Annotated in this window: 104 protein-coding genes, 8 tRNA genes and 2 pseudogenes (2 of these 114 running past the window's edge); 68 read left to right on the top strand and 46 right to left on the bottom strand. The window is 44.5% G+C overall.

Annotated elements, in window-relative coordinates; genetic code table 11:
* Positions 1-187 carry the 5' portion of a hypothetical protein gene (locus tag OCU35_RS07835; protein ID WP_017030824.1) on the bottom strand. Its footprint begins 488 nt before the window's first position, so only the first 187 of its 675 coding nucleotides appear in the window; it begins with the start codon at positions 185-187; the stop codon falls past the left edge of the window.
* Between the two features lie 410 nt (positions 188-597).
* Here OCU35_RS07835 and OCU35_RS07830 point away from each other — a divergent pair, with 410 nt between their 5' ends.
* The 13 genes from OCU35_RS07830 to OCU35_RS07770 all read left to right on the top strand — a co-directional run bounded on the left by OCU35_RS07830 (position 598) and on the right by OCU35_RS07770 (position 18,028).
* On the top strand, positions 598-2,091 hold the full coding sequence (locus OCU35_RS07830) for a peptide MFS transporter (RefSeq protein ID WP_261825126.1): 1,494 nt from the start codon (positions 598-600) through the stop codon (positions 2,089-2,091).
* A gap of 152 nt (positions 2,092-2,243) precedes the next feature.
* Positions 2,244-3,215 carry a helix-turn-helix domain-containing protein gene (locus OCU35_RS07825; RefSeq protein WP_261825125.1) on the top strand — a complete coding sequence of 324 codons (972 nt, stop codon included), beginning with the start codon at positions 2,244-2,246 and terminating at the stop codon, positions 3,213-3,215.
* 319 nt (positions 3,216-3,534) lie between these two features.
* Positions 3,535-4,278 (top strand): hypothetical protein, encoded by a 744-nt coding sequence (locus OCU35_RS07820; RefSeq protein ID WP_261825124.1) that lies wholly within the window; start codon positions 3,535-3,537, stop codon positions 4,276-4,278.
* Between the two features lie 50 nt (positions 4,279-4,328).
* A complete protein-coding gene (locus OCU35_RS07815) occupies positions 4,329-5,699 on the top strand; it encodes a serine hydrolase domain-containing protein (RefSeq protein ID WP_261825123.1) in 1,371 nt (456 codons plus the stop codon).
* Positions 5,700-5,789: 90 nt separating this feature from the next.
* A complete protein-coding gene (locus OCU35_RS07810) occupies positions 5,790-6,941 on the top strand; it encodes a porin (protein WP_261825122.1) in 1,152 nt (383 codons plus the stop codon).
* Between the two features lie 89 nt (positions 6,942-7,030).
* Positions 7,031-8,392 carry a serine hydrolase domain-containing protein gene (locus tag OCU35_RS07805; protein WP_261825121.1) on the top strand — a complete coding sequence of 454 codons (1,362 nt, stop codon included), beginning with the start codon at positions 7,031-7,033 and terminating at the stop codon, positions 8,390-8,392.
* Positions 8,393-8,562: 170 nt separating this feature from the next.
* A complete protein-coding gene (locus tag OCU35_RS07800) occupies positions 8,563-9,261 on the top strand; it encodes a VC0807 family protein (RefSeq protein WP_017030817.1) in 699 nt (232 codons plus the stop codon).
* A gap of 394 nt (positions 9,262-9,655) precedes the next feature.
* Entirely contained in the window at positions 9,656-10,690 is a 1,035-nt protein-coding gene (locus OCU35_RS07795; protein WP_261825120.1) for an efflux RND transporter periplasmic adaptor subunit, read from the top strand.
* Positions 10,687-11,781, top strand: coding sequence for an efflux RND transporter periplasmic adaptor subunit (locus OCU35_RS07790; protein ID WP_261825119.1), 1,095 nt, complete (start codon positions 10,687-10,689; stop codon positions 11,779-11,781). The genes OCU35_RS07795 and OCU35_RS07790 overlap by 4 nt, the downstream gene beginning before the upstream one ends.
* Positions 11,778-14,882 carry an efflux RND transporter permease subunit gene (locus OCU35_RS07785; protein WP_261825118.1) on the top strand — a complete coding sequence of 1,035 codons (3,105 nt, stop codon included), beginning with the start codon at positions 11,778-11,780 and terminating at the stop codon, positions 14,880-14,882. The genes OCU35_RS07790 and OCU35_RS07785 overlap by 4 nt, the downstream gene beginning before the upstream one ends.
* Before the next feature lie 252 nt (positions 14,883-15,134).
* Entirely contained in the window at positions 15,135-16,067 is a 933-nt protein-coding gene (locus tag OCU35_RS07780; protein ID WP_261825117.1) for a hypothetical protein, read from the top strand.
* 128 nt (positions 16,068-16,195) lie between these two features.
* Entirely contained in the window at positions 16,196-17,350 is a 1,155-nt protein-coding gene (gene traF, locus OCU35_RS07775; protein WP_261825116.1) for a conjugal transfer protein TraF, read from the top strand.
* A 111-nt stretch (positions 17,351-17,461) separates the two neighbouring features.
* Positions 17,462-18,028, top strand: coding sequence for a DNA-3-methyladenine glycosylase I (locus OCU35_RS07770; RefSeq protein ID WP_102359961.1), 567 nt, complete (start codon positions 17,462-17,464; stop codon positions 18,026-18,028).
* Between the two features lie 57 nt (positions 18,029-18,085).
* On the opposite strand, the gene OCU35_RS07765 is transcribed toward OCU35_RS07770, so the two are convergent.
* Positions 18,086-18,304: a hypothetical protein gene (locus OCU35_RS07765; protein ID WP_065209752.1), complete on the bottom strand. Its 219-nt coding sequence runs from the start codon at positions 18,302-18,304 to the stop codon at positions 18,086-18,088.
* Between the two features lie 256 nt (positions 18,305-18,560).
* On the opposite strand from OCU35_RS07765, the gene OCU35_RS07760 reads away from it, so the two are divergent.
* Entirely contained in the window at positions 18,561-19,970 is a 1,410-nt protein-coding gene (locus tag OCU35_RS07760; RefSeq protein WP_102359852.1) for an anaerobic C4-dicarboxylate transporter, read from the top strand.
* Between the two features lie 203 nt (positions 19,971-20,173).
* Here OCU35_RS07760 and norR read toward each other — a convergent pair whose 3' ends face one another.
* Positions 20,174-21,724: a nitric oxide reductase transcriptional regulator NorR gene (norR, locus tag OCU35_RS07755; RefSeq protein ID WP_065209754.1), complete on the bottom strand. Its 1,551-nt coding sequence runs from the start codon at positions 21,722-21,724 to the stop codon at positions 20,174-20,176.
* 204 nt (positions 21,725-21,928) lie between these two features.
* On the opposite strand from norR, the gene OCU35_RS07750 reads away from it, so the two are divergent.
* The 4 genes from OCU35_RS07750 (at position 21,929) to OCU35_RS07735 (ending at position 26,384) form a co-directional block, all read left to right on the top strand.
* Entirely contained in the window at positions 21,929-22,699 is a 771-nt protein-coding gene (locus OCU35_RS07750) for a ferredoxin--NADP reductase (RefSeq protein ID WP_102359854.1), read from the top strand.
* Between the two features lie 265 nt (positions 22,700-22,964).
* Positions 22,965-24,440, top strand: coding sequence for an anaerobic nitric oxide reductase flavorubredoxin (norV, locus tag OCU35_RS07745; protein ID WP_261825115.1), 1,476 nt, complete (start codon positions 22,965-22,967; stop codon positions 24,438-24,440).
* The gene (norW, locus tag OCU35_RS07740) at positions 24,440-25,579 is read left to right on the top strand and encodes an NADH:flavorubredoxin reductase NorW (protein WP_261825114.1); all 1,140 of its coding nucleotides are present in this window, start codon (positions 24,440-24,442) and stop codon (positions 25,577-25,579) included. Before norV ends, norW begins: the two co-directional genes overlap by 1 nt.
* A 193-nt stretch (positions 25,580-25,772) precedes the next feature.
* A complete protein-coding gene (locus OCU35_RS07735) occupies positions 25,773-26,384 on the top strand; it encodes a hypothetical protein (RefSeq protein ID WP_261825113.1) in 612 nt (203 codons plus the stop codon).
* Between the two features lie 76 nt (positions 26,385-26,460).
* On the opposite strand, the gene OCU35_RS07730 is transcribed toward OCU35_RS07735, so the two are convergent.
* Both OCU35_RS07730 and OCU35_RS07725 read right to left on the bottom strand, forming a co-directional pair.
* Positions 26,461-26,700, bottom strand: a complete 240-nt coding sequence (locus tag OCU35_RS07730; protein WP_017030290.1) for an RNA recognition motif domain-containing protein — start codon at positions 26,698-26,700, stop codon at positions 26,461-26,463.
* Between the two features lie 62 nt (positions 26,701-26,762).
* Entirely contained in the window at positions 26,763-27,260 is a 498-nt protein-coding gene (locus OCU35_RS07725; protein WP_017030804.1) for a hypothetical protein, read from the bottom strand.
* Between the two features lie 149 nt (positions 27,261-27,409).
* Between OCU35_RS07725 and OCU35_RS07720 the strand changes: the two genes are divergently transcribed.
* The 3 genes from OCU35_RS07720 (at position 27,410) to OCU35_RS07710 (ending at position 28,364) form a co-directional block, all read left to right on the top strand.
* Positions 27,410-27,628: a VF530 family protein gene (locus tag OCU35_RS07720; protein WP_017030288.1), complete on the top strand. Its 219-nt coding sequence runs from the start codon at positions 27,410-27,412 to the stop codon at positions 27,626-27,628.
* A 69-nt stretch (positions 27,629-27,697) separates the two neighbouring features.
* Positions 27,698-27,913, top strand: coding sequence for a TIGR02450 family Trp-rich protein (locus OCU35_RS07715; protein WP_017030287.1), 216 nt, complete (start codon positions 27,698-27,700; stop codon positions 27,911-27,913).
* 46 nt (positions 27,914-27,959) lie between these two features.
* Positions 27,960-28,364: a ribosome recycling factor family protein gene (locus OCU35_RS07710; RefSeq protein ID WP_102322597.1), complete on the top strand. Its 405-nt coding sequence runs from the start codon at positions 27,960-27,962 to the stop codon at positions 28,362-28,364.
* Here the strand turns inward: OCU35_RS07710 and OCU35_RS07705 are convergent.
* From OCU35_RS07705 to cls, 6 genes are all read right to left on the bottom strand, one after another.
* Positions 28,361-28,771 (bottom strand): GNAT family N-acetyltransferase, encoded by a 411-nt coding sequence (locus OCU35_RS07705; protein ID WP_261825112.1) that lies wholly within the window; start codon positions 28,769-28,771, stop codon positions 28,361-28,363. The genes OCU35_RS07710 and OCU35_RS07705 overlap by 4 nt on opposite strands.
* Before the next feature lie 134 nt (positions 28,772-28,905).
* Positions 28,906-29,196 (bottom strand): putative quinol monooxygenase, encoded by a 291-nt coding sequence (locus OCU35_RS07700; RefSeq protein WP_017030284.1) that lies wholly within the window; start codon positions 29,194-29,196, stop codon positions 28,906-28,908.
* A 198-nt stretch (positions 29,197-29,394) separates the two neighbouring features.
* Positions 29,395-30,540 carry a ribosomal protein uL16 3-hydroxylase gene (locus tag OCU35_RS07695; RefSeq protein ID WP_261825111.1) on the bottom strand — a complete coding sequence of 382 codons (1,146 nt, stop codon included), beginning with the start codon at positions 30,538-30,540 and terminating at the stop codon, positions 29,395-29,397.
* Between the two features lie 435 nt (positions 30,541-30,975).
* Positions 30,976-31,482 (bottom strand): RNA methyltransferase, encoded by a 507-nt coding sequence (locus OCU35_RS07690; RefSeq protein ID WP_017030799.1) that lies wholly within the window; start codon positions 31,480-31,482, stop codon positions 30,976-30,978.
* A gap of 136 nt (positions 31,483-31,618) precedes the next feature.
* Positions 31,619-32,842: a cystathionine beta-lyase gene (locus OCU35_RS07685; protein ID WP_065599378.1), complete on the bottom strand. Its 1,224-nt coding sequence runs from the start codon at positions 32,840-32,842 to the stop codon at positions 31,619-31,621.
* Positions 32,843-32,937: 95 nt separating this feature from the next.
* Entirely contained in the window at positions 32,938-34,392 is a 1,455-nt protein-coding gene (cls, locus tag OCU35_RS07680; RefSeq protein ID WP_017030797.1) for a cardiolipin synthase, read from the bottom strand.
* Positions 34,393-34,657: 265 nt separating this feature from the next.
* Between cls and OCU35_RS07675 the strand changes: the two genes are divergently transcribed.
* Together OCU35_RS07675 and OCU35_RS07670 are read left to right on the top strand one after the other, a co-directional pair.
* Positions 34,658-35,347 carry a TIGR01621 family pseudouridine synthase gene (locus OCU35_RS07675; RefSeq protein WP_102329428.1) on the top strand — a complete coding sequence of 230 codons (690 nt, stop codon included), beginning with the start codon at positions 34,658-34,660 and terminating at the stop codon, positions 35,345-35,347.
* A gap of 17 nt (positions 35,348-35,364) precedes the next feature.
* Positions 35,365-36,294 (top strand): class I SAM-dependent methyltransferase, encoded by a 930-nt coding sequence (locus OCU35_RS07670; protein ID WP_017030795.1) that lies wholly within the window; start codon positions 35,365-35,367, stop codon positions 36,292-36,294.
* Positions 36,295-36,366: 72 nt separating this feature from the next.
* Here OCU35_RS07670 and OCU35_RS07665 read toward each other — a convergent pair whose 3' ends face one another.
* The 4 genes from OCU35_RS07665 to OCU35_RS07650 are packed head-to-tail and all read right to left on the bottom strand — an operon-like array spanning position 36,367 to position 38,039.
* Positions 36,367-36,780 (bottom strand): GspS/AspS pilotin family protein, encoded by a 414-nt coding sequence (locus OCU35_RS07665; RefSeq protein WP_017030794.1) that lies wholly within the window; start codon positions 36,778-36,780, stop codon positions 36,367-36,369.
* Between the two features lie 2 nt (positions 36,781-36,782).
* Complete coding sequence (locus OCU35_RS07660; protein ID WP_017030276.1) at positions 36,783-37,079, bottom strand: YciI family protein; 297 nt, start codon at positions 37,077-37,079, stop codon at positions 36,783-36,785.
* Between the two features lie 11 nt (positions 37,080-37,090).
* A complete protein-coding gene (gene yciA, locus OCU35_RS07655; RefSeq protein WP_017030793.1) occupies positions 37,091-37,501 on the bottom strand; it encodes an acyl-CoA thioester hydrolase YciA in 411 nt (136 codons plus the stop codon).
* 4 nt (positions 37,502-37,505) lie between these two features.
* Positions 37,506-38,039, bottom strand: coding sequence for a septation protein A (locus OCU35_RS07650; RefSeq protein WP_102334218.1), 534 nt, complete (start codon positions 38,037-38,039; stop codon positions 37,506-37,508).
* A gap of 213 nt (positions 38,040-38,252) precedes the next feature.
* Here OCU35_RS07650 and OCU35_RS07645 point away from each other — a divergent pair, with 213 nt between their 5' ends.
* The 4 genes from OCU35_RS07645 to OCU35_RS07630 all read left to right on the top strand — a co-directional run bounded on the left by OCU35_RS07645 (position 38,253) and on the right by OCU35_RS07630 (position 40,838).
* A complete protein-coding gene (locus OCU35_RS07645) occupies positions 38,253-38,762 on the top strand; it encodes a TetR/AcrR family transcriptional regulator (RefSeq protein WP_102329430.1) in 510 nt (169 codons plus the stop codon).
* Positions 38,759-39,802, top strand: a complete 1,044-nt coding sequence (locus OCU35_RS07640; protein ID WP_261825110.1) for an alcohol dehydrogenase family protein — start codon at positions 38,759-38,761, stop codon at positions 39,800-39,802. The genes OCU35_RS07645 and OCU35_RS07640 overlap by 4 nt, the downstream gene beginning before the upstream one ends.
* Before the next feature lie 64 nt (positions 39,803-39,866).
* Positions 39,867-40,493: a DsbA family protein gene (locus OCU35_RS07635; protein ID WP_261825109.1), complete on the top strand. Its 627-nt coding sequence runs from the start codon at positions 39,867-39,869 to the stop codon at positions 40,491-40,493.
* 99 nt (positions 40,494-40,592) lie between these two features.
* On the top strand, positions 40,593-40,838 hold the full coding sequence (locus OCU35_RS07630) for a YdcH family protein (protein ID WP_102443166.1): 246 nt from the start codon (positions 40,593-40,595) through the stop codon (positions 40,836-40,838).
* Between the two features lie 52 nt (positions 40,839-40,890).
* Here the strand turns inward: OCU35_RS07630 and OCU35_RS07625 are convergent, their stop codons facing one another.
* From OCU35_RS07625 to OCU35_RS07580, 10 genes are all read right to left on the bottom strand, one after another.
* Positions 40,891-41,697: an SDR family NAD(P)-dependent oxidoreductase gene (locus OCU35_RS07625; RefSeq protein ID WP_261825108.1), complete on the bottom strand. Its 807-nt coding sequence runs from the start codon at positions 41,695-41,697 to the stop codon at positions 40,891-40,893.
* A gap of 148 nt (positions 41,698-41,845) precedes the next feature.
* Positions 41,846-42,871, bottom strand: a complete 1,026-nt coding sequence (locus tag OCU35_RS07620) for an ABC transporter substrate-binding protein (protein ID WP_261825107.1) — start codon at positions 42,869-42,871, stop codon at positions 41,846-41,848.
* Positions 42,868-45,396, bottom strand: coding sequence for an MFS transporter (locus tag OCU35_RS07615; RefSeq protein ID WP_261825106.1), 2,529 nt, complete (start codon positions 45,394-45,396; stop codon positions 42,868-42,870). Before OCU35_RS07615 ends, OCU35_RS07620 begins: the two co-directional genes overlap by 4 nt.
* A gap of 376 nt (positions 45,397-45,772) precedes the next feature.
* A complete protein-coding gene (locus tag OCU35_RS07610) occupies positions 45,773-47,047 on the bottom strand; it encodes a dicarboxylate/amino acid:cation symporter (RefSeq protein WP_261825105.1) in 1,275 nt (424 codons plus the stop codon).
* Between the two features lie 356 nt (positions 47,048-47,403).
* Complete coding sequence (trpA, locus tag OCU35_RS07605) at positions 47,404-48,210, bottom strand: tryptophan synthase subunit alpha (RefSeq protein WP_017030265.1); 807 nt, start codon at positions 48,208-48,210, stop codon at positions 47,404-47,406.
* A complete protein-coding gene (gene trpB, locus OCU35_RS07600; protein ID WP_102555308.1) occupies positions 48,210-49,400 on the bottom strand; it encodes a tryptophan synthase subunit beta in 1,191 nt (396 codons plus the stop codon). The genes trpA and trpB overlap by 1 nt, the downstream gene beginning before the upstream one ends.
* Positions 49,401-49,460: 60 nt before the next feature.
* Complete coding sequence (gene trpCF, locus OCU35_RS07595) at positions 49,461-50,852, bottom strand: bifunctional indole-3-glycerol-phosphate synthase TrpC/phosphoribosylanthranilate isomerase TrpF (protein ID WP_261825104.1); 1,392 nt, start codon at positions 50,850-50,852, stop codon at positions 49,461-49,463.
* 2 nt (positions 50,853-50,854) lie between these two features.
* A complete protein-coding gene (gene trpD, locus OCU35_RS07590; RefSeq protein ID WP_017030781.1) occupies positions 50,855-51,853 on the bottom strand; it encodes an anthranilate phosphoribosyltransferase in 999 nt (332 codons plus the stop codon).
* A 12-nt stretch (positions 51,854-51,865) separates the two neighbouring features.
* On the bottom strand, positions 51,866-52,468 hold the full coding sequence (locus OCU35_RS07585; protein ID WP_017242852.1) for an aminodeoxychorismate/anthranilate synthase component II: 603 nt from the start codon (positions 52,466-52,468) through the stop codon (positions 51,866-51,868).
* Complete coding sequence (locus OCU35_RS07580; protein ID WP_102334214.1) at positions 52,461-54,071, bottom strand: anthranilate synthase component 1; 1,611 nt, start codon at positions 54,069-54,071, stop codon at positions 52,461-52,463. The genes OCU35_RS07585 and OCU35_RS07580 overlap by 8 nt, the downstream gene beginning before the upstream one ends.
* Before the next feature lie 381 nt (positions 54,072-54,452).
* Between OCU35_RS07580 and rnm the strand changes: the two genes are divergently transcribed.
* From rnm to OCU35_RS07560, 4 genes are all read left to right on the top strand, one after another.
* Positions 54,453-55,313, top strand: a complete 861-nt coding sequence (gene rnm, locus OCU35_RS07575) for an RNase RNM (protein WP_261825103.1) — start codon at positions 54,453-54,455, stop codon at positions 55,311-55,313.
* 23 nt (positions 55,314-55,336) lie between these two features.
* Complete coding sequence (locus tag OCU35_RS07570; protein ID WP_017030258.1) at positions 55,337-55,957, top strand: L-threonylcarbamoyladenylate synthase; 621 nt, start codon at positions 55,337-55,339, stop codon at positions 55,955-55,957.
* A gap of 156 nt (positions 55,958-56,113) precedes the next feature.
* Complete coding sequence (rluB, locus tag OCU35_RS07565) at positions 56,114-57,004, top strand: 23S rRNA pseudouridine(2605) synthase RluB (RefSeq protein ID WP_017030777.1); 891 nt, start codon at positions 56,114-56,116, stop codon at positions 57,002-57,004.
* 384 nt (positions 57,005-57,388) lie between these two features.
* Positions 57,389-57,730: a thioredoxin family protein gene (locus OCU35_RS07560; protein WP_017030776.1), complete on the top strand. Its 342-nt coding sequence runs from the start codon at positions 57,389-57,391 to the stop codon at positions 57,728-57,730.
* Between the two features lie 29 nt (positions 57,731-57,759).
* On the opposite strand, the gene OCU35_RS07555 is transcribed toward OCU35_RS07560, so the two are convergent.
* On the bottom strand, positions 57,760-59,694 hold the full coding sequence (locus OCU35_RS07555) for a hypothetical protein (protein WP_261825102.1): 1,935 nt from the start codon (positions 59,692-59,694) through the stop codon (positions 57,760-57,762).
* Between the two features lie 286 nt (positions 59,695-59,980).
* Between OCU35_RS07555 and OCU35_RS07550 the strand changes: the two genes are divergently transcribed.
* Positions 59,981-60,415 (top strand): GNAT family N-acetyltransferase, encoded by a 435-nt coding sequence (locus tag OCU35_RS07550; protein WP_102446531.1) that lies wholly within the window; start codon positions 59,981-59,983, stop codon positions 60,413-60,415.
* Positions 60,416-60,476: 61 nt separating this feature from the next.
* On the opposite strand, the pseudogene OCU35_RS07545 reads toward OCU35_RS07550, so the two are convergent.
* A pseudogene (locus OCU35_RS07545) lies at positions 60,477-61,145 on the bottom strand (NADPH-dependent FMN reductase).
* Positions 61,146-61,316: 171 nt separating this feature from the next.
* On the opposite strand from OCU35_RS07545, the gene OCU35_RS07540 reads away from it, so the two are divergent.
* The gene (locus OCU35_RS07540; protein WP_198597093.1) at positions 61,317-61,574 is read left to right on the top strand and encodes a YdcH family protein; all 258 of its coding nucleotides are present in this window, start codon (positions 61,317-61,319) and stop codon (positions 61,572-61,574) included.
* Between the two features lie 72 nt (positions 61,575-61,646).
* On the opposite strand, the gene OCU35_RS07535 is transcribed toward OCU35_RS07540, so the two are convergent.
* Positions 61,647-61,853, bottom strand: coding sequence for a hypothetical protein (locus OCU35_RS07535; protein WP_017030771.1), 207 nt, complete (start codon positions 61,851-61,853; stop codon positions 61,647-61,649).
* Between the two features lie 87 nt (positions 61,854-61,940).
* The gene (locus OCU35_RS07530; protein ID WP_102483783.1) at positions 61,941-62,540 is read right to left on the bottom strand and encodes a GTP-binding protein; all 600 of its coding nucleotides are present in this window, start codon (positions 62,538-62,540) and stop codon (positions 61,941-61,943) included.
* Positions 62,541-62,775: 235 nt separating this feature from the next.
* Here OCU35_RS07530 and OCU35_RS07525 point away from each other — a divergent pair, with 235 nt between their 5' ends.
* Together OCU35_RS07525 and OCU35_RS07520 are read left to right on the top strand one after the other, a co-directional pair.
* Positions 62,776-63,576: a PhzF family phenazine biosynthesis protein gene (locus OCU35_RS07525; RefSeq protein ID WP_017030250.1), complete on the top strand. Its 801-nt coding sequence runs from the start codon at positions 62,776-62,778 to the stop codon at positions 63,574-63,576.
* Positions 63,577-63,710: 134 nt separating this feature from the next.
* Complete coding sequence (locus tag OCU35_RS07520) at positions 63,711-64,700, top strand: 2-hydroxyacid dehydrogenase (RefSeq protein WP_017030768.1); 990 nt, start codon at positions 63,711-63,713, stop codon at positions 64,698-64,700.
* A gap of 71 nt (positions 64,701-64,771) precedes the next feature.
* On the opposite strand, the gene OCU35_RS07515 is transcribed toward OCU35_RS07520, so the two are convergent.
* A complete protein-coding gene (locus OCU35_RS07515; protein WP_261825101.1) occupies positions 64,772-65,896 on the bottom strand; it encodes a fatty acid desaturase in 1,125 nt (374 codons plus the stop codon).
* A gap of 322 nt (positions 65,897-66,218) precedes the next feature.
* On the opposite strand from OCU35_RS07515, the gene OCU35_RS07510 reads away from it, so the two are divergent.
* Positions 66,219-66,932, top strand: coding sequence for a YrhK family protein (locus OCU35_RS07510; protein ID WP_102443954.1), 714 nt, complete (start codon positions 66,219-66,221; stop codon positions 66,930-66,932).
* Positions 66,933-67,054: 122 nt separating this feature from the next.
* Positions 67,055-68,812, top strand: coding sequence for an alkyl sulfatase dimerization domain-containing protein (locus tag OCU35_RS07505; protein WP_102329445.1), 1,758 nt, complete (start codon positions 67,055-67,057; stop codon positions 68,810-68,812).
* Positions 68,813-68,952: 140 nt separating this feature from the next.
* Here OCU35_RS07505 and OCU35_RS07500 read toward each other — a convergent pair whose 3' ends face one another.
* Positions 68,953-69,273, bottom strand: a complete 321-nt coding sequence (locus OCU35_RS07500) for an NGG1p interacting factor NIF3 (protein ID WP_261825100.1) — start codon at positions 69,271-69,273, stop codon at positions 68,953-68,955.
* A gap of 571 nt (positions 69,274-69,844) precedes the next feature.
* Here OCU35_RS07500 and OCU35_RS07495 point away from each other — a divergent pair.
* From OCU35_RS07495 to OCU35_RS07485, 3 genes are read left to right on the top strand one after another with little or no spacing between them, the layout of a single operon-like run.
* Positions 69,845-70,885, top strand: coding sequence for an alpha/beta hydrolase (locus OCU35_RS07495; RefSeq protein WP_261825099.1), 1,041 nt, complete (start codon positions 69,845-69,847; stop codon positions 70,883-70,885).
* A gap of 45 nt (positions 70,886-70,930) precedes the next feature.
* Positions 70,931-71,146, top strand: coding sequence for a hypothetical protein (locus OCU35_RS07490; RefSeq protein WP_133126254.1), 216 nt, complete (start codon positions 70,931-70,933; stop codon positions 71,144-71,146).
* 5 nt (positions 71,147-71,151) lie between these two features.
* Positions 71,152-72,942 carry a mechanosensitive ion channel family protein gene (locus OCU35_RS07485; RefSeq protein WP_102321572.1) on the top strand — a complete coding sequence of 597 codons (1,791 nt, stop codon included), beginning with the start codon at positions 71,152-71,154 and terminating at the stop codon, positions 72,940-72,942.
* A gap of 25 nt (positions 72,943-72,967) precedes the next feature.
* On the opposite strand, the gene OCU35_RS07480 is transcribed toward OCU35_RS07485, so the two are convergent.
* The 10 genes from OCU35_RS07480 to OCU35_RS07435 all read right to left on the bottom strand — a co-directional run bounded on the left by OCU35_RS07480 (position 72,968) and on the right by OCU35_RS07435 (position 82,161).
* On the bottom strand, positions 72,968-73,900 hold the full coding sequence (locus OCU35_RS07480; protein WP_065599781.1) for a LysR family transcriptional regulator: 933 nt from the start codon (positions 73,898-73,900) through the stop codon (positions 72,968-72,970).
* 256 nt (positions 73,901-74,156) lie between these two features.
* Positions 74,157-74,834, bottom strand: a complete 678-nt coding sequence (locus tag OCU35_RS07475; RefSeq protein ID WP_102377255.1) for a hypothetical protein — start codon at positions 74,832-74,834, stop codon at positions 74,157-74,159.
* A gap of 153 nt (positions 74,835-74,987) precedes the next feature.
* Positions 74,988-75,638: a MarC family NAAT transporter gene (locus OCU35_RS07470; protein WP_102427590.1), complete on the bottom strand. Its 651-nt coding sequence runs from the start codon at positions 75,636-75,638 to the stop codon at positions 74,988-74,990.
* A gap of 25 nt (positions 75,639-75,663) precedes the next feature.
* Positions 75,664-76,422, bottom strand: a complete 759-nt coding sequence (locus tag OCU35_RS07465; RefSeq protein ID WP_261825098.1) for a magnesium transporter — start codon at positions 76,420-76,422, stop codon at positions 75,664-75,666.
* 234 nt (positions 76,423-76,656) lie between these two features.
* The gene (locus tag OCU35_RS07460) at positions 76,657-77,055 is read right to left on the bottom strand and encodes a magnesium transporter MgtE N-terminal domain-containing protein (RefSeq protein ID WP_261825097.1); all 399 of its coding nucleotides are present in this window, start codon (positions 77,053-77,055) and stop codon (positions 76,657-76,659) included.
* Positions 77,056-77,073: 18 nt separating this feature from the next.
* The gene (locus tag OCU35_RS07455; RefSeq protein WP_102329463.1) at positions 77,074-77,724 is read right to left on the bottom strand and encodes a DedA family protein; all 651 of its coding nucleotides are present in this window, start codon (positions 77,722-77,724) and stop codon (positions 77,074-77,076) included.
* Positions 77,725-77,788: 64 nt separating this feature from the next.
* Positions 77,789-78,880 carry a calcium:proton antiporter gene (locus OCU35_RS07450; protein ID WP_102329464.1) on the bottom strand — a complete coding sequence of 364 codons (1,092 nt, stop codon included), beginning with the start codon at positions 78,878-78,880 and terminating at the stop codon, positions 77,789-77,791.
* A 178-nt stretch (positions 78,881-79,058) separates the two neighbouring features.
* Entirely contained in the window at positions 79,059-79,964 is a 906-nt protein-coding gene (gene secF, locus OCU35_RS07445) for a protein translocase subunit SecF (RefSeq protein ID WP_261825096.1), read from the bottom strand.
* Entirely contained in the window at positions 79,961-81,751 is a 1,791-nt protein-coding gene (gene secD / locus OCU35_RS07440; RefSeq protein ID WP_261825095.1) for a protein translocase subunit SecD, read from the bottom strand. The genes secF and secD overlap by 4 nt, the downstream gene beginning before the upstream one ends.
* 47 nt (positions 81,752-81,798) lie before the next feature.
* Complete coding sequence (locus OCU35_RS07435) at positions 81,799-82,161, bottom strand: hypothetical protein (protein WP_102329467.1); 363 nt, start codon at positions 82,159-82,161, stop codon at positions 81,799-81,801.
* Between the two features lie 218 nt (positions 82,162-82,379).
* Here OCU35_RS07435 and OCU35_RS07430 point away from each other — a divergent pair, with 218 nt between their 5' ends.
* Complete coding sequence (locus tag OCU35_RS07430; RefSeq protein ID WP_261825094.1) at positions 82,380-82,748, top strand: hypothetical protein; 369 nt, start codon at positions 82,380-82,382, stop codon at positions 82,746-82,748.
* Positions 82,749-82,817: 69 nt separating this feature from the next.
* Here OCU35_RS07430 and OCU35_RS07425 read toward each other — a convergent pair whose 3' ends face one another.
* Positions 82,818-83,207, bottom strand: a complete 390-nt coding sequence (locus tag OCU35_RS07425; protein ID WP_261825093.1) for an SMP-30/gluconolactonase/LRE family protein — start codon at positions 83,205-83,207, stop codon at positions 82,818-82,820.
* On the opposite strand from OCU35_RS07425, the gene OCU35_RS07420 reads away from it, so the two are divergent.
* Both OCU35_RS07420 and OCU35_RS07415 read left to right on the top strand, forming a co-directional pair.
* Positions 83,118-83,648, top strand: a complete 531-nt coding sequence (locus OCU35_RS07420) for a LysR substrate-binding domain-containing protein (RefSeq protein ID WP_315972628.1) — start codon at positions 83,118-83,120, stop codon at positions 83,646-83,648. The two genes, OCU35_RS07425 and OCU35_RS07420, sit on opposite strands and share 90 nt — an antisense overlap.
* A 155-nt stretch (positions 83,649-83,803) precedes the next feature.
* The gene (locus OCU35_RS07415; protein ID WP_017030244.1) at positions 83,804-84,160 is read left to right on the top strand and encodes a DUF413 domain-containing protein; all 357 of its coding nucleotides are present in this window, start codon (positions 83,804-83,806) and stop codon (positions 84,158-84,160) included.
* A gap of 65 nt (positions 84,161-84,225) precedes the next feature.
* On the opposite strand, the gene OCU35_RS07410 is transcribed toward OCU35_RS07415, so the two are convergent.
* A complete protein-coding gene (locus OCU35_RS07410) occupies positions 84,226-84,765 on the bottom strand; it encodes a cytochrome b (RefSeq protein ID WP_102427585.1) in 540 nt (179 codons plus the stop codon).
* Positions 84,766-84,879: 114 nt separating this feature from the next.
* On the opposite strand from OCU35_RS07410, the gene OCU35_RS07405 reads away from it, so the two are divergent.
* From OCU35_RS07405 to OCU35_RS07390, 4 genes are all read left to right on the top strand, one after another.
* Entirely contained in the window at positions 84,880-86,703 is a 1,824-nt protein-coding gene (locus tag OCU35_RS07405; protein WP_261825092.1) for an ABC transporter ATP-binding protein/permease, read from the top strand.
* Between the two features lie 751 nt (positions 86,704-87,454).
* Positions 87,455-88,903, top strand: a complete 1,449-nt coding sequence (locus OCU35_RS07400) for a YiiX/YebB-like N1pC/P60 family cysteine hydrolase (RefSeq protein ID WP_261825091.1) — start codon at positions 87,455-87,457, stop codon at positions 88,901-88,903.
* A 29-nt stretch (positions 88,904-88,932) separates the two neighbouring features.
* On the top strand, positions 88,933-90,033 hold the full coding sequence (locus OCU35_RS07395; protein WP_261825090.1) for a hypothetical protein: 1,101 nt from the start codon (positions 88,933-88,935) through the stop codon (positions 90,031-90,033).
* A 225-nt stretch (positions 90,034-90,258) separates the two neighbouring features.
* Positions 90,259-90,957: a DUF2202 domain-containing protein gene (locus OCU35_RS07390; protein ID WP_017030762.1), complete on the top strand. Its 699-nt coding sequence runs from the start codon at positions 90,259-90,261 to the stop codon at positions 90,955-90,957.
* Positions 90,958-91,170: 213 nt separating this feature from the next.
* On the opposite strand, the gene OCU35_RS07385 is transcribed toward OCU35_RS07390, so the two are convergent.
* Positions 91,171-92,346: a MerR family transcriptional regulator gene (locus OCU35_RS07385; protein ID WP_261825089.1), complete on the bottom strand. Its 1,176-nt coding sequence runs from the start codon at positions 92,344-92,346 to the stop codon at positions 91,171-91,173.
* Positions 92,347-93,091: 745 nt separating this feature from the next.
* Between OCU35_RS07385 and OCU35_RS07380 the strand changes: the two genes are divergently transcribed.
* The 5 genes and pseudogenes from OCU35_RS07380 to OCU35_RS07360 form a co-directional block, all read left to right on the top strand.
* The gene (locus OCU35_RS07380; protein ID WP_065599886.1) at positions 93,092-94,135 is read left to right on the top strand and encodes an efflux RND transporter periplasmic adaptor subunit; all 1,044 of its coding nucleotides are present in this window, start codon (positions 93,092-93,094) and stop codon (positions 94,133-94,135) included.
* Positions 94,132-95,226, top strand: a complete 1,095-nt coding sequence (locus OCU35_RS07375) for an efflux RND transporter periplasmic adaptor subunit (RefSeq protein ID WP_261825088.1) — start codon at positions 94,132-94,134, stop codon at positions 95,224-95,226. Before OCU35_RS07380 ends, OCU35_RS07375 begins: the two co-directional genes overlap by 4 nt.
* Complete coding sequence (locus OCU35_RS07370; protein WP_261825087.1) at positions 95,223-98,366, top strand: efflux RND transporter permease subunit; 3,144 nt, start codon at positions 95,223-95,225, stop codon at positions 98,364-98,366. Before OCU35_RS07375 ends, OCU35_RS07370 begins: the two co-directional genes overlap by 4 nt.
* Before the next feature lie 80 nt (positions 98,367-98,446).
* Positions 98,447-98,953, top strand: a complete 507-nt coding sequence (locus tag OCU35_RS07365; protein ID WP_261825025.1) for a helix-turn-helix domain-containing protein — start codon at positions 98,447-98,449, stop codon at positions 98,951-98,953.
* A 2-nt stretch (positions 98,954-98,955) separates the two neighbouring features.
* A pseudogene (locus OCU35_RS07360) lies at positions 98,956-99,792 on the top strand (IS3 family transposase); the annotation flags it as partial.
* Positions 99,793-99,854: 62 nt separating this feature from the next.
* On the opposite strand, the gene OCU35_RS07355 reads toward OCU35_RS07360, so the two are convergent.
* Positions 99,855-100,175: an HI1450 family dsDNA-mimic protein gene (locus OCU35_RS07355; RefSeq protein ID WP_017030232.1), complete on the bottom strand. Its 321-nt coding sequence runs from the start codon at positions 100,173-100,175 to the stop codon at positions 99,855-99,857.
* 59 nt (positions 100,176-100,234) lie between these two features.
* Complete coding sequence (locus OCU35_RS07350; protein WP_261825086.1) at positions 100,235-102,598, bottom strand: DNA polymerase II; 2,364 nt, start codon at positions 102,596-102,598, stop codon at positions 100,235-100,237.
* 374 nt (positions 102,599-102,972) lie between these two features.
* Here OCU35_RS07350 and uvrY point away from each other — a divergent pair, with 374 nt between their 5' ends.
* The 16 genes from uvrY to OCU35_RS07270 all read left to right on the top strand — a co-directional run.
* Positions 102,973-103,617 (top strand): UvrY/SirA/GacA family response regulator transcription factor, encoded by a 645-nt coding sequence (gene uvrY / locus OCU35_RS07345; RefSeq protein ID WP_017030756.1) that lies wholly within the window; start codon positions 102,973-102,975, stop codon positions 103,615-103,617.
* Complete coding sequence (gene uvrC, locus OCU35_RS07340) at positions 103,617-105,449, top strand: excinuclease ABC subunit UvrC (RefSeq protein ID WP_102499515.1); 1,833 nt, start codon at positions 103,617-103,619, stop codon at positions 105,447-105,449. Before uvrY ends, uvrC begins: the two co-directional genes overlap by 1 nt.
* A gap of 77 nt (positions 105,450-105,526) precedes the next feature.
* Entirely contained in the window at positions 105,527-106,081 is a 555-nt protein-coding gene (gene pgsA / locus OCU35_RS07335; protein WP_017030228.1) for a CDP-diacylglycerol--glycerol-3-phosphate 3-phosphatidyltransferase, read from the top strand.
* A 303-nt stretch (positions 106,082-106,384) separates the two neighbouring features.
* A tRNA-Cys gene (locus OCU35_RS07330) sits at positions 106,385-106,458 on the top strand.
* Between the two features lie 32 nt (positions 106,459-106,490).
* Positions 106,491-106,566, top strand: a tRNA-Gly gene (locus tag OCU35_RS07325).
* Positions 106,567-106,708: 142 nt separating this feature from the next.
* Positions 106,709-106,795, top strand: a tRNA-Leu gene (locus OCU35_RS07320).
* Positions 106,796-106,803: 8 nt separating this feature from the next.
* Positions 106,804-106,879, top strand: a tRNA-Gly gene (locus OCU35_RS07315).
* Positions 106,880-106,930: 51 nt separating this feature from the next.
* Positions 106,931-107,004 (top strand) — tRNA-Cys (locus OCU35_RS07310).
* Positions 107,005-107,046: 42 nt separating this feature from the next.
* Positions 107,047-107,149: transfer RNA gene (locus OCU35_RS07305), tRNA-Gly, on the top strand.
* Positions 107,150-107,244: 95 nt separating this feature from the next.
* Positions 107,245-107,331: transfer RNA gene (locus OCU35_RS07300), tRNA-Leu, on the top strand.
* 8 nt (positions 107,332-107,339) lie between these two features.
* Positions 107,340-107,415 (top strand) — tRNA-Gly (locus tag OCU35_RS07295).
* 328 nt (positions 107,416-107,743) lie between these two features.
* Entirely contained in the window at positions 107,744-108,589 is an 846-nt protein-coding gene (locus OCU35_RS07290; RefSeq protein WP_261825085.1) for a mechanosensitive ion channel family protein, read from the top strand.
* 514 nt (positions 108,590-109,103) lie between these two features.
* Positions 109,104-111,995 carry a pyridoxal phosphate-dependent class III aminotransferase gene (locus tag OCU35_RS07285; protein ID WP_261825084.1) on the top strand — a complete coding sequence of 964 codons (2,892 nt, stop codon included), beginning with the start codon at positions 109,104-109,106 and terminating at the stop codon, positions 111,993-111,995.
* A gap of 13 nt (positions 111,996-112,008) precedes the next feature.
* On the top strand, positions 112,009-113,256 hold the full coding sequence (locus tag OCU35_RS07280) for a carboxynorspermidine synthase (RefSeq protein WP_017027550.1): 1,248 nt from the start codon (positions 112,009-112,011) through the stop codon (positions 113,254-113,256).
* A gap of 72 nt (positions 113,257-113,328) precedes the next feature.
* Positions 113,329-114,459: a carboxynorspermidine decarboxylase gene (gene nspC, locus OCU35_RS07275; protein WP_102454811.1), complete on the top strand. Its 1,131-nt coding sequence runs from the start codon at positions 113,329-113,331 to the stop codon at positions 114,457-114,459.
* 109 nt (positions 114,460-114,568) lie between these two features.
* A protein-coding gene (locus tag OCU35_RS07270) for a Cof-type HAD-IIB family hydrolase (RefSeq protein WP_261825083.1) crosses the window boundary here: on the top strand, positions 114,569-115,343 show its 5' portion. Its footprint extends 29 nt past the window's final position; the window shows 775 of its 804 coding nt (coding positions 1-775); its start codon is at positions 114,569-114,571; its stop codon lies off the right edge, out of view.

The raw sequence follows: 115,343 nt of genomic DNA, 5'->3' as shown, positions 1-115,343 counted from the left end.
TACCGCTGTTAGCACGAAACTCTACGATATGTGGATCTGCTACTAGGTTGTCACCTGTACCTGCCGCAACAACCATGCTTGCTTCGTTTGCAGCTGGTGCCGCCATTTCAGTTTTTGCACTATCGCTTGGAGCAGCACAACCTGCCAGTAAACCTGCAATAGCTAGACCTAGATACACTTTTTTCATAATCTTTTTCCCACGTTTTATTGGTGCATTCCTTTATTAGAATGACAAAAGGATACAATAGTATTGTATGACTTAACGTGATTGATTAGACAGTTTTGTACGCTCAGGTTAATAGAATATTGATCGATAACTCATTTTCAAATTGCTCTTTTCTCCCACCAGCAGATTGAGCAGATGAAAGGCTAATTTCACGCCAAAAAATCCATTCCACTCGTTTTATATTGTTGATGGACGCTGTCCTCTAATCGCGAGTATTTATTACCAAGCTCCGCCCTTACAATGCGTTCTTTCCTTAATATGCATGGGGTTGTATGGCCTATGGAACCCACGATGCTCATCAAATTCGTTGAGCCCTCAAGCATTTCTACCCTCAATTTAGAACTAAAATCCTCAACCATGAGAAACCGATCATGTGGAATAAATTAAACAAATCGATGATGCTTTGTCAGATGCTCTTCGGGCTCTCTTTTTATGGCGTGCTTGTCAGTCTGACTCGATTCTTTCTTGAAGACCTTAATTACAGTGAAGCCGATACCATGATGGTCGTTGGCGCATTCGCAGCGATAGGCCCTTTGTTTGCCATTGCTGGTGGCTTTATTGCTGACAAACTACTTGGAGCTTATCGCTCTCTAACCATTAGTTATCTGGCATTCGTCGCTGGCTACTTTCTGTTAGTTGTTGGCGCGACCAGCCTGCATGTGCCAACGGCTATGGCGGGTATTGCGCTTGCAAGTTATGGGCGAGGCTTGATGTCTCCGTCCTATCCTAGTCTTTATAAGCGAACCTTTTCTTCGCACCAAGATTTCGAGAAAGGCTTTCCCATTAACTACTCGGTAAATAATATTGGCGCATTCTTAGGCCAGTATCTATTCCCTATGCTGGTGCTCTACATTGGGTTTAGTGGTGGTTTTACCGTATCCGCCATCATGGCAGCGGTTGCGCTATTTGTATTATTAGTGCTCCACAAAAGCTTTAAGCAAATGGGCAAACCCATCGACCAAGCAGCTGTGTCTCTCACTAATTGGCTGATCTTTGCGGTTGCTTCAGTCGCAATGATTGCCTTGGTGTTTTTCATGTTTTCGAATATGGATGTGGGGCAAAACATCGTCTATGCCATTGGTGTGTTAGCGATTGTGTACTTTATCTTCTTGATGTTTAAAGTCGAGCGCTCAGAAAGCTTGAAAATGGGCACCATCTTGATTGTGACCTTTCTGACAACCTGTTTCTTTGTTTACTACGGTCAGATGATGACCTCAATGAACATCGTTGCAATGAATACTCTAAAGGGCAGCTTGTTTGGTTTCATTCCTCTAGAGCCAGAAGCCGCAATGGCAATGAACCCTCTATGGTGCATGGTGGGCGGACCGATTGTGGCCTTCGCTTTTCATTCATTAGAGAAGAGAGGAATCAACCTCTCTACCTCCACAAAGATTGCAATAGCCTTTGTTCTCACGACTATCGCGTTTGGTATTTTGACCTACTTCATCTCTACAGTAGGGCCAGATGTCGCTATTCGACCTGAAGTCTTCTTGGCAGTGCATTTCTTCCAAGCGATTGCAGAGGTGGTTGTAGGGTCAATGGTAGTGGCATTCATCTTATCTGTTGCGCCTCATCATATTGAGAACTTCTCAGTGAGCCTGTTTTCGGTTGCTATCGCGTTGAGCGGAATTGTCGGCGCAGCCTTATCGACCAATATCGCATTGGAAAAGGGCCAAGTGCTGACCCAAGATATCGCACACAACGTCTACGGTGAATACTTCCAACTGCTCACCATTATGGCGGTGGTGATGATTGGTGTTGCCTTACTCTGTTCAAAGCTGATTCAGATATTACTGACTAAGGCTGAGCAGTGTGAGCAAGGTTCGAGCAGTGATACTAAGCCTGAAGCCGCACATTCGGTGTAAATTCCATTAAGAACTTAGCTAGTTTGAAGTACCCTTTTTAAGCTAGCTAAGTCTAATTTTATGGGCAGATAGAGAAAAATCATTGTGTTTCGATGTGCCGAACTCATGATGCCTTACACTTATTCTTAACCCTAAACACTAGGTCGTAGTGAATGCCTAAAACGCCACTGTCTTTGTTGCTTACCTCATCTGTTTCAATGCGTATGTTCCTTCCTTATTTGGAGCGCAGTAAGTTGCCGTGGAGACAGAAAGCAAAAGAAGAGGGGCTCCCCCTAGAGTATCCTCATCCTGATGAGTGGCTTCCGTTGAAAAACTATGCTTGGTTTTTGAAAAAGATAGCTGCGCTCGCCTCTGAAAACATGCCTATCGAAGTAGGGCGTGAGACTGCAATTGAATTCAAGAGACTTGAGCATGGTTACATCAAGCCTGACGATGATCTCAAGCAAGCCTTAGAGTCGATGGTGGTGAATTCGCACTCTTTCAGTCGGCAAACTACCTATTGGGTAGAAAAACTCAATCAGCATTGGTGTTTATGTAACAAAGGGGAGTTACATCCATCATTTCCCGGTAATGAGGTTATTGAGTGGTTTCGGCTCTCTTTTTTGATTCATTTATGCCGGTATTGGTTGGGATCCGACTGGGAACCCAGTCATGTTCACATTATGACTGGCGAGAAATTGGGTGGTAAATATGAGCCTTATCTTTTTAAGAACACAGTGGTTATTTACGATCAACCCTTTGTGAAAATCGAGCTACCGTTTATGGATGCGTTTGAGCCACTAGCCTCAGTTCCCCTCAAATCTAGAGATATTCAAGAGATAAAGTTGCTCGCTGACAGTTATTGTCATCTCCCTACCTTTACCCTAGATTGGTTAGCCTCCTTGTTTGGCGTAACTAACAAGACGCTCTATCGCTACTTCAAAAACCATGACACCAATTTTGCTCAAATAAGAAATGAGGCTGTGTTGAACAAAACCTACACATTGCTTACAGCATCTGATGATACCGTCAGCGACATTGCATATCGGATGGGCTACAACGATGTATCGAACTTCAATCGTGCGATTAAACGCTTAACGGGCAAGACACCTGCGCAAATTAGGCAAACAATAACTGCAAAGTGATTTCCGCTTTCTGTTGTTATTTGAACGGCTATCACCCTCAATTTCTTTCTTGGATTTAAGCTTTTTATCAATGTCTTAAGTTAGTAATCCCATTTTTTTAGTGTTTTAAAGCCCTTGTGAGATTTCATTACTATCCACGTTAATAAATGTCCGAAAATGACCTTTTGTATGTCCGAAAGTGACCTTCATCGACAACTGTGCAACCTCTAAGATATTGCACATGGATGAAGCGAGAACTCAGCTGTGAGCCTCAAATGGCGCAGTGATTCCTGCAATTAACAAGATGGATTTTGCCAATACACTCTTAGAGAACTGTGTAATGACAATGAAAATGAAATCCTTTGTGGCATTTGCCTCTATCGCTTGTGCGTTTAACGTGAATGCTGAAGAAAAGCAACCTGACCCTTCTGATCTAACGGAAACCAATACCTCTGCTTATGTTTCGATCAACAACAAAGGTAACTTTAAGGGCTCAATCTCAGGTGATATGACCTTTGATAACGGCCAAAAGGGCATGTTCACCCTTGAAGCCGCGATGGACAATACCGGTGACTACACTGATAGTCGCTTCCAGTATTTTCATGTATTCGATACGGCGAACTCAATCGTTCCTAAGGCCGCCGCCTCTCTTGATGTAATCGACAACAGTTTATTCACTTCTGTGTCAGCAGGAGCAACACTTGCGATCAATTCAGGCGTGAAAGGACTGAACATTTTCCCAAGAGTTGGCTTGTTAGCCGGTCAATATTCAGACGAAACATTATCTACGTTTGGCATAAGCGATGACAGCGCAATCGGTGGTTCTGCAGCGCTGTATGTATTTTATACCGCAGGTGATGATGGCACCTATTTCGGTCTATATCCTGAGTACAACTACCTTGGCGGTGATGTAGATATGTCTATCCTCACAACCAATTTCCTAATGTCGACGCCATTTAATGCCGATAGAACTCGTTGGGGCCAAATCAAGATCGTCAACACCGATACCAGTATTAAGGGGCAACACCAGAACTTTAAAAACAACGACACCGTTGTCTGGGCTAACTACAAGTTTTACTTCTAATTTTTGCCTTATCAGTCTATTCGATAGCCACTTATCACAAGGTATATGAAATGAACATCAAATTTAAACTACGAAATACAGCTTTATTTGTCACTTCAACTTTCGCATCTGGCATGGCCAGTGCAGAGTCTCCTCTGGATAAAGCGCTTTCTGAACCAGGTGCAAAACCCGTCATATCGGTCACTCAGGTAAAAGAAGGTTTTGACAAGAAATTTATTGATGAAGCGAACGCTGCCTTTGGTAACTTCCATATGCAAATGGGCGGTGACCATGCACTTTACTACGCCATCAATATGACTAAGTACATACCAGCAGAGCTAGCGATGCCACATGGTGAAGTGAGCGTACTAAAACGTAATATTAATGAATCTATTAATGATTTGACGTTCACAATGGGGGACGGCACCGAATCCGCTTCTTTAAAAGACTACATCCACGATGAGAAAACCCGTGCACAAGGCATTATGATCTTGAAAGGCGGTGAAGTGGTGTATGAAGAGTATCCTGGCATGAACCCTTACGATACTCACTTATGGGCATCGGTCGCTAAGACAACCGTTGGTACCATACTCACTATGCTCGAAGCTGAAGGTAAAGTGGATATGAGCAAACCAATCACTGAATACGTGCCAGAATTAAAAGGCACTAAGTGGGATGATGTCATCATGCTAGATGCAATGAACATGGCATCAGGTCTCGACATCAGTGAAAATGCGGCCAACACGCTGAACCCTCGCTCAGTTTTCCAACGTATGCTTTCTGCTGATTTTCATGTGACTAACGCTGATGGCGTTAAAGAAGACGAGATGAAAGTACTACGCGATGTCGTACCACTTGAAGGTGAGCCATCTGGTGAAGTCGCACGCTACAGCTCTACAGTTACCAAAGTACTTGGCGTTGCCATTGAGAACATCACTCAACAACCATTTACTCAAGTATTTGAAGATCGTATTTGGTCTAAGATCGGTGCTCGTGCTTCAGCGCAAGTGAATCTATCACCTGCCGGCCACGCGATATCCTATGGTCTGATTAACACCCGTCTAGATGATTTGGCGCGTTATGCTCTTCTATTTACGCCAAGCTGGGACAAAGTGTCGAAAGAGCAAGTTGTGTCTAACGAAGTGCTAGAGACCATGCAGAAAGGGGGAAATCACAAAGCCTACCTAGCCGGTGACTTTACTGACCACTCTTGGGTGAAAGCGTCACATGGTCAAGACATGCCAATCTACAACTCTCACCAGTGGGATGCGGTTTGGGAAGACGGTGCGTTATTGAAGCACGGTAACTTGTACCAAACTATCTATGTTGACCCTGCTCGTGATGTAGTTGGTGTAGCGTTCTCTACCTCTCCGGTTTACCTCACACCTGACTTAATTCCTGGTTACTTGCGCCAAGCGGCGAAGCAACTTTCTGACAAGTAAGTCATAGCTCCCCATAGAGGTAGCCCTTTATTGGGGAGTACTTGTTACAACCAGAACCCTTTTCAAGTGGACTTTTACGCAGTAATCACAATGACAATATATAAATTTTCTTCTTTGCCAAAAACCATGTTGAGGCCACTCTCACTTGTCACTGTCGCATTAACATTTGGCGCGTCAGGGGCAGCCGCTTCTACCGAGTTAGAGTTTTCGGGCAAGATTGTAGGCGCCGTTATCGCTGATAGTGACGTGTCTGGCCAGGGTGCTAATAATGTCCCCAATGGTTTGTACGGTGCGAATGATGAGTCGAATATCGCCATCGATACGACACTTACTCGCTTGAACCTAGGTACCTTTACTCCTCTTGAGGGAGATGAATCTTTACGTTCATTTGTGTCCATTGATTTTAATGGTAGCAATAACGGCAAAATGGATCTGCGCTTTCGAGAGGCTTATGTCAATTGGAACCTTGCAGGCGGTGCTCTGCTGGTGGGTCAAACATGGTCAACCTTAATGGATCTTAACCGATTTCCAGATACTGTGCTCGAGCCGACGTTAAGCGGTGTTGTCTTCACCCGTCAGCCTATGGTGCGTTGGTCACAACGCTTTGGTACTTTTCGTTATGATCTTGCTCTAGAAAGTGGCACCAACGCCCATGTAACACCGGATAACTCCGAAACGGATCTCGACAACGCAAGTGACATACCAGACTTTATCGCTGCAATACAAACGGATACCGATCAGTATTGGTTCCGTGCCGCGGGTTTGGTCTCTCACATCAAAACTAAAAACAAAGTCGACAATAAAACCTACTCAGACAACGGCTGGGCGGTTCACCTGTCTGGTGGTATCAAGTTTAATGAAAAAGACCACTTTCAGATTGCTTATTTTAATAGCCGTGGCAATGACCGCTATGTGCTAGGTGTGAGTCAAACAGGACCTGTGTTTAATGAACAAACGGGAGAGTTTCATTTACGCGAGTCCCAATCTCTGTGGACTGCAGTAGGTCACTCCTGGACGGAAAATCTGAAATCCACGATAGGCTATGGCATATGGCAGGCGGACGAATTTTCGTGGCAAAAGGATACCTTTACTGAGACCCAATTCGCTCTTGCAAACCTCAAGTGGAACGTAAGACCAAGCCTTACTCTTGGTATTGAGTACAACTACACCTCCTATGAGCGTTCTGAGTCGGACGAGAGAGACAATCATCGCGTCATCTTCGCCGCTGACTACGCCTTTTAATTTTTTACTCCAGAGAATCTAGCACCAGTGGTAGCCATTAATTGGCTGCGCTCATTGGTGTGTATTCAATAACATTTGTGAGAAAGACTATGTATAACTTTAAATTTAATAAAATTTCATCGGTGCTAGCACTATTTACCTCTTTGGGAGCTGGTGTCGCTACAGCGGTTGAGACTAATTTGAAAGGGCCAACTTTAGCGGAGAAAACTGACTTAAGCACGGCTATTTCCTTGACGGATATGCAGCATGTTAGCAACTTTTTCAACCAAGCTGAGAACAAGGTAAAGATTCAGTTCCCTTCTGCAGAAACGGAATTTGCTTGGGTGAATATGTCTAAGTTTTACCATACGGTACAAGTGCCTCGCAGTGGTCAGGTTTCTATGCTGCCATATGCGATCAACTCAAGTATCGACAGCGTAAAATACCTGAACAACAAAGATGGCAAGCAAATCACGGTTGATCAGCACTTTGACACCAAGCCGATTGATGCCATGGTTGTTGTACAAGATGGACAAATTGTTTTTGAACGCTACAAAACGATGCGCCCAGAAGACAAGCACTTATGGATGTCGGTATCTAAAGTGACAGGCTCTACCATGCTGGCGTTCTTAGAGCAAGAAGGCAAAGTGGATGTGAGCAAGCCAGTGACTACCTACTTAACGGAACTAAAAGGTTCAGTGTGGGATACAGTTGCAGTAGAAGAAGTGCTGGATATGGCAACAGGCTTAAATGGCACAGAGCATGATGAGGCAACACCAGATTCTCGTACCAACCCAGACCAAATTTGGTTTCGTTGGGCGGCAACAGGTGCTGTAGGCGTATTACCTGATGTTCGTGAGCGTAACGAAGGCTGGGTTGATGTACTGCGATCTATGGAGCGTAAAACTCCAGGTCACGAGAAATTTGAATACAACTCAATCAATACCTTTGTGATTAATCGTATCGTTGAGCGCGTTGCCCAAAAACCACTGTACCAACAGTTTGCTGACCGTATTTGGAGCAAACTAGGTATGGAGCACGATGCCTATTACATGGTAAGTCCGTCGGGTAGCACACTTGGCTTTATGGGCGTGAACTCTACCGTACGTGACTTAGCGCGTTTTGGTATGGCGTTTACACCAAGCTCAGAAAAGATTGCCGGTGAGAAAGTCATTCCTGATTCAATCTTAGAAAAAATCAATGATCGTAGTTACGTTGAGCAATACGACAAAGGTTATCTAGGTAAAAAACTCACCACCAATTTTGCTGATGACGCAGGAAACATTGCTAACCGCTACCAATGGGATGCAGTCACCTCTGAAGGGGACATATACAAAGCCGGTGTTGGTGGTCAAGGTATCTATATCTCACCATCGACAGATACTGTTGTTGCTTGGTTTGCAACCGGTGACGGAAACAACCAAGAAGAATCCATGGCTCGCGCAATTGTACAATCGCTAAAAGAAAAGTAGAGCGGAACTAATTCTTAGAACTGAGCTCTTAGGCCGTGTTCATCTATGAATGAGCGCGGCTTTGATCACTCTAGTCATGATTGCTAAACTTTAAGGGCTTTACATTTGGAGCTACGCAAGGAACAATCCCCTCCAATAAAGAGAACTATAGCGCGTAACACTGGAAGACTATGAGTAGTACCAATACCAAAAAATCTAATCCTCTATTCGAGATACTGTTTAACGTATTTATCCCGTCGTTCATCTTAATGAAGTTTAGTGGGGACGAGCATCTAGGCACTGTGCTGTCGCTTGTTGTGGCTTTGTCGTTCCCGGTGGCTTACGGTGGCCTAGAACTTATCCGCAATAAGAAGTTTAATTTCATTGCAGCACTTGGCTTTGTGAGTGTTCTTTTAACGGGTGGTATTGGCTTACTTGAGTTAGACACTCGCTGGTTAGCAATGAAAGAGGCGCTAATTCCTGGCCTTATTGGTATCGCGGTATTGGTTTCGACCTTCACCCGTCATCCATTGATGCAAAAGCTGATATTCAATAAAACCGTGTTGAATTTGTCTCTGATTGAAGAGCGCTTAAAAGAGAGTGGCAATGAAAAGGCGTTTGATCGCTGCTTGATGAACTCTAACTACTTGTTTGCAAGTACCTTCGCGTTCTCATCGGTGATGAATTATGCGCTGGCGACTTACATTGTTACTAGCCCTGCAGGTACAGCAGCGTTTAATGAAGAGCTTGGCAAAATGACCTTGTATAGCTACCCAGTGATTGCCATCCCTAGCATGTTGATGATGCTGGGTATCTTCTACTATGTTTGGCGTCAAATCCGTAGCATGACCTCGCTAGAGACAGAGCAGATTTTTCATCAAGCCAAGTAAACTAGCCTCAAGTCATTCATGATATTAAACGCACTGCAGATCCTGTGGTGCGTTTTTTGTTTTCGCGTGTATCAAATATCTCTTCATATCAACATCTCTACAACACCCTTCTTTTAGCTCTCTTTGAGAGCACTCTTTCCTTGTTGTCTCCTTATTCGTCACTTCTCAACTATCTTATTGATAATAAACCAGTCACATTGATAAAGAGCGGACCCAAAGTCTTTGTCTATCATCATTAATGCATTGTGAATTCGTAATGTTTATTAACATCTGAACGCTTTATAAACACATTGTGATTTAATTAGGAAAAAGCTTTAAAAACAGGTTTTTAAAGTAGATTTAACATCTTGAAACATCTATCTTTAAAGGTATTGACGCTCAATAAGGAAATACTATGCGTATCAATTGGTTTTTGATGTTTTGTGCATCTCTCATCTTGGTGGGGTGTGGAGAAAAGCAAAGTGCCGTTTCAGAGCCTGAATCTCGCCCAGCGAAACTTCTCACTGTGTCTGTTGGAGACAAAAGTTTTGAACGTGTGTTCCCTGCCTCTTCTGCAGCAGGCGACCGTGCAGTACTTGCTTTCAGAGTTCCTGGAGAACTCATCGAATTACCTGCTACGGCTGGATTGCCCGTTAAAAAGGGCGATGTATTAGCGGTATTGGATGACAAAGAGTACAAATTACTACGCTCCCAAGCGAAGGCAAATTTTAACTTGGCTCAAGTGCAATTTGATCGAATGAAGAAACTGATTAAGGACAAAGTGGTTTCAGAGCAAGAATATGATCAGGCGAGGGCGCTTCATAAGTCAGCCAGAGCAGATTACGATCAAGCGCTAGCCAATTACAGTTATACCAAACTTACCGCTCCGTTCGATGGCACTGTTTCACTGATTAACATAGATAATTTTGAGTATGTAGCCGCCAAACAGGGTGTAATGAATATCCAGTCTAATGATTTACTCAAGGTTATTTTTCCATTACCGGATTCTATGCTCAATCGTTTTCGAGGATACGACGTCATAGAGTCCTTCATGGTGTTTGATTCCTTTCCTGAACAACAATTTCCTTTAACCTTTCAAGAGATAGATACGGAATCGGACAACTCCACGGGCAGTTACAAGGTCACAATGATCATGGAGCGTCCTAGCGACCTTGGCATACTACCGGGTATGTCCGGGAATATTCGCGTTATGTTACCGCGTCAAAAACCGACAAAGCTTCCGGAAACTTCATTGTTTCCTTGTGGCAGCGACCAATGTGTATGGAAAGTCACAGAAGACTTTATGGTTGAACAAGTGGCTATCTCTCTTAGTAGCGAAGGGGAAGTTGTTTCAGGCTTGGTTGACGGCGATCAAATCGTTATTTCTGGAGTAAGAGAGCTTGAATCAGGGATGAAGATCAGAGAGTGGATTAAGGAGCGAGGCTTATGAGTTTAGCAATGAAGTGGCTCTCGAAAGGATCACTAGTATTGGGATTATCTGTGGCATTGGCAGGTTGTGAAAGGCCCGTCGTAGAGCCAACAACCCATATTTCAAAAGTGGAAATTCTTCAGTTAGGTGAACCGGAAGTGACGGATCGCATTTATTTCCCCGCAGTAGCACAAGCGGCACTACGCTCTCATCTAAGTTTTAGAGTGCAGGGAGAAATCACACAACTGCCAGTTAAAGAGGGTGATAGGGTCAAGAAAGGTGATGTCATTGCCCAACTAGACACACGAGACTTTCAAATTGCAGTGGACAACACAAGGGCAAGCTATGCCGCTATAAACAGCCAGTATAAACGTTCTGGTCCTTTGGTTAAAAAAGGGTTATTAGCACAGTCACAATATGATGAACTAGCAGCGCAGCGCAATATTGCCCTGGTTGATTTGCAGTTGGCGAAATTATATTTGGAATTTACGACCCTTAAAGCACCGGCCGATGGCATTATTTCTCGTGTCAATGTTGACCGTTTTGAAAATATTCAAGTAGGTCAACAGATAGTCAATATTCACAGTACGGATGCGGTTGAAGTCTTGATTCAGATACCGGATCGTTTGTTTGTCCATCAGCCTACACAGAGAGATTTACGTAAGGTTACTGCCAAGGTAAAGGTTGAAAGTGGCAATATCTACGAAGCGACCATTAAAGAATTTACCACCGAACCGGATCCTGCAACCGGCACTTACAACGTGACATTAACTATGCCAATGCCTGAGAAAGAAATTATTCTCGATGGTATGGCACTAGAAGTCACAGCAAGAAGCAGTGAGGCTGGATTGAACGTTAGCGTGGGCTCTTATGTGCCATTCAAGGCAGTGGTCAATATGGACGGAGACCTTCTGGACCGGACAGAAACCTATATTTGGGTTCTAGAAGGAAATAAAGTGCGCAAGCAGTTGGTGGAGCTCGGAAAACTTCAAAATAGAACCGTGCAAATTGTTAGTGGCTTGCAAGGGGCGGAAAAGATCGTAGTGAAAGGGATGTCTCAACTGCGTGATGGAGCGGAAGTGGAAGTAATTAAGAAGGAGGCTGTTCAATGAGCCAGGATAATCTCGAGCAGCAAGACGACGAAAGCACCAAAGGAATCGCAGCCTATTTCATAAAGAACAAAGTGATCAGTTGGATGATCTCTTTGATCTTTTTTATTGGCGGCGCTGCGTCATTTTTTGAGTTAGGACGACTTGAAGACCCCGCTTTCACCATCAAAGACGCCATGGTCGTCACTAGCTACCCTGGGGCAACTCCTCAAGAGGTTGAAGAGGAGGTGACTTACCCGATAGAAAAAGCCATTCAACAGCTAAGTTATGTGGATGAGGTTAATTCAATTTCAAGCCGAGGTTTATCTCAGATCACTGTGACCATGAAAAATAGCTATGGCCCTGATGATCTTCCTCAAATCTGGGATGAGCTGCGTCGTAAGGTGACCGACTTAGATGGCACTTTGCCTCCCGGAGTCAATACTCCCGCGGTTATAGATGACTTTGGCGATGTGTTTGGGGTGTTGCTCGCTGTTACAGGCGAAGGCTACTCATATAAAGAACTTCTTGATTACGTCGATTACCTGCGCCGTGAGCTTGAATTGGTTGAAGGCATAAGTAAAGTTGCTGTGTCGGGCGATCAACAAGAGCAAGTGTTTATCGAGATGTCGATGAAGCGACTTAACACCTTAGGTATAGCTCCAGAAGCTGTGGCAAATCTCCTCAATACTCAAAACATAGTGACTCCTGCAGGTGCAGTACGAATGGGTGATGAGTACGTCCGAATTCACCCAACCGGCGAATTTCAGGATGTAGATCAACTTGGCGACCTTATCATTACTGATGTTGCTCAGGGGAGTTCTAGCCAGATCTATTTGCGTGATGTAGCGGAGATCAAGCGTGGCTATATTGATGTCCCGAGTAACTTAATCAATTTTAATGGTAATTTTGCCCTAAACATGGGTATTTCTTTCAATGCGGGTGTAAACGTAGTGAAAGTCGGAGCACTGCTCGATAGACGTTTAGCGGAGCTAAAATACCAACAGCCTGTTGGCATCAATATTTCTGAAATCTACAGCCAACCTAAAGAAGTGGATAAATCGGTAAGCGGCTTCGTGGTCAGTCTTGGTCAAGCGGTCGGCATCGTTATCGTGGTACTACTCTTCTTTATGGGGCTACGTTCAGGTTTATTGATTGGACTGATTTTGTTGGTCACCGTATTAGGCACTTTCGTGTTTATGAAATACTTTGCCATCGACCTACAGCGTATATCTCTGGGGGCTCTGGTTATTGCACTGGGGATGCTGGTGGATAATGCCATTGTGGTGGTTGAAGGTATATTGGTGGGGACGCAGCGGGGTCGGACTCGCTTGCAAGCAGCAACCGACATAGTGACACAAACCAAATGGCCATTGCTGGGTGCAACAGTCATTGCGGTAACCGCATTTGCGCCAATAGGCTTATCAGAAGACTCCACGGGTGAATATTGTCGTACTCTGTTTTCGGTATTGCTTATCTCGCTAATGCTGTCTTGGTTCACGGCAATATCGTTAACGCCTTTCTTTGCTGAGCTTTTCTTTAAAGGACAGAAGTTTAATCAAGATGCAGGCGATGATCCGTACAACGGAATTGTTTTTGTCATGTACAAGAAATTCCTCGAGTTTTGTATGCGTAACGCATGGATAACGGTCGCAACATTAGTGGTCGCGCTAGGCGTGAGCATCTATGGGTTTACCTTCATTAAGCAAGCCTTCTTCCCATCCTCTACCACACCTATGTTTTTGTCGGACATCTGGCTACCTGAAGGCACGGATATACGTGTGACCAACACCAAGATGAAAGCCATTGAAAACTGGTTGATCGAGCAAGAAGGCGTTGAAAGTGTAACGACTACCGCAGGTAAGGGGTTGGAACGCTTTATGCTGACCTACACTCCAGAGAAAAGCTATGCTGCCTATGGCGAGATAGTGACACGTGTAGAAAGCTACGAAGTCTTGCATGATGTGATGAGAAAATACCGGGAGCATGTCGCCAGTACCTACCCTGAAATAGACTACAAGTTGAAGCAAATCGAGTTAGGTCCAGGTGGCGGTGCCAAGATTGAAGCTCGAATCATAGGTTCGGATCCAACAATATTGCGAACGGTTGCGGGGCAAGTGGTGGATATTCTCAATGCCGATCCTGGTACTACAGGTGTTCGCCACGATTGGCGAGAGCGTACCAAAGTGATTGAGCCTCAGTTTAATGAGAGTCAGGCTCGTCGTTACGGGATCAGTAAAAACGATATGGACCAATTTCTGCAAATGTCGTTCTCTGGTTTGACGGTAGGGGTATATCGAGATGGCACTACATTAATGCCTATAGTGACCCGTTTGACTGAAGCAGAGCGAGTCGATTTTAGAAACATTGAGGGGATGAAAATTTGGAGCCCAGTGCTCAGTGATTACATTCCTTTGCAGCAGATCACTTTAGGTAATGAAGTGCGTTGGGAAGATCCGTTGATTGTTCGTAAGAACAGAAAACGTATGCTAACCGTGTTTGCTGACCCCGATATATTGGGTGAAGAAACAGCGGCGACTTTGCAGGCGCGTATTCAATCCAAGGTTGAAGCTATTGAACTTCCACCAGGCTACAGCTTGGAGTGGGGGGGCGAATATGAGTCTTCAAATGACGCAAAAGGGTCGTTGTTCTCAAGCATGCCAATGGGCTACCTGTTCATGTTCTTGATCACTGTGTTCTTGTTTAACTCAGTGAAAGAGCCGTTGATTGTCTGGCTGACAGTACCTTTGGCCTTGATTGGTGTAACGACCGGATTGTTGTTGTTGAATACGCCATTTGGCTTTATGGCGCTGTTAGGCTTCTTGAGCTTGTCAGGGATGCTATTGAAAAACGGTATCGTACTGATTGATCAGATTGAACTTGAGATTCGATCAGGCAAAGAAGCCTATGCCGCGGTAGTTGAGGCGGCACTGAGCCGTGTTAGACCTGTATGTATGGCAGCAATCACGACCATTTTAGGTATGATTCCGCTTCTTCCTGATATCTTCTTTAAACCAATGGCAGTAACTATCATGTTCGGTTTGGGCTTTGCGACAGTACTCACCCTAATTGTGGTGCCTGTGTTGTACAAAATGTTCCACAGAATAGAAATAAAACAGGCATAAACTAAGCGCTAATATGTGGCTTTGAAATTGCCGGACTCATTAAAGACTACACATTTGTGTAGTCTTTTTTTATGCGCAGAGTATGGAAAAAGTGAGTCGCTCTATAGGCTTCATTGGTCATTCATGGATGAAAAAGGTGAACCTAGCTCAACTAAGTGGTCATGTTTTAAAAACGGGTAAAGCCTATCCTTGATTGAAAGATGAGACGCAATGCATATGCGTTTTCGGGTCTAATAGATTGAGGTGGATAAAATGAAGAAATTGGCAGCAGTACTTGTTATCGCATCAGTAATATTGACAGGGTGCCAAGGTGGTTCAGATAGTCATGAAGTACAAAAATCAATACAAACCGGTGAGAAAGCGAAAGTGTCTCTACCGTCAGTTAACGAGCTTAACGTTCAAAGTACCAATGAGAATAAACAAAAATCACCTCCATTACCCTCAACTTCTAGTCCTACTCTTATCACACATAATTCTGCCGAGAGTAAAAAGTCATTTGATACAGTGGCCCATGTACATAGCCCAAAAGAATCAAAGCAACCGACGAGTGAAGAAACAACATGGTTAGAAGATCCTGATAATCAAAAGACTATAGAGGTCTTTCAAGATGGGGGTTTTACGGAAGAGCAGGTGTATGACTTATGCAAAACATACCTAACTTCTGATGCCACATTCACTTGTACATCTAGTATAGATAAGGACGGTAATGATTCGGCTAATTTCAAGTTCTATTATCGAACTCCATATAAAGTAAACGCTAAAGTAAATGCAGATAACTTTGATGGTCGTACGGAATTTACGTACACGCCCATTGAACAAAAGTTAGTTATTTTAAAGGCTCGTCAATTTGATAGTACGCAAGATTCAGCAAATGATCAGTTGAATAACATCAATAAGCTAGTATTTAAAGATGTTGAAACTCCTAAGGTAGAAGTTGAGCGTGACGTGGATAACGCTACCATCACCGCTCAAGCCACGCTTTATATGGACGATGAAATCACTAAGTCATTGAGAGATGATTACATAAATTCTCAGGAGGACTCCAACCTATTGAGCAAGCTCAGTTTCTATAAGAAAAGTAAGCCTGTTATGGCCTTAACTGAAAATATGGACAAGGGCAATGCGGACGATGTCCCTGTGATGAACTCTTGTTTACACAAAATTCTCGAAGTAGCAGGAAGATAATAGATAATGCATTGAACTGACTTATGTAATCAAGTGTTAGTTTATAACTCATTGAGTTAATTATACTTTCAATGAAATAATGCATATTTAGAATGGCATGTCGTTAAGTGTTATCACAAGGATATGTCATGCATTCGTTCAAAAAGGCTGTTGTTCTATTCAGCATTCCTTTCTCTTTAGCTTCTTTTCATTCATACGCTCATAGTGATGCTCGCGGTATTGCTATGGCGGGTACAGGCGTTGCTGCCGCTAATTTTGTCAGTGCGAGTTTTTACAATCCAGCGTTAGCTGCATCGGGCGAGTCTAAGCATAGCTTTGGTATGATTTTGCCCGCGGTGACGGCAGGTGTTCATGATGGACAAGGTATGCTCGATAAACTTGATGTCTACTTTGATGCAGAAGATGACTGGGTTGATAATCCAACCAGCAGTGAAGCACAGGAAGCGTGGAAAGCGGCACTGAGAGATCTCTCTAATGGTGATGTAACGGCGAACGCTTCAGCGGGTATGGTATTTGCGGTTCCAAACAGCTTCATCAACACCAATTTCTTTGTGGCTACCCACGCAACGGCATTGGCAACAATGGATATTGATGACAACGATTTTGATAATATCAGCCCTGATGATGAGGTGCGATCGACAGTTACTGGTTTAATTGGTGGTACGCTAGATATAGGCTTCACGTTTGCTCAAAACTATGAAGTGTACGATAGAAACTTGAGCGTTGGCTTTTCTCCTAAAGTCCAACAAATCTATACCACCTATTTCCAAGAAAGACTTAACGAAGATGAGTTAGATGATGCTGACTTCTTTGATGATCTTGAAGAGAAAACAACCTTTAACCTAGATATTGGCGCAAGTTATGAGGTCATTGATCACCTCAACGTGGCGTTTGTCGCTAAAAACATCCTTTCACACAGTTTAGAAACTAACGTGCAGATGGGACAAACAGCCACCTACGTGGTTGAACCGGAATACAAGCTGGGTAGTGCATACTCTAAAGATTGGTATACATTAACAGCCGATATTGATTTGAACTCGACTCGTTATTTCGAGGAGCAAAGCTATAAAACGCAGTTTACTCGAGTTGGTGGTGAGGTCGATCTTTGGAAGTGGGCTCAGTTTAGAGCGGGTTATATGCATAGCATGACCGATTACGCTGAAAATATGGTTACGGCAGGTTTCGGGTTTAGACCCTACGGTGTGTTTGGCTTTGATCTCGCCGCTCAATATGGTGATGATGACAACTATGTGGTTTCGGCTCAACTAACCATGATCATCTAGCGTTTACTTCACTTTAACACCGTACTTTTCTATCAATTGATGATGGGTTTGCTATTCTGACTATCACGTTGTAAAGATAGAAGGGTGCGGTGTGCACCGAAAGGGATAATGATGAAGCGATGCAACTGGCTTGATGTTAGCAAACCAGATTATGTGGAATATCATGACAAAGAATGGGGTGTACCGGTTCATGATGACAAGGTGTTTTTTGAGTTCTTAATCCTTGAATCAGCCCAAGCTGGTCTGAGTTGGTACACCATTCTAAAGCGTCGAGAAGGCTATCGTAATGCCTTTGCCAATTTTGATCCTGTTGTTGTCTCGAAATTCGATGCGGACAAAGTAGAGGCATTGATGCAAGATGCGTCAATTATCCGCAATCGAGCCAAGATTGAAGCGGCAATCAATAATGCTCAACGGTTTTTACAGATCCAATCTGAGTACGGCAGCTTTGATTCTTTCATCTGGTCCTATGTTGATAATGAGCCGGTAAATAACAGAGCTAAAGGCGACTTTCCTGTGGCAACGACTGAGCTCTCTGATCGCCTTGCCAAAGATCTTAAAAAACTTGGCTTTAAATTCCTAGGCAGCACAACCCTGTATGCATTCCTGCAAGCGACAGGAATAGTAAACGATCACGACCTAGATTGTGTTTGTAGGGAGAATAAAGCCTCACTGTGAGTGCTCGGCATTTTTTATTGTCTTGAGTCAGTGGTCACCAGGGTAGAAAAGGTATGCTTATTTCAGTGCCGCCAAGATAACCTCAGCCTTACTTACCTCAAAGCTCTTTGGTGGCTCATCATTAATAAGGCCCACCAAGAAGCCTTCGGGGTCAGCCGTGTAGTAGTTTTCAGCATCATGTAGCCCCGGGTTCCAGCCTTCTAGCATCGCCCATTCAACCGCTGTATCAATCTCATCTCGGCTCATTGTTCGGATCTGAAAATCGTTATTGCTCATCCCTCTCTCCATGAATCACTTTGTACTCCCTCATTTACCCTGAAAGACAGAAGTTATGAGTATAGATGCGAGATTACAAAGGTGGATCCAGAATTAAAAGCAACAGACCCTAGATGGGTAGTTGGTAATTTTAGTTGAAGTATCTCAAAAAATTGAAAAGCTGTTGAAGTGTTTGATTACTTTATTGTTGAGGATCAATTCACGCTAATTATATGTTTTTAATATGAAAACAAATAATTAATATAGGAAACTGTATATGTTCTATGTCCATATGTTGCTCTTACTCAGCATAATATTTGTAGGTATTCGGTTTGGTGGTATTGCGTTTGGCTTATTAGGCGGGCTAGGGGTATCGATACTAGCGTTTGTGTTCGGCATAGCTCCGGGCAACCCTCCCATTAGTGTCATGCTGATAATATTAGCTGTGGTTGCGGCGTCGGCAACACTAGAAGCCACTGGAGGGCTGAATCTCCTTGTTAATTATGCAGAAAGATTGCTAAGGAAACATCCATCTAAGATTGTATTCCTTGGCCCTTTATGCACCTATACATTGACCGTTCTGGTAGGTACGGGGCACTCTGTTTATCCGCTATTACCCGTTATTTATGACGTAAGTATTAAGAAAAATATTCGACCAGAGCGACCAATGGCGATGGCAACGGTTGCTTCGCAGATGGGTATTACGGCTTCGCCTATTGCCGCTGCTGCCGCTGTGATTATGGCTACAGCAGCAACAAATAACCTAGATATCTCTTTATCTAGCGTTTTGATGGTAACCATTCCGGCTACGTTTACAGGGGTTATCATTGGGTGTCTATGGTCATTGCGTCGCGGTAAAGAACTCGCCGTTGATCCAGAATTCCAAGAGCAGATGAAGAATGAGGATTTCAAAGCGCAGCTGATCAATGAAGAAATGGCAACGGCGGATAATCAGAAATTTTCCAAGCAGAGTAAAATCGGGCTTTCTATCTTCTTGGGCGGTATAGCGACTGTAGTCTTCATTGCTATGTTTGGTAAGGATATTGGTTTACTGCCGGAAGGGGTGAAAACCTCAGTGGCATTGCAGTTCTTGATGCTAAGCGTAGGTGCACTTATCCTGCTTGCAACTAAGGTTGATCCAAAGAAAGTTGTGAAAACGAACGTATTCACCGCGGGTATGAGCGCCATCATTATCATCTTTGGTATCGCTTGGATGAGTGACACCATCATAGCCGCCAACAAGCCTTATATTATTAGCTTGGTAGAGGATGTCGTAAGAGCGCAGCCTTGGACATTCGCGATTGCTATGTTTGCTTCTTCAATCTTTTTGAAGTCTCAAGCCGCTGTACTGACCATAATGCTACCGCTTGGTTTTATGCTAGGCATTCCTGCTGAGGTCTTGATCGGTACGCTACCTGCTTGTTACGCCTATTTCTTCTTCCCATTCTATCCATCTGATTTGGCTGCGATTCAGTTTGATAGGGCCGGAACTACCAAGATCGGAAAGTATGTGCTCAACCACTCCTTTATGATCCCAGGCTTTATTGGTGTAGTGTCAGCAACCTTGATCGGTTATTCAATCTCTATAGGTATCTTGCCTATTTGGGGCTGGGCCATTGCGATCGTCGCTATAATCACTGCCATTAATCTACATATGAATAGGCAACCAGAAGTGGCTTCAATATAATTTTTGTTATTAAAAACTTGGTTGCCGGCGAGAGCGCTTAGCTCTGTGTCAGTAAAAAAGAAAGCCACTGCTGAAGCAGTGGCTTCTGAGTCTATTTCCTTAGCTGCTCATACCACAACAATCATTCCTGCAAGCGACAGGACTAGTAAACGATCACGACCTAGATTGTATCTGTAGAAGCCAACAAGGTTAATAGAAGCGCATTATTTCAGCCCCAAGCGCTTCATCAAGCGGTGTAAATTACCAGGGTTAAGTCCCAACTGTTTTGCTGTGGCGCTGAGTTTTTTGTCATTGTTTAAGAAAGCCGATTGTATAAGCTGCATTTGAAACTGCTCCGTCGCCTCTTTTAAGTCCAAGTCTTGCCACTGTTCGATAGATTGCTGCGTGCTGGGTGATTCTAGAGAAGGGGCTTTGTTCGTATTTGGCATATCGCTATGCGCAAACTGAAAATGGCTTGGTTTTAATACAAGGTGCGGGGCGTTGCTTTGTGCTTTGGCAATAACACTTGCTCGATTTATGGCATGCTCAAGCTCACGTACATTGCCTTCCCATGGGTTGTTTTGCAGTAAGGTGAGCACTTCTGCATCCAGTGTGATGCTAGATACATTTAGCTTATGCTGGCACTGCTGGGCAAAAAATCCGGCTAATAAAATGACGTCTTTATCTCGTTCTCGAAGTGGTGGAACAAATAAAGGAAATACGCTTAGCCTATGGTAGAGATCGGAACGAAAATGCCCCTTTTTAACCTCTTCGTGCATCACTCTGTTTGTGGCAGCAATAATGCGAACATCCACCTTGATGTTACTGTCATCGCCCACTCGCTGTATGTCGCCATATTGCAGCGCCCGCAACAGCTTTGCCTGTAGGGCCAGTGAAAGTTCGCCCACCTCATCAAGAAACAGTGTGCCGTGGTTGGCCAATTCAAACTTACCTTTACGGTCGCTAATAGCGCCGGTGAAAGCGCCCTTGATATGCCCAAAAAGCTCACTCTCTGCGACTGACTCGGGCAGGGCAGCGCAGTTAAGGTACACAAAGGCTTTATCTTTTCGGTCAGACTGAGAGTAGATTGCGTGTGCGACGAGCTCTTTACCCACTCCGGTCTCCCCCATGATCAATACGGATAGCTCGGTATGGGCGACAGCTGAAATATGAGACTTAAGCTCTGTGATACCTTGAGATTGGCCGATAAAATCCAATTGATTGTAATTAGTGCGCTTATTGTTTGAAGTGCTGGATACGCCAACATTCTTCTCAAGCTTTGCCACCAACAAGGCAGTATGCAAGCTATTGGCCGCTAGGGCACTGATCAGCCGAAAATCGTCATCGGCAAAACCATCAAATAGAGTTGGATCAAAGGCATCAATAGTCACGGCACCAATGAGGCGATCTTCTTGAAATAAAGGAAGGCCAATGCAAGAGTGAACCTCTAGTTTTTGTTCATGGTTGGGGATGAGCGCATCATAGGGGTCGGGCAGATCGCTGTCAGAAGGAAAACGCACAATATCTCCCGCTCTGGCGATGGCCTCAAGACGAGGGTGTTGTTCTATGTTAAAGCGTCGTCCTAGCACATCTTCACTAAGGCCATTGATGGCAAGAGGAATGAAGTTTTGATGCTGAAATAGCAGGAGTGCCGCCGCGTCGCAGTGAAGCATGTTTCGAATAGTGGTCAGCAGCCGTTGAAAGCGGTCTTGCTCGGATATCCCAGAGGTAATGTCCCGAGCTACCTGTATCCACTCGCCCTTATACTTCTTCATAAACTACTCACAATCCAATCATACTTTTGTCAGTGTAACAAAGCTTTGTCATAAAGACATGAAATATGACATTGTCGTAATGATAATATTAAGGGGTTACTCTGCTATAACGAACTGAATTATAATAAAATACTGCTATTGGCATACCCATTGCATTTAATTGAACTAGATTAAATGTAATGGAAAATAAAGAGGTTGAGCGATATGACTCCACACGTTGGGTTTGTTTGTGGTTTGGTGAGTTCTAGGGTTGATTGGACAGACATTTTATTCTCTATAAGAGTAAAGGTGTCGGGTATTTCGTTTATCGCAGGTCAGTTTACTAAGTTGGGTTTGTACAACTCTGAGGGTAACTTTCTGCGCAAGGCCTATTCAATAGTGAACTCCCCAGAGGATTACAACGCAACGGGTGAGTTGGAGTTTTTGATCATTTCCGATCCAGATGGCGCTTTGTCTCCCAACTTACATACCTTGCATCCAAATGACGAAGTCATGGTGGGCGAGCAGTGCGCTGGATTTATGACCTTAGAAGAAATCCCAGACCACGCAACCGAACTGTGGATGATGGGAACGGGAACCGGTATCGGCCCTTACCTATCCATTCTGCAATCAGAGGCCTTCCCTGAGCACTATACCGATATTATTTTGGTGCATGCGGTGCGCTTTAAACAAGATCTCGTGTATAGCGATTTGATTCAGGCGTTTCAGGAAAAGTTTGGTAACAGGTTTCAATATGTTCCTATTGTGTCTAGAGAAGAGGTGCCGGGGAGTCTCTCTGGCCGAGTGCCGAAACTGATAGAAAAAAGGGTGCTCGAGTCTCACACTGGTGTGCGCCTAGATATGGAGAAAACATTTGTTTATCTATGTGGCAATCCAGCTATGGTGCGCGAGAGCGGGCTGACTTTGACGCAAAGGGGTTATCACAAGCACCTAAGACGAAAGCCTGGCCATTATAGCTCAGAGAACTATTGGTAAAAGTTATTCCCAAACGTCTTACGCCATGAACGCAGTAATCCTGAGGTGATTCAGCATGCTGCGTTTTTTATTATACGGACGCCCATCTTCTCCCCTTATCTTTATGACAAATTTGTCTTTTTGATTATGAATCGACGTTGTCATATTCACAACGTCAATGATTGCAATTGTGCTACTTCCTTTTAAAACAATGAGTTAAAAAGTTGGCACGCTTAATGCTATGCAAGAGGTAATTCTTATTTGCACAAGCAGTAAAGGCAATACAATGACGATTCATGTAAAAAACAATATTCACTGGGTAGGACAACGCGACTGGGAAGTTCAAGACTTCCATGGTACTGAATTTAAAATGACCAAAGGTACAAGCTACAACAGCTACCTTATCCGTGAAGAAAAAACGGTGCTTATTGATACCGTGGATCATAGATTTAGCCACCAGTTCTTACAAAATCTAGAAATGGAAATCGACCTTAAAACTATCGATTACATTGTCGTAAACCACGCCGAAGAAGATCATTCAGGCGCTTTGGCCGCGCTGCTTGAGCGTATTCCAAACACGCCTATTTATTGCACTGAAGCTGCCATTGACTCAATTGTTGGCCACCACCACCATCCCGAATGGAACTTTAAGACGGTTAAAACTGGTGACAGCTTGGATATCGGTAACGGCAAACAATTGGTGTTTGTTGAAGCGCCAATGCTCCATTGGCCAGATAGCATGATGACGTACTTAACCGGAGACGCAGTGCTGTTCAGTAATGATGCCTTTGGTCAGCACTATTGTGATGAACACTTGTTTAACGACGAGGTTGACCAGACGGAACTGATGGATCAGTGTCTTCGTTATTACTCAAATATTCTGACACCATTTAGCAACCTGGTAACGGCAAAAATCAAAGAGGTTCTGAGCTTCAACTTACCTGTCGATATGATTGCGACTTCTCACGGTATTGTATGGCGCGACAACCCAGCGCAAATCATTGAGAAGTATTTGGAGTGGGCTGACGATTATCAAGAAGACCGCATCACTATCTTCTATGACTCTATGTCCAACAACACTCGAATGATGGCAGATGCCATTGCTCAAGGTATTCACGATGTTGATCCTGCCGTCGCGGTTAAAGTATTCAATGTATCGCGTCAGGATAAGAATGAGATCCTTGCGAATGTGTTCCGCTCTAAAGGTGTGCTCGTAGGCTCTTCTACTATGAACAATGTCATGATGCCTAAAGTGGCAGGCATGCTAGAGGAAATCACAGGCCTTCGCTTTAAACAGAAAAAAGCCGGTGCCTTTGGCAGCTACGGCTGGAATGGCGGCGCAGTTGACCGAATTCATTCTCGCTTAACCGATGCTGGTTTTGAAACGGTTGCCGGCTTAAAAACAAAATGGCGTCCTGATGGCAAGGCGATGAGAATTTGCCGAGCTCACGGCCAGCAGATAGCCAAGCAATGGGCACTGCATGAATTGAATGTACAACCGATGCAAATAGTCGAAGCTGAGCAGGCTCCGGTACTGTCGGTTGCAGTTGCAGAGCCGCAAAAGTCACAAACTCACGGTAAGGGCTGTGAATGCATGACCTGTACAGTGTGTAATTGGGTATACGACCCTGAAATAGGCGAACCGAATCAAGGCGTTGAACCAGGCACTGTGTGGAATGACGTTCCAGATTACTTCCTGTGTCCAGAATGTAACTTGGGTAAAGATGTCTTCGCAGTACATACACGCTGTGAGGTAGCGTAATGAACCCAGTCACCATTATTGGTAGCGGCTTTGCCGCCTACCAACTGGTCAAGAGCTTACGCAGACTGGACCAGCAGTTACCCATTCGCATCATTACCGCTGACAAAGGCCATGATTACAATAAGCCCGATCTCAGTCATGTAGTCTCAAGGCAGCAAACCTCACAACAGCTGATATCTACTGCCTCAGACGTATTTGCTTGCGAGCACAATATCGAGCTGTGTGCAGAGCATTGGGTAGAAGAAATCAGTTCAGAGCAGAACGCGGTGTTTGCCAACGGCAAGCGCTTTGACTATTCGAACCTTGTTTTGGCAACGGGTGCTACGCCTTTCATGCCGCCTATAGAGGGTTTGAAAGAGAGCGAGCCCATTACTCTCAACAGTCTCCAAGAGTTCGATACATTCAGTGAGCGTCTTACTAAGGCAAACTCGATATTGGTCATTGGTGGTGGTTTGATTGGTGTAGAGATCAGTATGGATCTTGCATTAGCTAACAAGCAGGTGACACTCGTTGAGGCAGGAGAGCGCCTTATGGCAAATCAGTTGCCTGAGTTAGTCGCACTGAAACTAGAGCAATCTATGCGAAAGCTGGACATTGATGCCCGCTCTAGTGAAACGGTAATAAAGGTCAGTCAATCTGCAAACGGCTATCATGCAATGCTTGGCAATGGTCAGCAATTGAGTGTGGATGAGGTGTTGGTTTGCGCGGGGCTATCACCTAGCATTGCCTTAGCAAAGCAGACTGGCCTTGCTACCAATCGCGGCATATGTGTTGATGAATTGATGCAGACGTCAGAGAAAAACATCTATGCCTTAGGTGATTGTGCCGAGTTTGGTGGGCAAGTGAGAGCTTATCTTCAACCCACTGTCGTGAGCGCTTCGGCCTTGGCTAAGACCTTATTGGGAGAGCCTACATCTGTTGTGCTGCCCAACATGATGATAAAGGTCAAAACACCCAAGTATCCAATTCAGATCGCAGGCGTTACTTCTGATAATCACGTTAGCCGTTGGAATTTAGACATTCAAGCCAATGGGATAGTCGCTAAGGCCTACAACGATCAAGAGGCGATGATTGGTTTCGTTGCAACACAGGACAAAACTAAACAAGCCTTTCCTCTACTAAGGGAGTTGTCCGCCTAAGGTTTAGGAAATCAAAGCGCCTGCATGTAGGTTATGCAGGCGTTTCAGTTACTAGTAATCGCGTAAAAGCGAGTTAGTAAATTCAGCTAATTGGGCTAGTAATTGTACGAGCAGGCAGCGTGAAGTTCATTGAGTACTATTAATCCATCAATCTAACAGCGCAATGTTAGCGCTGCTAAAAAAGGATTTACTCATGACTGCTCATACGATGAATCATCAAACCACAAAATCAGAACGTACGACTTATACTCAACTGGATTTTACCTCTGATGTGCGAGTTCAAGTGACGGTTGGAGGCGGTGCAGTACTGGTTGGCTTCTTCACCATGGCATGCCCGTTAATGACTCAGGCATTGTTCAGCCAGTTGTTATCGGTAGCGCTATCGGGTTTAGCTACAGTGCTAGCAGTGATTCTTTCTTTGAGTGGAATTTCAATTCAGCAGATTGCCAGCGCAGTTGGGTTCAAGCGTCATGCGACTCTTATTTTTTCTCTGTTCTTAGCTTCTTACTCTCTGACTCTTTATCCTGAGGTCGCACTTTTCTTGGCCGCGGCTACCGCTATTGAGTATTTCTTGCTAGATGAAAGCACGACTATGTTGCTTGCACTTCGTTCAGGTAATCTAAAAGGAATGGCTTTGCCGGGCGCGGATCTGTTGGTGACACTGATTTGCGTAGCGATGTTGTTAGGTGGGTTATCAGTACACGGGGTGTTTGCGGTAAGTGCAGTATTGGGGTTGAAGGTAGTGTTATTAGGCAGTTCGATGGTGTTGGCACTGTCAGAGCCTAAGTCGACAGCACATTACTAACGCTACCAAATAGCTTGATAGAAACAATGAAGCCAGCTCATTAATAGCTGGCTTCTTAGCAACTGCGAGGTGACTGCTAGTTCTTAGCGAGTTTTACTCGTATCTTACTTTGTTTCACTTCAGCGTGATCTAATGCTGATAGGGCAGCTTTCGCTTCACTTGTGTTTGGCATTTCAACAAAAGCAAAGCCCTTAGAAAGGCCTGTCTCTTGGTCTAGCACTAGGTTACATACCGTAACGTCACCGTGCTCAGAGAAAAGAACACGAATCTCATGTTCAGTCATTTTGCGTGAAAGGTTGCGAACTAAAAGTTTCATCTTTGACCTTGATAGATAAATTCGAGGCTAATTGTCTCAGTTTAGGCTTCCAATACCAAGCATTAAAATCCACCGGCCCATGTGTCGTAGTCATCAATGGTTTGTTTCTCTTCTTTTGTTAGAGGAGCAGGGTAGTAGGGAAGCGCCAGCAAGGTTTCAGAGGGGAGTAATTCCCAGTCAGGCGTGATTCTATAGCGGTGCAATTCTTCATCGATACGCACATACATATAGTAGCCATCAGGGTGCGTATTGGCATAACTGGCGATGGTGACAACTTCACCTGAAGGGAGTTTCACCTTGCGACCAAGGGGATAGAGCTGATGCAAAGCAAAGCTAACGGTGGCATCTTGCAAGATACCTTGCTTAAACCTCTCTAAACCTATGGCGGTTGAGGTAGAACGATGAGTCCAACCGGTAAGGTACAAGCCCGTCAGTGTGTCTTTAAAAGGTTTGCCCTTACGAATGCCTTCATTTGTGATGAACTGTACGGTCAGTGCATCGCCTTGTTGGTCTAGAATTTCTAAAAATTGCTCGCCGGTCTTATCTGCTAGGAGTCTCATGTTCTTTATTTGCACAAATAGAGTAAGTAGAATGGTCAGTGCTGTGATTTGGCCATAAAAACCAAATAATGCGTGAATTTGTTTGCATCATCTTTGATTTAGAGTCACATTGAGCACAATTTTTGTCAATTCATAAGTAGAAGTAAGCTATGACCCAACAACAACCGAATAACCCTTTACACGGTCTCTCTTTAGAGAAGATCTTAACGCGTCTGGTAGAGCATTATGGTTGGAGCGGTCTGTATGCTGAAGTTAGGGTGAACTGTTTTAGCAATGACCCTTCTATTAAATCATCATTGAAGTTCTTAAGAAAAACCCAGTGGGCAAGAGATAAAGTCGAAGCGCTTTATATCAGCACCTTCAGTTAAGCTAAGTAAGTTAGCACAAATTGATGATTGTTCTCGTACAAAGCAAAGTGTCTAGAACGAGATAAAACAATGAATCAAATTAACCCCAAAAAGTTGCTACGAAGTAAATGGACGGCGGTAAACTGTCAAAATAAAGAGAAGCACTTTATTGTGACAGAAGTAGAACTCGATGAAGAGGGGATGGTCGAGGTCTGCATTATAGAACCTATAGTCACTAAACGAGCCCGCTCTATTGATTGGATGGTATTGAAAGATCCAAAAGAGTGGTTACATGGATGGAAGTAGTGAGTGAGCATTAATTGCTATTTTAGTTACGTTGTAACTTCATGATATGAACATAGACCAAAGCATCACCGTTGCATTACCTTCTTTAATTCATAGGGTCGGTGGAGAAACCGTACAATCGGTAAAGCAGCTCGCGCTTAAACATGAGTGTGAGCTAAAGAGGGTACGCCGCAGTCGGCATTGGCAAGTGTCCGGTGATGCCATAAATATTCAAGCGCTCTGCTCGGAGCTTTCGCAGCAGCCCGATAGTGTGCTTTTTATTATCAAAAAACTGAATCTCGCTCTACAGCTTCATCAAGATAAACTGGAATCCCCCACAGACCGCTTGAAGCGTTTATTGACCGAAAATCCAAACATGACCTTGTCCGAGTTGATGGAAATGACGCACTGCTCTGTTGCTGAGGCGAGAAGAGCAAGATTCGAAGTGGATGAGTTTGAATCGTTGGGTTAACTTTCTAGTTCTACAGACATCTTAAAGTACGGCTCACTGCTTTTATAAAAACGCTCACCGTGTGTTTGCATGTTGAAACGAGCATAAAACTTTTGTGCTGACTCTCTGGCATCACACCAAAAATAGGTCACTCCCTGTTGCTTTAGATATTCAATGATGTGCTCGATCATCTGAGTACCCATGCCTCTTCCTTGATGTTCGTGCAGGGTCGCAAACTTTCTTAGTCTCGCCTCAGCGCCCGTTATGAAAACGGAAGCCACACAAAGCAAGCTATCATCTTCAAAAACGCCAAAATGGAGTCCGGAATCATCTTCTTTGACTTGGCAAAATTCGATGGGCTTTGAGGGCCAAAGCACGCGGTGACGTACGGGTAGGGTTGCTTCTGAGGTAATCAAACGGATCTGCATCGTTTTATATTGGTGAGTTGACCTAGTGTGAATCTATCAAAGGTCTATTCTGAAATCGATACGTATGATGACAAAAATCCCAACAACTACATAGTTATTGGGATTTAAAAATGGGTAGGTATTGAACCTTAGAGCTAAGCGATCTGCGTCATCTCATTTAGAATAAATTGGTCCACTGCGCCGTCGGTTGCTGCCATATAGTCAGCTAGGTGCTGGTTACTCATGTGAGTTTGCCATAGTTCGCGAGAGACCCAGTTTTCATAGAACATGAAGTGAGCAGGGTTTTCGTTATCTTGATGCAGGTCGTAGTTGATACAACCCTCTTCTGCACGAGTCACATCGATAAGTTTAAGCAACTCAGCTTTTACCAATTCAATTTTGTCTTCTTTAGCAATGATGTTTGCAACGATAGTTAGCTTAGTCATGTGATGTTCCCCTTGGAATGTGTTTGTGTTGACGGGGAGAATGATAGTTGGCAATCACCATTATGTGAACGGGTATATATTTGAATTATTATCAAATATAAATTGATAATAATGGTGAGAATTGATTTACCGAGTAAAAAAATGGCTCCACTAAGGAGCCATAAAGTCACTGTTAACAGATTCTGTTAATCGCTGTGGTTATTCGGTATCGATATACCAATAACCCTTGTTGATTAAGTCGCACAGTAGCGATACGTTCGCCGCCGCAATGCCACTAGGGAAGTCATCAACAGTAAGTTGCTGTTGTCCGCAAAGTAGCTTGATGATTGAGCTGTCTTCCTCGGAGACTTTGATTACTTCTCCGTTAATATAGGCAATGCTTTCATCCTGCTCATGATACAGAGCGCGTAAGCCCGCTACTTTTTCAATGCTGCCGCCAGATAGGAGGTGGTTTGCCACTTCTTCACTTTCCCACAAAGGTTCAGGGGTAATGATATTTAACTGATGACGCGACTGACTTAGCAAACAACCCATAAAGTCATTCACGCGGTGCTCATCTTCCATTGATGCTAATAGCATCTCCGTTAAGGAATTTAGGTCGCTAGTGCTAATCTGACCAAAGTTATCCTGCGTCTTCATCTCTGGCTTGTGTAGGTGCACATCGCCAACATCGTTAGCTAAGATGTAGTCTGCGAAATTGCTGATTAGCTCTTGTTCTTTTGGGGAACGAAAGCCGATAGAAAAGCTCATTGACGGTTCAAGTGCAAACCCGTCATGTGGAAACCCTGGTGGGATGTATAAGATGTCGCCTGGCTCAAGAACTTGGTCAATGATGCCTTCAAAGCCTTCGATTTGACGTAAAGCACTGTGTTGATTGGTTTCGACATATTGGCCTTCATCCTTTGCACCAACACGCCAATGGCGTTTGCCACTGCCTTGCACAATAAATACATCATACTGGTCAATGTGCGGACCCACACCGCCATCCTTGACTGAGTAGCTGATCATTAAATCATCGAACAACCACTGTGGCATGGCTTTAAATGGTTCAACAAGCTCCGCGGCACCTTGATGCCAGTGGTTTGCAGCCTGAACAATGATTGACCAGTTTGTCTCTTCTAGCGAGGCATATTTATCTTCGTTAAAAGGACCATGCTCTGCAATCCACTCACCATCTTTATTAGAAACAAAACGCGAGTCGACTTCTTCTTCCATGGTCAGTCCCGCTAGCTCTTCCGCGGAGATAGGGTCTTGGAAGTTAGCAAAGCCACCCTTAATGATAGTGGGTTTCTTTTGCCAGAATTCAGCCAAAAACTGTTCCAGTGAAATCGTTAATTGATACATGTTAAACCTTGATAATGCAAGCCACACTTGTGTCTGGCTATGGGTATAAATTTGATGGTTTGCTTGTCTTTAGATTCCCGATAAAACACCTCGGGAATGACGTGTGTACAGTGTTGAGAGTCGCGTAAAAGTAGCGAGTATATTCTTTACTCCGTCATCCCCGAGCGCTCCTATCGGGGATCTCATCACCAGCAGATTCCCGATAAAACACTTCGGGAATGACGGTATTCTGGTCATCCCCGAATGCTCTTATCGGGGACCTCTGCACCCACAGATTCCCGATAAAAGACTTCGGGAATGACGGTGTTTTGGTCATCCCCGAGCGCTCTTATCGGGGATCTCTTCACCAACAGATTCCCGATAAAAGACTTCGGGAATGACGGTGTTCTGGCCATGCCCAAGTGTGTTATCGGGCATCTAATTCAACAAACAGACCTAAACCTTGAGGCGATTATTCACATCACGACTCTGGAGTACGCGCTCAGCATGGTCAATCTCTTGATTTGACTTAGCGAGACGGTCATACAGAAGCACGTTGACCGTTGCAGCCAGGTTCATGCAGCCAATAGTTGGCACGTAAACAACTGCATCTGCCTTGTCAACCACCTGCTGAGGGATGGAGCTATCTTCAGGTCCAAATATGTATATCGCTTTCTCAGGGTGTTGAAATTGAGGCAGTGGCGTTGCACCTTCGGCAAGCTCAACACAAACAATTTTTGTGTCTTGGTCGAGTTCATCGGTAAGGGATTCCATCTGTTTTAGGTCTATTTTCCCTGTCATATCCTTGGTGTCGGTATGGTACTTGGCCGCTTGAGCAAAGCGCGTTCCGGTAAAGCGAACCTCACTTGCTTGGTAACACCCAGCTGCGCGCATAACTGCGCCGACATTGGTTGGGCTTTTAGGGTTACATAGGCCAATCATGGAAATAGAATTTTTAGACATTGTTGCTCCGCGCTACTGAATGTTCGCCAAAAATGGCCGAACCTGCTTCTTACTGCGGGCAGTATATAGGTCTAGCGAAGAAATAGAAGAGTAAAAATAGTAGACCGCCCCGAGCGGGGAGGTCTCAGAAGAAAAATTAACTTACTGCGCTTTCTTCGGCTTGAAGAACTGCGTTATAGCGAGCAAAGCCCACCTCGAGATCTTTGATAAGATCGTCCACGTTCTCAAGACCGATATGAAGGCGGAATAGAGTGCCAGTGAAATTCGGGTTTGCTACCGTTCTTAGGCTATTGAAGCTTCTTGGCTCATTAGCAAGAATCAAACTCTCATAGCCGCCCCAAGAGTAACCCATACCAAACAGTTCCATTCCATCAAGTAGGGCAGTGGTTGCCTTGGTGTTTTGGCTCTTCATGACAAATGAGAACAAGCCATTGCCGCCGGTAAAGTCACGTTTGAAGTATTGGTGGCCAGGGCAGGTTTCAAGTTCTGGGTGGCGAACATGATCAACTTCAGGTCTAGTGGCTAACCACTTAGCGACTTTCAAGCTGTTTTGCTGGTGCTGCTTGAGGCGTATATCTAGGGTGCGAATACCACGCAGACCCAAATACGCATCATCAGGTGATACGCATTGTCCCATCAGGTAGCTATTTTCACGCAATTGATCCCAGTATTTTTCAGTCGCGATAGCCGTACCTAGCATGACATCAGAGTGTCCCACTATGTATTTTGTGGCAGCTTGAATTGAGATATCGACGCCAAATTCAAAGGGTGAAAAGTGCAGGCCAGCGGACCAAGTATTGTCCAACATAACGATCATATCGTTCTGATGTGCAATCTCTGCAAGCAGAGGGACGTTTTGCACTTCCATGGTCACTGAACCAGGAGATTCCAAAAACAGTAGCTTAGTGTTTGGCTGGATAAGGTCTTGTATCTCTTCGCCAATGGTTGGCGTGTAGTAGGTCGTCTCGACACCAAGGCGCTTTAACATAGTGTTGCAGAAGTCGCGTGTGGGTTCGTAACAGGTGTCCACCATTAGGATGTGATCGCCTGTTTCTACAAAAGATAGGATCGCGTTTGAGATAGCCGCAGTACCACACGGGTACAGGGCGCAACCAAAGCCACCTTCAAGCTCAACCATAGCGTCTTGGAGTGCGAAATGAGTTTGAGTGCCGCGGCGACCATAAAATAGTCCTTTATTGGTTCTGTTGATGGCCGCTTGGTTTTTCTCAGCTACCGTATCGAACAAGATCGTCGATGCGCGCTGTACGGGTGGGTTGACCACTCCATGGGTGTATTTTTTATCTCTACCCGCACTGATAAGTTGCGTGGTTTTTGTCACTGGAGATTTGCTCTTTGCCATCTGCCTTCCCTGATGTAATTGCTATAGGGTTATTTAAACCATGAGCAGGGCAGGCAGTGCAAGAAAAATTACGTTTAATCAAGTAAATCTAATGTTTATAGAACAGGACTAAACAGATAAAAAGCGCGCTCTAGGAAACGATGTAACATACTGCGCTCACGCCAGCGTTCTTCGTCCACGGTTGTCGATTGCTGTATGTAGGTTTGCTGTAGCCAATATAGTTGCTGGGTAAACTCGGCATCATCAACCACTAATGTGACCTCAAAGTTAAGCCACAGGCTTCTTACATCAAGATTTACCGTCCCTATTAGACAATATTGCTGGTCTATTACCACCGATTTGGTATGCAGCAATCCACCTTCAAATTCATGAATAATGACCCCAGCAGATAACAACTCTGCATAGAAGGCTTTAGATGCCCAACCGACCATAATAGAGTCATTTTTCTTTGGAATAATGAGCTCTACTTTGACACCACGTTGTGCGGTAGTGCGGAGTGTTTGCAGTAACTCTTCGCTTGGAACAAAGTAAGGTGTGGTGATGGTCACCGATTCACTGGCACGGCTAATGGCAATAGTCAGTACTTGCTGGATAAGGTTCTCTGGCATGCCCGGGCCTGATGGAACCACCTGTATTGGGTGCAGCAGATTGTCTTGGTCGATATGGCACTCTGGCGGGGCAGGGAAGGAGCGCTCGCCTGTTTCAACCTCCCAGTCCCAGCAATGGATAGCTGAGAGAACGTTTACTGTTGGGCCTGTGATTCGCACCATCACGTCGACCCACATTCCAACCCCCGCATCTTGTTTGAAATACTCAGGATCCACAAGGTTCATTGAGCCCGTGTAGGCAACATTATCATCGATAACGATGATTTTTCTGTGCTGTCTCAAATCAAGACGACGCAGGAACATACGCCAAGGGTTTACCTGCAGAGCTTGAACCACCTCGACACCGGCATCCATCATCATCTTGCACCAAGAAGAGGAGAAGAACTTTCGGCTACCCGCAGCATCAATAAGGATCTGGCATCGCACACCTCGCTGTGAGGCTCTGATCAAAGCCGCAGACACAGCATTAGCCAAACCACCCTCATTCCAGATGTAAAACTCCATGCGAATAATGCTTTGCGCTTGCTCAATGTCTTCGACAATCGACTTTAGAATTTTCTCTGGTGTATCTTGCAAAGATAAGGTGTTACCACAAAGAGCAGGGATGCCCATGCGTTTGGTACACAAATCATCGATATGGGTAATGTGTGTTGGCGTTTTTTCAGGAAGGTGAGCGTTACAATCAAGCAGCTTTAAGAACCAAGCTTCGTAAGGGTTAAACATCGCCTGCGCACGTTCCGCTCTTTTTTTGCCTAGGTTTAACTCTCCAAATAGGAAGTAACAGATCACCCCGATTATTGGCAGAATATAGATAATCATTAGCCAAGCTAAAGAGACGCTAACAGAACGCCTTTTGATGACTACCCGAATGGTGACACCCGCTACAATTATCCAGTACAACGCGATCCCGATAAGGGTCAGCGCATGATAAAATCCTTCCATTTCTCTCAGTTAATAATCAATCACTTATAGTTGTAGTGTATACGCAAAAAGGCACTTTGTACGTCTTTTGCGAAAGAGTGTCGTAATGGGCGTAAAATTAAGCTGAGTTATTGCTGAGGGGTAATCGGAGTGTGAATAAAGTGTATGAAAAACCAAAGCTTTAGTGGTATCGGAGTGGCAATAGTGACAAAGGTAGGATTCACTCAGCGCTCACTATATACTTAACCCTCAATCCCAGTGACCAATCACTCATCCAGAGCCGTTCATGTTTGACATAGTAGATAATCAACCCGATTTCGTGTTGATCAACAAGCACCCGGGCGTTAGCGTCCATAAAGATGACCAAGATACGGCTTTACTACAAGAAGTCCAAAGCGCTATCGATAGTGGGCCACTTTACCTTATTCATAGATTGGACAAGATGACCTCTGGATTGTTACTACTGGGTAAGAATCAACAGGCAGCAAGTGAACTTTCTCAGGCGTTTGCCAAACGCGAAGTAGAGAAATTCTATCTAGCAATCTCAGATAAAAAGCCGAAGAAAAAGCAGGGGCTGGTAAAGGGTGATATGGCCAAGAGCCGCCGCTCTATGTGGAAGCTGATACCAAGTAATGAAAACCCAGCCATTACCCAGTTTTTCTCCGCATCTGCCGACGGCTACCGCGTATTTATCTGTAAACCTCGTACGGGAAAGACGCACCAAATACGTGTGGCGTTAAAGTCCATTGGTAGCCCTATTGTGGGTGACCCAACTTATACGCCGACTAGCCAAAGTGATAGGGGTTACCTACATGCGTTTGCCCTTGCTTTTGAGTTTAAGGGGCAGGCCTATCGCTATCAACTTGACCCTAGCAATGACGCCAGCCTTGGCGAGTTATGGCAACGAGACGCCATCAAACAACAGATTGCAAACTGGCAACAACCACAACTACTGAATTGGCCGAAAATAAAATGACTGAAATACCCCAACCAATGAACCCACAAGCGCTTCCCGTATTTTTTTCAAAATTAAAGGAAGGGTTAGCGCTCGCGCCAACTGAAGTAAGACGCTTGTTTCACGGACGAGGTCGCACCTATGAGGGGCTTGAGCAGATCACTTGTGATTGGATTGGTCAGCACCTAGTTGTACAGCTATTTAGGCCAGTGACGGACGAATTTATGGCTGAATTAACCCAAGGGTTAGAGGCACTTGCATCCGAGCCTGATCATGCTTCAATACGCTCGATCTCAATTCAACATCGTTATGAACACGGCGCGCCGACGCAGTTTCTTTTAGGCGAGCAACCAGACAAGGTTGAGGTGGTGGAGTCCGGTCTTAAATACTGGATGAATATCTCTTCCAATCAAAATTCTGGTTTGTTCTTAGATATGCGCCTAGGTCGAGATTGGGTGAGAGCAAACTCTGAGGGCAAGAACGTCCTTAACCTATTCTCTTATACCTGCGGTTTTTCGGTTGCGGCGATTGCTGGTGGAGCAAGTCAGGTGGTGAATGTGGATATGGCACGCTCATCGCTTAGCCGAGGGCGCGACAACCATCACTTGAACAAGCAAGAGGTGAGCCGAGTTAAGTTTCTTGCTCATGATATCTTTAAATCTTGGGGCAAGATCAAACGTATGGGGCCATACGATTTAATCATCTCGGATCCGCCGTCTTTCCAAAAGGGCAGCTTTGCTCTAACCAAGGATTATCAGAAGATCCTGCGACGCCTGCCTGATTTACTGACAGAGAACGGTCAGGTGATGGCTTGCGCTAACTCACCAGCGGTCACTTCTGATTTTGTCATTGACGGTATGGCGGAGCATGCCCCAACGCTCAATTACTTGCAACGTTTGGACAATCCGCCAGAATTTGCCGATGTAGACCCAGAAGCCAGCTTAAAGGTGCAACTGTTTAGTCGTTAACTTGACGCTGGAAACAAAAAAAAAGGCCAAAGTAGTCGTTTCTACTTTGGCCTTTCTTATCTGTATGCCCAATTATTCAGCGGCTTTCTCTTCACTCGCCGAACAGGTCTTGGTGCTAATCATTTCTTCAACAACTAGCTGACCTCGGTTATTACGAACCTTGATTAGGTAACCGATACCTTCTTCCATGGTCGCTCTCACATCTTCTGAGCTGCAGTAATAGTTTTTTGCACTCGCAACCAACTGATCGGCAGACTTGCTGCCCGATTGGTTGTACAGCATTTCAATGATGACAATACTTCCCTTTGAAGACGCTCTAGTGATGGTCAAAGGGCCGTATTCAATTGGCAGGCTTGAAGCCAAGATCCCAGCACGGCGATCCGCCTTAAGTTCTAGCTCTCTCTGCTTATCACCGTTTGATGAACAGCCTGCAAGAATAAGAGTGGCCAGTGCCGCGATAAACAGAGTTTTAAGTGATGAATGCATAATTAGAATACTTTTTTAAAGGGTTTGACGATAACGTTCTGATAAACGCCAGCTTCGATGTAGGGATCTGCATCAGCCCATTCCTTGGCATCTTGCAAGGATTCAAATTGTGCGATGACGGTAGAGCCAGTAAATCCTGCTTCACCTGGGTTATCGCTATCGATTGCTGGCATTGGACCTGCGGTAAGCAAACGTCCTTGATCTTGTAGACTCTGCAAACGCTCTAGGTGCTGCTCTCGCACGCTAAGACGTTTTTGCAATGAATCTTCGACATCTTGAGAAAAAATAACATACCACATAGTCAGTCCTTTTACTTTTCAATTGCGCGAGGGCGCCCATTTTCATCGATTGCAACATAATGGAAGGTAGCTTCGCAAACAAGATCGCGCTCACCTGTGCGCTCGCCCATAACTTTTTTGTTCCATACCTGTAATTCGATAGACATTGATGAGTTACCAATGCGACTGCACTCTCCATGACAGCATACTATGTCCCCCACAGAAACAGGGCGTTTAAAGGTAATACTGGATACAGAGACTGTAGCAATACGTCCTTTTGAGATCTCTTTGGCAAGAATTCCACCCGCCAAGTCGAGTTGAGACATAATCCAACCACCAAAGATATCACCATTCGCGTTGGTATCCGCTGGCATAGCGAGGGTTCTAAGTAGCATCTCGCCTCTAGGGGTGATTTTTTCGGATTGAGATGATGGGGAAGTCATTGCGTTATTCACTCTCTTTTTGCATATGTTTGTAAATATAAATACCGGTTAGCAAGGTGAAGATCAGCGTCGCGGCTAGTAAGCCAAAGACCTTGAAGTTAACCCAAGCATCAAGAGGTAGATTGAAAGCGATATAGACATTAAGGACCGCGCAACCTGTAAAAAACAGTGTCCAAGCCCAATTAATCTTATTCCATATACTGTCTGGCAAAGTGATCTCTTTGCTAAGCATTCCCTTGATAACCGGCTTTCCGATTAATTGAGTGACGGTGAGCCCTATTGCAAATACAGCATAAACTAGGGTTACCTTCCACTTTATGAAGTTGTCATCATGCAGAAATATGGTCATGCCACCTAAAATGGTGACCATAATAAAAGTGATGAGCTGCATCTTTTCAACTTTTTTGTACATTACGTACGTCACAATGAGTTGAAGGGCAGTGGCAACGATTAATGCCCCTGTAGCGGTATAGATGTCGTACATCTTGTACAACACAAAAAATATTATCAGGGGAATAAAATCGAGTAACTGCTTCATTGTTCTTATTGAAATTAGCGTTTGAATCAGTCTACCTAATTGAAGTTATGAAATATAGCGTTGACCGTGCTTATCCCCCCATTTACCTCGTTAAGATGCCTTCAGTCATGACAGTTTTATTTCAGACGATGCCTAATTAATCGAAAATGGTTGACCAAGGTAGAACGTTTACTCTATCATGCAGGTAGAGTAAACGTTCTACCTTGAGGGCTTATGGTAAAAGATGAAATTGCAGGTCGTTTAGAGGTCGCGTTCAGTCAGCACGGCTTTGCACAAATGAGCGTCGCTGAACTCAAAGTCGCCTCTGGTGTGAGTTTAAGAACCTTGTATCGCTACTATCCATCGAAGGAGTCAATGGTGATTGGTGCGCTCGAGCATCGCCATCAGAGATATCTTGCCTATTTAGATGATGAGTCGTTTGCAAGTGGCACAGATTCGGTTATTGCACTAATCGACGCTTTAGCTTGCTGGATGAGCGAAGATGCGCCAAACGGTTGCTTGTCAATGAACGCATTTTCGGCATTTCCAAATAATGACGAGGTGAACGCTGCGGTACAACAGCATAAAGAACAGCTGGTTCAACTCTTAGCCCAAAGAAGCGCAAGGCCTGATTTGGCAATGGCGTTGTTTTTAATACACGAAGGCGTATCCCTGGCATGGCCGACTATGGGCGAACACGCCATAGTGGCGGCAAAGGATATGGTTAGGAAACTTTTAAAATGAATACACAAACTATGTATGGCGTACAAATGATCGGTCACGGCGATTTCGATCAACTGCAGTATAAAACCGATATTGAAGTGCCGACTCCTGCCAAGGGAGAGGTGTTAATCAAAGTGTCTGCGGCAGGGGTGAATAACACTGACATCAACACCAGAATTGGTTGGTACGCAAAGAGTGACGTCGACGGTGATGATACCTCTTGGTCAGGTGACGCTTTTCGCTTTCCTAGAATTCAAGGTGCGGACGTTTGTGGTGTCATCGTTGCCGTGGGTGAGGGCATTGATTCGACGAGAATTGGCGAGCGAGTGATCGTTGAACCTTGTCTTAATGAAGCCAATGGTGAAGCCTTACCAAGCCCTTGGTATTTTGGCTCAGAATGTGACGGTGGATTTGCTGAGTTTACTAAGGTGGCATCGCGCTATGCCCATCATGTAAATACCCAGCTCTCTGACGTAGAGCTGGCCTCATTTCCTTGCTCTTACTCAACGGCAGAAAACATGCTGACTCGCGCCAATGTAGGCCCATCTGACACGGTTTTGGTGACAGGGGCAACAGGTGGAGTTGGCTCAGCCGCTATCCAATTGGCAAAGGCACGTGGCGCTAAGGTCATTGGCGTAACCAGCCGCTCCAAAGAAGAACTTCTGAAGAGCATCGGCACTGATGAAGTGGTTTTTCGAGACCAAGACCTAGTATCAAGCCTTGGGATCAACAGCGTTGATGTGGTGATTGACTTGGTCGGTGGTAAGAGCTGGCCGACATTGCTTGATGTAATGAAGCCCAAAGCCCGCTACGCGGTTTCAGGCGCTATTGCCGGCGCTGATGTGACATTGGATCTTCGCACCTTGTATCTAAAGGACCTAAGCTTCTTTGGTTGTACAGTTATCGAGCCAGAAGTCTTTCCAAACTTAGTGAAGCGCATTGAGAGTGGCCAGATCAAACCTCTAGTGGCTATGACCTTTCCTTTGCAGCAAATTGAGCAAGCTCAGCTAGCATTTATGGAGAAAAAGCACTTAGGGAAGATAGTGCTAACTCTAGATTAGCCCCTTGCGCTAATCGTGTCATGATGATTAACTGGCTAGATAAATCAGTGTGTTAGGAGTGACAATGAGTAAGGAAACCGCGCGTCTTTATCACGTTTATGATCCCATGTGCGCATGGTGCTGGGGTTATAAACCAACGTGGCTACAACTAGAGTCAGCACTAAAAGACAAACTTGAGATAGTGTATCTGGTCGGTGGGCTAGCCCCTGACTCAGATATCCCTATGCCAATGGAGATGCGTAGCCAGATTGCCTCCTATTGGAATAAAATTGAGTCCTTACTAGGGACTCAATTTAACCACGAATTTTGGACATCGAATACGCCCCGTCGTTCTACGTACCCCGCATGTAGAGCCATGCTTTCAGCAAGACGACAAGGTGCTGAGAAGCAGATGTTAACTGCCATTCAACACGCCTATTACCTTCAAGCTAGAAATCCGAGTGACGTATCGACATTAATCGAACTCGCCCGCCAAATTGGACTCAATGTCGAGCAGTTTGAAAGAGATTTAGGTTCAGCCGAGATAGATCAAGCATTGATGCAGGAACTCAGGTTTGCCCGCTCAATAGGTGGCAATAGCTTTCCCTCGCTGTTTGTTGTCAAAGGGGAGTCTGTTACTGAGCTACCGATAAACTATCAAGATGCAGAAGTCACGCTTAATCAGATAGATCATGTTTTAGGGAAAATTTAGAGTAATTTTTTGGGAAACAGCGAGTACCTTAAAATAGCATGCTACATTTATTGTGAATCCAACTGCAATTTTACTCTATACCTTACTAAAGGGGTGATTATGTTAGGTGAGAAACACTCTCTCGAGAATGACTTTCCAGAATTACAAGACGTTATCAAGCAACTGGTTGAAAGCAATGAAACCTTTGCCCAAGACAACAAGACCTATACTGCATTAGATAAAGAAATTCGTGTACTAGAGCTAAACGGTGATCCTATTACCGACGAAGAAATGCACAAGATGAAGCACGACAGAGCAGTGTTGAAAGACTCCCTATATCAGCGCCTAGTCGCCGCTAAAGGTTAGTTTCAAAAGTTGTAGATAAGGCCACTATTGCAGTGGCCTTTGTTGTTTTTAGCTACTTAAAACTTGCCAACATCTCATCTAAAGTTGACACAACACTATTACATTTAGCTGCGTTCATAGCATCCGCATGGGGGTTGCTAAAACGACCAATATCATTATCAAAATACTGTCCTGATGCATTGGCAAATTCTTCTGATAACGCAGCACGAATTAGAATACCCGCACCAATTGAGAGATCGCCTCCGGCAACGCCATACGCTTCCTTCACCATTTTACTGCCAAGGAACGAGGCTGGGTTTACCGCTATGATTGCAGGGCCGTTCGCGCCTAGGGATTGAGCCAGGGTTCTTGTCCACATGGTAATCGCCAGCTTACTTTGCGCGTAGGCCTCGCCTTCAGCAAGTGATTTTCCACCCAATAGGGCGTCGATATCAACCGTAGATTGCGCTGCTGAAGACAGGTTCACCACGCGACTCTCACTATTCATTAGAGGGAGTAACTGTTGCGTGAGCAAGTAAGGTGCAAGAGTATTGACTGCAAAGCGCACATCTAAGTTATCAGCCGTTACTGCATTCGGAACGCTATATACGCCCGCATTATTAATCAATGCATCAAGATGCGAATGATCTTGAGTTATTTTATCCGCCAGCGTTTTAACATCAGCTAGACGAGAAAGGTCCGACTCGTAGGTTTCTATTTTGCTAGCACCTGGAAGACTAGAAAGCTCATCTTGTACTTTTTGCAGCTTCTGAGGATTACGACCATGTACTAATAGATGATGGCCTTGCTTGGCGAGTGTTTTGGCAGTCTCAAGGCCAATACCGTCGGTAGCGCCAGTGATTAGTATGATTTTCTGCATGGTGACTATCCTCAAATTAAGCTCAAAAGGTCAACAGACCCTAGTTATGAATCAGTTAGATATTAGTTGCTAGATCAATAAGATAACACCTTGATTGACAGATTTAATTAGCTGGATCCGCGAAACAGTTTAAAGAATTCGTTAATAATCAATCTACATCTCCGAGGGAAAGGTTTTCTTCAATCGGCGGAGTAATCTCAATGATCTTCAAAAGAGACATTGGTGGGTAAAGGTTGAGCACTTTAGCAATGTTAATATTGACGGTGTAGGCAAAATCTTCCACACGCAATACCGGCAGTTCTCCTGCCGTTGTATCTGTTGAGAATAGCGTGTCTATTTGCAGTGCGGCTACTTTACCCACTTCATAATCGTTGGCCGCAATAGACATGAGCGCATGGGAGTCATGAACCATGTTCTCATACGGAGTGATTATCGGCAGAGAGGCTTTTAGGGCGCAGTCGATCAAGATTGCTCCGTGCTTCTCTAAATAAGTGCTAGAACCAAGATAGATAAAATCGACATCTTGCTGCTTGAGCGTTTGAATACCTTGTTCAATGGCCTGCATGGGCTCAGCATTAGAATTTAATGGAACTGAAACGAGCTTAAAACCATGCTGTTCACTTAGGGCTTTGAGTTCTTTTACTTTATTGAGCGAATTCTCCGCACTGGGCTCAAACAAAACCCCCAACACTTTAAAGTTTGGCATGTATTGCTTGATGGCATTGATGTTGACGGCTTCAGGTACTCGGCTGTACACACCAGTAATATTGCGTCGACCAGTATGTGAGAAATCATCGATAATATCAGAGGCGATAGGGTCAGATACTTGGGTGAAAATCACAGGAATCGAACTGTCTATGCCTTTGGTGTCATGCTTCTTGCCTGCGATTTCGATGGTCGTTTTTGTTCCCCATGTTACTACGGCATCCGGTCTTTCTTTATTGATTTGCGCTCTGATGGACGCCAGATTATTGGGGTCACCGTGGGCATTTAAAAGCTGTAACTGGATATCGTGGGGAGAGTTGTTGAGAGCATCATTTAGCCCCTTACAAACGGCTTCACAACCGTCCCATAGCACCATAGTCACGTTATATTGGCTAGAAGCACTCACCCTTATGCAGCTAGCACAAACGAGTAGGACAAAGGTCATGAATTGAATGACGGCTTTGCTCATGATGAAGACTCCAGCTTGCGTTGAGGTATTTGCAGTAGAAGACTGAGCAATACTCCACCTATGAAGAACCACGCAAGAAAGTGTAAAGTCGCGGCATAGGAGTAGTAACCGCTGAGCACCCCCGCAATCAGCAGTCCAAAGATTGCCCCGCCTCGTTCAATTACGCGCATTAACCCAAGCACATTTGAAGCTCCTAGATGGGCAAGGGGACCTTCAGCGAGTCGCATGACCCTATCAGTGAGAGGTCCCATGCATAGACCCATACACAAACCACAAAGCATACACACCCATACCATGCCGACAAAGCTAGGACTCATCGACACCAACAGTAGGGCGATAGAGGTGATCAGTAGTGATAGGGGAAGTAGACCTGGGGCAACCTGCAACCTTTGCGGGAGCTTGCCTAACAAAGAGCCACCTAATATATAGAACAGAAAGTACAGTAACATAGCCCTAGATATGTCGACGATTGACACGTGAATTTCATTTAACTGCATTGCTAAAAGGTAGGTAATGAAGACGTGGTCAATCAGGGCTAGAGGTAACATGTAGCCAATAATGAGGGCAAGATATTGACGATGAGTGAAACACTCTAGCATCTTAATGGATAGCCCTTGAGAGCTTGAGCGAGTTACCTTTGGCTTTCCTTTGCATACAAACTGCGCAATAAGCACTATAGCGACTGCGGCAAATAGGGCACAGATTATAAACGCGACTCGTGCTCCCACATACTCAGCCAGTACACCCCCTAAAGCTGTACCCGCAAATACACCAGCCGTTGCGGTTGCCCGCAATTGGCTATTGGCTATCGCTCGGGATTGTTTAGGTAACTGATCTAATGCGTAGTCTTGGCAAGCCAGTAAGGCTAGAACGAACCCAATTCCGTTGATGGCATTGGCAAAAATCAGCTGCGGAATATTGGTGGAATAGAAGAAGGCGATTTTCGCCAGTATGGTCAGTGACGCAGAAGCGAGAAAGAGGTGTCTGTATCCTAGTTTGATGCTGAGCGGTCTTGCAAAAGGTGCGACAACAAGGCCGGCTATCATGTAGCTGACTAGAGGCAGTGTCAGCAACAAGTTGGCGTTGACGGCTCCGACTTGAGGTAAAAGTTCTTTACTGAAAATAAGAAAAAAAGACAGGGGTAATTCATCAGCCAGCGAGATAAGAAATAGGGCGAAGCGTACATCCGATAGGTGAGCAAGGCGAAGTACCTTTGGTCTAGGAAAGGAAAACTGCAGTCGTGGGCTTGCGGTAATGCTAATCTTTATTATTCGTTGAGGAACAGAAATGATGCTCCTAACTAAGCGTCGACCGAGATCAAGGGCATGCTGGTTCAGCTGATCCAATTGCTTAGTTTGCTGATGATCAGAGGTCCCCTTATAGACTAAAGAAAAATCAAACTGAGCTTGTTTACGAGCAATGATGGCCAAGGCATTAAGAGGCTTGGTAATTGAAACGGTAAGCATTAAAGCCACTAGTTCGAACCCCAATAGCAACACCACCATCAACAGCGTTAAGAAATCCAGTGAATGAGATAAAAGCTGTTTATCTATCTGAGCGCTATTGGTTTGAAAAATTAATTTGGCTTGATCTTGATGATTAAGCTGTAGGGTCTTCTCAATGCTGTTGGCAAAGCCCATTGACACTTGCCCTACGGTTGTAGACCAATGTTGCGTTTGGATTGTTAATCCTTCAATTTCATCAAATAGATCAACAAGGTGTGTAAAGTAATCTCTGTCTTGCGCGAGGGTTACAAGGGGAATATTGAGATACATAGCATGCTCAATTTCCTTGGCAACTTCGTTGGTGATCAGTTGGGTTCGCAGGTTTATTTCTGGGGATATGGAGCGTTGAATTTCATTATGTCCATAGGCGGAAAGAACAAGCGCTCCAATCAGTACCAGAGAAAAAACCACTAAGCCCATTTTCTTTAGAATTGTCCTAGTAAAGCCTGTTTCATCTATTCCGAGTATTTTTGTGTCTGTGAGGTCTTTAATGGAATAAGGGGCCGGACCATTACAAGGCGGTATAGTAAATGAGTGCACAAGAAGAGTGTAGTTGCCCAATGCTGTTTTATAGTGGTTGGCAACTTCTTCATTGACACCGTTTCTACTGTGTAACTGTTCGACAATTCGCTTACTGATTCCACCAAGTACAACGATACCGATCAGCGAACCAATGAGCCAGATCATGCTTGTCCAAGCGAGGGTGGTTTCTTTAAACATCTGTTGGCGTAGCGCCATATCTTTAGTGTCGTATTGAATTAACAGTATTGCTATTTCATGCTTGTGACTGTTTAGTATCACCCGTCCAACAAGGCCTTGCTCTTGTGTAGTAAGAACTGGCCAACTGTCGTCGGAAGCCCTTATCCACTGGTGAACCGTTCTTTGCGAAACAGAAATTTTTCCGCCCGTTGCACTAGCGACCATAATGCCTGTTGGATTGATGAGATACAGGTTTTGAATGTTTGGGTCGCTAGATTGTGCCCGCTGTAAGAGGTGTTCTTTGTTGCGGACCGATGACACCGGCAGCCCCATTTCTGCAAATGACTCAATAGGCTGGGCCGCAATACTTAGCGTGGTTATTATGCGTTTCTGGGTTAGATCATTTAAGAGAGAAGCGTGCTGTAAAATAAACAAGCCTGCCAAAGAAAAGAGAATAACTCCTAGAATTAGGGTAAAAGACACCACTATTTTGCGTTGAAAACTCACCACAAATCACCGAAGTTTGATGGAGCGAGCGATACTTTTTACGACGAGTACGCGAGAGAAATGCGCTGGTTATTTTTTGAGCGCTAGAGAAGGGTAGTTCGCAATGAGAATAGAAACAAGTCTAGGAAATATTTGAAATAAAAAAGCTGGGCGTTATAGCCCAGCTTGATATTGAGTCTTGTCGTATCAGTTACGCTTGTTGCTTCTGAAGCTCAACTTGCGCTTCTTCTTCAACTAGAGCATCAACGATTACCGCACAAGCCGCATCACCAGTGATGTTTAGCGCGGTACGAATCATGTCAAAGATACGGTCTAGAGCGAATAGTAGTGGTAGGCCTTCAATTGGAATACCTGCTGCTAGCAATACTGCAACTACAAGGAACGATGGCCCTGGTACACCTGCTTGACCAACTGCACCCAATGTAGATGTGGCGATGATCGCGATGTATGCACCTAGGCTTAGATCGATGCCGAACATTTGCGCGAAGAAGATAGCCACCAAGCCGTAGTAGATTGCGTTACCTGACATGTTGATGGTTGCGCCAAGAGGCAATACGAAAGAAGCCGTAGAGTTCTTAACACCTAGTTCATTCTCAACCGTGTTCATGGTTACAGGAAGTGTTGCCATAGAAGAGGCTGTTGAAAGAGCAACCGCTTGTGGTTTCTTCATAGCGACTAGGAACTTCTTAGCAGAAGTCTTAGTGAATACGTGAACCAAAATGGGGTAGACAACGAAACCAAAGATTAAGATAGCGGTAACGTAAACCAAGAATAGCTTGAACACTACCATCAGTGCGCCAAAACCGAACGAACCAACCGCATCAGCCATTAGACCGAATACGCCTAAAGGAGCGATCAGCATAACCTTGTTGATCATCCAAACCATTGCATCAACGATAGCATTTACGCCATTGATAAGAGGGTCGCGACGCTCTTTTTCTAGGCTAGAAACAGCAATACCAAAGAAAAGACAGAAAACTAGAATTTGCAGTATGTTTGCTTCGTTCAAAGACTGGAAGAAGTTGGTCGGGATCATGCCAGTAACTGTGTCCCAGAAGCCAGGAAGGGCGCCTTGGGCTGCGTATTCTGCAGAGAACATGCTTTCTACAGAAGCAACATCGATACCAGTACCCGGCTGGAACAGGTTACCCATTACCAAAGCAAGGGCTACCGCTAGCGCAGATGTTAAACCGAAGAAGCCAAGTGTTGTTAGGCCAACCTTACCAGCATTAGAGCTGTTACCTAGACCCGCAGCACCAGAGATTAGTGCAACAGCAACTAGAGGAATAACCAACATCTTGATCAGATTGATGAAGATAGTACCTAGGGGAGCAAATACAGTTGCGCTCTCACCCATCATTGCACCTACTAGGGTGCCGACAATCATCGCAATAACAACTTGCACACCAATATTGCCGAGTAAACTTTTATCTTTTAACACTTCCTTTACCTTTTGTGCTAACAATTCGAGGTATTGCCGAATATAAGAACTTATATATGGCCCTATTCCCTATATTTAGGGGTGCTTCTTTGTACTTTTATTCGAGGTTACGTGCAGAGGAAGTGGAAATAAATGTGATCTTGATCACTCTATTTTTAGGGGCATTGATAAACTCAGGAGACTGAATGAGTAATTTATTATATTTTTGTATGATAAATGGGCAAAGCAATCGTTTGCGTCGTGCAAGATCTATACATACATTAACCTTGGTTATGAGTGCAGTTGTAATGAGTATGTTGCATATGTTGGGGTGGGATAATGACAAAAAAGCCACATTTCGCTTTCGCAAAATGTGGCTCTAAATACTCACTAAAACAGAGTTACTTTTGAGTAGCAGCTTTCATATTGGTTACGAAAGTCGCTAGCTCGCCAAGCATTTTCTCAGCATTATCAACATTGTTCTCGATGATTTTCACTACAGCGGATCCAGAGATCGCGCCAGCAGCGCCTGCTTCAATGGCTGTTTTCACTTGCTCAGGTTGAGAGATACCAAAGCCTAGTAGTGCTGGTGGAGCATCAAACTTAGCTAAGCGCTCAAGCATATGATCAACGGGCATATTTGCTTTCGTTTCTGCGCCAGTAACACCTGCGCGAGAAAGCAGATAAGTGTAACCACCACCCAGCTCTGATACTTGCTTTAGTGTTTCATCCGTTGCGGTTGGAGGCGCGATGAAGATGGCATGTACGCCCGCTTTCTTAGCCGCAGTATTGAACTCTTCACTTTCACCGGTTGGTACATCGGCAATCAGCACAGAATCAACGCCCGCTTTCGCACAGGCTTGGTAGAAGTAGTCGATACCATTTGCAAACACTAGGTTTGCGTACACCAGCAGACCGATAGGAAGATCTGGATGTTGCTCTCGGATTTGAGCGATTAACTCGAAGCAAATAGTCGGCGTCGTCTTTGAATCTAAAGCACGAATATTGGCGCCTTGGATTGTCGGGCCATCGGCTAATGGATCTGAGAATGGAATGCCTAATTCAAGGGCGTCAGCACCAGCATTGGCCAGCGTCTGCATGATTTGCAAAGACAATTCAGGATTAGGATCGCCAATGGTAACGAAAGGAACAAATGCACCTTGTTTTTTTGCATCTAAACGCTCAAATAGCGCAGCGTAACGGTCCATTACATCTCTCCCTTTTCTTTCAAAATATCATGTACTGTGAAGATATCTTTATCACCACGACCTGATAGGTTAACCACTAACAGTTGTTCTTTTTCTGGCTCATCAAATGCCATTTTTAATGCGTAAGCAAGTGCATGCGCTGACTCAAGAGCAGGGATGATGCCTTCTTTACGCGCCAAGATTTGGAATGCTTCTAGTGCTTCGTCATCGGTAACTGCGCCGTATTCTGCACGACCTGTCGCATTAAGGTGTGCGTGCTGCGGGCCCACAGATGGGAAATCTAAGCCAGCAGATACTGAGTAAGACTCTTCAATCTGACCGTGAGTATCTTGCATCAATGGTGCTTTCATACCAAAGAAGATACCTAGCTTACCGTGCTTAAGCGGCGCGCCGTGCATGTCTGTATCCAGACCTTTACCTGCAGGCTCTACACCAATAAGACGAACATCAGACTCTTCGATGAAATCAGAGAACATACCAATCGCATTTGAACCACCGCCAACACACGCAATCAGTGCGTCAGGTAGACGGCCTTCGCGAGCCATGATCTGATGCTTAGTTTCTTCACCAATCATGTGCTGGAACTCGCGCACGATTGTTGGGAATGGGTGAGGACCTGCTGCAGTACCGAGTAGGTAGTGCGCGTCTTCGTAGCTTGCAGACCAGTCACGTAGTGCTTCGTTACACGCATCTTTCAATGTTGCTGAGCCAGAGTGTACAGGGATAACTTCTGCACCCATTAGGCGCATGCGGAAAACGTTAGGGCTTTGACGTTCTACGTCTTTAGCACCCATGTATACGCGACACTTAAGACCAAGCAGTGCACAAGCCAGTGCTGATGCAACGCCGTGTTGACCCGCGCCAGTTTCAGCAATGATTTCAGTCTTACCCATACGCTTAGCAAGAAGCGCTTGGCCAAGTACTTGGTTTGTTTTATGTGCGCCGCCGTGAAGCAAGTCTTCACGCTTTAGGTATAGCTTGGTTTTCGTGCCTGTTGTCAGGTTACGAGTCAACGTTAGCGCAGTTGGGCGACCTGCATATTCTTGCAGCAACTGCATGAATTCTGCGTGAAACTCCGGGTCTTCTTGTGCATCAATGAAAGCTTGCTCAAGTTGGTCAAGCGCCGGTACGAGGATCTGTGGAACGTATTGTCCACCGAACTCTCCAAAGTAGGCATCTAGTTTTGCCATCGTAATTTCCTTAAATTCGGTATCGCTATCTCAGCAAATGCTCAGAGATAGACGTTGTAATCAATAATTTCTGATCGCGGCAAAAGCTTGTTCTAGCTTTTCACGAGATTTCTTACCTGGTTCAACTTCTACGCCGGAGTTTAGATCAAGACCCAAACAGCCCAGTTGTGATGCCTGTGCAATGTTGTCTGCATTTAAGCCGCCCGCTAGCATCACATTAGGATTGTCTATTTTCGACCAATCAAATGCCGTACCCGTACCGCCGCTTTGAGTGCCTACTTTTGAATCGAGAAGGTGGCGATCAACGTTCCCTACAAAAGAGGGTACTTCGTCCATTACGCCATAGGCTTTCCAGATCTCTGTGCTGTCATCGAGTTGCTCACGCAAGTCAGCGACAAAGGCTTCATCTTCATCACCGTGCAATTGGATAGCATTTAATTCTAAAGATTTTGCCATCTCGCAGATGTAATCAGCGCTTTGGTTTTGGAAAACACCCACATAGCGAAGAGGAGCGCCGCTCATCGTAAGGCGAGCACTTTCTTTATCTACCTTGCGTTTTGACTTGTCAGCAAAGATAAGCCCGCCATAGACAGCACCTGCATTATAAGCCTTTGCAGCGTCATCAGCGTGAGTCAAACCGCAAACCTTGTTTTCACCCAGCAATACTTTACGCACCGCCAGTTCAATGTTGTCTTCTGACATCAGTGAACTACCAATTAAGAAGCCATTGGCGAACTTAGCGAGGTCGCGGACTTGCTGATGGTTGTAGATACCAGACTCAGAAATTACTGTGGTGCCTTGTGGTAATTTCGGCGCTAATTCTTTGGTGCGATTTAAATCGATAGTTAGGTCGCGTAAATTGCGGTTGTTGATGCCAACCACTTTTGCTTTCAGTTCGATAGCACGTTGTAACTCTTCTTCATTACTTACTTCAGTAAGAATGCCCATACCTAATGAGTGGGCAATTTGTGCCAGCTCGCGATATTCATCGTCGTTAAGTACAGATAACATCAACAAGATTGCATCCGCTTGATAATGACGAGCCAGATAAACCTGATACGGCGCTATCATGAAGTCTTTACATAGAATTGGCTGCTTGGTTTGCTTCTTTACCTGAGGTAAGAAATCAAAGTTGCCTTGAAAGTACTTCTCATCAGTGAGCACTGAGATAGCACTCGCATGATTGTTGTAGACCGAGGCGATGTAATCCAGATCGAAGTCATCACGAATCAAGCCTTTCGATGGAGAGGCTTTCTTACACTCAAGGATAAACGCAGTGTTATCGCCAGAAAGCGCATCGTAAAAGCTGCGATCTGATTGAGTCAGCGATGCCTGAAAGGTGTCTAGTGGTTGCGCTTTCTCGCGCTCTTCAACCCAAATCGCCTTGTCAGTAACGATCTTAGCCAGCACTTGTGCCATGTCTTTGTTTTGTTGAGAGATATGCTCTGACATGATTAACCTCTAGCTGCCAGTTGTTCTACAAGTTGGTATGCCTTGCCGCTACGCATTGCGGCAATTGCCTGCTGTGCGTTGGCTTTAAGGTCTTCGTGACCAAACAGTTTCATTAGCAGGGCAACGTTTGCTGCTACCGCTGATTCTTGCGCTTCAGTGCCTTTGCCTGAGAGAAGGTCAGTCACAATAGTGCGGTTCTCTTCAGGTGTGCCACCTTTTAGCGCTTCTAACGGATGCGAGTTTAGACCAAAGTCTTCTGCCGTTAGCGTGTAATGCTCTATCTTGCCGTCTTTGATTTCAGCAACCGTCGTTGTGCCGTGAATGGCCACTTCATCAAGGCCGCTACCATGAACAACCGCTGCGCGCTTCATGTCCATCTGCTGCATAGTTTCAGCAATAGGTGCCACTAAGCTTTCATCGTAAACGCCCATCAGTTCGATGTTTGGACGAGCAGGGTTAATCAGTGGACCCAGAATATTAAAGATAGTGCGTGTTTTCAGTGCCTGACGTACTGGCATCGCGTGACGTACGCCTTGGTGATATTGAGGTGCAAACAAAAAGGCAACACCAATATCGTCTACCGCTTTACGAGTGTCTTCAGCGCTCATGGCAAGGTTGATACCAAAAGAGTCCAACAAATCAGAAGAGCCAGACTTGCTCGAAACACCGCGGTTGCCGTGTTTCGCAACTTTAAGACCAACGGCTGCAGCAACAAAAGCTGCAGTGGTGGAGATGTTGAAGGTATTAGAACCGTCACCACCTGTGCCTACGATATCGGCAAAATCGTAATCTGGACGCGGGAATGGCTGTGCATTCGCCAGTAGTGCTTTAGCGGCCCCAGCAATTTCTTCTGGTGTCTCACCTTTAATTTTCAGAGCAGTAAGGACTGAACTCAGTACAATCGGCTCTACTTCGCCTTTAATAATTTGGTCAAACAGTGTTTGACTCTGCTCTTGGCTTAAGGCTTCTTGGCGATAAAGTTGTTCAAGAATTTGTTGCATCGTTCTTCCTTGTTATTGTTCTTTTGAAAGTTCAATAGACCCTAGTGCCCACTCAATTGAGTTCGCTAAAAGGGTGGCTCCATAGGTGGTCATAATAGACTCGGGATGGAACTGAAATCCACATACTTTGTCTTGCTCATGAACGACCGACATGACTAAGTCGTCTACTTGTGCGGTGATGGTTAAATCATCGGTCACTTTTGTAGCCACTAAAGAGTGGTAGCGCGCAATCGCAAACGGCGACGGCAAACCTTGGTAAGTCGCATGATTATCGTGTTGCATCATGGATACTTTACCGTGAATGATTTCACCCGCACCAGCGACGGTGCCGCCATAGGCTTCAACAATGGCTTGGTGGCCAAGGCAGATGCCGATCATGGGTACCTTGCCTTTGAAGCGATCGATAATTGCAGGCATATTTCCTGCTTCGCTCGGGGCGCCAGGTCCTGGTGATAGGACAATCACAGGGTTATCAAGTTCACCTAGCGCATTACCTAGCATTTCCACGTCTATGTTGTTTCGGTACACGGTCACATCGTGGCCAAGGGTACGGAATTGATCTACTAGGTTGTAGGTGAATGAATCGAAGTTATCGATAAAAAGAATATTAGCCATGCTTCACCTCAGTATGTGCGGCTTGAATTGCACTGATTACAGCTTGCGCTTTACCGCGAGTCTCATCGGCTTCTGCTTGAGGGTCTGAGTCAAATACGACGCCAGCTCCGGCTTGAACCTTTGCGATGCCATTTTCAACATACGCAGAGCGAATAACGATACAGGTGTCTAGATCACCGCGACCTGTCATATAACCCACAGCGCCACCGTAGGTGCCTCTGCGTTGTTGCTCAACATCGCGGATTAACTGCATTGCACGAATCTTTGGCGCGCCCGTTAGCGTTCCCATATTCATGCAGGCTTGGTAGGCATGTAACGCATCTAGGTCATTTCTCAGTTGTCCCACAACGCGCGATACAAGGTGCATCACGTGGCTGTAGCGGTCAACTTTAAGCAGGTCCGCTACGTGGCGAGTTCCCGCAGCAGCAATACGCGCTACATCGTTGCGAGCCAGATCCACGAGCATCATGTGCTCTGCATTTTCTTTGCGATCAGAACGAAGCTCTAGCTCGATACGGCTATCAAGGTCATGGTTGATGCTGCCGTCTGGGTTCTTGCCGCGACGTCTAGTCCCCGCAATTGGGTAGATCTCAATCTGATTGCTTTGTGTTTCGTATTTAAGCGCACTCTCAGGAGAGGCACCAAACAGAGTGAATAGCTCGTCTTGCATGTAGAACATGTAAGGGCTTGGGTTACTCTTCTTTAGATGCTTATAAGCCGCCAGTGGAGAAGGGCACTCTAGAGAGAAGTGTCTAGATGGCACCACTTGGAACACGTCACCTTTAATTACAAACTCTTTTAGGTCACGGACGGTTTGGCAAAATTCTTCATCACTGATATTTACCGCTACATCGCAGCGCTCTAGCTTGACCGAATCAGGCGTAGGCTCAACCACCTTCATTTCCGCTTCGATGGTTTGGAGACGGCCTTCTAATGTTGCGCGAGTCTCTTCATTAGCATCAAACAAGCTGCCATAAAGGTGTGCTTGTTGCTGCTGATGGTCAATAACAATGAGGGTTTCTGATACGTAGAATACATAGTCAGGGCAACGGCTGTTTTCAGCGGCATCGCCTAGAGGTTCAAAGTTGGCCACTAAGTCATAAGCAAACAAGCCGCCGATGAACAGCGCCATAGGGTCATGCTCATCACAATTGAAGCTTTTTTTCACTAAGCGCAACATATCAAACGATGACGGCTGACGAAGTCTGCTGTCTTCATCAAGGTTGATATCAGGAGCGGTGAAGTTGACGGTGAGTGCGCTATCGCTCTGTTCAGAGACGAACTCAGAGTTTAGGTTCGACGCAATGCGAGCAAGTAATGCACGTCCATTATCAGAGTTGGCGGTTAACACCACTTGGTGGCCGCGACACTCGATGCGCATAGCGGCATCAACAAGTAGTAAGCTCTTTAGATCTTCTTTGGAGTCAATCTCTGCGGATTCGAGTAGTAGGGTATCCGCTTTGTCTTTACACAGATGATGGAATAGCTCCGTTGGATCTTGTGTATAGAAGACATCGCGTTGCAGAAGCTCTAGTTGGCCCTGCGCAGTCAGATTAATGGTCTTATTCACAAGACCTCCTTGTAAGCTTGAATTTCTTTGCATCACATACTCTCATATTCTGTTGCTCCACCCAAAAGTGATTGCGTAAAAGCGGGTCAAAGTTTGCGCACTTAACTCATTTTTGCGAGGCAATTTGAAAGAGTTAGTTTGCGACGCGCCGGATTGTGTAAAAAAGGCATAAAAAAAGCCCGCACATTAATGCGAGCTTTAGAGGTGTGTAGACACACTCAATGCTTAGCTCGCTTAAGTCTCGAGCCACCAACGCCATACGTTAGATACTGCACATACACAAACTCTACCGAATTCGGTACAGATTGGCGTTTGCTGTTGTATCATGACTGTATTCATAGCGATCTGCTAAACATCCTTAATTAATCTAGGTGTACTAGTTAACTAGTACATGAGTGGAAAGTCAAGCCTTTTATGATATTTGATCTGCATTCTCACACTACTGCGTCTGATGGCCGTTTTAGTCCGCAAGCTCTTGTTGATAGAGCTATCGAGCACCGTGTTGGCGTACTTGCTATAACAGACCACGACACTGTAGAGGGTATAGAGCCCGCCTTGGAATACATTCGAGATTCTGAAGCGGATATTCAGCTATTACCCGGTATAGAGATTTCAACGGTTTGGTCGAATAAGGATATCCATATTGTTGGATTGAATATCGACATTCGCAATCCAAAGCTGACACTGCTTATTGAAGAGCAGCAAGCAAGGCGTATAGAGCGTTCGGAGTTGATTGCGCATCGTTTATCTAAGCACCTTAAGGTCGACCCCTTGCCTGAGGTAAAGGCGATAGCAAATGGCGCTCCGGTAACGCGTGCTCACTTTGCCAAGTGGCTGGTAGACAATGGTCATGCGAAGAACATGCAGCAAGTATTCAAACGCTTTTTAACCCGAGACAAGCCGGGGTATGTGCCTCCTATTTGGTGTTCAATGACAGATGCGGTCAATGCCATTCATGCTGCTGGAGGTTTGGCCGTGTTAGCTCATCCTGGCCGTTATGATCTCACTGCAAAATGGCAAAAACGATTGTTATCGGCATTTTCTGAGGCGGGCGGGGATGCAATGGAGGTTTCTCAACCTCAACAAAGTCAACAAGAGCGACGCAACTTGGCTGATTATGCTATACAATACAATCTATTAGCTTCCCAAGGTTCCGATTTTCATTATCCATCGCCTTGGATGGAATTAGGGAAGAATTTGTGGCTCCCGTCCGGAGTGACTCCCGTATGGGAACAATGGCCACAGTTTTCTGATCCTAAGGCATCGACTCTATAGATGCCTGCTCATAAGGAGATATGATGAGTCAGTATTTTTATGTTCATCCAGATAATCCGCAAGCGCGCCTTATCACACAAGCCGCTGCTATCATTCGCAATGGTGGGGTAGTGATCTACCCTACAGATTCGGGTTATGCACTTGGGTGTCAGCTAGAGAACAAATCCGCATTGGATCGCGTGTGTCGAATTCGTAAAATCGATGACAAGCACAACTTCACGCTGCTATGCCGAGATCTATCAGAGCTATCCTTGTATGCACGCGTAGACAATAGCGCGTTCCGTCTATTGAAAAACAATACACCGGGTGCGTATACCTTTATCTTTAAAGGAACAAAAGAGGTGCCTCGTCGTCTAATGAATGCCAAGCGTAAAACCATTGGTATTCGTGTTCCAGATAATAAGATTGCGCTAGATTTATTGGAAGCGCTAGGCGAGCCGATGATGTCGACGACCCTTATCCTTCCTGGTAATGAAGTGACAGAATCTGATCCAGAAGAGATCAGAGACAAGCTAGAGCATGCGGTAGATTTGATCATCAATGGCGGTTACTTGGGTGAGCAACCAACGACGGTGATTGATTTTAGTGAAGATGACCCCGTTATCGCACGTCGTGGAGCTGGGGATACAACTCCGTTTGAATAGTAAGTATTTGTTAATAAAATCAATGGCTTGCTAGGTATGAAAAATGCAGTAAATATTGGGTGATTTTCGGTTTGGTTTTTGAGATACTACGCGACCGCAATTTCTGCGAAACACTACTTCATCCGACGTCTGAGAAGACGACACAAAGGTAACTAAATGAGCGAAAAATTACAGAAAATTTTAGCACGCGCTGGTCATGGATCTCGCCGCGAACTTGAAAGTTTAATTAAATCAGGTCGCGTAAGCGTTAATGGTCAGGTAGCCACGCTAGGAGAGCGCTTAGAAGATGACTTAGCGGTTGTCCGCATTGATGGTCATCAAGTGCCAGTTAAAGCTCCTGAAGAAGTAGTGTGTCGTGTTCTTGCTTACTACAAGCCAGAAGGTGAATTGTGTACTCGTCACGATCCAGAAGGTCGTCGTACAGTATTTGACCGCCTTCCTAAGGTCAACGGTGCTCGTTGGATCTCTGTGGGTCGATTGGATGCAAACACCTCAGGCTTGTTGCTGTTTACCACCGATGGTGAACTTGCAAACCGTCTAATGCACCCAAGCCGCCAAGTTGAGCGTGAATACCTAGTTCGCGTATTTGGTGATGTAAACGAGGAGAAGGTTCGTAACCTAACTCGTGGCGTGCAACTTGAAGACGGTATGGCTCGCTTCGAAGACATCGTTTACGCTGGTGGTGAAGGTATGAACCATACCTTCTACGTAGTCATTAACGAAGGTCGTAACCGTGAAGTTCGCCGCCTTTGGGAATCACAAGACACCACAGTAAGTCGTCTTAAGCGTGTTCGCTATGGTGACATCTTCCTAGAGAAGAAATTGCCTCGTGGGGGATGGATGGAAATGACCCTGAAACAGGTTAACTACCTTCGTGAACTTGTTGAGCTTCAACCAGAGAAAGCAACAGTAATCGATGAGCGTAATACCTCTCGTAACCGTGAGCGCTCTCGTTCTCAAAAAATCCGTCGTGCAGTACGTCGCCACGAGGAGCGTATTACCTCGAATGGCCCAGCTAAACGCAAGCCAAAGAAAGCGCGCAAATAGCTGTAAATAACAGATTCAAGAAGCGACTCAAATGAGTCGCTTTTTTTATACCTCAAATATGGATTTAAACGATAAACTGTTCGTATCAGAAAGTAGGGTCTGTTGACCTTTTGAGATTAAATTTTGCTCGACCAGAAGTCATTTAATCAAGGCGAGGGACTTGCCGCCTAGTCATCTAAGCAAAAGTCGCTCAACGATGAGTAAATGGGTTCTGGACGAGCCCTTCGGGTAGCGCTTTGTTGGGCATTTCTACGGCGTTAGTCACTTTTCATGTGGAACCACCACACCTAAAAGCGACTGCCTTGTATTAATACCCAACAAATCGCTACAAAAACAACCTCAAAAGGTCAACAGACCCTAATAGGTACGTAAAAGGACGCGAAAATGAATGGCATTCAGCTCGGATACAATCATGAGTACTCTGAAATTGCGCCAACGATTGAGGAGGTAAGGTTTCTGTCTGGCTACGCTCTTTTAGAGTTTGGCGCGCCTTGGTGTCCCCATTGTCAAACTGGTGAAATCGTTATTCAGCAGGCGCTAGACGAGATCTCGCCTCAGCTTCATATTAAGATCTTTGATGGCAAGGGTAAAAAACTAGGCAGACTGTTTTCAGTGAAGCTTTGGCCCACGTTAATCTTGCTTAAAGAGGGCCAAGAGGTAGATAGAATCGTGCGCCCCACCTCTGTTGACGATGTGCGAATGCTAACAGCACTTATTGATGAGTAACCTTGTACTCTGCTCAGTTAGCCCCCGAATCACTCTGGTTCAATGGACTCTAGGTTTCCCCAAGGCTGCAACGCGATACTCTGACCTCCCAGCCAAATAACAATAGGTAAAGGTTTAGGTTTGACGTATTCGGCAAAGGTTGTGTCGTGAATAACATCCTTATCCGTCGCCTCAAATACCATTAAGTCTGCAAACATTACTTGGCGGTCATACTTAAGTATCTCCGCAACTTCTCCCCAGTACACATAATCATTCGCCTCCATCCATGATGTTAGTGGCTTGGTGAAAAGTTGATTAGAATTTGTTGGATAAGCAATATCAATGTTGAGTTCGCTATTGTGTTCGTTGTTGATTAAGTAAGCTTGAATGCCGGTTTCTTCAGCAAACTGATAGGTTAAGGTAGGGTTTGGAGATTGAATGATACTCTCGATAGATTCAATACGAAAAGGAAGAGGCACATCACCATTTCTTAGGCGTTGTAATGTGTATAAAGGGTCTAAACCACCAACGTTACTCTGTGCTTCTATGACCGAAAAGCGAGGTTTAGGGTTGTCCTCGAGGGGATTGATTACGTAAGTGGACCACTCAGCTCGTATCCCATTGAGATTGGCCCCGCGCGATTCATACAAGTTCAAAGATATCGCATAGACCGCTTTTTTCTGCTCAGGATAGAAACGCATCTTTGCCAGTTTGAAGTGCGAAGGTAGAAAAGCCTTTTTAAATGCTTTGACCTTATTTGGGTTAATCTCAAAATTAATGAAGATAGTTTTTGGCGCAGTTTTTAACTCGAAGAATAGAGTTGGCTTCGAAATACCCCCTAAGGTAGAAAGCCCTTGATAGAGATCCTGCAGGGCAAAATAGAAGGTAGGTATATACATGGGAGGCGTATTGGCGAACATGCTCTCAAAGACTTTTTGCGGTGGTGTAGGTGGTATCCCCATATCTGGAGCGCCAAAAGCGGATGCTACTAGACACGCATATTGTTTGGATAGAGAATTAGGTATCATTGGATTGTAACAATCTGCAGGGCCTAATGCTGGAGATGGAACCGTGACATTAACTGTGACCGGTTGCGCCATGAATGACATATCGTCCTTTGGAATAATCACTTCCACCAAGTTATGTGCATATTCGGACCAAGGAAAGGTCGAACTTACCGTCGCTTTATTTATCTTAACCTTGTGCAAGCGAGCGCTAACCGAACTGCCGTCATAGTAGTAGCGAGTCTGAGCCCCTTTTGGCCCTAAGGTATTCTCGGCCGCATCTAAATACGCCTGACTGAATGTTTTACCTTGGGTACTTCTGCCTATGGGGATATCTAATTCAAGTACATACCCACTAGTTGAGATAAGGGATGAGCGTATTCGGCCCTTAAGCTTATCTAGTGTGATTTCTGAAGGGGTTAGGGTGTTCAATTCAAGCAGATCGTTGCCAGGTATCTCTTTAAATGAGGCAAAGCGATACACTTGGATTTGCGTGCTACCAGCAACAGTGACAAAGGTTTTCCATTCTACCTTTAGCCCTTGCTCGGCCCCTGATGTTTGTGCAATATCAGCCATAAGGTAATAGTGTTTGTCCTGTTGTGAAAATAAGCTAAAAGAAGATCCATTCTGTTTATTGAGCCAAGCGGCGAACCTTCTATGTAGCTTAGATTCAGTGAGAGACGATACTTTACTTACACTGAGATAGGGTGGCAGTTCTATGGCTGATGCAAATTGTTCAATCTCACTGGGTTTGATTTGCCATGTGAGTAACACTCTATCGTGGAGGTGGTAGGGGAAAACGGGGGGTGTCTCGCCAGAGAGGGTGGTTTGAGTGAGGGATGCATTTAATGTACTACCACCAAATACCTGATTTCGAATGGTAATGAGGTTTTCTTTTTCCGAAGTGGTGATAGAAAGTGCGCTATGAGGGAGTAACGAAACAAGCAGTGTGATGAACGAAATGATGACAATTTTCGACATAGTTTTTCCCTTAGTTCACTAGTAACTAGACGGGACACTGAATACGTCTTGGTCTCGTAGGTGTAGATGAGAACCGCTTATAAGGTTTAGTCTGTTACACGTGAATTACAAGCTACATCCTCGCGAATAATCATCAAACGGCATAAGATCCGACCTGTTGTTTACTGAGGGTATTACGCTGGTGAGAGTGTGATTTCTCCCGCTAACTAATTGATAAGAAAATGGTTAAAATGGCTTCTGTATCCGGTGTATAGGAAATACAAACAAATAGGAGAAGTGAGAGACAATGGAAGTAATAATCGGAAGCGACGCGGAGATTATCAGAAAGGCTCAAGTTATTCGTAATCAAGTGTTTACTGTAGAGCAGGGGATCCCACGAGAGCTAGATTTAGATGGATTAGATGAGACAAGCCATCACCTTTTGATGACGGATAATGATGATCTCGTAGCCACAGCTAGGCTGACGCCAAAGCAAGGTGGCGCATCTGTAATGGCTCGTGTAGCGGTATTGAAGGCATATAGAGGATGTGGGTTAGCGAGTAAGATAGTAGAGGCCTTGATTGAGTACGCGAATAACCAAGGAATAGATTCCATTGAAATACACGCCCATGAATACCTGAAAGAGTTTTACGAGCGCTTTGGCTTTTCGTTTGTCCAACAGGTCGAAGTTGTGGGTGATCATCAGTTAATTGAGATGCAATACCGAGCTTCAATCACCTAGCTAAACTGCAGTTGCACTCTAGAGCGAGTAGCCATTAAAGCGGTCACTGCAGTCAGGTTAACTAGTCTCTAGCTGGGGCATTTCTTTGCGACGGAGAATCTTTAAACGCCTTACTGATGGTTAACGGGTCAACTTGTTCTCTTTGCTGTTGACTTGCCTGCGCCCACCACACCAATTGCGCTAAAGTTCGGTACAAGTAATCATCCCATTGTGCCTGGTCATCAGGGTTGATGGTGCGGCCTGTTTCATCAAATACATCTTGCGCACAGGGTAGATGAACCATTGCAGAAACGGGAAGGCAGCCCAACTCTGAAAGAAAGGTGCGCATAGACACTGCGGCTCTAGCGCCGCCCCATTGACCCGCAGAATAAGTGACGATTGCGCTAGGCTTGAAAGAAAAGAGTGAACTGCCAAAGTGATTTAAAAGGTGCGCCAGTGCAGGGCTCATAGAGTGGTTATACTCGGGGCTCACCATCACATAGGCATCTGCATTCTTTATTTTAGTGGCCAGCGTTTCTAAGTCTTGAGGAACCTGTTTTCGACTGTAGGCGAATTCCGGCTTAAAGACTCCACCGGTTTCCTAATCTAATGGATCAATGATTTCTATGCTATTACCGGGGAAGGCTTTATCTAAAAGCTGTGAACATGCAAGGCTCACTCTCTCTCCCAGTCGGTTAGGTCGTGGCGGTCCACTGGTACGGCTAGAGCCCAAAAATATAAGGATATTCAACGTCTTTCATCCTTGTTGATACTGATTTTTAGTCGGCTATGTTATCGAATGTTGTCAGCGAAACCCATCTTTTCTGACTTTGGGCACCTTTTCTAACTTTGGGTACTGTGCCACATTTCTTCAATTAGCTTGGTTCTATACTGAGGGAAGTTAAATTAAGAGGAGATGCCGATGCTCAATGAAAATCACGCCTTTATCCTAGATTTTCCTGAACTCAAACTCGATATAGTTCAGCTAAATCATGACGATCCAACGTTCAAATCCGCTATGCAAAAGTACCATGAATTAGATTATGACATCCGAGAGCTCGAGGTATCAGGAAGCCCAATCGATGACGGCAATATGCATGATCTAAAACTAAAACGCATGGAGCTCAAAGACGAGCTATATCAACAACTGACAAAGCACCATCAACAAGCCACCAGCTAACTGTATGGTATAAAAAAGGACTCTGCTACTTAGAGCTAGAGTCCCATTTACCTAAGCGATGCCACTCGATACTTAGTATTCGATTTGGTGCTCGATTAAGTCAGCATCACTAAACCAAACGACCGTCCCTGTATAACCGTTCTCTTTCAATAGGCTATCTATCTGTGCGGCGATGCGCGCGGTCATCTTAAACCAACCATTGTCGCACTCTAATTCGCTAAGTAGATCTTCTGCGATAGAGAGTGCGGTTTCGTCAAGCTGCAAGTTCGTGTAGTTCATTGTAAATTCCATGGTGCAGGAAAGGTCTAATTGGCTGACGCAGTCCTTATTGAGAAAGGGATTCTAGCACACTCATACACGATACCTTTACGCCTTAGGCTTTGTTTCAGCGGTTTCGATGAAATCCATAATCTGCTGCTGCTTTTCTGTGCTGACCTTAAGCGCTTCTGCGGTGATCTGTATAGACTGAGCCATTGAGGATATATTTCCGGTAGCTCGAACCAGCGTTTGTTGCATTGGTTTTAAGATCAATAGATAGATGGCCACCAAAGCCAGTACAATCACCAAAACGATGGCACACAACACCACTATTAACTTGAACTGAAGGTCATCCATTAGCGTTTGACTGGTTTGTTTAAAGGCCACTCGAGATTGCTCCAAGGCATCGGGTAAGCCGCGCAGAGTTTGAGTCGTCGATAAGGTGAGTTGATTGACGCTATTGATGGTTTTATCCAGAGCCTGTTTCTGATCGTCACTCAAGTTGGGGTTATCGACAATCGCTTGTAGGGAGTCAGAAATAGATTCTAGCGACTGTGTTGCTTGCTCAGCATATTGCTCCATCCCATCTAAATCTAGAGTCATGTCAACATTGATCAATGGTTGCGGTTGCTTGGTCACGGCTTCTTCAGCCAAGCTAGTAAATGCGCTAAAAGCTAGAACTAATGCCACAAGGCAATGCTTTAACATGAGAGTTCCCTTTCTCAGTATTTGGTCACTCTACTGTAGAGAACAACGCTGGGTATTGCTAGTTGATTAGACTGTATTGTGAATAGGTTTAATCCGTTTCGATGCAAAATAACCGTCTTTAAATCAGTAACTTCGCCATTACACTCGTGGCTGAGTTCTTTGATTTCCCTAATGACTGTTGAGTAAAAATGGGGCAAGCTGATATCGTGTATGAGAGATTTCAACAAGGATGAAAATGGAACTGAGTATTTACCAAGTTGACGCCTTTGCATCAGAGGCATTCACAGGCAATCCTGCTGGAGTCTGCATTACAGACACGCCTCTTTCAGATGAACTCATGCTATCAATTGCAAAAGAAATGTCTGTCTCAGAAACGGCTTTTCTGTCACGTGAGAATATGAACCTTCGTTGGTTCACACCGGAAGTTGAGGTGAAGCTATGTGGGCATGGAACATTATCAGTTGCCCATATATTGGCTGAAACAGGAGAGGCAAAGGTTGGGGATCTGATTACCTTCAATACCTTGTCTGGCCCTTTGAGTGCAAAAATCACAGATACTGATATCGAGCTTAATTTTCCAACGGCAACTTTGACAAGCGAACAGCCACTAAATGCCCAATTATTGAAAGCTTTAGGGCTCAAAGATAATGATGTCCTTTCATCAGCAATCTTTGACTCTAAACAACTTATAGAGGTCGTCGATGAGCGGGTTGTGATGAGCCTTTCCCCTGACTTTACGGCGATGAAAAAACTAAGTGGGAGAGGGGTCGTGATTACCTCAGCTTCTAACAAGTCGGACCTAGACTTCTTGTCTCGATATTTTGCTCCGTGGGTGGGCATTGAAGAAGATCCAGTAACCGGATCTAATCACTGCGCATTAAGCCTATATTGGGGCAAAAAGCTTGGAAAAACTGAGCTTAAGGCCTATCAAGCCTCTGCTAGAGGTGGGTACATTGACATGAAGCTGTTACCCGGCAATCGAACCACTTTAATAGGAAAAGCGATCACTACCATTAAGGGTGTTATGTTCGTTTAATTACCTACGATGCCATCAGTTAGAGATAGAGGTAACACGTATCCTTCTTTCTTCTCTATTTATCTCATTACTGATATTGCGTACTCAGTTAGCCGTATACCTTTTGAGTAAAAGCGTATCCTAAGGAACTAGAAATGATCAATATAGCGTTTTTCAGTACCAAGTCTTATGACGAACAGGCATTTACGGTAGCCAAAGCAGACCGTGATTTTCAGTACCATTTCTTTGATTTTCAGTTGACTGAAAAAACAGCGAAGTTAGCCAAGGGCTGTGAAGTGGTTTGTGCTTTTGTGAATGACGATTTATCAAAGCCAGTGCTGGAGCAGCTAGCTATGCGCGGAGTGAAAATGATTGCTATGCGCTGTGCGGGCTTTAACAACGTTGATCTTGATTCAGCGAAAGCGCTAGGTATTCAGGTTGCCCGAGTGCCCGCTTATTCACCTGAGGCCATTGCTGAGCATGCGGTTGGTCTGATGATGACACTCAATAGGCGCTTTCACAAAGCCTATCAACGCACTCGTGATGCTAACTTCTCCTTAGAAGGATTGGTTGGTTTTAACTTCCACGGACGCACTGCCGGGATCATAGGTACGGGGAAAATTGGCCTTGCAACAATGCGAATTCTGAAAGGGTTGGGAATGAACATACTGTGTTTTGACCCTTATCCTAGTGACGTGGCCAAGGAGCTTGGCGCTAATTACTGCGACTTAGATACACTCTTTAAGCAATCGGATGTGATTTCTTTGCACTGCCCGATGACAAAAGAGAATTTTCATCTGCTGAATGAAGAGGCATTTAGCAAAATGAAGGATGGCGTAATGATCATCAACACCAGTCGTGGCGAACTGGTTAACTCTAATGCTGCAATAGAAGCGTTGAAGAATGGGAAAATCGGTGCCCTAGGTTTGGATGTTTATGAAGGGGAGAAGGATTTGTTCTTTAAGGATAAATCTAATGACGTGATTATTGATGACGTGTTTCGTCGCTTGTCTGCATGCCACAACGTTATCTTTACCGGACACCAAGCCTTTCTAACCGTCGATGCCTTAAAAAGCATTGCCTCGACCACTCTCGAAAACGTGGACAGCTTTGGTGCCAATGAAAGGACCGCTAATTTTCTGTAAAGCTGAGATCGGTATGCGTTAGAAAAGTGAATCGACAAGCTAAGGATGTCTCAGCCTGTCGATTTCATTAGTTACGCAAAACGCTTTACGTTATCCATCCACATTTGCTGCTGATACTGAAATTGCTCTTTCAGTTGCTGGTGGCGGATTTTCAATACTTCAAGCTCGTGGCTCTTAAGTACCTGCTGTTTCTTGTTTTGCAGCAGGTGCACTTTACTGTCGTAATAGTCGTGCATGCTTTCAATTAAAGACTCAAACTCTTGTTCAAGTTTATTAGTGAGTGATGGGCTTGCATCCATTTCATTGAGTTTTTGATGGGCATTTTGCAGCATCATAGTCGCACGCGCTTTCTCAATCTTAAATTGTGGCGTAACACGCAGTTTCTCAGTCAAACCCACCCACGAACACGCTTTAATTAACCACTTAGTAGGGTCGTAGTGCCACCAGCTAATTCCATTGCGGTAGTCATTTTCAAACAGATGGTGGAAGTTATGGTAACCCTCTCCAAAAGTAAAAAATGCCAGAATACCGTTGTCTCGCGCTGAGTTTTTGTTGGTGAAGGTTTGCTTACCCCAAATGTGCGCTAGAGAATTAATAAAGAACGTCGTGTGGTGGCTTAAGACAAGCCTTACCGCTCCAACAACTAAGAACATCCCGATGATGTCGTTGTACAGTACGCCCAATAAGATAGGAAATCCAAAGTTAGTCACTACAGCCAGCAGACCGTAATATTTGTGCTGCCATTGGACAATGTTGTCTTTTTTAAGGTCGCGGCAGTTTTGGTAGTCGGAGTAAGTCTCTTCGTTGTAATCACGTAGCATCCAGCCCATATGTGAGTACCAAAAACCACGTGAGGCCGAGTAGGGGTCTTTAACATCGTGGTCAACATGCTTGTGATGCTCACGATGATCCGAAGACCAATGCAAAGCGCTATTTTGCAAAGAGAATGCGCCGCCAATGGCAAAGATAGCCTTAAGGATAGGGCTAGCTTGATAGGTTTTGTGACTCCACAGGCGATGGTAGCCCGCAGTAATGGATAGATTGGTAAAGCTGAATGCAATAACGAACCAAATCAGATGTGCCCAGCTCAAACCATAATTAAACGCATACCAAGGCGTAACAACAGCAGCTAACAACAGACTAGAGACAAATATAAAAATGTTAAACCACAGTAGTGGTGGACGTTGAGGGCTCACAATTACTCCATATTTTAAGTTTCAGCTTACAACTGTTCGCTAGAATATCAGCTTATGTTTATAAAGCAAACAGCTTGATCACACAGAGGTAACAAAACGTTGCAAAAGAGTGTGCATGTTCTAAGAGACCCTTCCAGTTCTTTCTGAAACTGAAGGATGACAAAGCTAAATTCTCGCTCTGCAGGACCAGGTCCATCACAGGAGAGTTAGTCACCCCATCGATAGCAAATAGAATGAACCCCTATAGGAGTTCTTTATCTTTTCTTATTTGCGTTCTCCACTCACTCAGTGCACTTAATCAAATCAGTCGAGATCTGTATCTATGCCTCACGTCTTTTCCAATCGTCGACGTATCATGAATTTAACGGCCAACAAAAAGGAACTAGCGTCTCAATTTCGCTGGGAAACCATCAATGCTATTGCCTACAAGGTTGGCGGTGCTTTATTTGTGATTGGCAGTTATTTCTTTTTCCCAGATCAAGCTCAGTATGCTCATATTGGGGGGGGTATATTCCTCATTGCATCACTGATTTATCTTGTGGTGAATGTTCATGATATGGCTGAGATACGGCGCTACTGGAAAAACCATACCGCGCACAATCGACAAGACAAGCTAGAGTATTTTGCTGGAGCGACTTACATGTTAGGGACGCTGTGTTTTGTATTGGGACGAGTGCTTGGATTTGAGGCGGTAGGATATCCATTAGTGAGTGCGTGGCTGTTTATTATCGGAAGCCTACTGTTTGTGTTTGGCGCATCCACCAATGTTTTTTTGATCATACGTGCAGAGTCGGTAGAGCTATTACAGCTAATGAACCTCACATCCATTACCTTTATCGTAGGTTCAGTTTTATATGCGATTGCCTCGGTGCCTTATCTATGGGCCTTTGAATCTCAGGTAGATCACTTGCTCATTCTTAATTTTCTTGCATGGCAGTATATGATTGGAAGTCTGTTGTTTTTACTGGGTGGAATGTTTAATTATTGGCGTGCGTATTTATTAATGCAGCGTAAGATTGAAAGTGCATCTCACTAGATACACCACAAATGACTTTCTTTAATTCATCGACATAAATTGTTCATAAAGGCTTAATAGCGACAACGAGTAAGCAGGTCAATTTGCTTATTAATGTCATATTAAAAAGGTTGATGCTATTTATGTACAAGAAAATCATTGGAAGCACTTTATTACTTTCAACATCTTTATTCGCCACTGCTGAACAATATAACCTTTCACTCAATTATCAGCCTATTACACTGAGTGATGGAACAATCACGACACCACCGGCTGCGACTGTTGATAGTGATTGGGATGTCGCAACAAAGAAAGTCACCCAAATTACAGAAGGCGTTTACCGAATCTCGGGATGGGGAATCGGCAATATTATCGCGGTTCATGCTCCTGAAGGGTGGATAATCATTGATTCTGGAGATAGCCTAACCGTTGCCAAAGAACAAAGAGCTGCCTTGGAGGCAATGCTCAACGAAAAAGTAGACGTAACGGCGATCCTCTATACACATTCGCATTATGTGTGGGGCTCTGCAGCTTGGCATAGTGAAAATACAACAATCTATGCTCATGAGTGGATGGAAAAACACTTACTAGCTGACAATGGGGTGAGCGCATTATCTGGCAACTTTAATGCACGAGCGGTTATTCAATTTGGCATGCTTCATCCCGCTCAAGGTCCCGATGCCTTTCCAAATCAATTAGGGTTCTCAATCGATAAACTATCGGATGAAAAAGGTTATCTATCACCAGATATTACCTTTACCCATAATGAGATAGAGACACATCAAATCGCCGGTACAGAAGTGATTGTTTTACCAAGCCCTACTGATGTAACAGATAGTGTGGCCTATTTTTTCCCTGAAAAAAGCTTGATGGTGACCAATGCAATAAATGGAGATGGTGGTATTTTCAATTTGTATACCTTGCGAGGAGATAGATACAGAGATCCAATTCGATTGGTAGATGCTGCAGACTTAGTACTGTCTTATGACTTCGATTATCATGTAGACATTCATGGAGCAGCAAACACTACTCGTGAATCTTCTATCAAATCGATTCAAGCATTTCGTGATTCTATGCAATTGATCCACGATCAGACAATTAGGGCAATAAATTTGGGCAATGATGCTCAAGGTGCTGCGGAGTTTGTCTATTTCCCTGTTGAGATGAGAAAAGACAAAGAAACCTATGGTCAAATAGAAAGCCACGTTAAGCAAGTATACAACGGTGTTGTTGGTTGGAACGGTTGGGATATTTATGACATAAACCCAATGCGCAGCAGTGATTTTGCAGAAACTTACCTAGCGAGTCTTGGTGGAGTTGAAGGCGCAATTCAAATGGTGCAATCGTCAAATAAAAAGCAGTCAATTAAAGGTTGGCAGTGGTCTTTGTACTTAACGTCACAAATACTGGAAGTTGAGCCAGAAAACGCCGACGCTAAACAACTTCGCGCCGATGCCGCTCGCGCTCTGGGTCAACGTACGAGCTCTGCAAATGCTAGAGGATTTTATATTTCTGAAGCACTTTTACATGAAGGCAAACTTAACTTAGGCGGTCAACCTATCGACCACTACCAAACACTAAGTCAGTTATTAGGTGCTATAGATGCAGAAAAATTGGCTAATTCGCCAATTGAGTACAATGTGGATTATTTGCGCTATTTAGTCGATACCCGCGCGGCAGAGGGGCTGCGTGCTCAATTTAATCTTAAAATGAGCGACAGTGATGCCGTATTTGGTATCGAACTAAGAAATGGCATTATTCAAGTCAGTTCTTCCTTAAACGCAGGAGTAGTGGTGACCTTGTCCCATGAGCAGTGGACTGAGGTTGTTCTTGGCAACACGTCATTTAACCAATTGGATTCTACCCTTGCTAATTTTGATACAGCGTTAACGATTAACTAAGGTCATATCAATAAACAATGATAAAGGTAAGGATTGACTTAAGAGTCATCCTTACCTTTTTTGTTTTCAGAGCGGTCAGATTTTCCATGAACTTTTGAACTCAACTATGACTGCCTTGGGAAATGTTGAGTCGGATTCCTTTAGAGTGTTTTCCAATCCATCACTTGATACACCTCGAAAGCTACCTCTTCATAAGGATGGGAGTTTAGAAGCACCTTAAGGCTTCGCCTGATACACCTATCATCACACACTAACTCGACTTTTAGTTCTCTAACGTGCTCCACATCACCATGTGTACCGATATGAGGGTTGGCACCTACTAAGGGGCGAAACTGACCCTGACCTTCTGTTTCAAAGCTGCACCGGTCGTAGTCTCCTATTTTTCCAGCACCGGCATTAAACAAGGCATTTTTGACTTCTTCTGCGCTATTGATGGGAACAAAGAAAATGATCTTTTTCATCGAAGAATCCTTCAGCATAGGAAATGATTAAAGGATTGTAGGGCAAATAATAGGTGCGAGAGGAATAGGAGTTCGGTATTGGGTGATGGACTGATTTTGGATGCCAGGACATTATGTTATGTAGGGGGAAATAGAAACGTTAATCGAGGGGGAGGGTGATTAGATATTTTTGATGATAAAGGGATGGCATCCGTGCCTCACCTTTGGGCCTTTTAATCAAGTATTACCATGTGATTATTATAGATTATTACTATGGTGCTAATTAATTGTAAGCCTCTTGCTTTGACGTTGTTGATATATTTAATGGGTTAGGCTTGAAACTACAGTAAAAAAGAATGCTAAATATCCCAAAAATATCAATCCAGCTGGTAAATAACGCATAGTTACTCCTCTTGTTTAGTTTTCAATGTTATCTCATATAATCCATTGATTGAGAATGAATTAAAGAAATTCATAATTGGCATATGTGATACTGCAGAATGAATTTCTCTAATTCATCGTCAACAAATAAGATTAAATCAATAATGACTCCCGTAGCCAACAAGGCAAAAAACATTTATCAGAGGTCATTATGAAATCAAAACTATTGGGCACTACTATTTCAGGTTTACTACTAGGTATGTCCAGCTTTTCTGCGTTGGCTAACATTGCTTTGGATGAGCGCACGATACCGACGCCCGCAGGTATTTCGGTAGAATTTGCTGAGCTACTTGAAAACCGAGTTGTTGCACCTGCAATACCAGCCCCTAAAACCCAGCAAGACTGGCTTGATCTTCAGGTGATGTTTGATGCGCCGGGAATTGCTATAGCAGTTGAAGCGGCGGAGCGCCTTGAAGTGACATACGAATCAAGGAAGTTTGCCGGCGTGGACACGTTTATTGTCACGCCTAAAACGGTATCAGAAGAATATAAAGATAAGTACCTTGTACATATTCACGGCGGTGCATTTGTGTTTGGTGGTGGAGAGTCGGCTTTGCGAGAGGCCATTTGGGTAGCCAATGGCTTGGGCGCAAAGGTGATATCGGTAGATTATCGTCAGCCTCCTTTGCATCCGTTCCCAGCAGCCATTGATGATGCGGTTGCGGTTTGGAAAGAACTCACCAAAACTCAAGCCGCTGAGTCAACGGCTATCTTTGGCAGCTCAGCGGGTGGCAACCTAACATTGGCAACAACACTGAAACTGCAGGAGCTTGATTTACCTTTACCAGGTGCATTGTTTGTCGGCACCCCAGCCGTTGATCTTAAACACACCTCAGACTCTTGGAATACCTTAAGGGGCCTCGATCCTCTTGGTCAAAGAGAGGGACTAATTGATGGAACATTTGAAGTATATGCACCGGGCGAGGCCTTAGATAACCCTCTTATTTCTCCAGTATATGCAGAGAATGAATCGTTTCCACCGACCATTTTGATTTCTGGAACTCGAGATCTTCTTCTTAGCGATACGGTGAGAATGCACCGAGTGTTGCGTGCCGCTGATGTTGAATCTGAGCTGCATATTTATGATGGTCAATCACATGGTGATTACATGAATGGCTTAATTATTGATATGCCAGAATCTGATGATGCTATCAAAGAGTTAGGACAATTTTTCAATAAACACATCAACTAATTTGTGAGTCACAGGGACGTGTCTTCTTTATTCGTGGAGACACTGATGAAAACAGATATCCGAGCAGCATTACATTCGTTATCAACCTTATTTCAAGCAAGCTACTACTATTCAAACCGTAACTCTTTGTATGACCATGGTTATTCATTAGAGCCGATAATAGACCCGTTAAATAAGGTGTGTCGTGTATCAATACCACAAGAAAAAAACCGAGGACAAAGCTCTAACGAAAAACACTTTTCTCAGCCTAAGAGGTATTAATTATTGTGTCTTTACGTCCTTACGCTCTATTACTGTTTATCGGGTTAGTATTGTTCAGCGGAGTAAGGAAGGCACACGCTGGACTGGAACTTGCTAACACTTCTAGCCCAAGCCACACGCTGTCGAGTTTTATGCTTGCCAGTGACATAGTTATCCAACATTGGAAAGATGAAACTCTATATTTGCCTGAGGCTCAAAACGCTTATGCCCAAGCGATAAGGACGATGGATTTATCTTCACTTACAAACCGCAATAGAACTGTGGTTGTAATGGAGAAGATCATACTACTGAGAGAGTTGCTTGACCGCATTGACACGGATGTCCACCTTCGAGCGCCTGATAAGGTAACAACAATTGAACATGGCTTGATGCAATGGCGTTTTGCCAATACAGATATAGTCATCGCGCGTCAAATAACGGGTGAAAAGGCGGATCAGTTCATGTTCAGCTCAGCAACGATCCAAGGGTTATCGAGATGGTACCGAACCATGTCAGTACTTCCTTATGCCAACACAGATCGTGAAGACTATTATCAGGAGTTTTTGCTAAGCCCTGGTCCATTGTTTTCAAAACAATTTATCTATTCCCTGCCAAAAGAGTTTCATCACCTTCATGGTCCTTTGCCTTTGTGGCAGTGGGTCGCACTTATTGGGATTCTTGCTTTATGTAAAACGATGATAAAGATCAGTTTTATGCTAGGAGAACGCTGGAATCTTCGCTGGGAAATTAAAGGGCTTAAGTGGCGAATTGGACGTCTGTTGTCTCTCATTGGCATTGTTATCTTTTTGTTCATTACGAGAAGACTGATTGACGATGGTATATGGATAACTGGTGGTGTGTATCAGTTTTTCTCGACCGCGTTCTTGTTTGCTCAGGCCTTCTTTTTCTCTTGGTTGATTATGGCAATTTTCAACTATTTTGCAGAACTATACGTGTTTAAAAAGCACAACGGAAAACATGTAGATTCTTCGTTAATTATCGTACTTGCACGAATTTTTGGTGGCTTAACGATTGCTGTATTTGGCATCTACATTATTGAATTTTTGGGATTTTCTATTTCACCGATACTGGCTGGTTTAGGTGTGGGTGGTTTAGCTGTCGCATTGGCGATTCGCCCTGTACTTGAAAATGTGATTAATGGCCTGACCCTGTACGCGGATGGTGGCATCAAGATTGGTGAACTATGCCGTTATGGGCAAAAGCTCGGCACCATAGAGAGCATTGGTTTACGCTCGACAAGGATCAGAACCTTAGAGCGCTCTTTGATTACGATACCAAATTCTGAATTTGCTAATATGGAGATTGATAATCTTGAACGACGAGATAAACGTCGGATGGAACATGTCCTTAGACTTCGGTCCGAGATCTCAATAGAGCAATTACGAGTACTTATCGTTAACATTCGAAGGTTGTTGCTACAGCACCCAATGATTGAGGCCGAACCTGTTCGCGTAAGATTGATGGGGATTGGAGATTATTCAATTAATCTCAATATGATGGCCTACATAAGCTGCCGAGATAATGAAGAATTTATGGCAGTCCAAGAAGACGTTTTATTTTCTGCTCTAGCACAGGTTGAAGCCGTAGGGGCTAAGATAGCTCACTCGACCCAATATCAGCTAATTGACAAGCTAAGTAGCGGAAATGCAGAGCAGAGACAAAAAGCTACGGAGGCTGTTGCCGCATGGCATGAACAGCAAGCATTCCCATTCCCGGATTTCAGCTTTGAATACAAGTACGAAATCAAAGACACCATTATGTACCCTGCTAAAACCTCAGCAGTTCGTCCAAAATAGACAATTGAAGCAGTAGCTCTAAGAGCTACTGCTTTTCTGGTTGTGTGACACTATCAAAGTAACTTTGTATCGTTTGATGTAGAAGTTGATTCAATGGAAAGCCTCTTTTTGATTGCAGGTAGCCACCGTTTATTTGAATTTGACGCATTTCTTTTGGCATTGGAGGAAGAGGATAACTGCTGAGGCCAGGCTCGTTTTCAGTCATAAATGTACTGCCAAACGCTAAAGCGTCAGAATGTTTAAGTTTATTAAGCAGTACACTAACACTGTGTGTTGTTAGTACCACATCTGCTTCATACCCTTTGGCCAAATACAATTCTTCAACGCCTGAGCGTTTAGACGTTATCCCGTCGATCAAGACGCGAGTAACAGGCAATTGATTAATATCTTCCCATTCACTTGATTGGCTGAGTATGGGATGATTGCTTCGCGCTATTAAACTCATTTTTACGTCTTTCAGTTTGTGCTGATAAATTTGTTGTGGTAGTGGAAACAGTGCAAAATGAAGTACGTAATCTATATCACCATTTAATAGTTCTGTTAGGCTTTGCTCTTGCCAATATGACATCTTGAACTTGGCATTAGGCATTACTTCTCTAAGGGCGGTGAAAATGCCATCCCCATAGAGCTCTAAAAAGAATATGTTCATCGCGATACTGACTTCACCAGTGAATTGCTCAGGCTCGAAATTTCGGTATGACTCAACGACTTTTACTAATGGTGTAAACATTTCATCAGCAGCTTCTGCTAGTTTTTCTGCTAACTCTGACGGCTCTATGCCGTGCGCTTTTCTTATGAAGAGTTGGTCTCCAAAGGTTTCTCTGAGCTTTGCCATACCACGACTGACACTGGTTTGTGAAATGCCAAGTTTGTCAGCTGCATGATGGGTGTTACGGGTCTCAACCACCGCCTGTAAAAGTTTTAAAAGGTTTAGGTCTAAGTCGCGAAGCTCTTTCATTTCTAGTCCTTGGGTACAGAGAATCTAATAAGATGTACTGTTATAGACTATGTGAAATGTGCTAATGATCAACTACTTATTGTCATAAAACCGAATAGTGTTGCATTAAATCACATTGATGTTGATTCGATTAGCCGTAGGTCAACCTAAAGATAGGTTCGAAAGTGAAGAAAGGCTTATATACAAATGAGAGGAGGGAGTAATATACGAATATAATATAAAAAAAGCTGCCGTATTAGGGCAGCTTTGAAGTTATTTAGAATGCGTGCTTATATGAGAATAATGATAAATTATCACCATCGTCATATTGGTAGCTATAAATAAACGCTCCTACACCACTAATTTGATACCCCACAGATGCAGTGTAATCCCACTCTCTTATTTTTGACTGATTACCATTCTTTTCTTTTACCTTGCCTAAGCTGTAAGTATATTCCGGCGTTACGCCAAGCCAAATATTATTATTGATTTCATAGGTTATATCGAGAGAAGCGGTGGTGTAATAGACGCTGCTACTCATTTGTTGCTGCTCAAAGTTGCCAACAGACAGCTCTGGTGTCAGTGTCAGATGGTTATTAATTGGTGAGGTTTTGTATAGGCTTAGTTCGTAGTCATTAGATCGAAGACCGTCTGACCTAAAGTCGGCATCGTATTCATATTCAAACGTTACACCTAAGCCATTCGAGGTCTCTAGCCCAATTTTAAAGTCATGAGCATCGAAGTTTTTGCTTGTGCTATAAGCGGATAAAAAGCTCAATTCTTTATTGATAGGTGTCGAGTATTGTACTCCTAGTCCGAAGTCGTCACTTCCATACTCTAGACTAAACCCTGTGTAATGCTCATTGGTATTTGAGAAATCTACATTACTTGAAGCAATAACTGCAGGTGAAACGATGAATGATGCTAACAGAAGAGTTGTTTTATTAAATTTCATTTTTAAACCACTTTATTGTTTAATTCGATAGCTATTTTAATTGCAAATATGAAGTCATCCTACGAATTACAGCGATTCATATTTGCATTGATTAGGGTGTATTTAGGGTAACAGTTGATTTTTATTAATTGGCTGTTGTTTTTTAGAATGGAATTAAATAAGCCTATTTATTTCAACTACTATTTCTTCAATACCAACTGTGAAAAACTGTACACCCATACAAATGAGCAAGAAGCCCATAATGCGGGTAAATGCATTAATGCCATTTTGACCAAGGGCTCTAAGAAGAGGGTATGCCATGCTTAGGGTAAAAGCTGCAATACCGGCAACAACCGCAAAACCACTAATGACACCACCGTAAACGCTTGGCATGTGCAATTCGTCACCGTGAATAGCGAGTTCTGCAGCAAGGCTAATGATCAACGCCATAGTACCTGGGCCGCAAAGTGACGGGATAGTGAGTGGCACCAATGCTATGGAATCTTGACCTGGAGTAGTGCTACTGCTTTCTTGTTTCGGAAAGAGCATGTTAAAACCAATAGCAACAATGATAATGCCGCCACCAAGACGCAAGCTTGGAATGGAGATATTAAATAGCTCTAATACCGAAGCACCAATAAAAAAGGTGATGCAAAGAGCGACAAACAGATAGATCCCGACACTTTTAGCTTGATCCACTATGTAGCTTTTATCGCGACCTTTGCTAAGGCCCAGCAGCACGGTAGCCGCTGCGGGTGGGTTCATTATGGGTAATAAACCCAATACGGTAAGACTGAGGTAGGTGAGTAGTGTTTCTATGTTCATAATTAGATCCTATGAGTGTAGAGGTTTAAAGCAAAAATAATTGAGCAAGATAGAGCACACTAAAGAATGAGATGGCATCTGTTAGTGTGGTAAGCACGGGGCTCGACAGCATTGCTGGATCAAGGTTGAAACGCTTAAGAATAAGCGGCAAGGTTCCGCCAATCACCACCGCTAGGATTGATGAGATCACATATGAAACCGCAATAAGTGCCGGAAGCGCTAACTGTTCAGTACCATGAGTGAGATAGGCAAGAACTGCTAATATCGACCCTATAAGAACACCATTGACGATACCGATAGGCAGTTCTTTAAAGGCTACAAACAGCACATCTTTAGGTGACAAACTGCCCGTGGAAAGTTCTCTAATGGACACTGCGACCGCTTGATTTCCGGCGGCTCCGGATAGGTTTGCAACCAGAGGTAAAATTGCAGCCAGTAATGCGTACTGAGCAATAATGAATTCAAACTGAGCGATGATAGAGACGGCTGCATAGCTAAGCATGACGGAAGGCAATAAAAACGTTAGGCGTCTAAGGTTACGTTTCATCGTAGGCATGCTGCGATTCTCATCACCACCAAATACCCCCGATTGCTCAAGCAACTGCTGTTCAGACTGCCTGTACAATGCTTCATTCAATTGCTTAAAGCCCACGACACCAATTTGTAAACCCTGCTTATCTACCACAGGTACGATAGGGTGCGCGCTGGTATCTAAAATGCTTTTTATGGCACGTAGATCCATCTCTGGTTGAGCTACAGGCAAAGACGTATCTATATGGTCCATAAGCCTGCTTCCGTAAGGCAGACTGAACACATCTTTGAGCTTTATTCCTCCGATGTAGCAACCATCATTGTTGTACAAATAGACGTAACGCCACTCTTGGTATTCATAACTATGCTCATTGTCAGCAAGAAGGTTACTGAGTTTTGAAACCGTTGCAGTGGCTGGGAGCTTAAGTATCTCGCTCTTGCAAATGCCACCTGCAGAGCTTGGATCGTAAATGAGTGCCGCTTTCTCCTATACTTGCCATGTGGAGGGCAGGGCCTCTGTAAGCTGTTCTTGCTTTTGTGTTGGAAAATGATTTATCAACATCCTGCGATCCGGAGAGCGGAGATATTGAAATATGCTTTGAATATGCATGGCCGAAAGTCCCTCGACTATCGTTCGCATTTCTGTGTCGCTGTAGTGATCTAACAAATTGGCGGCGACATCAGGTGCAACGCTCGAAAGAAGCTCCCAGGTTAAAACTCGCTGGTTCTCTGTCAGTTGCTTCAGGGCTGCAGGAATGGCCAATGGATTTGCATTAACCAAGTTCTCCTTTAGCCAATGAGCATCTTGGATATCAACGCAGGCAAGTATTTGCACGTAGAGATTGTCCTCTTCGAGCGATTGCAGTGGCAGAGTTGTTATCGTCATAATGAAATCGCTCCTTTTTTACTGCTGAGGGGCAGATTTGGCGGTCGCAAAGCGAATAATCAATGCGATAAATGCAGTGGACATCAGTAGGAAACTGCCGACTAGAAACCATTTGGTGATGAGTTCTTGATACTCCACTACAAAGGGGTGCCTCATAAACCACTTTCCAGCTAATAACAAAGAGAACACCCAAGTTACTGAACTGGTGAAACTAATGATCACTGTTCGAAATAGGCTCAATCTTGCCATCCCCATTAACATGGGCGTCAAAACGCGTACAAACGGAATGAAGCGAGAGGCAAATAGTGAAAGGAAACCGTATTTATCGAGTAAGCGTTTGGCTTTGGGCAAGGACTCATTAGGTAAGGTTTTTTCTGCCTTACGCATGAATCTAGTGCCTTGCAGCCAACGTCCCTGAAGATAGGCAACAATACTTCCCATAAAGGAGGCGATGGTTAGCAATATCAATGCATCGGTAAATTCAATCGCACCAATACCGACGAGTCCTCCAACAAATAGAACAAGTCCATCACCAGGTAGAGGCAGAAAAACAAAGCTGGATTCAAGAAACAGCACCATGCCAAGCAATAGTAGCAACACATGTAGCGAGTTAATTTCCATCAGTGCGTCAAAGTCTTGCACCCAGATGGCCGATAGAATCTCTTGCATAGTGAACTCCAAGTAAAGTGGACTCCGGTTGGAGCTAGCCAACCAGAGTGATAAGTGCGTGTGATTAATCGAACATCAAGATGATGTATGCGAAGAATAAAACGAGGTGAGTAGCACCGTTGAGAGAGTTGGTTCGCCCGCTACTAAAGCTAACGCTTGTCATTAACAATGTTGCACCTAGTAGCACCATCTCGGCAGGGTCTAAACCAAGGCGTATTGGTTCATTCATCACTCCTGAAATAAGCAAAACTGCAGGTACGGTTAGGGCGATGGTAGCCAATACAGAGCCAAAGAATAGATTCATTGCTCTTTGCAGTTGGTTGGTAAACGCAGCTTTAACTGCACCCACAGCTTCAGGAGCGAGAATGATCAAGGCAACAATCAAGCCACCTAGCGCAGCAGGTGCACCCATTTCACTAATGCCATCATTAATAGGGAGCGCGAGGCTCTTCGCCAGTAAGATCACTACTAGTAGATAGCTGACGAGCATAATGGTATGAAAACCATTGCTCTGCAGAGGACCGTGATGTTCGTGATCATCTTGGTTGTCAGCGTCAATAAAGAAGTGCGTATGACTGCGAGTTTGCACAAACAGGAAAACGCCATACAGCGCCACTGAAGCCAATACCAGCGTCCAAGTTAAACCTAGTGACATGTTGCCCAGAGCATCAACACTAGTGAAGTTGGGTAGAACCAAACATAGGGTTGCCAATGGAATAATGGCGACTAGATATGCTTTGATGCCGTCTAGATTGTATTTCTGAGTGTGATATTTAAGGCCACCAATCAGCAAAGTAATACCCACAAAGCCATTAAGAACGGCCATTACAACTGCAAACATGGTATCCCGCGCTAGGACTGGGTTTGACTCACCCGTTAGCATGACTGACGACACCATGATCACTTCGAGCAATACTACAGATAAAGTTAAAATCAAGGTTCCATATGGGTCACCAAGCTTGATAGCTAAGGCATCTGAGTGACGAACAACCGCAAAGATCGCGGTCATTACCACATAAAACAACACACCAGTGATAAGAGCATATGGGATAGCAGATAGACCACTGCCAAGTAAGTTGTCGCCTATGAGTTTGAAAAAGAGTATCGCGATGATGCCAATGAGCATCGTATATTCTTGTTTGAATAGCTTGAGCATGGTGAGCCTTTTAGCTGATCACAATGGCTCGTTATCATCCTTTAACGAGAAAGTGTGGGTAAAATTTAGCTACTGATTCCCCTGCAGTAGTTGATGGGTGTAGAGTAAAGGGCAGAACTTGTTCAGCCCATGAATTAAAGAAATTCATTCATGGGCTAATGGTGAGTATCGAGTGGTGTTAAGGAAGTGCGTCGACTTCGGTAAGAGGGGCAATCTGGTAATGCTCTGCCTTCAATCCGACTAATTTAGGTAGCACGGTCCCTATTGATATTGATGACCAGGTACCACTTGCGATCCCAAGGCATAGAGCAATTGCAAAGCCTTCTAGCGGAGGACCGCCTAATAGCCATAGAGCTGAGACGGTGACTAATGTAGTTCCCGAGGTCACTAGAGTTCGGGAGAAGGTAGAAACAATGGATTGATTGAGCAGTGTTTGTGTTTCGCCATCAGGTTTTGAGCGAAATACCTCTCGAATTCTATCCGATATGATGATTGAATCATTCAATGAGTAACCCATTACGGCGAGTAGAGCCGCGAGAACAGTTAGATTAAATTCGATTTGAGTGAGTGCAAATAAACCTAGTACCAGTACTACATCGTGGACCAGTGCCACTATGGAGCCCAAAGCCAGTCGCCATTCAAAACGATAGCTAAGATAAAGCATGATCAGCACAAAACAGGTCAGAATAGCTAATCCTCCTTGCTCTATCATTTCTAGTCCCACTTGTGGACCAATAAAGCTACTAGCAAGTATATTGTATGAAGGGTCAAGGGATGACAGTGCACCATCAAGGCTTGCTTGAAGGTCGGTTTCACCTATGTTGTAGCGGATTTGCCATTGTCCCTCTGAGCCCACGGAAAAGACCTGCACACCTTGAAGCTGCTCTTGCTCAAGATGTTCAGTAATCATGGACTGGGACAGATTGGTATTTAATTGGGCATCTGCGACGATTCCTCCTGTAAAATCTTGCCCCCAATTAAAGCCTTTTAGTGATATAGCACAGACCGACAATACAATAAGCAGGACGGAAAGAAGGCTCATTACACTACGAGCTTGGGTCAGGTTAATATTTGAGATTTTCATTGAGTCACCTTTGACGCTGTACGACCCCATAGGGTATTAATGAGTATTCTTGAGGCAAAAACCCCCGTGAACATGCTAGTGACAAGACCAAGGCCTAGAGTCATGGCAAAGCCTTGAATCGGCCCATTACCAATAGCGTAAAGAGCAACGGCAACGATCATCGTGGTCAAGTTGGCGTCAAAAATTGATGAGAATGCACTCTTGAACCCGTTATGGATAGCACTAGGGAAAGGGTGACCCTGTTTTGTTTTTTCTTTGATTCGCTCAAAAATAAGTACGTTTGTATCCACTGCCATACCAACCGTAAGTACTAGGCCTGCAATGCCCGGTAGTGTCAGTACAGCACCTGGAATCAAGGCGAGTAAACCGAATAGACACACAAGGTTCATCACTAGCGCAGCATTGGCTACCCAACCTAACTTTCTATACCAAAAGGCAATGAAAACCAGTGTGAAGCTCAAACCTAATGCTAAGGCAGCAAATCCATTTTTTACGTTTTCTGCACCAAGAGTTGGACCTATACTTCGTTCTTCAACAATGGTTATGGGGGCGGTTAGTGAGCCTGCGCGTAATAGCAACGCCAACTCTTGAGCGTCAGCTAAACTACCAACTCCAGTGATCCTAAATCGGTTTCCAAGAGGTGACTGGATAGTGGCAACGCTAATGACTTCAGAGGCTTTTGATGTACTGCCATTCGTAAGTTGCTCATATTCGCTATAGACCGTTGCCATGGGCTTGCCGATATTACTTCTTGAGTAAACGCTCATCATACGACCACCCGTAGAATCTAGAGTGATATTGACCTCGGGCGTGCCCATTTCGCCCAGTTGTGCACGAGCATCAATAATATGTTCGCCACCTAAAATAGCGCGATGACTTAAAGTGACAGGTTGTCCTGTTTGGTCATTAATAGTCTTAGATCGAGTTGTGGCAGAAGGTGATGCTTCATGAAAAGCCAGTGACGCAGTTGCACCAATGATATTTTTTGCTGCCGTAGGGTCTTGCACACCGGGTAATTCGATTCGAATACGATGTGTCCCTTGACGTTGAACAGAAGCTTCAGTAATGCCAAGCTCTTCAATGCGGCCACGTAATATTTGCAAGTTTTGTTGCACAGTTAAATTACGAATCTCTCTTTGCTCTTCTTGGCTTAATGCTAATCTGAGTTGTGAGTTTGATTGGTTGTTTGTCCAGTGTGGATAGTGAGAGCGTAAGTAACTGCGTAGCTCAGAATCAATAGATGCGGAACCCAAATTAACAATAACGCTGCCATTATCTACTCTTCCTCGGACCTGAAACTCGCGACGCAATTCATCTAGCAAAGATTGAGCATGTTGTTCATACACAGGCGCAAGGTCTACATCTAGAAGAAACTGGACGCCCCCTCGCAGATCTAAGCCAAGGGTAATAGGTTTAAAGCCCATAGTACCAAGCCAGTTGGGTGCAGCTGGCTCTAATGCCAGCGTCACCCCTTCTTCGCTTCCAAGAAAAGAGCGCAATAATACCTGCGCTTGCTCTTGGTCCTGTTGAGTTTCAAAACTGATGGCCAATGTGTCGCCAGAGAGCGTGATTCTGCTTGCAGGTATGTCATTTCGCTCTAGATAGCGGTAGACCACATCAGTATTTTTTGAATGAATGGCATTGTCCAAATGGATCGCATGTCGTTCACCAAAGACAGAGGGCAAGGCACTAAGTAACATCAATATCATGGAACTGATGAGTACAATCACCTTCCATTTTGATGAGTAATTAATGCGTTTAACGCGATGAGTGCTTGAGGATTTCATGAATTTGTACACCCTACTTGTTGTGGGTTATTGGAAGTAACTAGGTTTCAGAATCGATAGTTCAAGGCTAACGAGATGGATAATTCATTGTGTTTTTTTAGCGCAGTTTCATTAAGCGTTGCACCACTGAAAGAGGTCAGACTCCAATTCTTCCAGTTTGGGATTTCAATATGTTCATCGACGAAATAGCGATGTAGATATTCTTCTAATCCGTTATCGTTGATGAGCATTTTTATGACAAAGTGCTTTTCCAAAGGAGAGGTTTTTGAGTGGTTTAATTCAATGCTATCCAATGAGCTAATCGATGACACTAGAGCTTCATTTTTACTCAGTTGGCGGTTATCAAGTGCATGGGCGCTAAAAGAGAACGTAGATACAAATGTAATAAGCGAAATCAGTCTAATGCCCATGTTTTAGCCTTTTAAGTAGTTCTATCGATGATGATGCAAATGTGTGAATCATCTGTTGGGCCGAATAATAGAATTACTTATATGAGGAAACGACGGTTTAATGAAATTCATATATGAATCGAAGTCAGTAACAGAAAATGAATTTCTCTTATTCATACTGTTTTCAACCTGACAGGGGAATAATGCAGTGAATCATCAGTTATAGGTTGGATTAGTTTATGGATCAGGGGATTGTATTAAATGGCAGACAGTATCGTTTGTGCGACATGGGGGAAGGCGAGTGCACCTTAATCATCATCAACAACGGTGATTTAGCGTCATTAACTAAGCACTATATGGATAATGGTTCTCGAATGAGTTCTCAGATGAGCTCTGAGAACGACAGGCTCATAGTATTGGATACCTCAACAGCGTGGCCTATTCCTTTCTCCCAGTTTGACCAAATGAAAGTGACCAAGTTGGTAGAAGATATCCGTTTATTACTCGACATTTATTGGCTAGACGAAGTGAGCATTGAAATAGAGGGAGAGATGAATTGCCTTTCTGAAGAGGTGGCAGAGATGTTGTTTGCGAGAGAGTATTGTTAGTAGAGCCCTAGCTATTCCTGAAGATCAGGCGATAGGCTAGGTAAGCTCTTTAATAAACAGCTGAACTCTTTATAAATCTATGACTGATAGGTTAAACGATGCTTCAACTTCTGTATTCAGTGCTGCACCTTTGGGTGTAATCCACGCAATATCCATATTGACCACAATCAGTTGGTCGTCTCGAAGTAGCAGCACAACGGGTTGGTCTAAAGAGCCGTCAGCGCCAGAAGTATCGGCATTTTGGTGAAGGGTCTCGACGCTTGCATCGGCTCCGACAGAGTGCACGGCATTATTTAGGATGTCTGCAACATACAGTTTTTGTCGGCTGCTATCCCATAAGATCCCATCTGAAGATACCATTTTCTTGCTATCGGTAAACATCTTAGTACCCGTAATCTTGCCGTCTTCATCGAAGCTCGTTTTATAGATAACGCCGTCTTCCATGATAGAGGTGTACAAGTTACCGTTATCATCAACAGCAAGACCGCTAAAAATTTTAGTCTGCGGGACTTACAGCAGCATCCATGGATCTCATCGAGTTGGCAAAAGAGCACCATGTCTGTTCTTAATCTGAAGAGCCAACAATCGCACACCATTAAACTGAATCCTTTTGCCAAAACCAATACGCTGCCAACTGCTTTGAATATGGCGCTCAATCATATGGGCATTGTGTCTTTGCCAGACATATCGGCCATTCCCTATCTTAGAAGCGGTGAACTCGTGCATGTAGCGTCCGATCTTTATGGCAAGGTTTGGCCACTGTATGTGGTGCATACTTATCAAAATGAAAAGCCGATGCATGTCAGTCGGTTCTACGAGTTATTAAAGCAGCTGTTTGCCAATCAATCGGTATACAGCGCAGGTATGACGTTTGCCTTTGAGAGCGTGATAAAGAGGTAGTTTTTCGTTATTGGATCAGGGGTTAGATGCGGCTTTGTAAGACACCGTATTCAACAATAAATCATTACGGATACGACAAAAATTATTTGATTTTCAACGGTGCCTTTTCACTCTATTTTCAGCTTGTTCTAATAACACAAATAATAGAGGTCATTGTGGCTGAGACATTGATTCGTTTGGGTGAAAAACGCTTCTACGACGATAAAGCTTTTCCTCGCGGTTTCGCTAAATCAGGCAACTTTACAATCTTAGAAGATGAACTATTGATGTATTACGGTGATACCTTGTCTGGTTTAGAAACTGGTAGGCTAGAGCCGATGAATCAAGAAGAAAAACATTTTCTAAAAGCACTTAAGGATCCGAAAAAGGCGAACACTAAACTTGAAACAACGTGGCTGAAATACATCAAACATTCTCGCACAAGAAAATGTTTTTATACCTTTAACAGCAAGAAAATATCCACCAATCACAGCGCCTTTGAGCAAGAGTTAGCTTACGCTTACGAGGACTGACCGCTTTAAAGTGTGAGAGGTATTGTTCGGTGAATAATACCTCTCGTTGTTCTACGCATCCGGCGTTAAAACTTCTTTCCAAGCATGCGGCTGATAGTGCCGTCTTTATCGATAAATTGGTGCTTTAGCGCTCCAGCAATATGCAATACCAACACAGCAACTATGATGTTCACAGCACTGTGATGGATAGTGCTACCCACTTGTTGCAACCACTCAATCTTTTCACCCTCATTAATAATCACCCAACCGAAAACATCGACAGCTCTACCGCCAGCGGCGCTCATAGTGATGCCAGAAATTGGCATGGCGATAGTCGCTAACATCAAGATGCCATGCACAGCGTGGGCAATCTTTTCTTGCCATACTGGGCTGTTACTTAGACTCGATAGTTTGCCTTCTCTGAATCTCCATGCAATGCGTATCGTCGCGACCATAAGAATCAGCACACCAATGGATTTGTGATAGCCCATTAGCTCAAATTTGCTGGGTCCTCTGTCCATTTCTGACATGATCAGGCCGACGACAAATACACCAATGAAGGACGCGCCGGTAAGCCAGTGCATTACAATGGTAGTGAGTGAAAGTTTTTTAGGGTTGGGTGCCATGGATTTATACCGAATAGAAAATTTATAAGCGTATTATCTATGAACTTTATGAAACTAACAGGTGAATTACTGTAAAGTAACGTAAATGGGTCCTTAATTGCATAAGGCATTGAAATGCAGAAACAAAATACAATAGAACAGCAGCAAAATATGCCTGATAAAGGGTCGAAAGATGATCGGAAAAGCTTGAGTATTTTACTTGAGCTGCTCAAATTTGTGGGGCCTTATAAAGGCAAGGTTATTGCTGCTCTAATTGCCCTATTTTTTACCGCAGGGCTGACGCTTTCCGTAGGCCACGGTGTTCGCTTGCTCATCGATGAGGGCTTCTCCCAGCGCTCACTCAGCGATCTTGGCAATGCGATTCAATTCATTGTTATTGTGACTGTCTGTATCTCCATCGGCACCTTCTTTAGATTCTATCTTGTCTCATCGGTTGGTGAGCGCGTGAGTGCGGATATACGTCTTGCGGTGTTCAACCACGTTGTGACCTTGCACCCTAGCTATTTTGAAACCAATGGCAGTGGCGACATTATGTCACGCCTAACCACCGACACTACGTTACTACAAAGCATCATTGGTTCGTCCTTTTCCATGGCGATGCGCAGCGCATTAATGTGTATTGGCGCAATCATTATGCTATTCGCCACCAACGTAAAGCTCACCCTGATAGTGCTAGCTTCTGTCCCTTTTATCTTAGTGCCCATATTGATTTACGGCAGGCGAGTTCGCGCGCTCTCGCGTAAAAGTCAGGATTCAATGTCGGATGTAGGCAGTTATGCAGGAGAGGCGATTGAGCACATAAAAACGGTGCAGAGTTATAGCCGAGAGTCTGAGGAGAAGGCGTCATTTTCAACAGAGGTGGAGCGCGCGTATGAGATAGGGCGAGAGCGAGTAAAGCAGCGGGCCATCCTTATCTCTGGAGTGATAGTGATCGTCTTTGGCGCTATATCCGGCATGTTATGGGTTGGGGGAAGCGATGTTATTCACGGCAAGATGTCGGCAGGCGATTTAGGTGCCTTCGTATTCTATGCCATTATGGTTGCTTCATCGACGGCGACCATCTCTGAGGTCTTTGGAGAATTGCAACGTGCCGCTGGCGCCACTGAGCGATTGCTCGAAATCCTCAATGTAGAGAGCCATATAGTTGCACCGCAAAATGATGCGCTCTCAACCAAAGGATTGTCCGCAGAGGTCTCCTTTGATGATGTGTCTTTCTTTTATCCATCAAGAAAAGACAGCGCGGCCATTAGCCAGCTGAATCTAATCGCTGAAGAAGGCAGGGTACTGGCGCTGGTGGGGCCGTCTGGCGCAGGTAAAACGACACTGTTTGAACTGCTACAACGTTTTTATGATCCTCAGAAGGGAGCGGTAAAACTCGGTGGCGTGGATGTACGTCGTTTTGATCCCAAAGAACTGCGCGACACTATGGCATTAGTGCCTCAGCAACCAGCGCTGTTTAGTCATGATGTGTTTCATAACATCCGGTATGGCAAACCCAACGCAACCGATGCAGAAGTGATAGAAGCGGCCAAGAAGGCGCATGCCCATGAGTTTATTGTGAACTTGCCTCAGGGCTACCAAAGCTTCTTAGGAGAAAAGGGCGTTCGACTGTCCGGTGGGCAGCGTCAGAGGATCGCGATTGCAAGAGCCATTCTTAAAGACCCAACAATCTTACTATTGGATGAAGCCACCAGTGCCCTTGATAGTGAGAGTGAGCATCATGTGCAAAAGGCACTAGAAGAGTTAATGAAAAACAGAACCACGATCATCATTGCTCATCGCCTTTCTACCATTCAACACGCTGACCAAATTGCCGTTTTAGATCACGGAAAACTGGTCGATGTGGGTAATCATGCCCAGTTACTGCAAAGCTGTGATTTGTATCAGCGACTAGTAGAGCTGCAGTTTAAACAAGGCGGAAGAGAGGCTATTGAATAGATGCGCTCGCGTGTAATTCACGGCTTAGCGGATGGCACTAAGCCGTATTATCAGTCTAGACAAACGGCTCCCACCAATACGATTATTTTAATGACCTTAAGTATTAGAGCAGTGCTTGTTGGTTCTGTATGTTACTTAATCCAAAGAAATCTCTTTTCCTGTGCCGTTGAGATGAGCATGTCGAATAGTCGCGAGCAAACCATCATTTGAGTTTATGTCTATACCCAATTGGGCTTTCTACAATTGCGACCCTGCACACGCTATCTTTATATTAGAGTTCGAAAGTGTGGTGGTCGGGTACCATACTCTGAGTCGTTTTTTAGTAATTCGAAATAACGATGGTCATCTGTTCGGTTTTGGTCATGTGAGACTCAGCATAAAAACTTTGCAGCAAGTCTCTGCTCACAACGCTTCTTACTTTGGAATATGGGCTGAGTACTTCCCCGGCTCTGAAATCCCTCAATAAGTCATAGTGTTATAGTCAACAGCCTGTTTACAATAAGCGGTTGTGAGCGCCATAATGAGACTGTGCACAACTAGCGTCATTTCGCTGGATAGTAATGGATGTGCACTTTTCTATTCGGCGAGTTCAGGTTAAGCATCGGAAGTAAATACCGAACACGCATATTCATAGACTTAGGTAGGGAGCGCCTGAATATTGTACGTCACACAAAGTACCAATCTCTTAATGAAAACTTTGCTTAGATACCTAGGGGCGTTGCTGCTCTTATTGCTTACTGGGTGTTCATCATTGAAATATTCAACGGTGAGTGAGCAAGAGGAGTTGGCTCAATGTGCTGACCCAAGTTACGAATGGAGGCCAAAGTTAACGCCAGAGCAAATCATTAATACAAGGGCTATCCGCAGTTCGGTTAATGATTACATTGCGTTGAACGAACAACTGCTATCTTATCGCGAACGAATGTTTGTAGAAATTGAATCGATGAGAGCTGATTATTCGGAAGATAATCCTATACCGTCCAAGGTATTAAACAGACTAAACCAAAAGTTAGTAGAGAGTGTAGAGCTTGCCTATCAATTCGAAAACGTTTTGCAAAACAACTACTGTTGGTATGGCAGTCTCGAAGATGGAGAGCAGGACTATTCATCGTTTATCGGCTTTATGTTAGAGCTCTCCAGCGCATTGACACTCTATGATATCTATTTCCAAGTTTATAGCACGGCCTACGAGAATCAGCGTCTAACTCGCTTCTTAAATCAAGGGGATAAGGGCTATGAAAAACCGCCAAATTCCTTGTCTTTGTATGCTCAGAATATCCAAGATTTTGCCAACCTCAAGAGATTGTCAGAGCAGGTCGCTTTTTATCAAGATAATATCAGCAACTATCCAAAGCTCGTTAACTCCTCACAGCTTTGGTATTTGAAACTCAATATTGAGCAAAGTCCTACTTTTCAAAAGATCCCTGACATGAAACTGAGTGAGGTGATGTCGAAACGCTTTAGCCATAATGTCGATATTGCGGTTTACGATTTCGAAGAGATCAATCGCTCAGCGGTCAACGGAATTAGTGGTTTCTTCGGTAATGTGACTGGCTTGTTTGAATCGAGAAAGGGCTATCTCTACAACTCCCTGGAGGTTATACAAGATGTGAGTTCGCACTTAAAAGCAGGGGACATTTTGTTAGAAAAAACGCCTTTCCGGTTAACGGATAAAGTGATTCCTGGGTATTGGGGTCATGCGGCTGTTTGGGTTGGCAGTGAAGAGGAGCTAACTGCCCTTGGTATTTGGGACCATCCTATTGTCGTAAAACATCATCAACAAATACGTGAAGGGGACATGGTGGCAGAAGCGTTGCGCTCTGGAGTACAACTCAGTTCTCTTGAGCACTTCATGAACATCGATGACCTAGCAATGATACGCGTAAGCAATCAGACACAAGAGCAAAAGCAGCAGGTGATTATTGATACGTTACGCCAGATAGGGAAGGAGTACGACTTCAATTACGATATAGAAACAACAGATAAAATAGTGTGCTCGCAACTTGTCTATATCGCCTACAGTGACATCAATTGGTCAACAGATAGGGTCGCAGGGCGATATACCATCAGTCCTGATGCGATAGCTGCTCAGACGTTAACTAATGAGCAGGTTAGTATCGAACTTCTGTATTTGTACAATAAGCGAGTAGATCAAGATTTGTCGCTACAGATGTCGGAAGTGTTGTTGGCCGAAGAGTAATTCTCACTTTTATTAGGGAAGGAATAACCTTGTTTAAGACGTTTTTAGCCAGCTTAATGCTACTGCTTGCTGGTGGCGCAGTATCAGGAGAGGTGGATAACTACTATGGTTGGGGAAAAGAATTAAAAGATGAAAAAAAGGCTTTTAATCAATACCTGAACGTAACAGTTACTCAAATCTTAGTTGATCAGAAATCCAAGTTTTCTACAGCGCAGTGTCCTGACGTTGCTGAGTGGATCATGCGAAATCTGGGTGCGCAGAGATATCCTCTAGCCTACCGAGGCGCATTAAATTCAGATATGGAGATCTGGGCTCAAGAATCCCCTTTGTTAGACCGGTTACCTGCAGTTGGAGTATCTCTAGACCAATACGCTTTGGATAGTATCTATTCCCCAGTGATGCGCACAGCAGGTATCAAAACCGACCTTGACCATATTATTAATGTGAACGGCACATATATTGGCACGGATAAAATCAGCCATTTTTTGGGGTCAGGTTATGAGTACTACAAGCGCTACCGAAAAGCGATTCAATCTACATCACCGGAACTAGCGCAGATGGAAGCGATTGCGTGGGCTGACTCAATGGAAGGTGGGTTGTTAGGAATGAAGGTAGTCGGCGTCTACTCCTATGCGGATCTTGAGGCTAACTATCAAGGCTTTTTGTTTGCAAAGGATCTGTGTGATAAACCGTATATTAAACAAGTGGATTCAAAGTGGCAGTTGACGACCCCTATTGAAGTCGAAAACTATGTTAATCCCAACTGGGATGAATCCTTCAACGTCTCAGCATACAGTAAGTCCAGACTAGAAAGTGTAAAAAACAACCTAGCCCACTTACCGGTTTGTGAGCTGAAAGACGGGGCTTGGGTTAAAATGCAAGCAGAGCAATATAGGCAGTTTGATCAATCGCCGAGAACAAAGCAAAGCGACTATTTAAACACAAGCTTTTCCGCGCAGTTGCTTTACTTGACCCAACAATACAAATACGCATCCGATACATTGACGGCTGAGTATCTGCACTCCCAGTTCAAAGAGCTGAATATTACCCAATCTCAACTTGATGCCTGGGCGCGAAAGGTAAGTACACCTTTGCAGTCAGACTTTACGCTGTCAGCGCTTTGTCCATAAGGGGCATGGAGTAATAGTGCATGTATTATAGCTATGGGCTCGGTTAGAGCTAATAGCTCCCTGTTGATTAATCTAGATAATTTATGGCAAGTGATTGCAGCACCTCCATTACTCACGCAAAAAGCAAAACCTGCTCCTGTTATCTTTTGGTCTTGAGTTGTATTTCCGACCTCTAAACAACTAATGTTAGTAGTGACACCATTGTAAATTATGTGGGTGGTTACTATGAAAATATTGAGCGTTAGCCTTGCATTTTTGTTGTTGCTTACCTTAGCGTCGAACGGCGCTTATAGTGATAACAAAAAAGGTGGTTATGAAAACTTGTCTTCAGTACATTTTGTATCTGAAGCTATTAGTGAACACGAAAGACTTCATTTGATATTTATGCGTGAAGAAGAAAAACTTGCTCGCGATGTTTATATAAAACTAAGCATAGAGCACCCTGAAACGAGAATATTTGGCAAAATTGCAATAGCTGAAACTCATCATACTGGTAGCGTTTTTGATGCGTTACTGCGATTTAATATCGACGATCCCGTTGTGAATGATAATGTTGGAGTATTTTCAGGCGAGGAGTTTGGTCCGTATTTCACTGAAAAATATACAGATCTTACTAACCAAGGGCTATCCAGTGAGTTGGATGCGCTTTATGTGGGAGCCTTCATCGAAGAACTCGATATGTTAGACATAAAGACTTGTCCGAAAGTGATGATAGAAGAAATCGACTCAATTAAGGTATCGAATGATTGTGGTTTAATCTATACAAACGATAGAGTGATTAGCTCGCTTTACGGGCATTTAATCGCAGGTTCGGAAGATCACCTAAAAGCCTTTGTTTATAATATTGAAAAATACATAGGAGAAGGCGCATATCAAGCGCAAGTTCTCCCTCAAGAAGATATCGATGACATTTTAGGTCGATAAAGAGAATGACATCTAACGTGGTTAGCAAAGCTTACTGTATTTTAAATATAGTAGCTTTGCTTTTTTGATCCGGGCCAGAAAATGCGGGCTTCGGAAAGGGGTAGGATAATGAGGCGGATTCTCTTTGAGTATGTGAATTACAAATGAGCCACTACAACCTATCTGGTCTAGTGAATTCTTGAACTGAAAACGATGATTGCGTACTCCCTAATCTTATTTATCAGCCTTCTGGATGATAAACATCTCATAGCCAAACTCATCCAAGTAGCGCTCAAAGATGCTGACTTCTGTTTTGATGTCCTTGAGCGCATTGGAGTCTGGCATGCTTGGCGTCAACTCGATGGCTCTTTGCTTCAGTGGTAGGTAGTAGTTTTCCCATGCTTGTTGGCTTAGCGGGAAATGTTCAACAACCTTATAGCCTGCCGCTTTTATCTGCTCCAATCGAGTCTCAACGCTAACCATGTCAGGGTATTCGCCCTTCCAAAACGCTTGTGCTTCAGAGGTAGGAGTATCGGTAAACCACACCAAATCGCTGAGCATCATCACGCCATTGTGTTCAAGCAGTGGTCGCCACTCTTTGAGCGCACTTTCTACACCCATAATGTACGCACTGCCTTCAGCCCATATTAGGTCAAAACCTTTATGCTCAAAGGGCAGGTCGGTCATGCTGGCACACACTGGCTTGATACGATCGTTTAGACCGTCTTCAGTAAAGCGTTCGACCAACCTATCTAGCGCAGACTGCTCGTTATCAACGACCGTGATTGCTGCTTGGGTATTGTTTGCCAGTACTGTTGTGGCTAATCCCTTGCCTGAACCTATTTCCAGTATTTTACGACTAGTGAGTGGCACTAAATTGAGGGCTTTTAGGGTTTCTTGTTCGCGGCCTGGTCCCCAGCGGTCGAGTGTTTCGTAGACCTTCATAAAGTCGGCCATGTAGTCTTGATGTTCGTTCATGTCTTTTGACAACCATTTTAATCTGAGGGCTTCTTTTTCATCAAAGCCTTGTTTAATAAGCCAATCCAAGTGAGCATCGGGTGCCAATTGACTGGCGTTCTCATGCCAAGCTCTGTGGTCACCTTCGCCAAGGAGTGCTGCTAATACACCTCTAGAATGCTGTTTCTGAGCGATCTCTTTATCGAGTTCATCTAGGCGGTTTATCAGTAACGCTCTGTCTATCTTCGCTTCTAGGCAACCTTTGCACTCCTTCAAGGTTAATCCTGCTGCTTGCAGCGTCTGAATCAACAACACTCTTTGCACATCTTTATCGCTATAGACGCGATAACCATTGTCCAACCTGACTCCACTGATCAGCTTAAGCTTCTCGTAGTAGAGCAATGCGGTGCGTGACAAGCCGACTTTCTGAGCCAGCTCTGATATGCGGTACATAGGGTGACTCCTTACTTGGTTGCCTCTAACTTAAACTATAAAGCAATAGACAGGTCAACATGAAGTGGTGATTTTTTTCTTTGATTTACGTGGAGTAGATTCATCTGGGCAGATCAAGTTAGGGATGTTGGTTGAAGAGGTGATGTAGTGAGTTAGAACTGAATAGAAGTAACGTTTGAACGGGAAAAATGCTAATAAAAACTATCTATGAAAGGCTCTATTTAAAATATAAGCCAGTTTAGGAGTGACGGTCAAATGTCACGTAATAGATATCTATAATTAATACTATTTGATAATTTTGTAATATGAGTGATTTAATGTTTAAAAATACTTTAAATTAACGCACTTTATATTTGACTGGCATCTTAGTGAATAAAACCACATAGATACATAGAGTTATGTTTAGTTCTGAAATAGATATGATTTATATAAACAATAAAAACGTTTAAAAACAGAAGGTTAAGGTTGTTTTCTGCCATCACTTTGATGCATCTATACACTGAATAAATAAATTACCATAGCAATATATAGGTCAGGATGTTTAAATGCTCTCGATCTTTGACTAAGTAGATTAATACATTGGAACTTATTTGCTTAGATCATTGTCTCAAAACAAGCATTTGGCTTAGTTCTATTTTTTGTGTTGATGTTAATCATCGTTAAATAAGTTGAGTGCTACCTTTATCTTCGTGCTTATGACTCAGTCATACGCCAGTTCGTTAATGTGAATTAAATGAGAAATAGAGTGTTAGGATCTTATTTTACTCGAGCCTGGGTTATTCCTGTGTGCTTATTCAGTTTAACTGCCTGCGACAATCAGCAGGCACTTGTGGCGGAACCAGAATCGAGACCAGCCAAACTTATTACGGTGTCTGCGGGTAGCGACCGCTTTGAGCGCGTATTCCCTGCATCCACGCTTGCGGGTGATAAGGCCGTTTTGGCATTTCGCGTTTCAGGGCAGGTGATCAATCTGCCAATCAAAACCGGACAAAAAGTAAACAAAGGCGACTTGCTTGGGCTACTAAACCAAGAAGAGTACGCGCTGTTTTTAGCTGAAGCAGAAGCGGAGTATGCCCTTGCTAGTGTGCAGCTTGAGCGCGCTAAAAAACTGATCGCCGACCGTGTCATATCTGAACAAGATTACGATCAGGCTGTTGCTGCTGAACAAGTGGCAAAAGCGACATATGAACAAGCTAGAGCAAACTTTCAAGATACACGCTTAGTCGCGCCTTTTGATGGCACCATCTCCATGAGGCACATCGATAACTTTGAGTATCTTGAAGCCAAACAAAGTGCGATGAATATTCAATCGGACTCTTTGCTGAGAGTGGTATTCCAACTTCCAAACTCGATGGTGAATCGCGTGAAGGGTGCTGATGCAGAGTTTTCTATGCAGTTTGATTCTTACTCTGGTGAGACCTTCCCATTGGTATTTCAAGAAATTGATACTGAGTCAGATTCCTCTACCGGTAACTATAAAGTGACCATGGTAATGGAAAGGCCAGATGACATTGGGATCATGCCTGGTATGTCAGGTGACGTGACCCTTTCGCTTCCTAGGGCTAATCCTTCAACACTTCCTGATTCTTCAGTATTTCCTTGTGAGGAAAACTGGTGTGTTTGGCGAATTGATGAAGAATCTCGCACAGCGAAAACACCGGTCATTCTTGCTGAGAATGGGCAGTTGATCTCGGGCCTAGATGATGGCGACCAAATTGTGTTGTCAGGTGTGAATCAATTGTCTGAAGGCATGAAAGTACGTGAGTGGATTAAGGAGAAAGGGCTATGAGTTCATTCAAATCCCAGTCTTTAAAGTGGCTATTTGTATTAGCTACGCCTTATTTCCTGAGTGGTTGTGAACGCCCAAGCGTCGAGCCTACCACACGATTGCAAACTGTTGAGTTGCTTAAGCTAGACACTACCTCTGCTGCTGATGCATTGATGTTTCCTGCTATCGCGACGGCTGCAGAGCGTGCACATTTGAGTTTCCTTGTTTCTGGTGAAGTAACAGAAGTACTAGTGAAAGAGGGAGATCGAGTGTCAAAAGGTGACGTTATCGCCAAGTTAGACCCTCGAGATTTCAGGATTGCAGTACGCAACGCCGAAGCAAGTTACACCGCTATCAATAGTCGATACCAAAGATCAAAGCCGTTACTTGAGAAAGGGTTACTGGCTCAATCAGAGTTTGATGAATTGTCGGCTAAGCGCCAGATGGCAAAGGTTGAGTTAGATTTTGCTCGTTTGTACTTGGAATATACCCAATTGAAGTCGCCGATAGATGGCATGATTTCTCGAATCAATGTTGAGCAATTTGAGAATATCACTCTAGGTCAGAACATAGTGAATGTTCACAATATTGATGAGGTGGATGTACTGGTTAAAATTCCAGATCGCTTGTTCATCAATAAACCGTCAGAGCAAGAAATTTGGCAGGCAAAGGCAAGTGTTCAATCACCAAGTGGACAACTGTTTGATGCGACGATCAAAGAGTTCACCACGGAGCCAGATCCTACATCAGGGACTTATACCATCACGCTAACCCTGCCGATGCCACAAGATGAACTCATCTTAGACGGCATGGCGGTTGAGGCCTTTAAACCAAAGAACATATCCGGCATGGAATTAGGTCCAATTTCTACCGTGCCTTATAAAGCATTGATCAATTCGGATGGGGACACCCTCAATCGAGAAGAAAAATACGTTTGGGTGTATGACAACAATACAGTCAGAAAACAAAAAGTAACAACGGGTGCGATAACAGGCAACTCAGTGCAAGTTATTGCCGGATTAGAGGGTGATGAAATTATCGTTGTTAAAGGGTTATCGCAATTGCGAGAGGGCGCTGAAGTGAAAGTGACAAATATGGGGGCAATGCAGTGAGTTCTAATAAGAGTGACCAAACTACCGCTCAATCAGATGAGCAAGTAACCGGTATTGCCGCGTATTTTATTCGCAATAAAGTGATCAGCTGGATGATCACCTTGATCTTCCTTGTTGGTGGTGTTGCTGCCTTTTTCGACCTAGGTCGCTTAGAAGACCCCGCATTTACCATCAAAGATGCAATGGTTGTCACCAATTACCCAGGGGCAACGCCAGAAGAAGTGGAAGAAGAAGTCACTTATCCATTGGAAAAAGCCATTCAGCAGCTGACCTATGTGGATGAAGTGACGTCTATATCAACTCGTGGACTGTCTCAAATCACTGTGACGATCAAACGAAACTACACTTCGGAAGATCTCCCACAAATATGGGATGAACTGCGTCGAAAAGTCACCGATATTCAGGGTTCTTTACCACCAGGCGTGAACACTCCGGCGGTCATTGATGATTTCGGCGACGTGTATGGGGTGTTGTTGGCGGTCACCGGTGAAGGCTATTCCTATAAAGAGTTGCTTGATTATGTGGATTATCTCCGCCGAGAGCTAGAGCTCGTTGATGGTGTCAGTAAAGTGTCTGTCTCTGGTGAGCAACAAGAGCAAGTCTTTATCGAAATGTCGATGAAGCGCATGAACGCTCTTGGTATTGCCCCTGAGACGGTATTCAATTTGCTGAATACTCAAAATACCGTGTCATCTTCAGGTGCAGTAAGGGTTGGCGATGAATACATCCGAATTCAACCTACAGGGCAATTTGACAGTGTCGAGCAGTTAGGCGACCTCATCATCACCGATGAGAGTACGTCGGGTTTGGTGTACTTAAAAGACGTTGCAGAGATAAAATGCGGTTACATAGATGTTCCTACCAATGTGCTGAATTTTAACGGCAATATGGCGCTAAATATGGGCATTTCATTCAACGCTGGCGTGAATGTGGTTACCATTGGCGAAGCTCTTGACCAAAAACTGGCCGAGCTAGAGTATCAACAGCCTATCGGCATCAACATTGATGAGATCTATGCTCAACCAGGCGAAGTCGATAAATCGGTAAGTAGTTTTGTAGTCAGTCTTGCTCAAGCGGTTGGTATCGTGATCGTGGTGCTGCTGTTCTTCATGGGCGTACGTTCTGGGGTACTGATTGGCCTGATCCTTCTGCTGACCGTTTTGGGTACGTTTGTGTTCATGAGCTACCTTGGCATAGAGCTACAACGTATTTCTCTTGGCGCGCTAGTTATTGCGCTGGGGATGCTGGTGGATAATGCCATTGTGATTGTTGAAGGCATATTGGTCGGCATGAAGAAGGGGCGCACTCGACTTCAGGCAGCGACTGATATTGTCACGCAAACCAAGTGGCCACTACTGGGTGCGACTGTGATTGCGGTAACGGCGTTTGCGCCTATCGGTTTATCAGAGGACTCGACGGGTGAGTACTGTCGTACCTTGTTTACTGTATTGTTGATCTCTTTGATGCTGTCGTGGTTCACCGCGATGTCATTGACACCATTTTTTGCGGACCTGTTCTTTAAGGGGCAAAAAGTCGAAGCGAACGAAGAAGGCAGCCAATACAACGGTATTGTATTTGTCATCTATCGTAAGTTTCTTGAGTTTTGTATGAATCGCGCTTGGCTGACTATCTCAGCGCTAATAGTGATGTTCTGCACAAGCCTGTATGGATTTAGTTTTATTAAGCAGTCGTTTTTCCCAGCGTCTACCACTCCTATCTTTATGTCAGATATCTGGCTACCGGAAGGCACGGATATTCGCGCGACTAACGCTAAACTGCAAGAGCTAGAAGAATGGTTGCTAGAGCAGGAAGGTGTTGAAGACGTAACGACTTCTGCGGGTCAAGGTTTGCAACGCTTTATGCTGACTTACACGCCAGAGAAAAGCTATGCGGCCTATGGTGAAGTCACCACTCGCGTGGAAAGCTATGAAGTGCTGAATGGCATTATGGCTAAGTACATTGATCATTTGGATACCAACTATCCAGAAATTAACCATCGTATGAAGCAAATTGAGCTAGGCCCTGGAGGCGGAGCAAAAATTGAAGCACGAGTGATTGGTTCTGATCCTACGGTATTGCGTGAGTTGGGTGCTCAAATTGTTGATATCTTGAATGACGACCCAGGCGCTAACAACATTCGCCATGACTGGAGAGAAAGAACTAAGGTTCTTGAGCCAATCTTTAATGAAAGTCAGGCTCGTCGATACGGCATCACTAAGGCCGATATAGATGACTTTTTGCAAATGTCGTTCTCTGGAAAGACAGCGGGCCTGTATCGTGATGGCACAACCTTAATGCCAATTGTTGGGCGCTTAACAGAAGAAGAACGCGTTGATTTTAGAAATATCGACAGTTTGAAAATCTGGAGCCCAGTGCTGAATGATTATGTGCCTTTGCAGCAAATGTTGATGGGTTATGAAACCCGCTGGGAAGACCCTATTATCATGCGTAAAGACAGAAAGCGTATGCTGACGGTATTTGCCGACCATGACATCCTGGGAGACGAAACCGCTGCGACATTGCAACAGCGTGTACAAGAAAAAATAGAAGCTGTTGAGATGCCTCAAGGTTATAGCTTGGAGTGGGGCGGAGAGCTTGAATCTTCGAGTGACGCTAAAGGCGCTTTAGCATCGAGTATGCCTATGGGCTACCTGTTTATGTTTTTGATTACAGTGTTCTTGTTCAGTTCTGTTAAAGAGCCATTGATTGTATGGTGTACCGTACCATTGGCGATTGTAGGTGTGACCTGTGGCTTGCTGTTGTTTGATACCCCGTTTGGTTTTATGGCCTTGCTTGGTTTGTTGAGCCTATCTGGGATGCTATTGAAGAACGGTATCGTATTGATTGATCAAATTGAAGTTGAAATGCGCTCAGGAAAGGACCCGTATCTAGCGGTGGTAGAAGCTGCTATGAGTCGTGTTAGGCCAGTATGTATGGCGGCGATTACAACGATACTGGGCATGATCCCATTGCTGCCGGATATCTTCTTTAGACCGATGGCGGTAACCATTATGTTTGGTCTGGGCTTTGCCACAGTGCTGACTCTGATTGTGGTGCCAGTGTTGTATAAAGTGTTCCACAACATCAAATACAATGGCGAAACGACTAAAACGGCAGAGCTAGCGAGCGACGTTTTATAGTCTAGGTAATAATAAAAAAGGCCAGATGGATTAATGAACTGACCCCCAATAGTTGGATACCAATTATTGGGGGTCTTTTTATGTCCAAATACAACCGAGCATTGAAATGCTCAATAGCTAAACAATATCTACAAGGCGAAAGTTCTCAGGAGCTTTCTCGTCTTCATTCTATACCATCACGCCAAATACGTTACTGGGCACAAGTATTCGATATCCATGGCTCTCAGGCATTTATCCCTCATGGTTTTGCAAAGAATGGGCAAACTAAGCTCCAAGCTTTGACTCATATGTGGACGAATGGTTGGTCTATCAGTCACACTAGTGCGGTTTTAAATTTTTCTTCCTCTGGCACACTCGCTGTTTGGCTGAAACAGTATGAAAGATATGGTTTCCAGGGGCTTGAACGTAGCAGAGGACGACCCGCAATGAGTAAGCATCCTTTTATTCAAAACAAGAGCGATGATGAGAAAACACTGGAAGAGATCAAAGAGGAGTTAGCGTACTTGCGAGCTGAGAATGCTGTCCTAAAAAAGTTAGAGGAGCTGGAACAGGAGAAGCATCGTCGAACAAAGAAAAAACGAAAGTAGTTCTAGCTCTTAAAAATCAATATCCACAACAACATCTCTTGCATGCCCTTAAATTAGCAAGAAGTAGCTTCTATTATCATGCACAGTCGAACAACGCTGCCGAAAGCTATCAAGATGAAAAACAGTTGATTGAGAAAATATATCATGACCATAAAGGGAGATATGGATATCGTCGTATTCATTTAGAGTTAAGGAAATACGACGTCAGGCTTAACCATAAGACAGTTCAACGCCTGATGGGATTACTAGGCTTGAAATCAACGGTCAGACCTAAGCGGTACCGCTCTTACAAAGGAGAAACTGGAAAAACCGCTCCAAATGTACTTAAACGGGACTTCAGTGCAACGAAGCCTGATGAAAAGTGGGTAACTGATGTCACTGAGTTTAAAGTTCAACAGCAGAAGGTGTACCTATCACCAATCGTTGATCTGTTTACGCAGGAAGTTGTGGCTTACAAAGTTGCGAAAAATGCGTGCTTACCTCTGGTCACTGACATGCTGACAGAGGCGGTTGCAACCTTAGCCAAAGACGCTAAGCCAATAGTGCATAGCGATCAAGGGTGGCAATATAGGCATAGGAAGTATCAGAAAACTCTCGCTGAGCAGGGATTAACTCAAAGTATGTCACGAAAAGGAAACTGCTTAGATAACGCAGTAGCAGAGAACTTCTTTGCCTTACTGAAAACAGAAATGTACCATAATCAACACTTTGAAGATGCCGATGACTTAATCGCACATATTGACGAATACATCGAGTATTACAATACAAAGCGCATCAAAGTGAAACTAAAAGGCCTGACTCCGACGGAATATCGAAATCAGGCCTTAAAAGCCGCTTAACAGAAATGTCCAACTTTACGGGGTCACTTCATTAACATCTGGCCTTTTTTATTTCTCTATATTTAGTCGCGCTTCCACAAGATATGGCAGAATTTGTGGTCAGGGTCGCGTGACACCAACAGCCTTGCGAACACGTCATCCAGCGTATCATCCGCTTCGTTTACCAGGCCGATCTTGATTTCGGCGTAGGTTTCTTTGTCAACTTCAAACCCTACGTGTTGAACCCAATCATCACCGGTTTCAACCAGCTCAGCAGCACCTCTCTCTTCAAATTGAAGAGTGAATAGAGCCACATCGGCGGCCTCAAGGTTATCTGGAGCCATCTCGAGAAAAATGTCGTAAGCGGTATCGATGGTGTCATCGTAAGACAAAAGTTCAGTCATTAGATTTCCTTAGCGGTATCTTTGATAATTAGCGCGATTGTACGCCTTAATTGTGTCAATTAGAACAGCCCAAGCTGAGGTGCATTGATATCATCAAATTTTAACCCAACGAAGGGCAAGATGGCATCGGCAATCGGCTTTATCTGTTTATCAATATAGTGCTCGTAGTCGATTGGGTTCTTCACATACTCAAGAGGCTCAGGGCCAATGGTGGTCATCATATAAGCGATTCGACCACGGTTTTGATATTGCAGTGGTCGCCCAAGTTGCTGGTTAAGCTCATCGGCTAAACGAGCAGCGCGCACTTGCGGTGGAATGTTTTTCTGATACTCATGAAGCCTTCTGCGAAGTCGCTTTCGATACACCAGTTTATTATCCATTTCCCCGCTCTCAACTTGTTCTACGGTATCTAAAATGAACTGCGTGGGATCGGAGCCGGCAAAGATAAGCTCGTAAAGGTGCGCCTGAAAATCTCGCGCAAGCTCAGTCCAGTCGCTACGGGCACTCTCTAAGCCTTTAAACACGATACGAGAGCCAGATTCTTGAGTAATTAATCCGGCATAGCGCTTCTTTGAACCTGTTTCAGAGCCGCGAATGGTTGGCATGAAAAATCGAGAAAAGTGGGTTTCATATTCAAGCTCAAGCAGGGAGGTGAGGTTATATTCCTCGGTCAAATGCTGGGTCCACCAACTATTGATGTGCTTGGTCAGCGCATTGCCAATATCATCCGCTTGCTCTTGGGTGCACTCATCTTTGAGAGAAACAAACGTAGAATCCGTATCCCCATAGATCACCTCATAGCCTTGTTCTTCGATAAGCTTACGTGTGGTCTTCATTATTTCGTGACCACGTAACGTAATCGATGATGCCAATCGTGTATCAAAGAAGCGACAACCGGAAGATCCCAATACACCGTAAAAGGAGTTCATTATGATCTTAATGGCTTGAGAGAAAGCGACTTCTTTGTCCTTCTTAGCCTGATCTCGGGCCTGCCACAGCTCTTCAATGAGGTTGGGCAAAAAGTGTTTTTCTCTATGAAACTGCGCCTTACGAAAGCCTGGTACGGCTTGGTCTGCCTCGTTGCCTATTTCTAGTTGTAGCCCCTCGATTAGCCCCATAGGGTCAATGAGAAAGCTGCGAATAATAGCGGGGTAGAGGCTTTTAAAATCTAGGACCAGAACAGAGTCATACAGGCCAGGTCTGGAGTCCATAACAAATCCACCCGGACTGGCAATCCAATCGTTTGGCATGAGATTTGGCGCTACATAGCCACCCCTATGCAGGCGTGGCAGATACAAGTTAGAGAATGCGGCAACACTGCCACCAATGCGATCAAGGGCGAGACCTGTGAGTTTACTGCGCTGAATGAGGTAATCGAGTAGGTGTGTCTTCTCAAAGATCTTGTTCACCAACACGCAGTCTTGCAGGTTGTACTTAGCAAGAGCAGGCTTATCATGATGGAACATATGATTGATCTCTTCCATCCTGTCTTGCACATTGTGTATGGCTTTGCCTTCGTGCAGCAGTTCTTGAGAGACAGACTCTAGTGACCAAGAATCGAAAGAATAAGTGGCTGATTTAAGCCCATCAATGCCATCAACCACCACGCGTCCCGGTATGGTAATAAAGCCTTGTTGGCTTTGATTAGATTGTCGGTAAAAACAGGTTTGTTTGTCTCGTCCGAGAGTCAGCCTAAGTTTGTTTTGCTCTGCTCGTCGCACCAATAGTCGCATGTCAAAGCCAATCACATTCCAACCCACAATGATGTCAGGGTCAAACTGCGTAAACCAATCAATCAATGCCAGCAAAAGGGCTCGTTCATTCTCGACCCACTGAATGGGTGTACCTTGTTCGGGTTGCGCTTCACCAATCATGATGACTCGGCTATCAAGCTCAGAATCCAATCCCACTGAATAGAGAACGCCCTTGGCGGAACATTCTATATCCAACGAGACAACGGATAAGTTGGGAGAGTACTCTTTAGCCGCTCGGCATTGTGCGTTTGCTACCTTGAGATAGCCGTTTTCTTGCTGCTCAACGCCATCAAATTCTATTTGCCCCTGAATAAACCGCTCCATCAAGTAGCGGTCGACCAACCTGATATCGGATTCATAGATAGGAATCGAGTGGCTAGTTAACAGGGTTTCAAAATCAGACGCATGCTTACGAGTAGGGAAGTAGCAGGCAGTAGTCGCCTCTAGTTGGAATGTTTTTAGAGGAAGCGGTTTAGTCTCACAAGGGATATTAAGCTGGTTTGCTAGTTGCTGAACCTGCGCTTCATCAGAGGTGTTTATAAAGTAGACAGATTTTTGATCTGGGATTTGAATCAAAGTGGGGCCGAGATCCGTAGAAACCCACAGCTCAATAAGGCTAGAAAAACCTAAATCTTTACTTTGACGAGTTAGTATAAATCCTGAACGCAATCTGCAAACCTTTTTGCTACTCTTATTGAAGAAGATGATACCAAACCCTTGTCTAGGCAGTTATATGAATTTGGTTTCTATCAACAATGTTTTTCAATTTACTGATTTTATTGGATAAAAAATGGACCTTTATCCTCAGGTATTGCCTATGATTAATGTTGCATAAGAGCGGGTTTGGTATAAAAAACGAACGAACGATCCCTTAATTGCAGTAGTAGGTCATAATAATTGAACTAAATTGTTGTAAAAATGGCGAATACTAAGCATATTTGCATGTTGTTGGCTACAGCAATAACGTAGAATAAGGACCGCATGTTATGATTCATTCATGACGAACTTTGCGGCAAAAAAATAAAAAGTGTGGAGATACAAGTTTGATTAATGTTTTCCTTGTAGATGATCACGAGCTTGTACGCACAGGGATAAGACGTATTATTGAAGACGTCCGTGGAATGAATGTAGCAGGGGAAGCGCAAAGCGGTGAAGAATCTGTAAAATGGTGCCGAAATAACCATGTTGATGTAATCCTTATGGATATGAACATGCCCGGTATTGGTGGCCTTGAGGCCACAAAAAAAATCTTACGTTTTAACCCAGACGTTAAGATCATTGTGTTGACCGTTCATACGGAAAACCCATTCCCTACAAAAGTAATGCAAGCTGGTGCTGCTGGCTATCTTACGAAGGGAGCGGGCCCTGATGAAATGGTTAACGCAATTCGTATGGTGAACAGCGGTCAACGCTACATTTCACCTGAGATCGCTCAACAGATGGCTCTGAGTCAAGTTTCACATTCTTCTGATAATCCTTTCAAGGACCTCTCGGAGCGTGAGCTACAAATCATGTTGATGATCACCAAAGGCCAGAAGGTCACGGATATTTCCGAACAGCTGAGCCTTAGCCCTAAAACAGTAAATAGCTACCGCTATAGACTGTTTAGCAAGCTAGATATCAGTGGTGACGTTGAATTGACTCACCTAGCTATTCGTCACGGAATGTTGGATACAGAGACACTTTAGTGACAACAGGGTTCGACTCAGCCGCATTTCTTAAAACGGTTACCGACCAGCCCGGCGTTTATCGTATGTATAACGCCGAGGCTGTTGTTATTTATGTCGGCAAAGCCAAAGACCTAAAAAAACGCCTCAGCAGTTACTTCAGAAAAAAGCTCGATAACGAGAAAACGCGCGCCTTGGTCAGCCATATTGATCACATAGACGTGACGGTGACGCATACCGAAACTGAAGCCCTTATTCTTGAGCACAACTACATTAAACAGTACTTGCCCAAGTACAACGTTTTGCTTCGAGACGATAAATCCTATCCCTATATTTTCATCAGCAACCACAAGCATCCTCGCTTGTCGCTTCATCGCGGCTCTAAAAAGCGTAAAGGGGAGTACTTTGGTCCTTATCCTGACTCTGGAGCAGTAAGGCAAACCCTGCACTTGCTACAGAAAATACTGCCGATGAGACAGTGTGAAGACACCATCTACGCCAACCGAACCAGACCGTGTTTGATGTACCAAATTGGCCGATGTGCTGCGCCGTGTGTCAGTAGCGTGATTTCTGATGAAGAATACGCAGACCTTGTGCAATGGGTTCGCTTGTTCTTACAAGGCAAAGACAAGCTGGTAGTAGGGCAACTGATTGACAAAATGGATGAAGCCAGCCGTACCCTGAAATTTGAACAAGCGGCTAAATTTCGCGATCAAATTCAGGCAATAAGGCGCATTCAAGAGCAGCAATTTGTATCTGAAGATAGCTTCGATGATATCGATGTGCTCGGCTATGCCCAAGAATCTGGTGTGGCGTGTATTCATATCTTGATGATCCGCCAAGGCAAGATACTGGGCAGTCGTAGCTTTTTCCCTAAAATCCCCAATAACAGTCCGCAAGACGAAATTTTTTACAGCTTCATTAGCCAGTATTACCTCAATCAATCAGAGGGCAGGGCACTGCCTAGCCGTTTGATATTTGCAGCAGGTCTGCTGGCTGAAGAACAAGCCTTTCAAGACGCCTTGACTCAGATGGCCGGAAGACGAGTCACCTTCCATACCAATCCTAGTGGCAATCGTGGACGCTACTTAAAGTTGGCGAATACCAATGCATTGAGCGCCATTACGACTAAGATTAACCACAAAATGACCATTTCACAGCGCTTTAAAGAGCTTCAAGAGGTGCTGAATATGGAGTCGATTCGTCGCATGGAATGTTTTGATATCAGTCATACTATGGGTGAGAGCACCATTGCCTCTTGTGTTGTGTTTAATCATGAAGGCCCAGTAAAGCCAGAGTATCGTCGCTACAATATCACCGGCATCACGGGCGGCGATGATTACGCCGCTATGGGGCAGGTCCTTGAGCGTCGTTACTCGAAGCAGCTCGATGTTGATAAGATCCCAGACATCATTTTTATCGATGGTGGTAAAGGCCAGCTTAATCGAGCCATAGAGATTATCTCCCAATATTGGGACGAGTGGCCAAAACGTCCTAGGCTGATCGGCATAGCCAAGGGCGTAACGCGTAAGCCTGGTTTAGAAACGATGATCACAGCTGAGGGTGATGAGTTTAATTTGGCCAGTGACGCACCAGCACTGCATCTAATGCAGCACATTCGCGATGAGAGCCACAATCACGCTATTGCAGGGCATAGAGCCAAACGCGGTAAAACAAGGCGTACCAGCGCTCTTGAGGGCATCGAGGGAGTAGGTCCGAAGCGTAGGCAGGCGCTGCTAAAGTATATGGGCGGTTTACAAGAGCTAAAGCGTGCCAGTGCTGAAGAAATAGCCAAAGTACCCGGTATCAGTGATTCTTTGGCAGAAAAGATAGTTCAGGCGTTGCAACACTAACTAAAATCCCGCAACATTGGGGTTAAATTTAAAGTCAGATAAGCGCACTGTTTTCACGTGCCTTCAGAGTAAATAAAATGCGATTGACTATCCCAAACATTCTTACCATGATCCGCTTATTCTTGATCCCAGTGTTTGTCATTGTGTTCTATTTACCAACCACATGGGCACCGTTTACCGCGGCTATGGTGTTCTGGGTCGCTGGATTTACAGATTGGCTCGATGGACTTGCGGCTCGTAAATTAGGACAGACTTCTCGCTTTGGTGCATTTTTAGACCCAGTCGCCGATAAAGTGATGGTGGCTACAGCGCTGCTTCTCATTGCAGAGCACTTCAATACGATTTGGATTACCGTTCCTGCGATTATCATGATTTCCCGCGAAATTATCATTTCTGCACTGAGAGAGTGGATGGCAGAGATTGGTAAACGCTCGAGTGTAGCGGTATCTTGGGTCGGTAAAGTAAAAACCTTCTCTCAAATGTTTGCGTTGTGGGTTCTCATCTGGCGCTACGACGATTGGATGGTTTGGATTGGTTACTTGTCTCTGTATGTGGCAACCGTCCTCACACTATGGTCTATGGTGCAATATTTAATGGCAGCCAAAGACGACCTGCTCAATTCAGAAGAGTAAAATCGATTTATGAAAACCAGCGAAAGCTGGTTTTTTTGTATCTGCGACAACCAATTGCAAATATTTTATGCCTAAGTGTCTTCACACCAACACAAACAACGGGTTAGTGTAAAAGGCAGTGCAGAAAAATACGCCAAATTAAGCGTAATTTGAGCAGTATTTGATACTTATCTAACCACTTGCATGCAGTTTGTTTGTAAAGCGAGCAAACGAATCAAAATTATAAAAATTCTGTTGACTCATCGGGGTGAATCCGTAAAATGCCACCCCGTACCGAAGAGAAACATTCTTCAGTAACACAGAGGCGCCTTGGCAGAGTGGCTATGCAGCGGATTGCAAATCCGTGGACCTCGGTTCGACTCCGGGAGGCGCCTCCATATTTTATCTTATAGCTAGTAGCTGTAAGAATGCGACACTAGCTCAGTTGGTAGAGCGCAACCTTGCCAAGGTTGAGGTCACGAGTTCGAACCTCGTGTGTCGCTCCAATTTAAAGGAATGCTCGACTCAGTCACGAGGAACCTCGTGCCCAATCTGGTCGAGACGCTCCAAATTAAATCTTATAGCTGTCAGCTTCAAGCTATCAGCTGTAAGAAGATGGTGTCTTACCCATCGCAACAAGTTTTGCGTGCCCTGGTGGTGGAATTGGTAGACACAAGGGATTTAAAATCCCTCGGCGTTCGCGCTGTGCCGGTTCAAGTCCGGCCCGGGGCACCATCTAATATGCGACACTAGCTCAGTTGGTAGAGCGCAACCTTGCCAAGGTTGAGGTCACGAGTTCGAACCTCGTGTGTCGCTCCAAATACAATACAGCCGCCAGATTCAAGCTGATAGCTGTAAGAAAAAGATAATGGCGCCTTGGCAGAGTGGCTATGCAGCGGATTGCAAATCCGTGGACCTCGGTTCGACTCCGGGAGGCGCCTCCATTATTTCTAAGCTTTCAGCTACAAGCTGCTAGCGACGAGAATGCGACACTAGCTCAGTTGGTAGAGCGCAACCTTGCCAAGGTTGAGGTCACGCTTATGTTCAAGAGAAAGCGAACCTCGTGCCCAGTCTGGTCGAGTCGCTCCAAAATTTCAAAGTATCCAAAAATATTTTATAGCAGTTAGCATATAGCTAACAGCTGTAAGTAGATGGTGTCTTACCCATCGCAACAAGTTTTGCGTGCCCTGGTGGTGGAATTGGTAGACACAAGGGATTTAAAATCCCTCGGCGTTCGCGCTGTGCCGGTTCAAGTCCGGCCCGGGGCACCATCTAATATGCGACACTAGCTCAGTTGGTAGAGCGCAACCTTGCCAAGGTTGAGGTCACGAGTTCGAACCTCGTGTGTCGCTCCAAATACAGTTTGAATATAAGTGGCAGCTCAGTTTTTAGAGCGCAACCTTATCAAGGTTGAGGTCACGCTTAGTTTCAAGGGAAAGCGAAGCTCGTGCCCAGTCTGGTCGAGACGCTCCAAACAAAAGAAAGCCCTAGCAGAAATGCTAGGGCTTTTTTGCTTTTTATGTCCTTAAGTCTATAGATAGAAGGCTCTATTTCTCTCCTCGTCTTAACAGAATTCAAGAAAGTTACTTTTGAGCCTTTAACTACGCGTTAAAGTGTTTATTATCCCTTATAAGAATAGATTCTTTATCTTCAGTCACTTATTCATCTAACACGGAGCGACTCATGGAGAAATTGCAGCCAGTTGTCGATTTTCTTCTTACTTATAAAAGTATTTTCAGTGTACTCATTCTATTCGTCGTCTGGTTATTGCGTCGTTTTTTGCTGTCCGTGATTCGCGGTAATGATGCCTTTATCTCAGAAAAGCAGCGTAATTGGATGTCAAAAACCAAGAACGGCAGCTTTGCATTTACTCTGATTATTTTGTTTATCCTATGGCAGTCGGAGATCAATCAATTTGCGCTGAGTGTGACTGCGATTGCGGTTGCTATTGTAGTGGCGTCAAAAGAAATTATTCTTTGTTTCACTGGCTCAATACAAAGGGCAAGCTCTCGTTCATTTCGTATTGGTGATTGGATTGAGGTCGGCAAGTTAAGTGGAGAGGTGATAGAGCACAATATGATGGCGACAGTGATCCAAGAGATCGACCTTCATCATGGGCAATATCATTACACAGGTAAAACAGCGACACTGCCAAACAGCATGTTCTTTACCTACCCAGTAAAGAACCTTAACTTCATGAAGCGCTATGTTTATCATAACTTTTCAATTGTGGTGAAGGACTTCGTTAATCTGTATCCGATGATCCCTGAATTGACGGAAAAGATTGAGGAGCATTGTGCGTATTTTAGTGATGTTGCGATTCGCTATAACGCTATGATTGAAAAGCATGCCGGCTTGGATCTACCTGGCGCAGAGCCGCATATACACATTAGCAGTAACATCAACGCAGAGCAGATTGTGCATTACATGATCTTCTGTCCAACGGACAAAGCGAATCACTTAGAAAACTTGATTCGTAAAGATTTTATGGATATGTATGAAAAGCGCTTTCCAGTAAAGTCTGACTGATACAAACGTAAGATATCCGAGCCTCAGTTTAAATACTGGGGCTTTTTTATGGGCGAAATTACTGTTTGATATTCATGTAACAATTTGAAATAAATCTGCGGTTATAAATAGCGCATTTTGCTTGTTTACTGTTGCTAAGATCACGTTTTCTTGCTAAATTCCCGCGCAATCTCAGAACACTCTGAGGGACACGCGTAATAAGCCTGATTGTGATATTACGTAGGGTAGGTATCAAACGGCCTTCGTTTGATAGATGGGAATAAGATGCCAAGATGGCATTGAGAAAGGCACCCAACATGTATCATCAATCTAATTTGACAATCAGCTTCGTTCTACCGGCTTACACTATTATTACTGAGCCATGATCCGTCACATCTGACAGTTCACCCCCTTTAAATTCTATTTTCCTAAGCATCTCTTTTTAAGTGATGTTTGCGTACTATATACCCGTAATGTTAATCCGTTGTTCTCAAGAATGAACAAGGGGAGGCATTACTCTAATTTAGGTAAATCTATGAGCTCTGCATTTGAATTTGAGATTGCGGCCACTAGCGCTGTTTTTTCAAGTGATGTCCCTGTTGTTGAAGGCATTTATGACCTAACACCAGATCAAATGTTAATTGACCAAGCTGAGCACGAATCTGAGGTTCGTTCTTATCCACGTCGTCTACCCCTTGCTATCAAACGTGCTTACGGCGCGTTAGTTGAAGATACACGCGGCCAAATGTTTTTGGACTGCTTAGCAGGAGCGGGCACGTTAGCCTTGGGTTATAACCACCCTGAGATTAATCAAGCGTTGAAAGAGCAGCTCGAAAGTGGCTTGCCGTATCAAACACTGGACATTACGACTCAGGCTAAAGATACCTTTATTAAGCGCGTAAAAGCGTTTCTTCCAGAAGAGTTTTCTAAGAACTCTGCGATTCAGTTTTGTGGTCCTTCGGGCGCAGATGCTGTTGAAGCTGCGATCAAGTTGGCTAAGCAGACAACAGGCCGCAATACCGTATTCGCATTCCGTGGCGCTTATCACGGCATGACCAACGGCACTATGGGCATGATGGGTAACCTTGGCACGAAAGCGCGTCGCACCGGACTGATGTCTGATGTTCACTTTATGCCTTTCCCGTATAGCCTACGTTGCCCGTTTGGACTTGGTGGTGATGCCGGTGCTAAAGCGAGCATTCGTTATATTGAACGTCTTCTTTGTGATGATGAAGCGGGCATCATGAAGCCAGCGGCTATCTTCGTTGAACCTGTCCAAGGTGAAGGTGGTGTTATTCCAGCACCTGCGTTCTGGCTACGCGAACTGCGCCGCATCTGTGATGAGCACAATATCCTGTTAGTGCTGGACGAAATTCAGTGTGGTGTGGGTAAAACCGGTTACCGCTTTGCCTTTGAAGAAGCGGGCATTTCTCCTGACATTCTATGCCTATCTAAGGCTATCGGCGGCGGCCTTCCTATGTCTCTACTTGTGTTTAAGAAAGAGAACGATACATGGAACGCTGGCGAGCATACAGGCACCTTCCGTGGAAACCAGCTGGCAATGGTATCGGGTGCTAAGGCACTAGAGATCATTGAACGTGATAGCCTAGTTGAGCATGCAGCAAAAGCCGGTCAGTACCTAAGAGAAGGGCTTGAAGCAATTCAACGCCGTGTGAACTGCATAGCTGAAGTACGCGGCAAGGGCTTGATGCTTGGTGTTGAAATCGTTAAGCCTAGCGGTGAGCGCAATAAGTTTGGTGAGCGTGTGGCCGATGGAGAGCTGACTCTTGCGATCCAACGTGCGGCGCTAGAGCGCGGCTTGATGGTAGAAAAGGGTGGTCGTGATGGCAGCGTCATTCGCTTCTTGCCACCAATTATCATCTCTTACGCTCAGATTGATTTTGCTCTCAAGACTATGGAGCAAGCGATTCTAGCGGCGGGTGGCTCTTTGGTCGACCCTGAGCCAAGCAACAAGCAATGGCAAAAGCACTTTATTCATACTGGCGCACAAGGCGCAGATGAGTTTGCTAAAGTCATGCATCACACGGTAGATGCAATGAAATCTGTATTTGAAGCGGTCGATAAGCCGTATTCTGGTATGGACCCTAAGGCGCTAGAAGCTCAGATCAATCAGATTGACCTAGATGCTGGAAACCAAAACCTAACTGACGTTATTGATAATGCCTCAGATTTGGTTGCCAAAAATTCAGTCATGGTCCAGCACCCTAACTGCATTGCGCACCTACATACTCCACCGTTAATGCCAGCCGTTGCAGCGGAGGCGATGATTGCAGGTCTTAATCAGTCAATGGACTCATGGGATCAAGCTTCTGCAGCTACCTATGTAGAGCAGAAAGTGGTGAATTGGCTTTGCGAGCAATACCAGATGGGTGAGAACTCAGATGGCGTATTTACCAGTGGTGGCACTCAAAGCAACCAAATGGGTCTACTACTCGCGCGCGATTGGTTTGCGGACGTTACTAGCAAGCACTCTATCCAAAAGCTAGGTAACCCAGACTATGCAGATAAGCTTCGTATAATCTGCTCAGACAAATCACACTTTACCGTGCAAAAATCTGCAGCCTGGATGGGCCTTGGTGAAAAGTCAGTGATCTGCGTGAACACCTTTGACGACGGCACAATGGATACTGAAGCACTTGCTGAAACCATTGCCAATGCAAAGGCTGAGGGCTTAATGCCGTTTGCGGTTGTGGCAACTGCGGGCACGACCGACCATGGCGCTATCGATGATATTCAAGCAATGGCAAGTATTGCAGAGCGTGAAAACCTTTGGCTTCACGTAGATGGCGCTTATGGCGGAGCTCTAATCTTGAGCAGTCATAAAGATCGTTTGAAAGGCATTGAGAAAGCAGATTCAGTATCGGTGGACTTCCATAAGCTGTTTTATCAAACCATCAGCTGCGGTTCTTTGTTGGTGAAAAACAAGCCTAACTTCGATTACCTGCTGCACCACGCCGATTACCTGAACCGTGAACACGATGAGCTACCAAACCTTGTCGACAAAACCATGGCGACTACTAAGCGATTTGATGCGCTTAAGGTTTACATGACCATGCAAAACGTCGGCCCTAAAGCGCTAGGTGCCATGTACGATCACCTGATAGAGCAAACTCAGCAAGTGGCGAAGATGGTTCAGCAACACGAGATGTTTGAGCTGTTAGCTGATCCTGCACTGTCGACAGTCTTGTTCCGCTGTAAGCACTTAGATGCGTCTCGTTTAGACAAACTGAATCAGAAAGTGCGTATCGAGGCTTTAGTGCGTGGCGTAGCGGTATTAGGTGAGACTGTGGTAAACGGTCACTCAGCGCTGAAATTTACAATTTTGAATCCGTGTCTGACCTTGTCAGATTTCGAAAAACTATTAAATGACATTGATAAGCTAGCGGTAGAGCTAGCGGCACAATAAAGGAAAGTAACAAATGGCAGTTTTGCAAATTGGTGCAGGTGGTGTTGGTTGGGTTGTTGCGCATAAAGCGGCACAAAACAACGACGTATTGGGTGACATCACTATCGCTTCTCGTACCGTCGCTAAATGTGACAAGATTATTGAATCGATCAAAGGCAAAAACAACCTTAAAGATCCGTCTAAGAAACTAGAGTCTCGCTCTGTAGATGCTGACGATGTTGCTGCTCTTGTTGCGCTTATCAATGAGGTAAAACCTGACCTAGTGATCAATGCTGGTCCTCCGTGGGTGAACATCACCATCATGGAAGCCTGTCTACAAGCTAAGGTTTCTTACCTAGATACGTCTGTAGCGGTAGACTTGTGTTCTGAAGGTCAGCAAGTACCGCAAGCTTACGATTGGCAGTGGGGCTTCCGTGACAAGTTTAAAGAAGCGGGTATCACCGGTATTCTAGGCGCAGGTTTTGATCCTGGCGTAGTCAGCGTATTTGCCGCTCACGCAGTGAAGCACCTATTCGATGAAATCGACACTATCGATGTGATGGATGTTAACGCTGGCGATCACGGTAAGAAGTTTGCAACTAACTTTGATCCAGAAACGAACATGCTTGAGATCCAAGGCGACTCTTTCTACTGGGAAGATGGCGAATGGAAACAAGTAGGCTGTCATGAGCGTATGTTTGAGTTTGATTTCCCGCTAGTAGGTAAGCACAAGGTTTACTCTATGGCGCACGATGAAGTGCGTTCTATGCAAGAGTTTATCCCGGCAAAACGCATTGAGTTTTGGATGGGCTTTGGCGATGCATACCTGAACTACTTCAACTGCATGCGTGATATCGGTCTGCTTAGCCCAGACCCTCTAACTTTGCATGATGGTACGGTTGTACAGCCTCTGCATGTTCTTAAAGCACTACTGCCAGACCCAACGTCACTAGCACCGGGTTACACAGGCAAAACTTGTATTGGTACTTGGGTTCGCGGTACTAAAGATGGCAAGCCACGTGGCGTATTCATCTACAACAACGCAGATCACGAAGTGGCTTATGAAGACGTTGAGCACCAAGCGATCTCTTACACTACTGGCGTTCCAGCAATCACAGCGGCACTGCAATACTTCCGTGGTAAGTGGGCAGACGCTGGCGTATTTAACATGGAGCAGCTGGACCCAGATCCGTTCCTAGAAACCATGCCTGAGATTGGTCTAGATTGGCACGTTCAAGAGCTAGATCCAGAGCAAGCACCAGACATTCAAGTTCTTAAGTAGAGCTTGAATCTCATTTTCTAGTATTAAAGCCGGTAGTGATGCCGGCTTTGTTCGTTAAGAGACTACGATTTTATGAACCATTCTCAGTTGCAAACACCTTACTTCATGATTGATGAAGCAAAGCTTATTCAAAACCTTGAGACGGCAAAGAAGCTTAAAGAGCTATCGGGCGTGAAATTGGTTTTAGCGCTTAAATGCTTCTCGACATGGGGAGTGTTCGACATTATTAAGCCTTACCTTGACGGCACCACAAGCAGTGGTCCTTACGAGGTGAAGCTAGGTTACGAGACCTTTGGCGGTGAGACTCATGCTTACAGTGTGGGTTACACAGAGCAAGACGTTATTGAAGTCGCTGATATTGCAGACAAGCTGATCTTTAACTCTCAAAGCCAGCTGGCTCACTATCGCCACTTGGTTGAGGGCAAAGCCTCTCTGGGTCTGAGATTAAACCCTGGAGTGAGTGTTGCAGGGCAAGATCTTGCAAACCCTGCGCGCCAATATTCACGTTTGGGTGTACAGGCAGACCAGATTGATCCTGCTGTGTTTGAAACCTTGCAGGGTGTGATGTTCCACATGAACTGTGAGAACAAAAGCGCCGATTCATTCATTGCGTTACTAGACGCGATTTCTACTCAGTTTGGCCACTACCTAGATAAGATGGAGTGGGTGAGTCTTGGCGGTGGGGTATTTTTCACTTGGCCAGGCTATGAGCTTGAGAAACTAGCGTCAGCCCTAAAGGCATTTTCTGACAAGCACGGCGTTCAATTGTATTTAGAACCGGGTGAGGCGATCATTACCAAGACTGCCGATCTTGTGGTGACGGTTGTCGACATTGTTGAAAACGAGAAAAAAACAGCGATTGTTGACTCGGCAACTGAAGCGCATCGCTTGGATACGCTCATCTATGATGAACCTGCATCTATCCTTGAGGCGACGGAAGGCGCGGAGCACCATTACGTTATCGGCTCATGTTCTTGCCTAGCGGGTGATCAGTTCTGTGAAACGCAATTCTCGCAGCCTCTTAAGATAGGCCAGCGCCTGCATATTTTGGATAGCGCAGGCTACACCATGGTGAAGCTTAATTGGTTTAACGGTATCAAGATGCCGTCAATCTATTGTCAGCGTGCAAGTGGTGAAATAGTGAAGCTTAATGAGTTTGATTATTCAGACTTTAAACGCTCGCTATCACAGTGGTCAGTGTAATTTAAATATAATGAAAGAAGAGCAGTGAACCTGCTCTTTTTTTATTTCATTTACCAGTGAACTTAGGTATTTTGTAGTCTTCGTTTTACGGTTTCTGGTCAATCTCGTCATGCCTCAATCACAAATCAAATTCATCGCCGCCGATATGGATGGCACACTCCTTGATGAACATAGTCAGCTCAATCCTGAATTCTTCGACATATTTGAAAAGCTCTACGACAAAGGGATCACTTTTGCGGCCGCATCTGGTCGTCAGTATTACAGCTTGATTGATATGTTTGCCTCGGTAAAAGACCGTATGATGTTCATCGCTGAGAACGGCACTATGGTGATGCATTTGGGGCAAGAGTTGTATAGTTGTGAGATCGACACGCCAAGCGTAAAAGAGATTATCAAATCTGCACGACAAATTGACGGCACCTATGTGGTGCTGTGTGGTAAACAGTCGGCCTATATTGAAACTGAAGATCAGCGCGCTTTAGATGAAATCAAAAAATACTATCATCGTTGCCAGTATGTCAGTGACCTTTTGGCGGTCGATGATGAGTTTATTAAGGTTGCGATCCTTAATTTTAATGGCTCTGAAGAGCTTATCTATCCCAGCTTTAGTGCGCAGTTTGGTGAGTCACATCAAGTCGTAGTCAGCGCGAAGATTTGGTTAGATGTCATGAACAAGCATGCCTCCAAAGGCGCGGCGATTAAACACCTGCAAAATACTTTGGGCTTCACATTTGAAGAAACGATGAGTTTTGGCGATTATCTGAATGATCTAGAAATGCTCAAAGAAAGCTATCACTCTTATGCGATGGCCAATGCACACCCTAAAATCAAAGAAGTTGCACGCTTCTGCGCGCCAAGTAATGTAGAAGCCGGTGTGCTGACAA

The organism is Vibrio breoganii (assembly GCF_024346795.1).
GTDB classification, from domain to species: domain Bacteria; phylum Pseudomonadota; class Gammaproteobacteria; order Enterobacterales; family Vibrionaceae; genus Vibrio; species Vibrio breoganii.
Note: the sequence above shows the minus strand (reverse complement) of the source record. Positions and strands in the feature narration are given on the sequence as shown.

Coding starts and splice junctions, on each gene's coding strand:
- OCU35_RS07830 (WP_261825126.1), top strand. CDS start 598: ATGTGGAATAAATTAAACAAATCGATGATGCTTTGTCAGATGCTCTTC.
- OCU35_RS07825 (WP_261825125.1), top strand. CDS start 2,244: ATGCCTAAAACGCCACTGTCTTTGTTGCTTACCTCATCTGTTTCAATG.
- OCU35_RS07820 (WP_261825124.1), top strand. CDS start 3,535: ATGACAATGAAAATGAAATCCTTTGTGGCATTTGCCTCTATCGCTTGT.
- OCU35_RS07815 (WP_261825123.1), top strand. CDS start 4,329: ATGAACATCAAATTTAAACTACGAAATACAGCTTTATTTGTCACTTCA.
- OCU35_RS07810 (WP_261825122.1), top strand. CDS start 5,790: ATGACAATATATAAATTTTCTTCTTTGCCAAAAACCATGTTGAGGCCA.
- OCU35_RS07805 (WP_261825121.1), top strand. CDS start 7,031: ATGTATAACTTTAAATTTAATAAAATTTCATCGGTGCTAGCACTATTT.
- OCU35_RS07800 (WP_017030817.1), top strand. CDS start 8,563: ATGAGTAGTACCAATACCAAAAAATCTAATCCTCTATTCGAGATACTG.
- OCU35_RS07795 (WP_261825120.1), top strand. CDS start 9,656: ATGCGTATCAATTGGTTTTTGATGTTTTGTGCATCTCTCATCTTGGTG.
- OCU35_RS07790 (WP_261825119.1), top strand. CDS start 10,687: ATGAGTTTAGCAATGAAGTGGCTCTCGAAAGGATCACTAGTATTGGGA.
- OCU35_RS07785 (WP_261825118.1), top strand. CDS start 11,778: ATGAGCCAGGATAATCTCGAGCAGCAAGACGACGAAAGCACCAAAGGA.
- OCU35_RS07780 (WP_261825117.1), top strand. CDS start 15,135: ATGAAGAAATTGGCAGCAGTACTTGTTATCGCATCAGTAATATTGACA.
- traF (WP_261825116.1), top strand. CDS start 16,196: ATGCATTCGTTCAAAAAGGCTGTTGTTCTATTCAGCATTCCTTTCTCT.
- OCU35_RS07770 (WP_102359961.1), top strand. CDS start 17,462: ATGAAGCGATGCAACTGGCTTGATGTTAGCAAACCAGATTATGTGGAA.
- OCU35_RS07765 (WP_065209752.1), bottom strand. CDS start 18,304: ATGAGCAATAACGATTTTCAGATCCGAACAATGAGCCGAGATGAGATT.
- OCU35_RS07760 (WP_102359852.1), top strand. CDS start 18,561: ATGTTCTATGTCCATATGTTGCTCTTACTCAGCATAATATTTGTAGGT.
- norR (WP_065209754.1), bottom strand. CDS start 21,724: ATGAAGAAGTATAAGGGCGAGTGGATACAGGTAGCTCGGGACATTACC.
- OCU35_RS07750 (WP_102359854.1), top strand. CDS start 21,929: ATGACTCCACACGTTGGGTTTGTTTGTGGTTTGGTGAGTTCTAGGGTT.
- norV (WP_261825115.1), top strand. CDS start 22,965: ATGACGATTCATGTAAAAAACAATATTCACTGGGTAGGACAACGCGAC.
- norW (WP_261825114.1), top strand. CDS start 24,440: ATGAACCCAGTCACCATTATTGGTAGCGGCTTTGCCGCCTACCAACTG.
- OCU35_RS07735 (WP_261825113.1), top strand. CDS start 25,773: ATGACTGCTCATACGATGAATCATCAAACCACAAAATCAGAACGTACG.
- OCU35_RS07730 (WP_017030290.1), bottom strand. CDS start 26,700: ATGAAACTTTTAGTTCGCAACCTTTCACGCAAAATGACTGAACATGAG.
- OCU35_RS07725 (WP_017030804.1), bottom strand. CDS start 27,260: ATGAGACTCCTAGCAGATAAGACCGGCGAGCAATTTTTAGAAATTCTA.
- OCU35_RS07720 (WP_017030288.1), top strand. CDS start 27,410: ATGACCCAACAACAACCGAATAACCCTTTACACGGTCTCTCTTTAGAG.
- OCU35_RS07715 (WP_017030287.1), top strand. CDS start 27,698: ATGAATCAAATTAACCCCAAAAAGTTGCTACGAAGTAAATGGACGGCG.
- OCU35_RS07710 (WP_102322597.1), top strand. CDS start 27,960: ATGAACATAGACCAAAGCATCACCGTTGCATTACCTTCTTTAATTCAT.
- OCU35_RS07705 (WP_261825112.1), bottom strand. CDS start 28,771: ATGCAGATCCGTTTGATTACCTCAGAAGCAACCCTACCCGTACGTCAC.
- OCU35_RS07700 (WP_017030284.1), bottom strand. CDS start 29,196: ATGACTAAGCTAACTATCGTTGCAAACATCATTGCTAAAGAAGACAAA.
- OCU35_RS07695 (WP_261825111.1), bottom strand. CDS start 30,540: ATGTATCAATTAACGATTTCACTGGAACAGTTTTTGGCTGAATTCTGG.
- OCU35_RS07690 (WP_017030799.1), bottom strand. CDS start 31,482: ATGTCTAAAAATTCTATTTCCATGATTGGCCTATGTAACCCTAAAAGC.
- OCU35_RS07685 (WP_065599378.1), bottom strand. CDS start 32,842: ATGGCAAAGAGCAAATCTCCAGTGACAAAAACCACGCAACTTATCAGT.
- cls (WP_017030797.1), bottom strand. CDS start 34,392: ATGGAAGGATTTTATCATGCGCTGACCCTTATCGGGATCGCGTTGTAC.
- OCU35_RS07675 (WP_102329428.1), top strand. CDS start 34,658: ATGTTTGACATAGTAGATAATCAACCCGATTTCGTGTTGATCAACAAG.
- OCU35_RS07670 (WP_017030795.1), top strand. CDS start 35,365: ATGAACCCACAAGCGCTTCCCGTATTTTTTTCAAAATTAAAGGAAGGG.
- OCU35_RS07665 (WP_017030794.1), bottom strand. CDS start 36,780: ATGCATTCATCACTTAAAACTCTGTTTATCGCGGCACTGGCCACTCTT.
- OCU35_RS07660 (WP_017030276.1), bottom strand. CDS start 37,079: ATGTGGTATGTTATTTTTTCTCAAGATGTCGAAGATTCATTGCAAAAA.
- yciA (WP_017030793.1), bottom strand. CDS start 37,501: ATGACTTCCCCATCATCTCAATCCGAAAAAATCACCCCTAGAGGCGAG.
- OCU35_RS07650 (WP_102334218.1), bottom strand. CDS start 38,039: ATGAAGCAGTTACTCGATTTTATTCCCCTGATAATATTTTTTGTGTTG.
- OCU35_RS07645 (WP_102329430.1), top strand. CDS start 38,253: ATGGTAAAAGATGAAATTGCAGGTCGTTTAGAGGTCGCGTTCAGTCAG.
- OCU35_RS07640 (WP_261825110.1), top strand. CDS start 38,759: ATGAATACACAAACTATGTATGGCGTACAAATGATCGGTCACGGCGAT.
- OCU35_RS07635 (WP_261825109.1), top strand. CDS start 39,867: ATGAGTAAGGAAACCGCGCGTCTTTATCACGTTTATGATCCCATGTGC.
- OCU35_RS07630 (WP_102443166.1), top strand. CDS start 40,593: ATGTTAGGTGAGAAACACTCTCTCGAGAATGACTTTCCAGAATTACAA.
- OCU35_RS07625 (WP_261825108.1), bottom strand. CDS start 41,697: ATGCAGAAAATCATACTAATCACTGGCGCTACCGACGGTATTGGCCTT.
- OCU35_RS07620 (WP_261825107.1), bottom strand. CDS start 42,871: ATGAGCAAAGCCGTCATTCAATTCATGACCTTTGTCCTACTCGTTTGT.
- trpA (WP_017030265.1), bottom strand. CDS start 48,210: ATGGACCGTTACGCTGCGCTATTTGAGCGTTTAGATGCAAAAAAACAA.
- trpB (WP_102555308.1), bottom strand. CDS start 49,400: ATGGCAAAACTAGATGCCTACTTTGGAGAGTTCGGTGGACAATACGTT.
- trpCF (WP_261825104.1), bottom strand. CDS start 50,852: ATGTCAGAGCATATCTCTCAACAAAACAAAGACATGGCACAAGTGCTG.
- trpD (WP_017030781.1), bottom strand. CDS start 51,853: ATGCAACAAATTCTTGAACAACTTTATCGCCAAGAAGCCTTAAGCCAA.
- OCU35_RS07585 (WP_017242852.1), bottom strand. CDS start 52,468: ATGGCTAATATTCTTTTTATCGATAACTTCGATTCATTCACCTACAAC.
- OCU35_RS07580 (WP_102334214.1), bottom strand. CDS start 54,071: ATGCAAAGAAATTCAAGCTTACAAGGAGGTCTTGTGAATAAGACCATT.
- rnm (WP_261825103.1), top strand. CDS start 54,453: ATGATATTTGATCTGCATTCTCACACTACTGCGTCTGATGGCCGTTTT.
- OCU35_RS07570 (WP_017030258.1), top strand. CDS start 55,337: ATGAGTCAGTATTTTTATGTTCATCCAGATAATCCGCAAGCGCGCCTT.
- rluB (WP_017030777.1), top strand. CDS start 56,114: ATGAGCGAAAAATTACAGAAAATTTTAGCACGCGCTGGTCATGGATCT.
- OCU35_RS07560 (WP_017030776.1), top strand. CDS start 57,389: ATGAATGGCATTCAGCTCGGATACAATCATGAGTACTCTGAAATTGCG.
- OCU35_RS07555 (WP_261825102.1), bottom strand. CDS start 59,694: ATGTCGAAAATTGTCATCATTTCGTTCATCACACTGCTTGTTTCGTTA.
- OCU35_RS07550 (WP_102446531.1), top strand. CDS start 59,981: ATGGAAGTAATAATCGGAAGCGACGCGGAGATTATCAGAAAGGCTCAA.
- OCU35_RS07540 (WP_198597093.1), top strand. CDS start 61,317: ATGCTCAATGAAAATCACGCCTTTATCCTAGATTTTCCTGAACTCAAA.
- OCU35_RS07535 (WP_017030771.1), bottom strand. CDS start 61,853: ATGAACTACACGAACTTGCAGCTTGACGAAACCGCACTCTCTATCGCA.
- OCU35_RS07530 (WP_102483783.1), bottom strand. CDS start 62,540: ATGTTAAAGCATTGCCTTGTGGCATTAGTTCTAGCTTTTAGCGCATTT.
- OCU35_RS07525 (WP_017030250.1), top strand. CDS start 62,776: ATGGAACTGAGTATTTACCAAGTTGACGCCTTTGCATCAGAGGCATTC.
- OCU35_RS07520 (WP_017030768.1), top strand. CDS start 63,711: ATGATCAATATAGCGTTTTTCAGTACCAAGTCTTATGACGAACAGGCA.
- OCU35_RS07510 (WP_102443954.1), top strand. CDS start 66,219: ATGCCTCACGTCTTTTCCAATCGTCGACGTATCATGAATTTAACGGCC.
- OCU35_RS07505 (WP_102329445.1), top strand. CDS start 67,055: ATGTACAAGAAAATCATTGGAAGCACTTTATTACTTTCAACATCTTTA.
- OCU35_RS07500 (WP_261825100.1), bottom strand. CDS start 69,273: ATGAAAAAGATCATTTTCTTTGTTCCCATCAATAGCGCAGAAGAAGTC.
- OCU35_RS07495 (WP_261825099.1), top strand. CDS start 69,845: ATGAAATCAAAACTATTGGGCACTACTATTTCAGGTTTACTACTAGGT.
- OCU35_RS07490 (WP_133126254.1), top strand. CDS start 70,931: ATGAAAACAGATATCCGAGCAGCATTACATTCGTTATCAACCTTATTT.
- OCU35_RS07480 (WP_065599781.1), bottom strand. CDS start 73,900: ATGAAAGAGCTTCGCGACTTAGACCTAAACCTTTTAAAACTTTTACAG.
- OCU35_RS07475 (WP_102377255.1), bottom strand. CDS start 74,834: ATGAAATTTAATAAAACAACTCTTCTGTTAGCATCATTCATCGTTTCA.
- OCU35_RS07470 (WP_102427590.1), bottom strand. CDS start 75,638: ATGAACATAGAAACACTACTCACCTACCTCAGTCTTACCGTATTGGGT.
- OCU35_RS07465 (WP_261825098.1), bottom strand. CDS start 76,422: ATGGACCATATAGATACGTCTTTGCCTGTAGCTCAACCAGAGATGGAT.
- OCU35_RS07460 (WP_261825097.1), bottom strand. CDS start 77,055: ATGACGATAACAACTCTGCCACTGCAATCGCTCGAAGAGGACAATCTC.
- OCU35_RS07455 (WP_102329463.1), bottom strand. CDS start 77,724: ATGCAAGAGATTCTATCGGCCATCTGGGTGCAAGACTTTGACGCACTG.
- OCU35_RS07450 (WP_102329464.1), bottom strand. CDS start 78,880: ATGCTCAAGCTATTCAAACAAGAATATACGATGCTCATTGGCATCATC.
- secF (WP_261825096.1), bottom strand. CDS start 79,964: ATGAAAATCTCAAATATTAACCTGACCCAAGCTCGTAGTGTAATGAGC.
- secD (WP_261825095.1), bottom strand. CDS start 81,751: ATGAAATCCTCAAGCACTCATCGCGTTAAACGCATTAATTACTCATCA.
- OCU35_RS07435 (WP_102329467.1), bottom strand. CDS start 82,161: ATGGGCATTAGACTGATTTCGCTTATTACATTTGTATCTACGTTCTCT.
- OCU35_RS07430 (WP_261825094.1), top strand. CDS start 82,380: ATGGATCAGGGGATTGTATTAAATGGCAGACAGTATCGTTTGTGCGAC.
- OCU35_RS07410 (WP_102427585.1), bottom strand. CDS start 84,765: ATGGCACCCAACCCTAAAAAACTTTCACTCACTACCATTGTAATGCAC.
- OCU35_RS07405 (WP_261825092.1), top strand. CDS start 84,880: ATGCAGAAACAAAATACAATAGAACAGCAGCAAAATATGCCTGATAAA.
- OCU35_RS07390 (WP_017030762.1), top strand. CDS start 90,259: ATGAAAATATTGAGCGTTAGCCTTGCATTTTTGTTGTTGCTTACCTTA.
- OCU35_RS07385 (WP_261825089.1), bottom strand. CDS start 92,346: ATGTACCGCATATCAGAGCTGGCTCAGAAAGTCGGCTTGTCACGCACC.
- OCU35_RS07375 (WP_261825088.1), top strand. CDS start 94,132: ATGAGTTCATTCAAATCCCAGTCTTTAAAGTGGCTATTTGTATTAGCT.
- OCU35_RS07365 (WP_261825025.1), top strand. CDS start 98,447: ATGTCCAAATACAACCGAGCATTGAAATGCTCAATAGCTAAACAATAT.
- OCU35_RS07355 (WP_017030232.1), bottom strand. CDS start 100,175: ATGACTGAACTTTTGTCTTACGATGACACCATCGATACCGCTTACGAC.
- pgsA (WP_017030228.1), top strand. CDS start 105,527: ATGCGATTGACTATCCCAAACATTCTTACCATGATCCGCTTATTCTTG.
- OCU35_RS07290 (WP_261825085.1), top strand. CDS start 107,744: ATGGAGAAATTGCAGCCAGTTGTCGATTTTCTTCTTACTTATAAAAGT.
- OCU35_RS07285 (WP_261825084.1), top strand. CDS start 109,104: ATGAGCTCTGCATTTGAATTTGAGATTGCGGCCACTAGCGCTGTTTTT.
- OCU35_RS07280 (WP_017027550.1), top strand. CDS start 112,009: ATGGCAGTTTTGCAAATTGGTGCAGGTGGTGTTGGTTGGGTTGTTGCG.
- nspC (WP_102454811.1), top strand. CDS start 113,329: ATGAACCATTCTCAGTTGCAAACACCTTACTTCATGATTGATGAAGCA.